The organism is Enterobacter sp. 5-4 (genome assembly GCF_000612205.1).
Taxonomy (GTDB): Bacteria; Pseudomonadota; Gammaproteobacteria; order Enterobacterales; family Enterobacteriaceae; genus Enterobacter; species Enterobacter roggenkampii.
This window is the reverse complement of the sequence record NZ_JFHW01000009.1, coordinates 1-114,412: the sequence shown is the minus strand read 5'-3', so window position 1 is coordinate 114,412 and position 114,412 is coordinate 1. Positions and strand designations below refer to the sequence as shown.

The window sequence follows — 114,412 nt, the reverse complement described above, 5'->3', positions numbered from 1 at the left end:
GCTGAAAATGTTTCGTAAAGGCTAAGGGGTAGCATATGTCTGGAGGATTAGTGACAGCCGCATACATTGTTGCTGCAATCCTGTTTATTTTCAGTCTGGCGGGGCTTTCCAAACACGAAACGTCTCAGCAGGGGAATAACTTTGGTATCGCCGGGATGGCGATTGCGCTGATTGCCACCATCTTCGGGCCGGACACCGGCAACGTGGCGTGGATCCTGGTGGCGATGATCATCGGCGGTGCGATTGGTATTCGCCTGGCGAAACGCGTTGAAATGACCGAGATGCCGGAGCTGGTGGCGATTCTGCACAGCTTTGTGGGTCTGGCCGCAGTGCTGGTGGGCTTCAACAGCTACCTGTACCACACGCCAGGTCTGGAACCGATTCTGGTGAATATTCACCTGACGGAAGTGTTCCTCGGTATCTTCATCGGTGCGGTCACCTTCACCGGTTCCATTGTCGCGTTCGGCAAGCTGCGCGGGAAGATTTCCTCTAAGCCGCTGATGCTGCCAAACCGTCATAAGCTGAACCTGGCGGCGCTGGTGGTATCGTTTGTGCTGCTGGTGGTCTTCGTGCGTACCGAAAGCGTCGGTCTGCAGGTGCTGGCGTTGCTGGTGATGACTATCATCGCGCTGGCCTTCGGCTGGCATCTGGTGGCGTCCATCGGTGGTGCGGATATGCCAGTGGTGGTCTCCATGCTGAACTCCTACTCCGGTTGGGCGGCGGCGGCGGCGGGCTTTATGCTGAGCAACGACCTGCTGATCGTCACCGGTGCGCTGGTGGGTTCTTCGGGTGCGATCCTGTCTTACATCATGTGTAAGGCGATGAACCGCTCGTTCATCAGCGTCATCGCCGGTGGCTTTGGTTCTGACGGCTCGTCTACCGGCTCCGATGAGGAAGTGGGTGAGCACCGTGAGATCAGCGCGGAAGATACCGCCGAGATGCTCAAAAACTCGCACTCGGTCATTATCACCCCGGGCTACGGCATGGCGGTGGCACAGGCGCAGTATCCGGTCGCGGAAATCACCGAGAAGCTACGCGCGCGCGGCATCAAGGTGCGTTTTGGTATTCACCCGGTGGCGGGGCGTCTGCCAGGCCACATGAACGTGCTGCTGGCGGAAGCGAAAGTGCCTTACGACATCGTGCTGGAGATGGACGAGATCAACGATGATTTCGCCGACACCGACACCGTGCTGGTCATTGGGGCTAACGACACCGTTAACCCGGCGGCGCAGGACGATCCGCGTAGCCCAATCGCCGGGATGCCGGTTCTGGAAGTGTGGAAGGCGGAGAACGTGATCGTGTTTAAGCGCTCAATGAATACCGGCTATGCCGGGGTGCAGAACCCGCTGTTCTTCAAAGAGAACACCCACATGCTCTTTGGCGATGCCAAAGCCAGCGTGGATGCGATTCTGAAAGCGCTCTGACAGGGTAAAGCCCGGTGGCGCAAGCTTACCGGGCCTACCAAACCCGTAGGCCGGGTAAGGCGTAGCCGCCACCCGGCAAAAAAAACCGCCGGTTCGCCGACGGTTTTTTTTTATCTTGCGGGTCAATCGTCTTCCGGATCGTCAAGCTCAACCGGCGTCTGGTACTCATCCGGCTTGATAACCAGCAGGTCGCAGCGCAGATGGTCGATCACCTGCTCGGCGGTGTTGCCGAGGAAGGCGGCAGAAATACCGGTACGGCCAATGGTACCCAGCACGACAATCCCCGCCTGCAGGTGTTCAGCCAGGTCCGGGATTACCTCTTCAGGCAGCCCTTTTTCCACGTGGGTCATTTTCTCATCGATGCTGAATTTCTGGCGCAGCGCTTTCATGGCCAGCAGGTGCTGACCGCGGATGGCGTCGTTATACACGCTCGGGTCAAATTCCGGCAGCTCAATGGCGATGTTAATCGGGGTAACCGGATAGGCACCTACCAGATGCACTTCGGTGTGGTTGACCTGGTCGGCAAGCTGGAGGGTCTCCTTCACCAGCTTCTCGTTCAGCGAGTTATGGTAATCCTCTTCGCTGGCGAGGTTTACCGCCACAACGGCTTTCCCGCCTTCAGGCCACGGCTGGTCTTTCACCATCCAGACCGGGCAAGGGCATTTACGCAGCAGGTGCCAGTCGGTCGGGGTGAAGATCACGGATTCCAGCTTGTCGTGCTGGTGCGCCATCTTCAGCAGCAGATCGTGCCCACCGGCAACGACTTCCTGAATGATGGCTTCGAAAGGTCGGTTGTGCCAGACCACTTTGATATCAATGGGCACGCCCGCTTCCAGGTAATACTTCGCCTGTTCGCGGATCCACGCGGTACGCTGGCTGATGACGCCCTGACGCATAGCGGTGCGCTCGTCAGGCGACAGAAGGGTGGTCATCTCATACGAGAAGTCATAGATCGGCAAAAACGCTTTGATTTTGCCACCAATCCGTTGATGCAAATACACAGCACGTCGTAATGCCGGCTGATCGTCCTGATTCGGATCGATTGCTACCAGCATGTTTTGATACTTGGCCATACAGGTCTCCTTACTACTGTCACCACAGTCTGTAATTAAAAGAGTAACCTATATATCCTGAATGAAACAGAGGAGAGCTTTTGCCAGATCAATAATTCATGAAAATTTATCAGAGGAAAAGCACCGTGGTCGTTACCGCGATAAACGCAATAAACAGCAGCACCATCACCGCTATCGCAAAGGTCGTGGAGTCCTGAACGTAGGTTTTTTCCTCCCCCTTCATTGGGCCGACAAGCATGATCCAGATGAAGATAAAGGTCACTGAGGCAATCACGACTGAAACGAAAAACAAACTTTCTCTCAATTCATAACCTCAACGAGACCCTTTTGGGTGCTGTGTGGGGACGTGCTACGGTGAAAAGGGCAGATATAAGACGGGGTAACAGGCCAGACCCATAAATCAGGAGAATTTATCGGTCTGGCAGTATACGTATGGCGTTTACGCCACGTTGCGGGCGTGCCCGGCAAGAACGGCCAGCGCTTCACCGTTTTCGATAGTGATGTATTTACCCTTAACGGCCAGCATCCCGCTTTTCTGGAAACGACCCAGCAGACGGCTGATGGTTTCCACGGTCAGACCCAGGTAGTTACCGATATCGCCACGCGTCATCGTCAGACGGAATTCACGCGGCGAGAAGCCACGCTCGGCGAAGCGGCGGGAGAGGTTGTAGATAAACGCGGCCAGACGCTCTTCTGCATTCTTTTTGGAAAGCAGCAGAATCATGTCCTGATCGCCTTTGATCTCACCGCTCATCAGACGCATCATCTGCTGACGCAGGTTAGGCATCTTGCCGGACAGATCGTCCAGGGTTTCAAACGGAATTTCGCAAACCATCGAGGTTTCGAGTGCCTGAGCAAAGCTCGGGTGGTGGCCCGTACCGATGGCATCAAAGCCTACCAGGTCACCCGCCAGATGGAAGCCGGTGATCTGCTCATCGCCCTGTTCGGTGATGGTGTAGCTCTTGATGGTGCCAGAACGGATAGCATAGAGCGATTTCAGTTCGTCTCCCGCTTTAAACAGCGTCTGCCCTTTCTGAATAGGCTTTTTACGCTCGATAATATTATCAAGCTGATCGAGTTCATGCTCATTCAGGGTAAACGGGATACAGAGCTGGCTGATGCTGCAATCCTGGCAATGGATAGCACAACCGCCAGACTGAATGCGTCGTATAATTCGCTTTTCCGGGATCATAGGTTTGCTCAAGCCTTAATTGATATTGGTCAATTTTAACATCTTTTTGGTAAGTACGTAAGCCTGACAAACCCTCAATAAGGACAAGAGACGGCAATGTGTCGCCATCTTCTTGAAATTCCACAGCTTGATTATGGATTTTTAGCCTAACCGGAAGAAAATTAAGCACAAAAAGCCTGGGAACTAGAGTAAGAGATACCCTTCGTGACGCAGCAACCACTCTTTTCGCTGCACGCCACCGGCATAGCCGGTCAGGGTGCCGTTGCGGCCAATAACGCGATGGCAGGGCACCACGATGCTGACCGGATTAGAGCCGTTCGCGGCACCTACGGCGCGTGCGGCCCCAGCGCGACCTAACTGCGCCGCGAGCTGGCCGTAATGCATCACCTGCCCGCAGGGAATGGCCCGCAGCGCCTGCCACACTTCGCGCTGAAAAGGCGTGCCCGCCGTGGCGGTGGGCAGCGTGTCGATGATGCTGAGATCGCCTTCGAAGTACGCCGCAAGCTTGTCGCTCAGTCCACCCGGATTGGTGGCGCGGATACGTTCATACCCCTGGGCGCGGTAGTGAATCGCAAGCAGTTCTTCCATGCGGTCGCTGTGCTCTTCCCACTCAACGGCGCGCAGGCAAAACTGCTCGTCCGCGATCACCCACAGCGGCCCAAGCGGCGTCGCAATCTTGTCTTCGAGTAATCTCAGCATCCTCATTCCCTTAGTTCAGCCTCGGGTAGATCCCCGGCCCAATCGGCAGGCCGACAAGATACCACGCCACCAGCATCACCAGCCATACCCCTAAAAAGATAAGCGGGTAGGGTAAAACCAGCGAATAGTAGGTACCCAGTTTGGCCTCGGGTTTATAGCGCTGCAGGAAGCCTAAAAACAGCGGAACAAACGGCGAAACTGGCGCCAGCGGGATAACCGAAGAGTCCGCGATGCGGAACAGGATCTGCGCGAAAGCCGGGTGGAACCCCAGCATCATAAACATCGGCACGAAGATCGGGGCCAGAATCGACCAGATGGCGGAGCCGCTGGCGATAAACATGCACAGCAGGGATGACAGCAGCGCCAGACCGACAAACGCCGGTACGCCGCTTAGCCCGGCAGCCTCCAGCGCGTCGGTGAGGCCCACGGCCATAAACTTGCCCATGTTGCTCCAGTTAAACATCGCCACAAACTGGGCCAGCGGGAACACCATCACGATAAAGCCCGCCATCTCTTTCATCGGCTCGATCATCAGCTGCGGCAGGTCACCCTGGCGGCGGATTTTGCCGGTGGCGATACCGTAGGCGAGCGAAACAACAAAGAAGAAGAGGATAATCAGCGGCACGATGCCCTGAATAAACGGCGAGGGCAGGACCGTATGTTTAACCGGATCGCGCAATATGCCGTTTTCCGGCACCACCATCAGCGCCACCGCGGCGATAAACGCCAGCGAGACCAGGCCAGCTACGCGCAGGCCGAAGCGCTGCTCTTTGCTCAGGGTTTCCAGCTTTTCATCGCTACGGCCTTCCCATTTGCCCAGGCGCGGCTCGACGATCTTATCGGTAATCAGCCCGCCGACAATCGTCAGGACAATCACCGAGCTGGCCATAAAGTACCAGTTGTCGATCACGCTGACGTGCATGGCCGCATCAATGGTTTTCGCCGCCTCCGTACTGATGCCCGAGAGCAGCACGTCGGTGGTGACGATCAGCAGGTTAGCGGTAAAACCGCAGCCCACCCCCGCAATCGCGGACAGCAGACCCGCCACGGGATGGCGCCCGACGGCGAGGAAGATCAGCGCCCCCATCGGCGGCATGATCACCAGCGCGGCGTCGGAGGAGATATGGCTGAAGAAGGAGATAAACAGCACCATGTAGCTCGCGTAGCGCGCGCTGACGTGAGAAGCCATCTTCACCATCAATGCGGGCAACAGGCCCACGCGTTCGGCCAGCCCGGCGCCCAGCACCAGCGCCAGAATGGCGCCGAGCGGGGCGAAGCCGCTGAAGTTTTTAATCACGTTGGGTAAAAACCAGTGCAGCCCTTCAATGCTCAGCAGATTTTTCACCGCCACCAGGCTGCCGTCGGCCGGGCTGCGCACGCTGACGTCAAAGGCGGAGAGCACGGCGGTGGCGACCATCAAAATCACAATCAGATAGATAAAAAGCAGGAAAGGGTGCGGCACTTTATTGCCGATCCTTTCAACCCAGCCATAGAGCTTACCGGATGGGGAATGCGAAGGTATGGATGACATACTCATGGGCGTTCCTCGGGAGTGTTGTGTTGTTGTGTTGTGTTTTTTTATTTTAAAGGTGACGGTGTCACGCCCGGTGGGATCGGACACGCGTACGGTTTTTCTTCTAGTTGTTGTTCGAACTCTTCACGGCATTCTTTCAGCAGCGCCGCGTCCTGCAGCAGATTGAGCGCGGTCGCGCCCATCACTTTCCCGGCCAGCAGCATGCCCTTGTGGGCAATAGAGGTTCGCCCCTGAGATACCAGCTGCCAGGTGTGCAGCGGCGTGCCGACGGTAAAGCAGGGGCTGAAGCACTGGGCGACCGGCATTTTCCAGCTGACGTCACCCACGTCGGTTGAACCCGCCAGCACGTTGTCGGTGACGGCATAGGGCGCGACTTCATCCACCAGCAGCGTCGCCTGATGACGACGGGCAAAGGCTTTACCCGCTTCGCCACCCGTGGCGGCAATATTTTTCAGGCTATTTTGCAGATCGTTGGGCGTCAGCGTGGCGCGGATCTCGCGGGCAAACTCTCGCTCTTCGTCGGTCCACTCCGGCGTGCCGTAGTGCTGCAGGGCGCGATACATCGCCGCCTCAAGCGTGCGGTTCGGCAGGTAGCTGGAGCAGGCTTTATCAAAGCGGCACTCGACGGTCGTTTCGGTCATCAGCGCCGCGCCCTGGGCGATTTTCTCGATGCGCTCGTAGATCTGCTGCGCATCCGCCATCTCCGGGGCGCGGATCAGGTACAGCACCTCGGCCTGCGCCTGCACCACGTTGGGCGAAATCCCGCCGGTGTCGGTAATGGCGTAATGGACGCGCGCTTTCTCGATGATGTGTTCGTTAAGGAAGTTGGTGCCGGTGGTCATCAGCGTCACGGCGTCCAGGGCGCTGCGTCCCAGGTGAGGAGAGTTGGCCGCGTGCGCCGCCACGCCGTGAAAACGCCAGGCGGCCTGAATATTCGCCAGCGTACTGACGTTAAACATCCCGGCAAAGGCTTCCGGGTGCCAGGTGACGGCGGCATCGACGTCATCAAACAGCCCTTCGCGCACCATAAAGGTTTTCCCGGAGCCGCCTTCTTCACCGGGACAGCCGTAAAAACGCACCGTTCCGCTGCCGCCGTTCTGCTCCAGCCAGCTTTTCACCGCCACCGCGCCCGCAAGCGCCGCGGTGCCTAAGAGATTATGTCCGCAGCCGTGGCCGTTAGCCCCCGGCGTGGCGGTTTGCGCCGTCGCGCAGTGTGCCTGCTGGCTTAACCCGGCCAGCGCGTCGTACTCGCCCAGCAGGGCGATAACCGGTTTTCCGCTGCCGAAGCTGGCGATAAAGGCATTGGGAATACCGCCTGCCTCGCGGGTCAGCGTGAAGCCTTCAGCTTCCAGCTCGCTGGCCAGCCGCTCGGCGGACCAGAACTCTTCAAAGCGGGTTTCGGGACGATCCCAGATCGCGTCGGCAATATCGGTTAACGTCCGACATCGCGTGTCGATCGCATCGGCAATAAAAGCGTAGTTCTCCTGCATCACACACCTCGCGTCCACGGGAAATTGAGCGCTGTTCGCGCCAGCGTTTCGATGGCGATAGTCATGACCTGCTCATCGAAGTCGAATTTTTCGTTGTGATGTCCGGCGCTCAAATCCGTGCCAAACACCATATAGGACGCCATGCCGCCGTTCTGCTGCACGCGGGCCATCATCAGCGTGGCGTCTTCGGAACCCGCTGGCGCTTTCACCTTATCGATGGCATGAACAACCCCGGAAACCTGGCTCGCCTGTTCGCGCAGATAATCCACCCACGCCGGTGTCGGCGCGCTGGAGGTGGCAGCCCCCATCAGGCGCATCTCCGCGCTCACGCCATAGAGCGCCGCCGCGCCGGTAATGACGGCCTGCGCGCGTTCAAAGACATACTGATTAATCGCTTCGCTTTCGCCGCGGGTTTCAACTTTGATCAGGGCATTGGCGGGCACCACGTTGCGCCCGCTGCCCGCCTGCATCACGCCGACGTTCACCCGGGATGCGCCGTCGCTGTGCGGAGCGATGCTGTGCAGGGCGAGGGCGGCCTGCGCGGCGGCGAGCAGGGCGTTACGCCCGTCCTCCGGCTTACCGCCCGCGTGTGCGGCCACGCCGGTGAAGCTCACGTCGAACTTGGTGGTGGCCATAAAGTTATCGCTGCCGCAGATCACCGTACCGGCAGGAACGCCGGTACCAATATGAATGGCCGTGAAATAGTCCACGTCATCCAGCGCCCCGGCGGCAACCATGGCGCGCGCGCCGCGCGTGCCTTCTTCAGCAGGCTGGAAGATCAGCTTAATGGTGCCGTTGAGCCGGGCTTCATTCTGCTTAAGCACCTGTGCCAGTCCCAGACAAATGGTAGTGTGGCCGTCGTGCGCGCAGGCGTGCATCATGCCCGGATTGCAGGAGGCAAACCCGTCGCGGAACGGGCGATGGCTGTCGTCGAGCGCTTCGCTTAAATCAAGGGCGTCCATGTCCACGCGAAACGCCAGGGTTGGGCCCGGGCGGCCGGTATTCAGGGTGGCGACAATGCCGGTAAAGCCGCCTTCAAACGGCGCCAGCCATTTCTCAGGCGCGCCTTGCGCCCGCGCGCGGGCAAACTCTCGCGCCAGGGTTGCCTCATCGGGCAGCCCCATCCGGCTTTCGGCATCGACCACGTCACGGCCCATCGCCAGTTCGTAACCCAGCGAGTTCAGGGTCTCCGCAACTTTCGCGGCGGTACGAAACTCTACCCAGCCAGATTCCGCAAAATGGTGAAAATCGCGACGCCACGCGCTCAGCTGCGGGGTTAACGTCTGGATGTACTGCGCCAGTGTGTCCATATCTGTTCCTGTCATCATGAAAATATGTGAACTGCTTCACGCTGTGATAGTTTTTACTTATCACTAACCGATTTTTCACAGTTTTAACCGTTCAGGAATTACCCTCGCACATCCCTTTCCAGTAAAGTAGATGACAGTTTCTTTACTCTGATAAACAACGGTTATCGGTCGGGCTATGTCATTTCAGGTTAAATTCCATCATCTCCGGGCGTTTGTTGAAGTCGCACGTCAGGGCAGCATTCGCGGTGCCAGCAGGACGCTGAATCTTTCGCAGCCGGCGCTGACCAAATCCATCAAAGAGCTGGAGGAGGGCATGGCGGCGCAGCTTTTCGTGCGCAGGAGTAAGGGCGTCGCGTTGACCGAATGCGGTGAGGGCTTTTACCAGCGCGCCCGGTTAATTCTGGAAGAGCTGCGCGCGGCGCAGGATGACATTCGTCAGCGGCAGGGGGAACAGGCCGGGCAGATCAACATCGGGATGGGGGCCAGCGTTTCGCGCAGCCTGATGCCCGCCGTTATTACCCGCTTTCATGCCCAACATCCGCAGGTCAAAGTGCGGATAATGGAAGGGCAGCTGGTGTCGATGATCAACGAATTACGGCAGGGAGAGCTGGATTTCACCATCAATACTTATTATCAGGGACCTTACGACCAGGAATTTACGTTTGAAAAACTCTTTGAGAAGCCATTTGCGGTATTTTGTCGCGAAGGGCATCCGGCAACGGGGGCAACGTCGATTAACGAACTCCTGCATTATAACTGGACAATGCCGACGCCGCGGGGAAGTTATTATAAGCAGTTAGAAGAGGTATTTAGCCATCGCTCGAAAATACCGCGAATTGGTGTGGTCTGCGAAACCTTTTCTTCCTGCATAAGCCTGGTTGCACAAAGTGATTTTCTAAGCATATTGCCGCAGGAGTTAGGCTGTGACCCGCTGCTGGCGCACCGTCTGGTCATGCTGCCGGTTGTCGAATCGCTTCCAAAAGCAGCATATTATTTAATTCAGCGCCGTGATTCACGTCAGACGCCCCTGGCTGAATCATTAATTACGCAGTTCAGACGGGAAGCGAGGAAAATAATCGTGGCGTGAAAATGAGATAATAAAAAAAACAGGATCTGCCCGACATCAGACAGATCCTCCAGTACACACAGCAGTGCGTCCTTTCGCCAATCCTGAATATTATATCCATGAAGCAGGTATATTTAGGTATAACACCTTTTCCGCAAAAAGAAAGGATGTCGAGTGTTTGATTTTACGAAAATTTAACACAAATCACTTATTTCATCTTTGCTGAAATTTTAGTTAAGTCATATTTAAATCCATTTTATAAATACTATATATATTCATCAGGTTAATATTTGCGGCGCATGAGGGCCTGTAACGGTGATTGAGGCCAGTCTCAGGCGCAGGTATAGTACCGTCCTCAGTTGTAGCCGGAGGATATCCATGAACCCTGACGACAAATCCTTTTTTCTTGACGCCATGGAAGATGTCCAGCCGCTGAAGCGTGGCCCGGATATTCACTGGCAGCCCAGCCGCAATACGCGGGCGCGCCAGGAGGTGGATAGTGAACAGCTGGATAACTTCCTGACGCTGGATTTTCTTGACCTTCTTCCCCTGGAAGAGCCGCTGGCGTTCCGGCGCGAAGGGGTGCAGCAGGGCGTTATCGAGAAGCTGCGCTCGGGTAAATATGCCCGCCAGGCCAGCTTAAACCTCCTGCGTCAGCCCGCCGAACGCTGCCGTCAGATGCTCTATTCTTTTATTCGCCAGGCCGGACGTGACGGGTTACGCAATCTGATTATCATTCACGGAAAAGGGCGCGAGCAGAACTCGCATCCTAATGTGGTGCGCAGCTATCTGGCGCGCTGGTTAACCGAGTTCGAGGAAGTGCAGGCCTTCTGCGTGGCGCTGCCGCATCACGGCGGCAGCGGGGCATGCTACGTTTCACTGCGTAAATCCGATGAAGCAAAACAGGAGAACTGGGAGCGGCACGCCAAGCGCAGCCGCTAGCGGGCGATTTCCTCGCCCGCCGGTGATTCAGAAGGTTTCCCAGTTGCTGTCGGTGGCGGCGTTTGCGGTTGCCGGGCGCAACAGCTGAGGCGTTTTCACGCTGGCCGGACGTGGAGCTACCGCTTTTTCTTTGCCGTTCAGACGAAACGCGGCCACCGCCTGGCGCAGCTGTTCGGACTGATCTTCCAGCGCCGCTGCCGCCGTGGCGGACTCCTGCACCAGCGCGGCGTTTTGCTGCGTCACGCTGTCCATCTGCGAAACGGCCAGGCTCACCTGTTCAATGCCGCGGCTCTGCTCGTCAGAGGCAGAGGAAATCTCGCCCATGATATCGGTCACGCGGGTCACGGCGGCGACGATTTCCTTCATGGTGGTGCCTGCCTCGCTAACCTGCTCAGAACCGGTATTCACCCGGCTGACGGAGTTCTCGATAAGCCCTTTGATCTCTTTCGCCGCCTGCGCGCTGCGGCTCGCCAGGGTCCGGACCTCGCCTGCGACAACCGCAAAACCACGTCCCTGTTCCCCGGCGCGTGCCGCTTCCACCGCGGCGTTAAGCGCCAGAATGTTCGTCTGGAACGCGATGCTGTCAATCACGCTGGTAATATGCGCAATTTGCTGCGAACTGTCGGCGATCTCGTTCATGGTGCGAACCACGTTATCCACGACGTGGCCGCCGCGCGCGGCCGTTTCAGAGGCGTTTTTCGCCAGCAGCGTGGCCTGACGGGCGTTATCGGAGTTCTGTTTAACCGTCGCGGTCAGCTCTTCCATGCTAGCGGCGGTCTCTTCGAGCGAGGCGGCCTGCTGCTCGGTGCGGGCGGAAAGATCGTTGCTTCCTGCGGCAATTTCGCCTGCGCCGGTGTAGATGGAATCGGTACTTCCGCGTACGGCGCTGACGGTGGTCACCAGCGACTGCTGCATCTCATGCAGGCCCGCGGCCAGCTGACCCATCTCATTGCGGCCCGAGATAGCGATCTCCTGCGTCAGGTCGCCCCCTGCAATGGCGCGAATATGGTCCATAATGGAGTGGAGTGGTTTTAACAGCAGGTGCTGTAAACCCTGCCAGATGACCACCAGAACCGCGATAACGGCCAGCAGAATTGCCGCCAGCGTCCACTGCATCTGCGTGAAGCTGCTCTGATTCTCTTCGGTTGCGGCCTTCAGCAGGGTGTTGTTTTCGGCGCGCCAGCGGTTATAGACCGCTTCCATATCGTCCTGCGCCTGCTGCGCATCCAGATCGCCATAGGCCTGATAGTTGTCGGCGCGCAGATACTCAATCGATAAACGCATGACTTCGTGCATCTGGTTCCAGGATTTCTGCATCTCGTCGGTCAATGCCGCCTCCTGGCCCTTAACCTGCGGCAGTTTCTGCCACTCTTTGTTATAGGCTTCGGCTTTTGCCAGCGAGTCGCCTGCGGTGCCCAGCAGTTTATTGATCGCCGCCAGGGAAGCCGGGTCACGCTGGTTTTTCAGGTAGCGGATCGCCACGCGGGTGACGGTGACGCGCGTTTTCACCAGCGTGTTCACGCTGTCGCTCAGGCTTTCCTGCTGGGCATTGAGCACGCCGGAGTTCTGGAAGTTATGGCGATCGTTACTGACGGCAGAGTAGAACAACCCTCCCGTGACAACTTGCAGCAGGCAGAATATGGTGAGGGCAAAGATAATACCGGTAATCACGTGCAGATTTTTCAGCATAGCGGTTGTCCGTTAGAGAAGATGCAGGGTTACTTCATTACTATCGTCGTAGAGAATGTAAACTTTAATTAACTCGCGCTTAACTAAGGGGCCCTTTTGGGAACCTGTTGTAAATCCGGATCATTTTTATGAGGAAGGTCAACATGAGCAGCATTGATAAAAGCGGGACATACGCGCTCGGGACGCGGACGGTGAAACGGCTGGGCTACGGCGCGATGCAGCTGGCCGGGCCGGGCGTCTTTGGGCCGCCGAAGGATAAGCAGGCCGCGCTGGACGTGTTACGCGAGGCCGTGGCGGCGGGAGTGAACCACATTGATACCAGTGATTTTTATGGTCCTCATATCACGAACCAGCTGATCCGCGAGGCGCTTCATCCTTACCGGGACGATCTGACGATCGTCACCAAGATTGGTGCCCGTCGCAACGACAAAGGCGCCTGGCTGCCGGCCTTTTCCGCGCAGGAGCTGACGCAGGCGGTGCATGACAACCTGCGTAATCTGCAGCTGGACGTGCTGGACGTGGTGAACCTGCGGATCATGTTTAGCGCGCACGGGCCAGCGGAAGGGTCGATTGCTGAACCGCTCTCCATCCTGGCAGAATTACAGCAGCAGGGGCTGGTGCGGCATATTGGTTTGAGCAACGTCACGGCCACCCAGGTCGCGGAAGCGCAGAAGATGGTGCCGGTGGTGTGCGTGCAGAACATGTACAACATTGTGAACCGGGGTGACGATGCGCTGGTGGATCTGCTCGCGCAGCAGGGGATTGCGTATGTGCCGTTCTTCCCACTGGGCGGCTTTACGCCGCTGCAATCGTCCGGGCTGAAGGCTGTCGCGGATTCACTGGGCGTCACGGCAATGCAGGTTGCGCTGGCATGGCTGCTGCAGCGTTCTCCGAATATCCTGCTGATCCCGGGCACCTCTTCCGTGGCGCATCTGCGGCAAAACCTCGCGGCGGGAGAACTGCAGCTGCCGCCTGACGCGCTGGAAACATTGAATACGCTGATGGACTGATCGTCACAGGCGCAAAGCCCGACATGTGCTTCCGGGCTTTGCGCGTTTTAAATCTTCTGACACTTCAACGCGTTTGGGTTCGCTTCCGGAAATGACCTTGATCCCTGACCATAATCCGTAATACTGTATTTATATACAGTATGTGGCGAGAAAGGCATCATGGACACTCTCTTTTCTTATCAACCAAAACAAATCATTGAACTACCTTTGTTTTTAGAACGTGTTGCCTGTGGGTTTCCCAGCCCGGCGCAGGATTATGTGGAGGATCGTCTCGATCTTAACCGGCTGGCAGTGAGGCACCCCAGTGCGACCTATTTTATCAAGGTGAGTGGAGACTCCATGATTGGCGCGGGGATTGGCGACGGCGATCTGCTGGTGGTTGACCGCTCGTTAAATGCCGAACATGGGGATATCGTCGTGGCGTCGGTCGCCGGTGAGTTTACGGTGAAAGAGCTACAGACGCGCCCGGTGCTGAGGCTGTTGCCACATAACGCCCGCTATCAGCCGATTACCTTTCAGTCCGAAGAGGAGCTACAGATCTTCGGCGTCGTCACCCACACGCTTAAAACGCATAAACATGTTCGCGCTGGTTGATGTGAACAGCTTCTATGCCTCCTGCGAGAAGGTATTCCGCCCCGATCTGGAGGGGAAGCCCATCGTGGTGGTGTCCAACAACGACGGCTGCATCATTTCACTCTCGCGGGAGGCAAAGCAGTTCGGCATAAAAATGGGTGAGCCCTATTTTAAATTCAAAGAGAAGCTTTTTCCGGCGAGGGTTTACGTCTTCAGTTCGAACTATGCGCTGTATGCCGACCTCAGCAGTCGGGTGATGCAGACGCTGACGGATCTGGCTCCTGCCATAGAAATTTACTCGATTGACGAGGCGTTCGTGAACGTTTCAGGGATCGGTAACTGCATGTCGCTGGACGCGTTCGGACACCAGATGCGCACGCAGGTCTTTAAAAACACGGGTTTAACCGTTGGCGTCGGCATTGCCCCGACAAAAACGCTGGCGAAGCTGGCCAACTATGCGGCGAAACGCTGGGCCAGTACCGGCGGCGTGGTCGATCTGTCAGGCCGCGAGCGGCAGCGTAAACTGCTGGCAAAGGTTCCGGTAGAGGAGGTATGGGGCGTAGGGCGGCGCATCACGAAAAAACTGAACGCGATGGGGATTACCACGGCGCTGGAACTGGCGGAGGCCTCCTCGTGGGTCATTCGCAAACATTTTAACGTGGTGCTGGAGCGTACGGCGCGCGAGCTTCGCGGTGAGCCCTGTCTTGACCTGGAAGAGTACACCCCCACGAAGCAGCAAATCATCTGTAGCCGTTCGTTTGGTCATCGCATTACGCAATATGAAGAGATGCACCAGGCGATTTGCGCCTACGCGGAACGCGCCGCAGAGAAACTGCGCGGCGAGCATCAATACTGTCGTTTTATCAGCGTGTTTGTGCGCACCAGCCCGCATGCGGACAACGAAATTTATTACGGTAATCAGGCTTCGGTCACCCTGATGACGCCCACCAATGACTCGCGGGATATCATCCGTGCCGCCACGGAGGCGCTGGGGCGGATATGGCTCGACGGGTATCGCTATATGAAGGCCGGGGTCATGCTGGCGGACTTTTTCAGCAGCGGTGTCGCTCAGCTTAATCTGTTTGACGACAATCGCCTGCGCGCCAACAGCGCGGCGCTGATGGAGATGATCGACAGCGTCAATCACTCCGGCAAAGGGAAGATATGGTTCGCCGGGCAGGGGATTGAGAAACCGTGGGCCATGAAGCGAGAGATGTTGTCACCGGCCTATACGACGCGGTACGCGGATTTACCGGTGGCGAGGTAAAAGGCGGTTATTTTGTGGCGTTGTGGGTCGCGATCTCAGGCAGTAATTGCTCAATCACGCTGACGACCTTTCTGACGCGCTGCGGAATAAAGCGGGCATCAGGATAAACGGCATAGAGGAAGCGATCGGGTAACCGCCAGTCGGGCAGCACCGGTACCAGCGTGCCCGCCTGCAGAGCCCTGGCCACGAGCGGTCGCTGCATGCCGCCGATACCCATGCCGGATTCCAGCGCCTGCAGCAGCGCGTCGCTGGTGTTGGCACGGAAAACAGTATTCACGTTGACCTCGACCGTTTCCTCGTCAGACATCAGGCGCAGGGGGGCATCCAGCGGAATGCCGCTGAACCGCACGTGTGGGAGCGTCGCCAGTTCGCTGACCGCGTGTACCGCCTGAAAACCGGGAGCGGCAAACAGTGCAGCTTCAATACGCCCCAGCACGCGAGCCGCGTGCGCCTGCGGAGGCTCGCTGCTCAGCCGTATCGCGACATCCACGCCCTCCGCCACCAGATCGGCAAGGCGGTCATCCAGGGAAAGCATCAGCTGCAGTTCGGGATGCAGGCGCTGTAGCGCCAGCAGATGCGGCAAAATGATCTGCCCCAGGCCGCTCGGCAACTGGACATGGACGCGTCCCTGAACGCTATGATCGACAGGATGTAAACGCCTCTCCGCTTCCCCCATGGCGTCCAGCACGAGCTGCATATCACGCCGGTAGCGTTCCCCTTGTTCGGTCAGCTTCATCGTACGCGTCGTACGGTGCAGCAGTACCACGCCAAGCTCTTCCTCAAGCGCCGCGATCTGTTGACTGACGGCGGACTGCTTAATACCGGTCTGACGGGCAGCCGCTGAAAACGAGCCCGCTTCAGCGACGCGCAGAAAAGTAGAAATGGCATTGAGCTTATTATTCATTTAATGATTTTGCTTATAAGTGCCATCGGTTTCATGGGATATCTCCAGAAAAAATAATATATCACACTGCGTCTGTCACCCTTTCCGGAGAAATACCATGAATAATAGGCAGCAACACAACGTCGCCCTGGTCGCGGGCGCCAGCGGCATTGTCGGCAGACAGATGGTCAACACGCTCCTGCACCATCAGTGGCAGGTGATCGGCCTTAGCCGCCATGCCGGGTCGCATCCTGACGGCATTCCGATGGTCAAGATCGATTTACTGGATGAAAAGGACAGCGCCCGGGCGCTGCGCTCCCTGGACGGTGCCACCCATCTCTTTTACAGCGCCTGGGCGAACGCGGCGAACTGGGAAGACATGGTTGAGCCGAACGTCACCATGCTGCGTAATCTGGTCAGCATCCTCGAAAAAACGGCACCTTTGCAGACGGTAAGCCTGATGCAGGGGTACAAGGTCTACGGCGCGCATCTGGGACCGTTTAAAACCCCGGCGCGCGAAAGCGATCCCGGCGTACCGGGTGCCGAATTTAACGCCGCGCAGCTTGCGTGGCTCAGCCAGTTTCAGCGGGGAAAGCGCTGGCACTGGAATGCCATCAGGCCGGGCGTGGTAGGGAGTGCGGTACCGGGCAATGCCATGAACCTTGCGCTGAGCATTGCCCTGTACGCCTCCCTGTGCAAGGCGCTGGGTTTACCGTTGCGTTTTCCCGGTTCGGAACAGACCTGGCACAGTATCGTTGACCATACAGACGCCGGTCTGCTGGCCGACGCCACTCTGTGGGCCGCCGCGTCACCTGCGGCACAGAATCAGGCGTTCAACGTGAATAATGGCGATATCTGGCGCTGGAGCGAGCTCTGGCCGCGCATCGCACGCTGGTTTGACCTGGACTCTGCACCGCCGGTGAGGCTGTCATTTCATCAGCTGTTTACGGACTATCGCGGCGTATGGCGCGAGCTTGCCGGAGAGCGGCTGGTGGAAGCGGATATTCTGCAGCTGAGCGACGGGCGGTTTGCCGATTTTGTCTTTAGCTGGGACTACGACATGTTTGGTGACGGGAGCAAGCTGCGCAGGGCGGGCTTTACGCAAATGCAGGCGACGGATGAGATGTTTTTCCACCTGTTCGCGCAGTTGAGAGCCGCGCGGATTATTCCCTGACCGTAAGGGTTGTTGTCATCAACGATCGGCGCGTTATACTCACGCGTTAAAATGAATGTATTGTGGGGCAGGGATATGCACGAAAGTCTAAAAATGATATCAGTCGCTCTGCCCCTCATTGCGCTTCTCATTCTGTTAAGCTTTTTGGTCAGACGCATTCGCCAGGCAAAACGTATCATTTCAGACTGTAACGGGATGAAAAAGATCTCTGCCAGTCCCTCAATATTTGGCGGAAATGCAGGTAAAACCTGGTTTTATGATGACCAGTTTTTATATGAAGTTAAAAACAACGCCACCCGTAAAATTGCGCTGGCTAACATCATTAAAATCAGACCGGGGAATACAGAGATAAACAGCAGACGGGTCTGGATTGTTATTTACCGTGATGGTGCAAATGAAAAGCAGGTGCAGTTTTATAACAATCTCACCCTCTGGAATCATAACTTCACGGCTTTTCTGATAGCGGTAAAACGTGCCAATCCTGACGCTGTGGTTAAAGAACGCGCAATCCTCAATCTATGAAAAAGAACCGCAGACGGTTTGCGGACGCTGCTCCTGTGCAGCGTCCATAGCATCAGGGTTAAGGGCTTACTCAACCGTTAACGCATCGACAACCTCGGCCACGCTTTTCACGCTGCGGATATTCCCGATCCCCGTGCCGAGCGCGATATATCCTTCATCGGTATTATTTTCCAGCATGCCCAGGCGCAGGCCCCGTAATCCGCCCATCGCCTTGCCCAGCGCTTCGTTGCTTGCGCCCGCTTTATCCATCGCCGCCAGTTTTTCCGCCAGTTTGCCGGGAAGAGAACGATAGTAGTGGGGGATGGTACGGAAAAGCAGCAGGTCCAGACCGTTGGCGGCAACAATTTTCTCTTTGACCCCCTGCGGCACGCGGCTTTCTTCGGTACTGATAAAGACCGAACCGGCAAACACGCCTTCCGCCCCCAATGCATGCGCCGCTCTGGCGGTGCGATTATCGGTAATACCGCCCGCGGCCATCACCGGGACGTGCTTCACGGCGTCGGCAATCAGCGGCACGATGGAAAAGGTCCCCAGCGCCGTCGCGGGTAACGTCCCGCCTTCGTCAAAACCGGTGGCGACGATGATGTCAGCCCCCATTTCTTCAGCCAGAAGGGTATTTTCCGGCGTGGGATTGATGTCGCGGTAGATAATGGCGATACCTGCCTCTTTTAACTCATTGAACAGCGCGGGAATAATGCTGCCTTCCCCATAGCCCGTATACACCACGGCCCTGACGCCTTCCTCTTTTACCACCTTAAGAATTGGCCCGGTCCAGACGTCATTAACGGCGGTGGGGATCAAGTTCACGCCGAAGGGTTTTTCGGTCAGCCGTTTGGTTTTCCGAATTTCTTCCCGCATTTTTTCGGCGGTCTCTTCCGGCGTGGAGACCGCGGTATCGGCGGTTAAACCGGCGTTGGGGCCCAGCACGCCGAGTCCTCCGGCATTGCTGACCGCGGCCACTAAACGGGCATCAGTAAGCCAGGATAACGGTCCCTGAATAACGGGCTTTTCGATACCCAGGATCTGACAGATACGGTTATTTTTCATAGCAGACTCTCCCATACGTTTGAATGAGGGAGAGTGTAGAGAGGAAGATTGTTAGGAAAAATAGCCAAAAACATTCATCACTGTTATAAAATTAATAACAATCATTTTCTCCCGCTCGCGGCAAGACATCCCTTATGCAAATAAACCTCTTTGAATCTATTCGGATTTTTATTGAAATTGTCGACTCGGGGAGCCTTACCCAGGCGGCGGAAAATCTGCAGGTCCATCGCCCGGCAGTGACCAAAGCGCTGCAGCTTCTGGAACAACACAGCGGCACGCGGCTCCTGCAGCGCACCACGCGTCGGATTAGCCTGACGCCGGATGGGGAAGCCTTTTATCGCCGCAGTAAACCTCTGCTGGCGCAGGCGGACGAATTACTGGAGTCGTTTGGCGCCGATCGACCGATACACGGCCAGCTGCGTGTGGATATGCCCATCTCTTTTGCGGCGCTGCGGGTGATACCCAACCTGCCTGATTTTTATCGTCAGCATCCTGATATCGACATCATCCTGAGCAGCTCTGACCGCCGTCGGGATATGCTGCGGGACGGTCTGGACTGCGTGCTGCGGGTGGGCGAGCTGGACGACGGCGACTATATCGCGCGTAAAATCGGGAACATTAAAATCACGACCTGCGCCAGCCCGGCCTGGCTGGCTGAACACGGTACGCCAGAAACGCTGGAGGATTTACGCAAGCATCAGGCGATTAACTGGATTAACAACAGCAGCAGGCACGTTCAGCCGTGGACGTTTACCACGCCAGAGGGCGTTGCGGAGATCGCGCTACCCGGTAAGCTCGTGGTGGATAACTCCGAGGCCTACATCGCGGCAGGCCTGGCCGGGCTGGGGGTAATGCAGGGAATGAATCTCTTTCTCCAGCCTTACATTGACCGCGGCCTGCTGGTTGAGGTCCTGCCTGAATATCGTTCGCCGGACCGCAAACTGTCACTGCTCTACCCACATCGTCATCTCTCCCGCAAGGTACGGGTATTTACCGAATGGCTGGAGAGTCTGGTGTGAAAGCGGCCAGCTCATGGCATAGCGCACCAATCTGCTCCACGGCAGTGAGCAGGCGGGGCGTCGGTTCGTTTGCACAGTTTAGCCGCAGAAAGTGCGTGAGTTCTGCGCCAGGGGAAAACAGGGGGCCGGGGCTGACGCCAATACCCCGCGCCAGCGCGCGGCGATGCACCTCCAGCGCGTTGACCTGCGGAGGAAGTTCGACCCACAGCAGAAAGCCAGCTGCGGGGACGTTTACGCGGGTACCGGGGGGAAAACTGGCCTTGACCCGCGCCACGACGGCGGCGATTCCCTCTGCGATCCGCCGCTTTAGCCGCCGCAGGTGACGGTCGTAGTCGCCGTTTGCCAGCATCTCGCTCGTCGCGGCTTCCAGCAGCGGCGCGCCGGCCCAGTCTCCGGCCATGCGGGCCTGCAAGACCTGCGGGTAATAGCGTCCGGCGGCAATCCAGCCGATTCGCCACCCCGGTGCAAGCGTTTTAGACAGGGAGCTGCAGTAAATCACATTCCCGTTCTGGTCGAAGGCTTTGCAGGCCGGAGGACGTTGCCCGTCACCGACCAGGTCACCGTAAACGTCGTCCTCAATCAGAGGAATACCGGCTTCTTCAAGCAGAGCAACCAGTTCCTGCTTGCGCGCGACGGGCATGCTGGCACCCAATGGGTTTTGCACGGTGGGCGAGGCCAGGACGGCCGCGGGACGGTGGCAGCGGATGGCGTCAGCCAGCGGTTCCAGTAACAGACCTTCAGCAGGATCGGTGGGGATTTCTAACGCCTTCAGGCCTAAATCCTCCAGCAGCAGGAGCGTGCCAAAGTAGGCGGGCTGCTCCACCGCCACCACATCACCTGGCTGACACACGGCCCGCAGGGCCAGGCGCAGCGCCTGCGTCGCGCCTGCGGTAATAATCAGATCGTCCGCGCCGAAGCGGGCTCCCCACTGCGCAGCACGCGCCGCAATCTTGCTTCGTAAATCACGCCTTCCCGGCGGCAGGCTGTAGCTCTGCCCATGCGCGTCCAGACGACGGCCCACGGAGTGTAACGCCCGCTGTAGCGCCTCCCCGGGCAGCCACGCGGGATCGGGCAGGGCGGCGCCCAGCGGGACCAGGCGGGCTTCTGCGCTGCTGAACAGCGAGCGGGCCACGGCGGACATAGTCACGGGCACCGGGCCCGGCGTGGAACGCGCGGGCTCTACGCGCGGAGGGAGGCTGATCTGGCGGATGTAATAACCTGAACGCGGTCGCGCAACGATCAGCCCTTCAGCCTCAAGGCAGCGAAGGGCCTCCAGCGCCGTCGGAAGGCTCACGTGCTCGCGTTCGGCCAGTTTACGCGCGGAGATCATCCGGTCACCGACTCGCAATGCGCCTGAAGAGAGCGTGAGGCGCAGACGCTCAGCAATCCGGCGATAGTGTGGGGAGGGGGCAGACATGGGTATCTGTTCAGGCTAATTTTCGATAAAACTGACTATACAGCCAATGATGTGCGCCATCTATAGTGTCCGGCATGTTCAGGACAAGGAGGCATTATGCACAGCGATAATTTCGACATTTCCTCGTATTTCAAACGCATAAACTACACCGGACCGGCGGCGGCCGATACGACCACCCTGCATGCGCTGATGCGTCATCAGCTCTTTTCCGTTCCCTTTGAAAATCTGGACGTGCAGGCGGGGAAAATTGTCTCGCTGGCACCAGACGACATTGCCGAGAAGGTGTTAAAGAAAGGGCGCGGCGGGTACTGCTATGAGGTTAACGGGCTTTTTGCCATGGCGCTGGAAGCACTTGGCATTCCTTACCGTTTCGTGGCGGCGCGCCCGATGTTCTACCCCGCGCGGCGTCCGAAAACCCATATGGCGCTCATCGCCGAGGTGGAGAGCCGCCAGTGGCTTTGCGATCTCGGCTTCGGCAGCTACGGCATCCGCGCGCCAATGGCGCTGGACACGCTTGACGTGGAAATCACCCAGGATTTCGACAGGTTTCGCCTGAGCCGCAGCGCGGAGGGCGAGTATTTGCTTGAGGCGAAGGTGGAAGGCGAATGGGCCCGACAATACGGCTTCGATCTCACGCCTCAGGAGTGGATTGATTTTGTCCCGGCCAACTACCTGAACTCCACGCATCCTGAGGCTATTTTTGTGCAGAAGCGGGTGGTGGTGCAGCACAGCCCGGAAGGGCGCCAGATTTTGCTGGGCGATATGCTGAAAACCATCACGGCGAACGGCACTGAAACGCGGCAGCTGGCGGAGGAGGACATCCGCCATGTCCTGAAAGACCGTTTTGCGCTGACCGCCGCGTAATCGGAGAAAGATGGGGACTCAGCCCGGCCCGTCGGCTGCGGCTTTGCGCTGAGCCCCCCACTGTAACAGCAGGCTAAACGACGCGGGTAACACGGTCAGCGTCACCAGCGTCGCAGCCAGCAGCCCGCCGATGATGGCATAGGCCATTGGGCCCCAGAAGACCTGGTGAGAGATGGGGATCATCCCCAGAATGGCGGCACAGGCGGTCAGACAGATGGGTCTGGCCCGGTGCTCCGCGGCCGCCATAATCGCGGCATTATTTGCCATCCCCTGAGCAAGATTGCTGTCAACCTCGCTAATCAATATCACCGCGTTACGCGCGATCATCCCCGCCAGGGCGATGACGCCCAGCAGCGCGACAAACCCCATCGGCGTGCCGCCGGGAAGCATAGCCAGCACGATCCCCGGTAAACCAAACGGGGCCATCAGGAGCGCCAGCAGCATCCGGGAATATCGCCGCAGCTGAAGCATCAGCAGCAACAGCATGATGACCAGCGTGACCGGAAGAACGGTAAAGACGGAGCTGTTCCCCTTATCCGATTCGGCAACCGCGCCGCCTTCTTCAATGCTGTAACCTGCGGGCAGGCTCGCGCGCAGTTTATCGACCGCCGGACGCAGCGCGGCGGATACCGCTTCAGCCCTCAGCCCCGGGGCGAGGTCGGTTTGCACCGTGATAAAGGGCACGCGCTGGCGGCGCCAGATGACCGGATCGTCCACGCCCCAGACCGGCGTTGCGACGGCGCTGAGCGGAATTTTTTTACCGTCATTCCCCTGAATCGTGAGTGAGGAGAGGGTGGCGGTGCTCTGGCGCGCGCTGTCCTCGGCCCTGAGCACCACGTCGACAAGGCGGTCATTATCTCTGATGGACGTGACAACGCTGCCGGACCAGACGGTATTGAGCGTGCGGGCGAGGCTTTCTGACGATATTCCCGCCGCTCTGGCCGCCGTCTGATTCACCTTAAGGGTGATGACCCTCTCCGGCTCTCCGGCCGTCTGGTTAACGTCGCGTGAGAACGGGGAGCGGCCAATCGCGTCCGTGAGACGGTGCGCAAGCGCCCGGACCTGCAGATAATCCGGCCCGCTCACCCGGTATTTGATGGGCCAGCCGACGGGAGGCCCCAGCTCAAGGGGCGACACGCGGGTGATGATGTCGCTAAATTGCGTCGCCAGGATCGTGTTGAGCTGTGCGTGCAGACGATCCCGCGCCGCAAGATCCTTCGCGACCACAACCATCTGGGCGATATTTTCATTTTCCAGCAGCACGTCCATCGGCAGGTAAAAACGGATGGCGCCTGAGCCAACGTACGTCGAAAAGCGATCGATATTGCTGTTGTCGGCCAGCGCTTTTTCCAGCTTTTCCACCTCTCTGAGCGTTTCCGGCTGCGACGCGTTGGCCGGAAGCGTCAGGCTGACCAGCAACTCGGGCCGGTCCGAGGCGGGGAAAAACTCGCCCTGCATAAACGTCGTGCCGTACGCTGACAGCCCCAGCGCGGCAAGCGCAATCAGTACGGTAGCGAGCCGGTGGCGGAGCGCCAGGCGTAAAAGCCGTCCATACCCGCGCGCGATCCGTCCCGGTCCTGCCGCGTGATGTCTGACTTTTTCCGGCAGCAGCCACGTGCCCGTTAGCGGCGAAAACAGGATCGCGACGGCCCAGGAGCAGAGCAGGGCGATGAGCACCACCGCAAACAGAGAGAAGCAGTATTCGCCGGCGCTGGAGGCCGCAAAACCAACGGGAATAAAACCGGCAATCATGACCAGAGTACCGGTGAGCATCGGGAAGGCCGTCGTTTTGAATGCATAGGTGGCCGCGTGTCGACGGGAATCCCCCGCTTCCAGTCGGGAGACCATCGTTTCGACGGCGATCATGGCGTCATCCACCAGCAGGCCCAGGGCAATGATCAGCGCCCCGAGCGAGATACGCTGAAGGCCAATACCGGCGAGCATCATGCCGACAAACGTCATGGCAAGCACCAGCGGAATGGCCGTCGCCACCACCAGTCCGGCCCGCAAACCCAGCGAGACAAATGAAACCGCCAGCACGATAACAACGGCTTCGATAAGTACCCGGATAAACCCGCTTACCGCTTCACTCACCACCGCTGACTGATCGGCGACTTTCACCATCTCAATACCGTGCGGCAGCCCGGCGCTGAGGGCCGCCATTTTTGCGTTCAGCGCAGCACCGAAACGCAGCATGTTGCCTGTCGGCGCCATCGACACCGCCAGCCCGATAGCCGGTTTGCCGTTCACCCGGTAGGCCGGGGCCGGTGGCTCGGCGATTTCCCGGGTGACGGTGGCAATGTCGGTCAGCGGAATATAGCGATTGTTAACGTGCAGCGTGACGGCGCGCAAACTCTCTTCGGTGGTGAGCGCCCCGCTGACCTTTATCGCCATGTTCTCCTGCCCGGTACGCATCGTTCCTGCCGGGACAACGGCGTTTTGCGCCCGGAGGGCGTCGGCAACGTCCTGAATATCCAGCCCCATCCCGGCCAGGCGCGCCGGAGAAAAGGCGAGAACCCACTGCTCCTGCTGTTCGCCCAGCAGGGTGGTTTTGCCCATATCCGGCAGGGACATGAGCTCGCGCCGTATTGTCTCTGCGCGATCCCGCACCTCCCGCAGGGTGAAGCCTTCGGGAATAAAGGCGTAAATTGTGCCGAACGTGTCGTCAAACTCGTCATCCACGGCAGGACCCTGCACCCCTTCGGGCAGGGACGGCGCGATGTCCTGCATTTTTTTGCGAACCTGATACCAGATATTGGGCACGCGTTGCGGGGGCGTATCGTCACGGAGGTTGACGTGGATAACGGTGCGTCCGGCACGGGTTTCACTTTCGAGATAGTCCAGCCAGGGCGTTTCCTGCAGCTTTTTTTCAAGCGTATCGGTCAGCAGGCGGGTGGTATCCGTCACGGAGGCTCCCGGCCACTGTGCGGAGACGACGGCCGTTTTAATGGTGAATGCCGGATCTTCGTTACGCGGCAGCTTCTCATAGCAGAACACGCCCATCGCAATCACCAGCAGCATGAAAAAGCTGACCATCTGCTGGTTCTTCAGCGCCCAGGCGGAGAGGTTAAATTGGGCTTCCGATCCTGTGTTCATGGCTGAACCTCTCCGGCCATCACCGGCTCGCCGGGTCGTAATGTGCTCACGCCCGCCGTAATCACCCTGTCGCCGGGCTCAAGGCCGGAGGCAATCATGACGGAGGTGGCTGTATAGCCGACGGGCACCACCACGCGCAGCTGTGTCCGCGACTGCGGGGTAATCACAAAAACCGCCGGTTTGTCGCCGGCTCGGGTCAGCGCCGACGCGGGAAGCGCGTACCCGTGCGGGGCGGCGGAGGGCAACGTCACGGTGACGCTGGCGCCCAGCGCCATGGCCTCCGGCGGGTTTTGCAGGGTGGCTCTGACGCGCCACGTGCGGGTCTGAGGATCGGCCTGCGGGGTGATATCCCGCAGTGCGGCAGACGCCTGCACCGACGGGTCGCCGAGAAGGGAAACCCGCAACACCGCTTTATCCAGAGGCGGGATCGCATCGGGCGCGGCAATATCAAACGCCACGTCGCGAGCTTCCCCGGTCGCCAGCGTCAGAACGGACTGGCCGTCGCTGACAACCTGTCCCGCAGAGGCGCTCACGGCCGTGATGACGCCCGCTTGCGGAGCGATCAGGCGCGTCCAGCCGAGACTTTCGCGGGCATTTCGCCATGCGGCCTCGCTGCTTTTTAAGCGCGCGCGGGCGACAAGCCAGTCAGCCCGGGCGCTGTCGAGCTGCGTGCGGGCTATCGCGCCCGTTGGCATAAGCTTTTGCATGCGACTGACGTTAAGCGCGGCGACCTGGGCAGAGGCTTTGGCGCCTTCATAGTCGGCCGCGGCGCTGTCCAGCTGGTTTTGCCCGGTCGTATTATCAAGCGTGGCCAGCAGCTGTCCGGCAGTGACCCGGTCGCCAATATCAACGCTACGCGTCAGTATCCGGCCTCCGGTGCGAAAGCTCAGGGTCGTTTCATCGTGGGCATGGATCTCACCGGTTCTTTCCAGCGCGGGAAGGGATTGTGCGGAGCCAACGACGACGTAGCGTACCTTACGCACTGGATCAGGTTTGTTTTCGTGTTTATCACCGCAGCCGGTCAGCGGAAAAATCGCCAGCGCAAGCAGGGCCAGGGGAAGAAAATGCAGCCAGGAAAGGGTGCGCGCCACGCCGTACAAATGATGCAGGCAGTGGCGGAGGGAGAGAAAAAATTCGTCTGACATAACGCCGCTCCATAAAGGGAATGGCGTTATTAAATGCGCGCTACGTCGAGAAAGATTCGATGTTCTGTCAAGGCTTTATCAAGAGGGGAGATTTTCATTATCGGACGGATGCCAGGGCAACAAAATGCGCACCACAAGGCCGCCGGTTTCCGGTAATGACGCGCTAATCTCACCCCCATGCGCCTCGCAAATCGCGCGGGCGATGGACAAACCGAGGCCGCTGCCGCCGGAATGCCGCGCGCGGGATTGCTCCTCGCGGCTAAAGCGTTTAAACATTTCCGGTAAGAACTGGGGCGACACGCCCGGCCCGTCATCGGTGAATTCGAGGATGTAATGCCCGCTGGCGTAATGCAGCGCCACCTCAAGGTGGCCGCCTTCGCGTCCGTAACGTAGCGCATTTTCCATGAGGATAGTAACGACCTGCCCCATACGGAACGCATCGCCCCGGAAGGGGCTGGTGTGCGGGTTACGCAGCGTTATCCTGAAATGATGCGCATCCGCCTGGGGCATGATCCAGGCAGCCCGCTCCTGAATCAGCTCATCCAGACAGAACGGCTGGTCCTCCAGCACAAGGTTACCCGCGTCGGCCAAAGAGAGAAGGTGGAGCTCGTCGGTGAGGCGGTTGAGGTGCTGGAGCTGTTTCATCACCATGCCCAGCTGCGCCGGGCTGGCATCAAACACGCCGTCTAACATGCCCTGCAGACGCCCGATGGCGGCCGTCAGGGGCGAGCGCAGCTCGTGCGCCATCGCGACGTGCGAGGCGCGGAGCTCTTTCTCATAGCGGGCCAGTTGCCCCGTCATGGAGTTAAAGTCCGCCGCAAAGCTGACCATTTCTGCCGGTGCATCCTTGATGAGCTCTGCCTGACGGCCAAACTGCCCTTCGGCGACATCCTTTGCCGCATCGCGAAGGCGGCTGAACTGCAGCGCCAGCGGGCGGGCGTGTTTGAGCCCCATCACCACAATAAACGGGATCATCACCAGCACCAGCAGGGCCACCGTGACCCAGTCCGCTGAGGCGATGGACGGCGTGGAATAGCTCAGGCCCCACCAGGTATCCACAATCGTGTGGAAGCGGGCCGGATTGGCCTGCGGGTTCTGGCTGAGCGTAAGAAACTCCTGCCGGACTGCCGGCGGCATCCTGCCCATGATCCAGTAGTTCTGTACCGCATAGCGCAGCCACATGCAGGTGGCAATGACGATCACGCTGCCGATAGCCAGCGCCAGGATGCGCGCGCAAATCCAGCGCCACAGAGAGGCGTGCCGGTTTTTTATCATGGCTGTCTGAACCTGTAACCCACGCCGCGCACGTTGATCAGCACGCCGGAAATACCCACAGCTTCGAGTTTTTTACGCAGGTTATAAATATGGGTGTCGACAACGCGCTCCAGCGCCTCGCTTTCTGGCAAACAGTGTTCCAGCAAATACTGGCGGGAAAACGGGTGCGCAGGCGAGCGCAGCAGCGTTGCCAGAAGCGAGAACTCCGTTGGCGTAAGATCGAGCATCACAGGCGCGTCGTCGCCGTTGTCCACGCTTGCCACAATGGCGGCAACATCCACCGCCAGCGTTTGCCAGCGAAGGATCTTTTCCTCTGTCTCTTTTTTACTGCTGCGCCGCAGCACCGCCTGCACCCGCGCCACCACTTCGCCCGGATGATAAGGCTTCACCACGTAATCATCGGCACCGTAACGCAGGGCACCAATGCGATCGGGAGTATCCCCCATGGCCGTGACCATGATCACCGGCACATCGCTTTTACGACGTAGGCCCGCCAGCACCTCGGTGCCGTTAAGTCCCGGCAGCATCACGTCCAGCAGGATGAGGTCGGGCTTCCACCGCTGCGCCATATCCAGCCCGGAAAGACCGTCTCCGGTAATGGTCACGTCGTAATTTTCACGCCGTAAATAGGCTTCGAGCACGCCAGCCGCGTCGGCGTCATCTTCAATAATCAGCACTCTTCTGGATAACATCCGTTCACCTTGACCATTTCTTAACACTATCCCGACGATTCATTGATTCAGCCAAATCATACTGCGCCAACATTGTGTGGCTGTTCCTGTCTCAGGAGACGCCAGCGTCTGTAAGGAGAGCAGTATGATAGCGATAAAAAAAGTCCTGTATATGTCCGTCCCGCTTCTGATGGTCGTGGCATCCGCCGCGCAGGCGGATGATGACACCGCGTCTGATTCCTTAACCGTCGGGCTGGGAGGGCAATATGCCCCGCGTTACTCAGGCTCAGACAAGCAGGTGTGGCAGGTGGTTCCTGTGCTGCAGGGACGCAAAGGCGCTTTCTTTGTTGATGCACAAAAAGGGGTGGGATATGACCTGCAAAACGACAGCGGCTGGTATTTCGAACACACGCTGGGCTACGACCCCGGAAGGGCTGATAAAAATTCTGGCTGGCGCGAGGGGGCAAACAACCTGAAAGGGATGGGGGATATTGATGCCACCCTGAATACCGGCCTTGCCGTGGGCTGGCAGGCTGCGCAATGGCTGAGCATGGAAGGCAAAGCGACGCTGCCGTTAACCGACAGTCAGGGGACAAGCTATCAGGCCTCCGTTACGCTGATCCCGGTACAAAATAACCGGGACACGATAGCCTTTCAGTCTGCGGCCCTGTTTGGCGACAGCCGTTATCTGAATACCTGGTATGGGGTCAGCGAGCAGCAGAGCCGCCGCACCGGCTATCGCCGCTATGCTGCGCCGGGTGGATTTTACGGCGTCGACACCAGCCTGACCTGGAGCCATCAGTTCGATGCTCACTGGGGAACGGTCCTCAGCGCGGACTATACCTGGCTTGGCGACCATGCCAATGATAGCCCGATTGTGATGCGGCGCAATGAGGGGTCTGCAACCGCCGCAATCACCTGGACATTCTAAATTCGCGGATCATGATGTGAGCGAGGGGGCGAGAGGATTACTTCTTCTTATCCATCATCGCCTTTAAATCGGCAAACGGGTTAAACGTGGCGACGCCCACGTCTTTTTGCGCGTCTTCCCCGGCCACCACGGTGGTGCCGTACTGATCCGCTTCGGTGTATTTCGAATGCTCATGATCGTGGCAAAACAGGCACAACAGCTCCCAGTTGCTGCCATCTTCCGGGTTGTTGGTATGGTCGTGATCGATATGGTGAACCGTGAGTTCACGCAGATTGGAATAGACAAACTCGCGCGAGCAGCGTCCACACACCCAGGGATAAATTTTTAATGCTTTTTCGCGATAGCCGCTTTCCAGCCGCGCGTAGTTTTTGGGGATCAAAGCCATTGCCGGTTTTACCTGCCATGAAAAGAGTGGGGAAGAGTATATCCCATAACGTTGCGTCGTGACGAACCCGTCAGTTATGTCAATTTATTTGAACCATTCCGTTAAATAAACGGCATTTATTCTTACCGGGTAATGCGTAAAGTGGACAGAACGCAACGTATTATCAGGACACAGGGTTATGAAAAAGATCGGATTTTTATCCTTTGGTCACTGGACGCCTTCACCGCAGTCCGGCACGCGCTCGGCGGCCGATACGCTGCTGCAGTCCATCGATTTAGCCGTGGCGGCTGAAGAGCTGGGGGCAGACGGCGCGTATTTCCGCGTGCACCACTTCGCCCGACAGCTTAGCTCGCCGTTCCCTCTGCTGGCCGCTATAGGGGCAAAAACAAAAACCATCGAAATTGGCACCGGCGTAATCGACATGCGCTATGAAAATCCGATGTACATGGCCGAAGATGCGGGCGCGGCGGATCTGATTTCCGGCGGTCGCCTGCAGCTGGGCATCAGCCGGGGCTCACCGGAGCAGGTTATTGATGGCTGGCGGCATTTCGGCTATGTCCCGCAGGAAGGGGAAAACGAGTCGGATATGGCGCGTCGTCATACCGAGGTGCTGCTTGATGTGCTGCGCGGGGAAGGGTTTGCAAAACCGAACCCGCAGCCAATGTTCCCGAATCCTCCGGGGCTGCTGCGCCTGGAGCCGTATTCTGAAGGGCTGCGCGAGCGTATCTGGTGGGGCGCCGGTTCAAATGCGACGGCCGTATGGGCCGCAAAGCTGGGAATGAACCTGCAAAGCTCAACCCTGAAGGACGATGAAACCGGTGAGCCGTTCCATATTCAGCAGGCAAAACAGATCCGCGCGTACCGTCAGGCCTGGAAAGAGGCAGGGCACACGCGCGAGCCGCGGGTGTCGGTCAGCCGCAGTATTTTTGCGCTGATGGACGACCGCGACCGGATGTATTTCGGTGCCAGCCGCAACGACAGCGATAGCGTGGGTTATCTTGATGAGAAAACGCGCGCCATCTTCGGGCGCAGCTATGCCGCGGAGCCGGACAAGCTGGTAGAACAGCTGAAAAAGGACGAGGCGATTGCCGAGGCGGATACGCTCTTACTGACCGTACCGAACCAGCTGGGGGTGGATTATAATGCGCACGTGATTGAGTCTATTCTCAAACATGTCGCACCGGCAATGGGCTGGCGCGAGTAGTTCCTCTATCAGCCTTGAGATCGTAATGGAAAACCTGGCCCTCTGGTATCGCCGGTTTGGCGAGCCAGACTCTGTTCTGCAACCTGAAAACGCGCCGCTGGGCGCGCTTGCGCCCGGACAGCTCCGCGTGCGGATGCTGTTTTCTCCGGTCAACGCGTCCGATCTTATCCCCATCACCGGCGCCTATCGCCACCGAACCCCGTTACCCGCCGTCGCGGGATATGAAGGTGTCGGGGTTGTCACCGGGGCGCCCGCCTCGTTTAAGCATCTGGTGGGTAAGCGCGTCCTGCCGCTGCGCAGTCAGGGCACCTGGCAGCGCTATGTGGACTGCCCGGCAGAGTATGCGATACCCGTTCCGGACGCTGTCGACTCGCGCCTGGCCGCGCGGGCCTACATCAACCCGCTGGCGGCGCAGATGATGCTGACCCGCTACCCGCCGCGCGGAAAGCGGGTCTTGCTCACGGCTGCGGGATCCGATTGCGCCATCCTGCTGGGGCAGTGGGCGCGTCAGGCGGGGGCGGAAGCGGTGTACGGCATTCACCGTTCCGCCGTGCATGCTGAACGGCTGGAGGCGATGGGGATCGCGCCTGTCGCGCAGCATGACGCGCACAGAATCGGCACCGTCGCCGCACGCAGCGATATCGTCTACGATGCCACCGGCGGGCCGCTTGCGGAAGCGATCCTCAGCGTGATGCCCGAGCCGGGCATGTTTGTTTGCTACGGGCTGCTGTCCGGGCAAGCCTTCACACAGCGGCGGCCTGCGCCGCGCGTGGCGTGGTTCCATATCCGAAACGGTCTGGATGCGCTTAGCGTTGAGGCGTGGCGCGCGGAGTTCGATCGCATCTGGCTGAGGTTGCCCGACAGTGAGTACAGCGACGTTACGGTGTACCCGCTGGCGGAGTGGCGAAGGGCGCTCAGTGCCTATCGTGAAGGTGGAAGGACCCGCAAGCCCCTCCTGTCGATGGCGGAATGACGGCTATTTATGACCCATATCGCTCAGCAGCACGGCGATACTTTGCCCGCCCGCCGTCTGCTCCAGACCAATCTTGACGATGATGGTGAGCGGAACGGAGAGCAGCATCCCAACGGGCCCGAGCAGCCAGCCCCAGAATATCAGGGACAAAAAGACCACCAGCGTGGAGAGCCCCAGGCCCCGGCCCATCATGCGCGGTTCCAGTATGTTACCGAACACCAGATTGATGACCAGGTATCCGGCCAGCAGGATCAGCGCGTCATAAAGCCCGCTGAAAACCAGCACCTGAAGGATAGGGGGGATCGCCGCCAGCACGGAGCCGATGTTGGGAATGTAGTTAAGCGCAAACGCCAGTAACCCCCAGACGAACGCAAAACGGACGTCCAGCGCCAGAAGCATCACCCAGACGACAAGGCCCGTCACCAGGCTAATGGCGGTTTTCAGCACCAGATAGCGGGAGACGCTGTCCAGCGCGCGTTGAATCGCCCCCATTCCTTCAACCGGACGGACCATGATCTGCTGCAGCTTTGCCGGCAGCTGGGGCACCTCCAGCAGCATGAACACCACCGTTAAGAACAGCAGGAAAATGGAGGTCATGGCGTTGGAAAGCTGCGTCAGCAGGCTGGTGACGATCGTCATCGCCGCATTGGGGTCGATATATTTCAGGAGTTCCTCAACCGAGACTTCGATCCCCGCGCGCTGCAGCCAGGGCTCCAGCTGCAGCAGGGGGATCGCCAGCGAAGAGCGATATTTCGGCAGCGTTCGCGCCAGTTCATTGAGCGAGGTCCCCAGATAAGCGACCAGCAGCACCATCGCCACAATAATGATGCTGATAAGCAGCGTGATGGCCAGCACGCGTGGGATGCGAAGCCGCGTCATGCGCTGCACCAGCGGGTTGAGGATCACCGCAATAAACAGGGCCAGAATAAAGGGCACAATAATGTCGGCGGCAAAGCGCACGCCTGTCAATATGATCACCAGCATGCCCAGCATGATGACAATTTTTAACCCGTTCAGGGTAATGATGGGTTTAGCCATGGTGACTCCGCAATTTTCGTTATTTTTATAATAAAGGTGAAAGGCGTTGCAATAAACTAACCAAAATCAAACGGGGTGGGTAAAGAATTGCAAAGACTTTGAGTAAAATCCTGGCTTATGGTACAAATTCGGTGTGTTTAACTACCGAGGACAATTTTCATCCGCAAAGACGAGAAGCAACAACGCGGATAATTGTAATTTTATGGACAATATGTTCAGGACGTACTCTTCAAACAATACTGCTGTATACTCCACCTCTTTCTGCCTGCTTTCTGGTGAGCAACACTGGCGCACCGCACTCTAGTCATTTCTTCTGCCTGAGCTGGCGCTAAGCGCTTAGCTGACTGATTTCAATTCTTATTTTTGGGTTTGCTGCACGCAGCGGGCCACGATGGATTATATTCTCAAGCAGGAGAAAAACATGTTTTACTGGATTTTATTAGCACTGGCTATTATTGCTGAAATTACCGGCACGCTGTCGATGAAGTGGGCAAGCGTCAGCGATGGCAATAGCGGTTTTATTTTGATGCTGGTGATGATTTCGCTTTCTTATATTTTCCTCTCATTTGCGGTGAAAAAAATTGCGCTGGGCGTCGCGTATGCCCTGTGGGAAGGGATCGGTATTTTGTTGATTACGCTGTTCAGCGTGCTGATATTTGACGAAACATTAACAACAATGAAGGTCGCCGGATTAACGACGCTGGTCGCGGGTATTGTGCTGATTAAATCAGGTACCCGTAAGCCGTCTAAAGTGCAGAAGGAGCAGAACCATGCAACAGTTTGAGTGGGTTCATGCGGCCTGGCTGGGGTTCGCCATCGTGCTGGAAATTCTGGCGAACGTTCTGCTGAAATTCTCCGATGGTTTTCGCCGTAAGCTCTACGGCCTGATGTCGATTGCCGCGGTTCTGGGCGCGTTCAGCGCGCTGTCCCAGGCGGTAAAAGGGATTGACCTGTCGGTGGCCTATGCGCTGTGGGGCGGTTTTGGTATCGCCGCCACGCTGGCCGCAGGCTGGGTGCTCTTCGGTCAGCGTTTAAACAACAAGGGCTGGATGGGACTCATCTTGCTGCTTGCCGGTATGATTATGATAAAACTCGCCTGACGCTCATAAAGCCATCCTTTACAGGCAGCGAAATTCGCTGCCTGTATTACGCTTAGAAAAGCAAAACCCTGAAGAGGATGGCGGATGTATCGCACATTAAGCTGGCGCAATATTCCCACCGCGAGAACGTTGTTTGCCATGGTCTTTATGGCGGGCATCGGCTTAATCATCTCCGTCGTCGCACTCCTCTATCTTTCCCTGCATCTTATCAGCACCAAAACCAATGAAATTGATGAACACCGCGCGGCGCTTTCCGTGCAGGGGGCCATTCAGACATCGGTCAACCGCGTCTCCTCGCTGGTGCTGGATAACGCCGTCTGGGACGATGCGGTGCGGGAGGCCTACCGTCCCACGCTCGATACCAACTGGTTGTATAACACCTGGGGCGCTGGCTTTAAAATCAACAACCTCTATGATGGCACCTTCGTGCTTGATGAGCATTTCAACGTCATCTGGGGATCGTTTCAAAGTCAGCCATTTCAGGAGACGAATCTCGATTTTTTCGGTAAGGGGCTGAAGGCGCTTATTGCTCAGCACGCGCGCGCCTTATCAGGCGATAAAAATATCTATGCCGGGATCAGCAAAACGCGAAGCGGCGTCGCCTTTGTGGGTATTGGGCTGATTCGCCCGATGGTCGGAAGATTACAGGTGACCGACGGAACGCGCCGCTATCTGGTAATCACCCGTCATCTGAACGCCAGAATTTTATCCGACCTGGGGTCGACCTTTCAGATCGATAACCTGCACTTTACGCCGGATAAAATTAACGAACTGAGTATGCCGCTGCGCAGCTCGGCAGGGGAGCTGCTGGGCTATCTTAACTGGCAGGCACGGCTTCCGGGAGCGCAGGCCGCCCGGGCGGCATCCTCTGATATCACCCAGATTGTCGTGCTGGCATCGGCCCTGATCCTGCTCTTTATTCTGGTGAGCAGCGTGGGGCTGTACAAGCTTGCGCGCGGAGAAAGCCAGGCGCGTCTGGTGGCCAGAACGGACTGGCTAAGCCATCTGCCGAACCGGCGAGCGCTCATCGAGGCGCTGGATCGGGTGAGCTTACGCGGAGATATCGACGTCAAAAGCGTGGTGTTTATCGATCTGGATGGCTTTAAAGACGTGAATGACATCTACGGCCACAGCGTGGGTGACGATCTCATTGTGGCGATTGCGAAAACGCTGAGTGAACGCGTGCCGCCGGGGGGAATGCTGGCGCGTATGGGCGGGGATGAGTTTGCCATGACAATCGGCGGTGATAAGGCAGAGACACAGGCCACCGCTTTTGCCGTGTCGGTGCTGGATTCTCTCTCCGCCCCGATTCAGCTGGGGGAACGCACCATCCATATCGGGGCCAGTATCGGGATCGCCAGCGGAACCCTGATTGAATGCACCAGTTCCGAGCTGTTTCGTCGCGCCGATATTGCCATGTACCATGCCAAAATGAGCGGGAAAGGGCGTATCACCCACTACGACGCCGAGCTGAACAGCGCCCGTGAGCGCAAGCTGGCGATTGAAAATCAGATCCGTAACGGTCTGGAGCGCGATGAGTTTGAGGTCTGGTATCAGCCGATTATTGACGCCCGCAGCCAGAAAATGAGCAGCGTCGAAGCGTTAGTCCGCTGGCCGCGTCGCCCGGAAGGGCCGCTGGGCCCGGATACCTTCATCGCCATCGCGGAGACCAGCGGCCTGATTTACAAACTGGGCCAGTTTGTGTTGCAGCGCGCCTGTCAGGACCTCCAGCCATACGGTGACTTAACGCTTTCCGTTAATATTTCTCCCGCACAATTCCGCGATCCCGCCTTCGAAGACAAAGTGGCCAGCGTGCTGGAGACCACCCATTTCCCTGCCAACCGACTGCAGCTGGAGGTCACGGAGTCTTATGTGCTGGAAAACCCGGAGCGTGCCCGCATGGCGATAGCCAATCTTAAAGCGCTGGGCACCGCGGTGGCGCTGGACGACTTTGGCACCGGCTATTCCAGCATTGGCTATTTGCGGCGTTTTAACTTCGACACCATCAAGATTGATAAATCCCTGGCCGGGCTGGTGGACCACGATGAACAGGCGGCCGCGCTGGTGAGCGGCACGGTGCGGATCGCCAACGCGCTGGGGATGGCGGTGGTCGCCGAAGGGGTCGAAACCGAAAGACAAATGAAACTGCTGCGGCTGGCTGGCTGCGATCAACTGCAGGGTTTCTGGTTCAGCCAGCCGATGCCGATTGAGTCAATCAGGGCGTTACATCAGGTCAGACGATGCTGATTTACTGCTGCGCCAGCGCTTCCAGCTTGTCGCGAAAACCGGTCACGGACAAGGCCCGGTTATCGGCCCGCCAGCGATCTTTCGCCGCCGGTGCAGAGCTCTGCACGCCAATCAACTGCCAGCCGTTATCTGTTTTCAGCATCAGCGGTGAACCACTGTCGCCCGGCAACGTATCACACTGGTGCGAGAGTACGCTGGTTTGCGCCCAGCCCGTCACAATACAGTCGGTGTGGGTGTAAAGGGTATCCAGATGGTCGACTGGATAGCCGGACTGCGTCACCTTCCGGTCGGCGGCTTTCAGCGCGGCGGTGAGTGCGTCTTTATCGCCGTCAAATAACGGCAGCGGCGTAATGCCGGAAGGGGGGTAGCGTAAAACGATCAGGCCAAAGTCCCATGAGGCGGCCGCCGGTGGCACGATCCAGCCGTCACCATCCGGTTTCAGCCGTTTGCCGAGAGACGGATCGACCCGGCCTTCAATGCCGTGTATTTCATAGCGCCAGGTCCCTTTTTGCGACACAAACCGCAAGGCCACCGCTTTATCCGGCTTGCCGTTTGGCGGCGTTAACAGACAGTGGCCTGCCGTCAGGGCAAGCTGAGGGGTGATCAGCGTCGCAGTACATAAGTTACCGCTGGCGGTTTCCAGTTGACCTATAGCATCCCATGGCGCCTGGGTGGGATCGGCGACGCGCGTACGGTCGTCATGATTGAAAAAAAGCGTCTTTAGCTCTTTCGCGCTAATGGTGTCATCACCGCCATCATCCGCATGTGAGAATCCAGAAAAAAGACCAAACGTTCCCAGTAACAACACAACAGATTTACGCATATCTCACTCTGGTGGGGGTAATTATGATTATTAAAAGTGAACCCTATGAAAATACTATAGACGGGACAGCGCTAAAGTGGGAGTAAAATCAGCGTGCTACATTCAGGAAAGATAAAAATGGCTGGCGATGAGCGCGCATAAAATAAGCAGGATCAGAATCAGCTCAAACCGATAGCGCCGCAGCATACGCCCTCCGGATAAAAAAAAACGGCGCGGAACCTGTTCCGGTTCAGCGCCGGTTTACCAACGTGCCCCGAAGGGCACGGTTTAGCTTGTACTCTTACGCAGCTGGCTGTGCAGCTGGTTTAGCAGCTTCGTGTTTTACTGCTTTTTTGTGATGCTTTTTAGCAGCCTGGGCTTTCTGCTCTACAGCCGGTTTGGTCGCTTTTTTGTGGTGCTTTTTAGCAGCCTGGGCTTTCTGCTCTGCAGCTGGTTTGGTCGCTTTTTTGTGGTGCTTTTTAGCGGCCTGGGCTTTTTGCTCTGCAGCCGGTTTAGCGGCTTTATGATGTTTCTTGTGATGGACAGTTTTTGCTGGCGCCGCGGTGGTCGTTGCAGCAGGTGCCGCAGCCGCCGGTGCAGCAGTGGTTTCAGCAGCGAACGCAGCAGAAGACAGACCCATAGCAGCGGCAACAACCAGAGCTAATACTTTTTTCATGTTCATACCCTCGAATTTGGTTTTTCATTTAACCCCACTGCGGGGCCGTTGAAAGAACTATATCCCTGTAAATTCGGGGTTTCCGTGAGTGATTGGTATCGGCGTGTAACGGAATGTACAGAGGGGAGAAAAGTGTACGAACAGACCAAACGCCGCTGCTCGTACAGGTCTCTGTTATCTTTTCAGTGTGGCCAGAATAGCCGCCGGAGACTGACTGCCTATAATCGACCGTGATTCAGGCTCAATAACCACCATTACCGGGGTGACGCTAATGCCCAAACGTTCTGCCAGTGCAGATTGCCGCGCGATCAGATCGGAGCACGCTGTCGTGGTGTCGTTATTCGGTAAAAATCCCGCCATCGCTTGTTGCAGGCTTTTGACCTTATCGGCTGAACACCAGACGCGCCCCATATCTTCAATTACCGAGTCGCGAATGGCGCTGGGCGCAACGGTCAGAAACGACATCGTCAAACCGGCATCCGTATATTGCTTAACGTTTTTCACTACATTGCTGCAGTAAATGCACTGATTATCAATAAACACCAGCAGCTTATATTTTTCAGCGGGAGCCTGAAACGTGATGGGCTGGAGGTCTGCAAGAGAGCGGGTAATATCGTTGAACGCGTCTTGCGGGGTATTATCCGTGGCTGCGAAAGTACTTAAACTGGTCGCACACAGAATCGCTAACACCGTTTTCATTATGCCTTTCATCATTGATCCCTTTATTTTTTTAATCCTGGCCTGATAGCAGTCTAATTGTGTCGGAAGGACACGCATTCATACACCCGGCGCAATCATGGCAATATGTGCTAAATCATATTCTTATTGAAAAGGGTGAGAAGAGTGCCGGAGCAGGCTCCGGCAGAGGGATTAAAGATAACGGGAGGTCAGATGCTCGCGGAAGTAACGGATATTCAGATCTTCACCCGTCGCCTGGGTGATTAACTGCGACGTGCTGAAGCGACTGCCGTGCTGCCAGATGTTCTGACGCAGCCACTCAAAGAGTGCGGAAAAATCGCCCTCAGCGATGGAGGCCTGCAGACCCGGAAGCGCCGTTTTCGCGGCGTGGAACAACTGTGCGGCATACATGGCCCCCAGCGTATAGGATGGGAAGTAGCCAAAACCGCCGTCGGTCCAGTGGATATCCTGCATGCAGCCGTTGCGGTAGTTGTCTTTGGTGGATAACCCGAGCCAGGCCTGCATTTTCTCGTCCCACAGGGCAGGGATATCGTCCACTTCGATCTCGCCGTTGATCAGCGCGCGCTCAATCTCATAGCGCAGCACCACGTGTGCCGGGTAGCTCACTTCGTCCGCATCGACGCGGATATAGCCCGGCTTCACGCGCTGGTTCCAGGCAATAAAATTCTCTTCGCTGAACGCCGCCTGGCTGCCAAAGCGGGCGTGCACCGCAGGGAGAAGATGCTTGAGGAAGGCTTCACTGCGTCCCAGCTGCATCTCAAAGAACAGGCTCTGGGATTCGTGGATCGCGGTTGAGCGGGCGAGGGCAATCGGCTGTCCTGCCCACGCGCGCGGCAGGTTTTGTTCGTAGCGCGCGTGTCCGGTTTCGTGGATCACGCCAAACAGCGCGCTGAGCAGTTCATCCTCGTCGTAGCGCGTGGTGATGCGCACGTCTTCCGGCACGCCGCCGCAGAACGGGTGCGCACTCACGTCGAGGCGACCGCCGTTAAAATCGAAGCCGAGCATTTTCATGGCTTCCAGGCCCAGTTCGCGCTGTGTTGCGGTCGGGAATGGGCCCTGAGGAGGAACAAATGAACGTTGCGCCTGCTTTTCCACGACGTTTGCCAGCAGGTCCGGCAGCCAGGATTTCATATCGCCGAACAGAACGTCCAGACGGGCGCTGGTCATGTCGGGCTCAAAAATATCCAGCAGCGCGTCGTACGGTGTGCAGCCTTTGGCTTCCGCCCGCAGGCGCGCCTCTTCGCGGCTGAGTTTGACCACCTCTTTCAGGTTGGCGGAAAAACCCTGCCAGTCGTTGGCGGGACGCTGCGTGCGCCAGGCGTGCTCGCACCTGCTGCCCGCCAGGGATTTGGCTTCCACCAGCGATTCCGGCAGCAGGGTCGCCTGCTGGTAGTGGCGCGTCATTTCGCGCAGGTTGGCCTGTTCGACGTCATTCAGATCTTCACCTGCCACCGCCGCTAACAGGTCGCCGACTTTTTTATCGGTCAGGATCTGGTGCTGCAGGACGCTCATCTCCGCCAGCGCCTCGCCGCGCGCGGCGCTGCCGCCGGGCGGCATCATGGTGAACATGTCCCAGCTGGCGATGGAGGTAAGGTGCGAGAAGCGGGAGAGACGCTGGAAGGTTTTCACAAGTGACTGATAGGCTGATGTTTTTTGCAATTCTTATTTCCTCATGCCGGGGATGTGTTTCAGGGAGCATACAATGAAACAGACCCAATTCCCCAACATTTCCCACATGGAGGAAATCTGTGCCGATCTCCTCCGTTGAAACCGTCCCCGGCATTCCGGAAGACGGTTTTCGGTAGGCACTCAGGACTTATCGCGCATAACCTGTTGCAGGATCGCCAGCGCCTGGTTGAACTGGGCATCCGGAATGGTCAGCGGATAAAGGAAGCGGATCACGTTGCCGTACTGGCCGCAGATCAATAACAGCAGACCCTGGGCGAGCGCCTTTTGCTGGATCGCCTGCGCGATGGCGGCCGACGGTTCACGGCTCTCGGGGTCAAAAAACTCCGCCGCAATCATCGAGCCTCTTCCCCTTATCGCCACGAGCGCAGGGAAGGTGCCCTGAATCTCCTCCAGCGTGGCTTTCAGCCGATCGCCCAGCTGACGGGCGCGCGCGCACAGCGACTCGTTGTCGATAATCTTCAGCACCGCGTGCGCGGCGGCCACCGCAAGCGGGTTGCCTGCATAGGTGCCCCCCAGGCCGCCGGGAGCCGGCGCGTCCATGATTTCGGCGCGGCCCACCACGCCGGACAGCGGCATTCCGCCTGCCAGGCTTTTAGCCATCGTCATCAGGTCGGGTTTGTCCGCGTAGTGTTCCATCGCAAACAGCTTACCCGTTCGGGCGAAGCCGCTCTGCACTTCGTCGGCAATCATCACGATCCCGTGTTCATCACAGATACGGCGGATGGCGGCCACCAGCTCTGGCGGGGCGACGTTGAATCCGCCTTCACCCTGAATGGGTTCAAAAATAATCGCCGCCACCTGTTTCGCCTCAATATCTGCTTTGAACAGGCGTTCTATCGCCGTGATGGCATCCTGCGTCGTGATGCCGTGCAGCTCGGAGGGATACGGCACGTGGTAAACCGAGCCCGGGAAGGGGCCAAATCCCAGCTTATAAGGCGCGACCTTGCCGGTTAAGGCCATGGTCATATAGGTTCGGCCGTGAAAGCCTCCCCCGAAGGCAATCACGCCCGGTCTGCCGGTGTGGGCCCGGGCGATTTTAATGGCATTTTCCACCGCTTCTGCACCCGTGGTGAAGAAAGCCGTTTTGGCCGGGCTCTGCACCGGAGCCAGCTCGTTAAGTTTTTCGGCCAATGAAACGTAGCTTTCATACGGCACAATCTGGTAGGCCGTGTGGGTGAACTGGTGAAGCTGTTTTTCGACTGCGGCCACCAGTTCAGGATGACGATGGCCGGTATTCAGTACCGCGATCCCGGCGGCGAAATCAATATAGTCGTTGCCTTCCACGTCGGTGAGCGTGGCATTCTCCGCCGAGCGGGCAAAGAAATTACACATTACGCCAACGCCGCGCGGGGTGGCAGAAAGTCTGCGCTGATGAAATTCCTGGTTACTCATGTCAGATACCCTTTTGTCGAAACGATCATACGCCAAGACGATCGCGCAGGCTGTAGTACGCCGCGCCCATCGCCGTAAATGGAATCCGCAGGCTGCGGCCGCCCGGGAAGGGGTAGTGCGGGAGGTTGGCAAACGCATCAAAGCGCTCAGCGTCACCGCGCAACAGTTCCGAGATCAGCCGTCCGGCCAGGTGGGTGCAGGTCACGCCGTGGCCGCTGTAGCCCTGCATGTAATAGATGTTTTTGTCCAGACGACCAAACTGCGGCATACGGGACAGGGTCAGCAGGAAGTTGCCCGTCCAGCGGTAGTCGATTTTGACGCCTGCCAGCTGAGGGAAAGTTTTCAGCAGCTTTGGCATCACCAGGCGCTCGACATCGTCCGGATCGCGCGCGCCATACACGACGCCACCGCCGTACAGCAGGCGGTTGTCGGCGGTGAGACGGTAGTAATCCAGCAGGTAGTTGCAATCTTCCACGCAGTAGTTATTGGGGATCAGCGTGCGGGCGAGCTCTTCCGGCAGCGGGGCGGTGGTCACCACCTGGGTGCCGCAGGGCATGCTGCGTTTTGCCAGCTCCGGTTCAATCTTATCGCCCAGATAGGCATTCCCGGCGACGATCACGTAGCGGGCCGTCACCTGACCATGCTGCGTGCTCACCACGGCCGGGCTGGTGTGCTGAATGGCAGTCACCGGGGACTGTTCATACACCCGCCCGCCGTTCAGGCGAATGGCGTCCGCTTCGCCGATCGCCAGGTTCAGCGGATGAATGTGCCCCCCGCTGCGGTCCAGCAGCGCGCCGGTATAGCGTTCGCTGTCGACTTCCCGGCGGATGGCGCTGGCGTCCAGCAATTCCAGCTGCGTGTTGCCGTAGCGTTCCCAGTTGGCTTTTTGCTCCTCCAGCGTCTCCAGCTGCTTATGGTTTAGCGCCACAAACAGCCCGCCTGGACGATAATCGCACTGGATCTGATAGCGCTGGATACGCTCCCGGATGATCTCCCCGCCTTCAAACATCATGCTCCCGAGGGCTCTGGCAGCATCGGGGCCGTAGTTTTTCTCAATCACGTCGATGTCGCGGCTGTAGGAGTTAACCAGCTGGCCGCCGTTGCGTCCGCTGGCGCCGAAGCCGATGCGCGCCCCTTCAAGGAGCACCACGTCGTAGCCCATTTCGGCGAGATGCAGCGCGGAGGAGAGGCCGGTATAGCCGCCGCCCACCACGCACACGTCACAGCTGATCGATTCGTTAAGCGTCGGGAAAGGTTCGTAAGCGTTCGCGCTGGCCGCGTAGTAGCTGGTGGTATGTTCGGTCATGATTGAGGCTCCAGGGCAATCCAGATGGTTTTCAGTTCGGTAAATTTTTCCAGCGCGTGCAGGGACTTATCGCGACCATTGCCGCTCTGCTTATAGCCGCCAAAGGGGACGGTCATATCACCGTCGTTATAGTTATTGACGAAGACCGAGCCGGCTTTCAGGCGGCGGCTCATGCGGTGCGCGCGGGAGAGATCGCGGGTCCATACCGCCGCGCCAAGCCCGTATTCACTGTCGTTGGCCAGCGTTAAGGCTTCCTCTTCGGTTTTAAAACGGGTGACGACCAGCACCGGCCCGAAAATCTCTTCCCGGCAGAGCGGAGAGGCAGGGTCGATGTCGACGAAAATGGTTGGACCGACTGCGGAAGGCCATGATTGTTCCCGCCCGTCCAGCAGCAGCGAGCCTTTCCGGGTTCCCTCGCGAATAAACGTGTGGACGGTATCGGCGTGCGCGGCGTCGATGAGCATTCCCATCGTGCTGTCAGGGTCGAGCGGATCGCCCGGCTGCCAGTGGCGGGCCTGCGCCTTCAGCCTTGCCAGGAAGTCATCAGCGATGCTGTCTTCGAGCAGCAGGCGGGTACCGGCGATACAGACTTGCCCCTGGTTATAAAAAATCCCGGCGGCGGTCGCGCTCACGGCCATGTCCAGGTCCGGACAGTCGGCAAAGATAATGTTGGCGCTTTTGCCGCCCGCCTCCAGCCAGACGCGCTTCATGTTGCTTTCTCCCGCGTCCTTCAGCAGCTGCTTGCCGGTACGGGTAGAGCCGGTAAACGTCAGCACCTCGACCTCCGGATGCAATGCCAGCGCCTGGCCCGCTTCGTGGCCGTAACCGCTTATCACGTTCAGCACGCCGTCAGGCAGGCCCGCCTCTTTCGCCAGTCCGGCCAGCCGCAGGGCGGTGAGCGGTGATTTCTCCGATGGTTTCAATACCACGCTGTTGCCCGCGATCAGCGCCGGGCCCAGCTTCCAGCAGGCCAGCAGCAGCGGGAAGTTCCAGGGGACGATGGCCGCGACAACTCCGATGGGCTCGCGCACGATCATCGCCAGCTCGCCCGGCCCCGTAGGCGCCACTTCGCCGTAGACTTTATCCGCCGCTTCGGCGTACCAGCGAATGGCGCGCGCCGCGCCGGGAATATCGTCGCGCAGGCTGTGGCGGATGGGTTTACCGGTGTCCAGCGTTTCCAGTAAGGCCAGCTCTTCGCCGTGACGTTCCATTAAATCGGCGAGCGTATTTAGCACGGCCTTGCGCTGCGCCGGAGACGCCTGCGACCAGTCACCGCGCTCAAATACCGCACGCGCGGCCTGAACCGCGCGGTCCACGTCCGCCTGTTTGCCCCGTGCGACGTTCGCCAGCGTCTGCTGGGTCGCGGGATTGACGGTGTCAAACGTGGCATTATCGGCGGCGTCACAATAGGCGCCGTTAATAAATAACCGGGTCTCAATGGCGCTATTTTTTGCTTTATCCTGCCAGTAAGTCAGGTGCTGAAAATGCATATTCACTCCTTTCTTTCGCAATCAGATAAATAAAGGCATGGCCGTTTCAGGCAATACGAAGCCGTGGGGCATCCCGGGAATTAACCCGTTAAATGCCGACAGCGATCGTTTTTATATTTCCCGGCGTAAGCGCGCTTACGCCGGGACTGAGTGGTAATTAGAACGTGGTGGGAGTGTGGGCACTGATAATGCGGCAGATGCCTGCCGAGGTGTTGCTGAAGCTGTGCGGTATGCCGGTATTGATGGCATAGCTCTGCCCCGCAACCAGGTGATATTGCTGGCCATTAATGGTCAACAATATTTCACCTTCCAGTATCGTACCGATCTCCTCACCCTGGTGTTTGATCCTCTCTCCGGTCGTGGTTCCAGGCTGGTAAGTTTCAAAAATCATCGCCAGCGTACGGTTCGGATTTCCGTTATGAACCAGCTTCATCGAAACCCCCTGACTGCCTATTTCGATAAGGTCTTCCTGATTAATAACCACCTGCGGTTCATCAGGTTTTTCCGGTTCCGAAAAGAATTCCGAGAGCGACAGCCCATAAACTTTCAGCAGCTTTTGCAGCGTACTGATAGCAGGACTGACTTTGTCCTGCTCAATGGTGCTGATGGCACTGTGTGTTAACCCAGACAGTTCGGCGGCACGCCGCTGCGAGAGACCCAGCTGCTGGCGGATCTCAGACAGACGTTTCCCTGGCGCCAGTCCGTCATCGCTCATAGTTGCATTTCCTTTACGGTAGTGGTCAAAGCCGTTGCTTCTCGGCAATGTGGCTTTGACAGGCGGTGATAAAACCTTCAAACAACATACGGGACAGGGCGTACTCGCTGCTGTTCCATTCGGGGTGCCATTGCACGCCGAGGGCAAAAGGGTGGTCATGAACGCTGACCGCCTCGACCAGCCCATCCGTCGAGCGGGCCTCCACGCGAAGCCGTGGTCCTAACGTCCGTGCACCTTGCCCGTGTAACGAGTTTACCCAAAATGTGTTACAGCCTAGTATTAATTGAGACAGCAGTCCTCCCTCCTGAACCTGAACTTCATGAGACGGGGCGTATTGTAGCTCAACCGGCAGTTCAGGATCTTCCCGGTGCTCGAGCAGGTCGTTCTGCTCGAACAGGCGGCGATACAGCGTCCCCCCCGTCGCAACAACGAGTTCCTGCAGCCCCCGGCAGATGGCGAAAATGGGGATGCGCCTTTCGAGCGCGGCGGCAATCAGCGCCATACTCAGAAGATCTCGCCCGGGATCGGCGTCAGGCTCATCGCCGTTTTCACCATAAAGGTGCGGCTGCACGTTACTTGGGCTGCCCGGCAGGTAAATCCCGTCCAGGGTGGGCAGCAGAGCGGTGAGCAGCTCTGGCTCTGCCAGCGCATGCGGTAAGGCAATCGGTAAACCCCCCGCGTTAATAATGGCATTCAGGTACTTTTCTTGCAGGGTCTGGGTCTCATGACCCTTAAGCCTGTTTCTACACATCACCACGCCAATAACTGGCTTGTTCATTATATTTTCCATGATCGCCCTCACAAAGTGGACTAAATTTAGGCCATTTTCGCCTGATAAACGGCCTTTTCGTTCAATATTTTCTCAATCTAGCAACGAGATCTGCCTTTTGCAAACTTAATTTAACATTTGACAAACAATTTATTTGCATACAGATTCGATAGAGTGGACATTATATTTGACAGTCCAGAGCAGCGAACGCAAATCCCAAAAACGGTGGTAAATCATGGAAACCAATATCGTAGAAGTTGAGAACTTTGTGCAGCACACGGATGAGAGGCGGGGCAGCGCCTTTACGCAGGAAGTGAAGCGCTATTTAGAAAAGTATCCTGACACCCAGTTTATTGATGTCCTCCTGACCGACCTGAACGGCTGTTTTCGCGGCAAGCGCATCCCGGTTGCCGGACTGAGCAAGCTTGAAAAAGGCTGCTATTTCCCGGCATCGGTTTTCGCCATGGACATTTTAGGTAACGTCGTGGAAGAGGCGGGTCTGGGGCAGGAGCTAGGCGAGCCGGACTGTATCTGCGTGCCGGTGCCGGGCACCCTGACGCCGTCCGCCGCCGACCCGGAATACATTGGTCAGGTGCAGCTCACCATGGTCGATGAAGATGGCGCTCCCTTTGACGTTGAGCCGCGGAACGTACTCAACCGACTCTGGCAGCAGCTGCGCCAGCGCGGCCTGTTCCCCGTGGTAGCGGTAGAGCTGGAGTTCTATTTACTTGACCGTAAACGCGATGCCGACGGCTATCTGCAGCCACCCTGCGCGCCGGGGACCGACGTGCGTAACACGCAGAGTCAGGTCTACTCGGTTGATAATCTTAACCATTTTGCTGACGTGCTGAACGATATTGACGAACTGGCGCAGCTGCAGCTGATCCCCGCCGACGGGGCAGTGGCTGAGGCCTCCCCGGGCCAGTTTGAGATAAACCTGCACCATACGGAAAACGTGCTCGACGCCTGCGATGATGCGCTGGCGCTTAAACGTCTCGTCAGGCAGATGGCGGAAAAACATAAGATGCACGCCACGTTTATGGCAAAGCCGTATGAAGAACATGCGGGCAGCGGGATGCATATCCACATCAGCATGCAAAACAACCGAGGCGAAAACGTGCTCGCAGACGCCAACGGCGAGGATTCCGCGCTGCTGAAACGCGCGCTGGCCGGGATGATCGACCTGATGCCTGCGTCCATGGCGCTGCTGGCACCGAACGTCAACTCCTACCGCCGTTTCCAGCCGGGGATGTACGTGCCGACGCAGGCGTCATGGGGACACAATAATCGCACCGTTGCCCTGCGTATCCCCTGCGGCGATCGCCATAACCATCGGGTCGAGTACCGGGTGGCGGGCGCTGACGCGAATCCGTATCTGGTGATGGCGGCGATTTTTGCCGGCATTTTACATGGGCTGGATAACGATTTACCCCTGCAGGAAGAAGTGGAAGGCAATGGTCTGGAGCAGGACGGACTGCCGTTCCCGATTCGTCAGAGCGATGCGCTGTGGGAATTTATGCAAAACGATAGCCTTCGCGAGCGGCTGGGCGAACGTTTCTGCCACGTCTATCACGCCTGCAAAAACGATGAATTGCTGCAGTTTGAACGCCTGATTACCGAAACGGAAATTGAGTGGATGCTGAAAAACGCCTGATGACGTGCCCCGGTAAGGGGCCGCTTTGTTTCATCTGACACGTATCACCAAACGGCCTGCGCGGAGCCTGGCCTAACTGTTCGCTGGCACGCCAGCTTTCTCCCGGGAGTCGCGTTATGGAGCGCAGGCGGCACAGGGATTTTCTTAACGACACTGTGTGACGAGGTAGGAAATGATGCAGATGTTCAACTATCCGCAGGGCGAAGGGGGCCAGTCAGGCGCCTGCTGTGAGTGCGAGCGAGAGATGCTGCGCTGGTACGATCGCGTGTGTTCTTTACAACTTCCCCCTTTGCTAAGCAGGTTTGCGTTAAGGACAGCGCGATTGCAAACCACGGTAAGCATGGGGGGGACGGTTTATGGCGACTAATACCTCTCTTGACTCGCCGCGCATGGCAGGAAGAACCCGGCTGCGCAGTTCCCTCAAGCTCTGGCAGGTGGTCATGATGGGGCTGGCTTATCTCACCCCCATGACCGTGTTTGATACCTTCGGCATTGTGTCCGGTATCAGCAACGGCCACGTGCCCGCCTCGTATCTCCTGGCGCTGGCGGGCGTTATGTTTACCGCCATCAGCTACGGCAAACTGGTACGACAGTTTCCGGAAGCGGGCTCCGCGTACACCTACACGCAGAAATCGATCGGCCCCCATTTAGGTTTTATGGTCGGCTGGTCATCGCTGCTGGATTATCTCTTCCTGCCGATGATCAACGTGCTGCTGGCGAAGATCTACCTTTCCGCGCTGTTCCCTGAAGTCCCGCCGTGGGTCTGGGTGGTGGGGTTTGTAACGATCCTGACGCTGGCGAACCTGAAGAGTGTGAATCTGGTCGCCAACTTTAACACCCTGTTTGTGCTGGTGCAGATCGCCATCATGGTGGTGTTTGTCATACTGGTGGTGCACGGTCTGCATAAGGGAGAGGGCGTCGGCACCGTCTGGTCGCTCCAGCCGTTTATCAGCGAGAACGCACACCTGATTCCGATTATTACCGGCGCGACTATCGTCTGCTTCTCTTTCCTCGGCTTTGACGCGGTCACCACGCTGTCGGAAGAGACGCCAAACGCGGCGCGGGTGATTCCCAAAGCCATCTTCCTCACCGCTTTGTATGGCGGGCTGATATTTATTGTTGCCTCGTTTTTCATGCAGCTCTTTTTCCCGACGATCGCGCGCTTCAAAAACCCGGACGCCGCGCTGCCGGAAATCGCGCTGTACGTGGGCGGCAAGCTCTTCCAGTCGGTGTTTCTGTGTACCACGTTTGTGAATACGCTCGCTTCAGGCCTGGCCTCGCACGCCAGCGTCTCTCGCTTACTGTATGTGATGGGGCGTGACAACGTGTTTCCGGAGCGGGTGTTTGGCTACGTGCATCCGAAATGGCGTACGCCAGCCCTGAACGTCATTATGGTTGGGATAGTGGCGCTGTCGGCCCTGTACTTCGATCTCGTGACCGCGACGGCGCTGATCAACTTTGGCGCGCTGGTGGCGTTTACGTTTGTTAATCTCTCGGTGTACAACCATTTCTGGCGGCGCAAGGGGATGAACAAAACGTGGAAAGATCGGTTCCACTATCTCCTGCTGCCGCTCATTGGTGCCGTCACGGTCGGCGTGCTGTGGATAAACCTCGAAGCGACGTCCCTGACGCTTGGCCTCATCTGGGCGGCACTGGGGATCCTTTACCTGACATGGCTCACGCGCCGTTTCCGAAAACCGCCTCCGCAGTTTGAAGCCGGTAAGATAGAGCAGGCCTGGGATTCCTGAACGAAAAACGGCACCAGTACGCTGGTGCCGTTTTTCTGAATGACGCGTCTTACCAGACATCAACCCGCAGGCGTATTATCTCAGACGTTTATGCAGGCTTCCCCCCACCAGCAACGCCGCGCACAGCATCAGCGCAATAAACCCGCCCACGCCGTTCCAGCCGTAGCTATGCCAGAACACGCCGCCGAGCGTCCCGGCGATGCTGGACCCCAGGTAATAGCTAAACAGATAAAGAGACGATGCCTGACCTTTGGCGCGACGCGCGCGTGGGCCTATCCAGCTGCTGGCGACCGAGTGGGCGGCGAAGAAACCCGCGGAGAAGAGCAGCATGCCGGCAAAAATCAGCCACAGGGAGGAGAAGAGGGTCAGCAGCAGGCCGACCAGCATCACCGATGTGAAGAACAGCATGACCGGGCCGCGGCCATAGCGGGCGGTCATTGCCCCGGCCTTCGGTGAACTCCACGTTCCGGTCAAATACGCAACCGAGAGTAAACCGACAAGAGCCTGGCTCAGATGCCACGGCGAGAGCATCAGGCGATAGCCAATGTAGTTAAACAGCGTGACGAACGAGCCCATCAGCAGGAAGCCGGTCAGGAACAGGCGCGGCAGCCCCTTGTCGCGCCAGTGCAGGCGGAAGTTGATAAACAGCGTTTTCGGGCGCAGCGATGTCGGGCGGAAATGACGCGATTCCGGCAGAATTTTCCAGAACATCAGGGCAGAAGCCAGCGCGAAACAGCCGATGACCGCCAGCGCAATCCGCCAGCTAAAGAAGTCCGTGAATACCCCGCTCAGCAGACGTCCGCTCATCCCGCCAATCGAGTTCCCGCTGATGTATAGCCCCATCGAAAAGGCGACGAAGCTCGGGTGGATCTCCTCGCTGAGGTAGGTCATCCCGACCGCCGCCACGCCGCTGAGCGAGAGCCCAATCAGCGCGCGCATCACCAGAATGCCGTGCCAGCTGGTCATCATGGTCGAGAGTAGCGTACAAACCGAGGCCAGCATCAGCGCGGTTACCATCACCTGTTTACGGCCGATGGCGTCGGACAGCGGCCCGGTAAAGAGCAGGCCAATCGCCAGCATACCGGTTGAAATAGAGAGGGATACGCTGCTGCTGGCGGGTGAAACGCCAAACTCATGGGAGAGCACGGGCAGGATCGGCTGAACGCAATAGAGCAGGGCGAAGGTCGCCAGACCGGCGGAGAAGAGCGCCAGCGTGACGCGCATAAATTGGGGGGTACCACGTTTAATGAACTGAACCGGCTGCGATGTTGCAGGTAAATCATCGATATCGCTCGCCGGATCGATATCAATGGCAGTTGTACGACTCACACAGTTTCCTTGCTTAAACATCCCCGTGATTTCTGGTGACGGGTATGACCACCTGATAAGGGTAGGAAAATGTAAATATTCTGTCTAATATATTAATAATCTCAAATGATACTTTAGAAATATGAATATCGAGCTGCGTCATCTCCGCTATTTTGTCGCCGTCGCCGAAGAGCTGCATTTTGGCCGCGCGGCGGCGCGGCTGAACATCTCTCAGCCGCCCTTAAGCCAGCAGATTCAGATCCTGGAGCAGCAGGTCGGGGCGCGCCTTCTGGCCCGCACCAACCGCAGCGTGAGCCTGACGGCGGCGGGTAAGCAGTTTCTCATCGACAGCCGACAAATTCTGAGCATGGTCGAGGACGCCGCCGCCCGGGCAGAACGGCTCTATCTCGGGGAGGCCGGAGAGTTGCGCATCGGGTTTACCTCGTCGGCACCGTTTATCAGCGCCGTCTCGGAAACCCTGTCGTCATTCCGTCGCCATTTCCCGGATGTTCATATTCAAACGCGCGAGATCAACACCCGCGAGCAGATCGCGCCGCTGAATGAGGGTTCGCTGGATCTGGGGCTGATGCGTAATACCCAGCTGCCGGACTCGCTGGCGTGGGAGGTGATCCTGCGCGAGCCGCTGATGGCCATGATCCCGCACGATCACCCGCTGGCGTCGCGTCCGGCGGTTTCGCTGGCAGAGCTGGCAAACGAGCCGTTTGTCTTTTTTGACCCGCAGGTCGGAACGGGTCTGTATGACGATATCCTGGGGCTGATGCGCCGCTACGATCTTGCCCCGGTCATCACCCAGGAAGTCGGGGAAGCGATGACCATTATCGGCCTGGTCGCGGCCGGGCTGGGGGTGTCTATTCTTCCGGCCTCCTTTAAACGGGTACAACTGCGCGAAATGCGCTGGGTGACCATCGCCGAAGAGGATGCCGTTTCAGAGATGTGGCTGGTCTGGGCAAAACATCGCGAACAGAGCCATGCCGCACAGCGCTTCAAAAAGCAGTTGATGAACGCCTCCGCCGGGCGGCATTTTCAGGGAAAAGTGGGCAAAAATGTGCAGTAAATCACATGGCTAAGTAAATATTTGACGGCAGCCCTGCAAGTGCTTCACCATAGCCAACAGTTTATTTCGAAGCTCGAAAATAAGGGAGTACGAGGTGGTCGCTGATAGTCAGCCAGGGCATATTGATCAGATTAAGCAGACCAACGCTGGCGCGGTGTATCGCCTGATTGATCAGCTTGGTCCGGTTTCGCGTATCGATCTCTCGCGCCTGGCACAGCTGGCACCCGCCAGTATTACCAAGATTGTCCGCGAGATGCTGGAAGCGCACCTGGTTCAGGAGACGGAAATTCAGGAGCCGGGCAGCCGTGGCCGTCCGGCAGTCGGACTGGTGGTGGAGACGGAAGCCTGGCACTACCTGTCGCTGCGCATCAGCCGCGGCGAGATCTTCCTTGCGCTGCGCGATCTCAGCAGCAAGCTGGTGGTGGAAGACCGTCTTGATCTGCCGCTCAACGCTGAGGAACCGCTCCTCGACGCGATTGTTTCGCATATCGATCGCTTCTTTATTCGTCACCAGCAGAAGCTTGAACGCTTAACGGCCATTGCCATCACCATGCCGGGTATTATTGATACCGAAAATGGCATTGTTCACCGCATGCCGTTTTACGACGATGTTAAAGAGATGCCGCTGGGCGAAGTGCTGAAAAACCATACCGGCGTGCCGGTCTATATTCAGCATGACATCAGCGCCTGGACCATGGCGGAGGCGCTGTTCGGCGCGTCACGCGGGGCGAGGGATGTGATTCAGGTGGTTATCGATCATAACGTCGGGGCAGGCGTCATTACCGACGGACGTCTTCTCCACGCCGGAAGCAGCAGTCTGGTGGAAATTGGCCATACCCAGGTCGACCCATACGGTAAGCGCTGCTACTGCGGTAACCACGGCTGTCTGGAGACCATTGCCAGCGTGGAAAGCGTGCTGGAGCTGGCGCAGGTCAGGCTCAGTCAGTCCATGAGCTCATCGCTACACGGACAACCCCTCACGGTGGATTCTCTCTGCGCCGCGGCGCGTCAGGGCGATCTGCTGGCGAAGGACATCATTACCGGGGTGGGGAATAACGTTGGCCGCATTCTGGCGATTATGGTGAACCTCTTCAACCCGCAAAAAATCCTTATTGGCTCACCGCTGAGCCAGGCGGCGGAGATCCTCTTCCCGGCGATTACGGCCTGTATTCAGCAGCAGTCACTTCCCGCCTACAGCCGGAACATTGCGGTAGAAAGTACCCAGTTTTCCAATCAGGGCACGATGGCCGGCGCCGCGCTGGTCAAAGATGCCATGTATAACGGCTCGCTGTTGATCCGCCTGTTACAGGGTTAACTCTTTTTTGCAGATGTAAGAAAAATTGCGCTATCTCAAGCCGGGTAGCGCACGCATCCCGTAGACTTCCTCCACTGAATTATTTACCTGGTTTATATTTTCGAAGCATACCCAAGAGGTGGAGTGAGTCATGCTTAAGCGTTTCTTTGTTACTGGTACAGATACCTCTGTCGGCAAGACCGTTGTATCCCGCGCATTGCTGCAGGCGCTGGCAGCAAGCGGTAAACGCGTGGCAGGGTACAAACCGGTCGCAAAAGGGAGTAAAGAGACGCCAGAGGGATTGCGTAATAAAGACGCCCTGGTACTGCAAAGCGTCTCGTCACTGGAACTGCCTTATCACGCGATCAATCCTATTGCGTTAAGCGAAGAGGAGAGCAGCGTGGCGCACAGCGGTCTGATTAATTACCCTCTGCTGTCCAACGGTCTGGCGAGCCTGTGCGAGAAGGTCGATCACGTGGTGGTGGAAGGCACGGGCGGCTGGCGCAGCCTGATGAACGATCTGCGCCCGCTGTCGGAATGGGTGGTGCAGGAACAGCTTCCGGTGGTGATGGTGGTGGGGATCCAGGAAGGGTGCATCAACCATGCGCTGCTGACGGCGCAGGCGATTGCCAATGACGGCCTGCCGCTGGTTGGCTGGGTGGCCAACCGCATCAACCCTGGTCTGGCGCACTATGCGGAGATCATCGACGTGCTGAGCGCTAAACTACCCGGACCACTGGTGGGTGAACTGCCTTATCTGCCTCGCGCCGAGCAGCGCGAGCTAGCGCAGTACATCGATCTCTCTGCCCTCAGTGGCGTGTTGACCGTAGATCGAGTCGTGGCGTAACGTCCGCGACAGCACGGACGCCAGCACGCAGGCGACCAGCAAACCGGGCAGTAAAAAATATTGCCCGGTCATTTCACAGACCATCAGCGCCGACATAATGGGCGCATGCGTGGTCGCGGCGAGTAGCGTCGCCATCCCCGCCAGCCCAAGCAGAATCGCCGTCTCAGCGCCAGGCAGCCACAGCGCGAAAAGCTGTGCAAACAGCATGCCTGTCGCCATGCCGACAAACAGCGTGGGCGTGAACACCCCGCCCGGCGCGCCCGATCCGCTGCTCGCCAGTACCGCCAGCAGTTTACAGATAAAGACGCCTGCAACGATCGACAGCAGCGGTGGGGCGAGCAGAAAAGCCTGCACCACGCTATAGCCGTTCCCCCACACCTTCGGCGTCAGAAGAGACAGCAGCCCGACGATCGCACCGCCGAGCGCCAGCTGCCACGGCGGCGAAAGCTTAAGGCGCAGGAACAGCCTATGGCTAAACGCCATCAGCCACATCAGCAGCGGCCCGCAAAGACCCGCCAGCAGCCCCATGGCGACCAGCAGGGCATAATCAGTTGCGGAGAGTGTGCCGCTCAAATGGACCGCGTAGAGCGTGCCGGTTCCCGGCGCCAGGAGCTGCGTGGTGAGAAGCGCCACTACCGCCGCGATAACCACGGGCCCGAGCGAGGCCAGCATCAGGGTGCCAAACAGAATCTCCGCAATGAACAGGCTTCCGGCTAACGGAGCATGGTAGGCGCTGGCCATCCCGGCCGCGGCGCCGCAGGCGATCCATAACTTCCATTCAGATTTGGGCGTAAAGCGCCGGGCAAAAAAGGAGGCGGCGAGGGCGGCAAGCAGGATCATCGCCCCTTCACGCCCGATGGCGCTTCCGCTGGCCACGACCAGCAGCGAGGCAAGGGATTTCACCAGGCTGGCGCCGTAATCAAACTGACCGTCGCCGGTCTCCAGCGCTTCCATATAATCGGTGGGGGCATGAGGCCGCTGGGCGGTCAGCCGTTGCCATCCCCATAGTAACAGTCCCGCAGCCAGCCCGCCCAGCGCGGGTGTCAGCGCGCGCCGCCAGGGTGAGAGCGACGCGGCGGCATTCACCAGGCTGCCGCTGTCGTTGCTGAGAAGCAACCACTCCAGCAGATACATGCTGTGGCGGAACACCGCAACGGCCAGCGCGGCAAGCACGCCGGTGACGGTAGCAATCAGCAGTCGACGAAACATCGCGCGGATGTCGGGGTACGTATGAAGACGTTGCATGGGTCGCGAGTAAACGGGAAAGATACAATATTGTGGCGGGAAATCGCGGGGTTAGCAAAAGGTATGCGTGCGGAAAAGCCGGGCAATGCCCGGCCGGAAAGATTAGCTCTCGCTATGTATATTCAACGCCCGACGCGTACGACCTGAACTGAGATACTCGGCAATATAGTCCTGAGAAATCTCGCCGTTGTAGCGCCCGTCCTCATCCACGATCGGCATCCAGCTGGTGTTGCTCTCATACAGGCGTGACAGCACCACGCGCAGGTTGTCTTCGGCTTTGCCGGTCATGCGGAACGGATGCAGGATGTCGGCGCAGATCCCGCTGGCGTTACGCGCTTCGCGACGCTTCACAAAGCCCAGCGGCTTGCCGTGCTCGTCCACCACGGTGATGGCGCGGATATCGTTATCATCCATGGTGGCAAAGGCCTCTGGAAGCGGGGTAGAGCCACGTACCGTGATAGTGGGCTGCTGGTCGGTGACGTCGCCCGCTGATACCAGCAGCAGACGCTTCAGCGTGCGGTCCTGGCCGACAAACGAGCCAACAAACTCGTTCGCCGGTTTCGCCAACAGTTCGTCCGGGCTGGCGCACTGCACGATTTTCCCCTGACGGAATACCGCAATACGGTCGCCAAGCTTCAGGGCCTCATCGATATCGTGGCTCACCAGCATGACGGTTTTTTTCAGCTTGCGCTGCATCTCGAGGAACTGGTTCTGGATCACCTCGCGGTTGATCGGGTCCACCGCGCCGAAGGGCTCATCCATCAGCAGCACCGGAGGATCCGCCGCCAGGGCGCGGATCACGCCGATGCGCTGCTGTTGGCCGCCGGACATCTCGCGCGGATAGCGATTCAGGAACTTATGCGGATCCAGCGCCACCATATCCATCAGCTCTTCGGCGCGGGTTTTACAGCGTGCTTTATCCCAGCCCAGCATGCGCGGTACGACGGTAATGTTCTCTTCGATGGTCATGTTCGGGAACAGGCCAATCTGCTGGATCACGTAGCCAATGCTGCGGCGCAGGGTGACGGTGTCCATCCCGCTGGTGTCTTCGCCGTTGATCAGGATCGTCCCGCTGCTCGGCGTAATGAGGCGGTTAATCATCTTCAGGGTGGTGGTCTTCCCGCAGCCGGACGGGCCGAGCAGGACGCACATTTCCCCTTCGGGCACGTTCAGGTTGACGTTGTCGACGGCCTTGAAGGTCTGGCCGTGCTTCTGTGAAAAGTGTTTGGTGAGGTTTTCCAGTTTTATCATTATCGAATCCCCTTCGGAGTCAGAACCACCTGCAGACGGTGCAGCAGCCAGTCGAGCACAATCGCTAAAAGACAAATCATCAGCGCGCCCGCAATCAACATGCGAATATCGCTTCCGCCGATGCCGTTGAGCAGCAGCAGGCCCAGACCGCCCGCGCCGATCACCGCGGCAATCGCCATCACGCCGATGTTCATCACCACGGCGGTGCGGATCCCGCCGAAAATCACCGGCAGCGCCATCGGAATTTCGACCCAGCGCAGGCGCTGCCAGAAGGTCATGCCGATGCCGCGTCCGGCTTCACGCAGGCCCGGCGGCAGGCTGTCGAGCGCCGTATGGGTGTTACGCACAATCGGCAGCAGCGAGTAGAGAAACACCGCTGTGATCGCGGGCAGGGCGCCAATCCCCTGACCGATCAGCGAAAAGAGCGGGATCATCAGGCCAAACAGCGCAATGGACGGAATGGTCAGCACGATGGTGGCAATCCCCAGCACCGGCGTCGCCAGCCACCTGTGGCGAACAATCAGAATGCCCAGCGGTACGCCGATGAGAATGGCTAAGCCCACGGCCAGCGCCACCAGCCACAGATGCTGCAGCGTCAGGGTTAAGAGGTAGTCCCAGTTGTCCAGAATGTAGTGAATTGTCTCCATAGCGCCTCCTACAGCAGCTGTTTGCTACGCAGGAAATCACGGGCGACCTGCTGCGGTGACTGATGGTCGATATCCACCTTCTTGTTCAGTTCGGTGATAACGTCGTTGTTGAGCTGGGCCGAGAGGGTGTTGAGCGCCTCTTCCAGGCCCGGATTGGCCTCCAGCGTGTCCTTACGCACCACCGGGGTGACGGCATAGCTCGGGAAGAAGCCTTTATCATCCTCCAGCACCTTGAGGTCGAAGCCCTTCACGCGCCCGTCGGTGGTATAAATCAGCCCGGCGTCGACGAAACCGTCGCGCACCGCGTTATAGACCAGACCAGGGTCCATCTGGCGGATCTGCGGGCGGTCCAGGTCCATCTTATAGGCGGCCTGAAGCGGCTTCATACCGTCGCTGCGCCCGGCGAATTCCAGGTCTAAGCCCAGCAGCCAGTTTTTGTCCGGGTTGGTTTTACGGATCTGCTCAATCTTCGCCACCATCTCCGACATGGTGTTGATATGTTCCGCCTCGGCGCGCTTGCGCTGCATGGCGAACGCATAGGTGTTGTTCATGTCGGCGGGCTTGAGCCAGACCAGACCGTGCTTCGCGTCCAGACGTTTCACCGTCTCGTAAGACTCCTGGGGCGACATGCGCTTGTTGATATGGTTAAAGATGATTAATGACGTGCCGGTGTACTCCCAGGTCATATCAATCTGCTTGTTGATCATCGCGTTACGGGAAATCACCGTGGCGATATTGGTTTGCGGCTGCACCTGGAATCCTTTCTTCTGCAGGTACTGCACGGTCATCGCCGAGAGAATGTGCTGCTCGGTAAAGCTCTTGGTCGCCAGAATCAGCGGGGCCGCCATCGCCTGGCCGGTGAACAGCGCCGCGGCACACAGCGCCGTCAGGCCGGATATCAGTCTCATAAAAGCTCCTTGTTATTGTTATCGAGCGAGATGGGGACTCATCACGCGACCCAGCGCCGCCAGCAGGGTATCGAGGATCAGGGCGAACAGGGCGGTGGCCGCCGCGCCGAGGATCAGGGTCGGGAAATCGTTCAGGTAAATGCCGGGGAAAATCAGCTCGCCGTAGCTGCTGGCACCGATCAGGAACGCCAGCGGTGCGGTACCGACGTTAATGGCGGTGGCGATGCGGATCCCCGAGAGCATGACCGGCCAGGCGGCAGGCAGCTCCACCTGGCGCAGACGCTGCCATTTGGTCATCCCGATGCCGTTTGCCGCTTCCAGCAGCGACGGCGGGACCGAGCACAGCCCGGCATAGGTGTTGCGCACTATCGGCAGCAGCGAGGCGAGGAACAGGGCGATGATGGCCGGCGTATCGCCAATACCAATCACCACCATCGCCAGCGCCAGCACGGCCAGTGGCGGCAGCGTGTTGCCGACGTTGAAGATTTGCATCACATATTCGGCGATACCCCGCGCGGCCGGGCGGCTCAGCAGAATACCGGCCGGAATACCCACCAGCAGGGCAAAGAACATCGATGAGAAAACCAGAATCATATGCTGTTGCCCGAGATAGATCAGGTCAACCTGACGCGCTCTGAGGGTCTCCAGCCCGATCCCCCAGACGAGGAGGGCGAGAACCACGATAATGGCGCCGACAAACAGCAGCGAACGTTTGAGTAATGGGTGCATTGCGGTGTGTCTCCCTGTGCGCATGCGTTATAGCAACCACCGGTTGCCTGTTGTTATGCCATGTTTCGGCAGGGGTAATTGACCTATATCAAGCGTTTGGGAAGGGTTCCAGCGAAGGGGTAAAATCAGTAACCCTATGAAACTAGTGGCAACCTGAGGTCAGGCCTTATGGCATAAGGCCTGATTGTGGGGCGGGCAGAATAGTCCTAAAGCGAATATTTATATGTGACAGTGTCACATTTAAAGGGCTTTTATGCCGATTACAGGTCATTACCTTCATAGAGGGGCGCGAACCCGTCGAACCCGCGACGAGACGGTGATTATTGAGACGGTGGCGACAACCGCAAGCATCACGCCTAGCGCCAGCATGGCGTTAAAGCCAATCCATCGGAACAGCAGCAGCCCCGCGATGCCGCCCGTAATGAACGAAAACAGGGTGGTTAAGTGGGTTTTTAGCTGGCTTTTTTGCGCCGCCGTATCTTTGGAGTAATCCCTGCGCAGCATCGCCACCATGACGGAGGCCAGGGAAATCCCCGCGTCCGTTAGCGTGCCGGTAATGTGCGTCGATCTTACCCGTCCGCCGGAAAGCTGCGTGGAGGTGGAATTATGAATGCCCATCAGAAAGCAGAGAAAAAGAATAATCTCGCGATTGCTGGTGAGCGCATGGAAATACATTTCGTAGAAGGAAACGCCGGTCAGTAATATCCCCTCGACAAAAAGGATCTGGCAAAAAACCAGCCTGACGTTATGGATAATTCCCCATATCACAATCGTGCGCGCAATAATGGCGCCAGCCACAAAAGAGAGAATTATCGAGCCGAAGAAAATCATATCGCTCAGATCGGTAGAAGAAACTTCGCTGGATAACTGTGAGGTGTTGCCGGTCATGTGTGAGGGGAAAAAGCCAAATGCCCCGAGGGCGATGGCGTTCAGCAAACCTGCCGAGGTCGCCAGCCAGAGAGCAAGCCGGCGATCCTCCTTATGCGTTCGTTCTTTCTTGAGTTTAATCAGCAAGAATACCTCCGGGTTGAGCTTTGCCTGACTATTCAGGCTAGCAAAGCGGTGCAACGGGCTGTCCAGGATATGGCTTAATTATTATTCCCTCTGACGACAATCAGGGTTTCGTAATTAAATAAAACAGCCTCGTTGCGGTATTCATTCAGGCATTAAGTTTTATATCATGCCGTTATTGCCGTGACGCAAAAATGCCGGACGATGGTTAAGGCGCTCGAACCAGGCCTCAATGGCGGGCACGTCTGGCTTATCAAACGGCGTCATTTTCCAGCGATTCACCGACAGCCCAAGCACCACGTCCGCGAGGGTAAACGTCTCGCCCGCCGCAAAGGACTCGGTGCGCTGCAGCTGGTTTTCCAGAATGGTGATGCAGTGGTTCCACTCTTTGATTCCCGCCGCAATGCGCTCAGGGTCGTTAAAGTCCGGGTTTTTACGCCCCAGCGCCGGGAAGACATAGCGCCAGGCGTTGTTAAATTCAGTGGCCTGCCAGTCCATCCAGCGCTCAACGTTGGCGCAAGCCTGCGGTGCGGCAGGCAGCAGATCGTGACGTTCGGCCTTGCGCGCCAGATAACGGCAGATGGAATTGGACTCCCACAGCACGAAATCACCGTCAATCAGCACCGGCACCATGGCGTTGGGGTTCAGGGCGCGAAAGGCATCCGTTTCCGTCGAGGCGAAACCGCTGCCGTAATCTTCCTGCTGATAGGCTATGCCCGCTTCTTCGCAGGTCCAGAGCACTTTACGAACGTTGATGGAGGTGGTTTTACCGAGGATACTGATCATTGCGCAGGTGTCCTTTAGAGGATGTTATTGTTTAAAAACAATACACGATCGGTGAAGAAAAGCGTCAAAAAATCATCCGGCGCGTTATTTGTGAAGACGCGAAAGCAGAAACGTTAGCGCTGCCGCAAAGAGGAGCACTATGCCACTCAATGCAAACGAGCTCTGCCAGCTATAACGATCGAAGGCTATACCGCCCGCCGTTGAGCCGAGCGCAATGGCGAGCTGGATCACCGCGACCATCAGTCCACCGCCTGCTTCAGCATCCTTCGGCAGCGTTCGAGCAATCCACGTCCACCACCCCGTCGGCGCTGATGTTGCCAGCATCCCCCATAGGCCTGACAGCAGGGCCACAATCCACACGTTATGCCCGGCGAGAATCAACGCGACTGCGATGGCCGCCATCAGTAGAGGGATCGCGATCAGCGTTATGTAAAACGCGGCATTAAGCACCAGGGCAACGAAAAGGGTGCCCACAAAACCTGCAACGCCTATGGTGAGCAAAATTAGCGACAGCCCGGCTCCGCTCACCCGGGTGACGGTTTCAAGGAACGGGCGCAGATAGGTAAACAGCGCAAACTGCCCCATAAAGAACAGGCCGCAGGCCAGCAGACCAACGGAAACGGCAGGCTGGCGGAATAACCGAAAAACACTTCCTCGTGATGTACCGTTTTTACGCGCGTTCATGTCAGGCAGGCTTAAACACTGCCAGATGAACGCGACTATCGCCACGGGCACCAGACAAAGAAATGCGCCGCGCCAGCCAATAGTGGCCCCAAGATAGCTGCCAAGCGGGGCGGCCACCACCGTTGCCAGCGCGTTACCGCCGTTGAAAATGGCCAGCGCGCGCGCAACCTTATGCGGCGGAACAAGGCGAATGGCCGTTGCGGCAGACATGGACCAGAACCCGCCTATAGCGATACCGATCAGCGCGCGGCCTGTCATGTAAACCAGATAGTTTGGGGCGAAAGCGATAATCATCCCCGAGAGCGCCATCAGGAGCGTCATGCCCAGAAGAAGGTGTTTGCGGTTTATATTCCCGGCAAGCCGGGAAAGGAAGAGGCTGGTCAGCACCGCCAGCGCGCCGGAAATCGCGATCCCCTGGCCAGCGAGACCCTCCGTAACGCCCAAATCTCTGGCAAGGGGAGTAAGCAGGCTGACGGGCATAAATTCCGAAGCAATCAAGACAAATACGCACAGGGTCATGGCAAAAACGCCACTCCAGTGTGCATGCTCTGTGTTCTGTGATGTGGTGCGGCTCAGTGTAGGCATAGTCAGATTTCACAAAGAGCCACCCGTATAGGGCGGGTGGCGTAGAGGTTTATTTCAGGTTGGTTTTGAAGAACTGCTCAAACTGGCCGAAGGGGATCTTCCCGGCAGCATTATCGTAGAGATCGACATGGTTTGCGCCCGGAACAATCACCAGTTCCTTCTGCTTGCTGCCGACCGCTTTAAACGCATCTTCAGCAAAGTAGCGGGAGTGTGCCTTTTCACCGGTTACGATAAGCGTTGGGATAGTAATTTCCCTGCCGTAGCTCAGCAGCGGCATATTCATAAATGATAATGGCGTGGTCGCGGTCCACGCGCCGGTGGAGTTGACGGAGCGCGCATGGAAGCCGCGCGGCATACGGTAGTAGTCAAAGAATTCTTTGAGTACCGGATTCGGGTTGTCAGGTAACGCCTCCGGCAGAATACGTTCAGCTGCCGTCACCTTGCCGTTCTCATCGACATAAATGTCATGGCCGCCGTGCGCGAAGGTACCGTTCTCAGCATCTTTCCAGCGCTGTGCGTTCAGATACTGCAGAACGGCACGGCGGTCAGACGTTGAATAGCGATCTTTCCCGTCGCCCACGCCGTGGCCCATCGCCCGGCTCATGTCATACATCACGCTGGTGGCGACCGCCTTCACGCGGGTGTCCATGGATGCTGCGTTGAGCGCCATACCGCCCCAGCCGCAGATGCCGAGAATACCAATGCGGTTACGATCAACCTCTTTCTGCAAACCGAGGAAGTCCACCGCCGCGCTAAAGTCTTCGGTGTTGATATCCGGAGACGCTACGTTGCGCGGCTGGCCACCGCTTTCGCCCGTATAGGACGGATCGAACGCCAGGGTTACAAACCCATTTTCTGCCAGGATTTGCGCATACAGGCCGCTGGACTGCTCTTTGACCGCGCCAAATGGCCCGCTGACCGCAATCGCCGCCAGCTTGCGGTCGCCGCGGTTTTTGGGAAGATACAGATCGCCTACCAAAGTGATCCCGTATCGGTTCTGGAAGGACACCTTACGGTGATCGACTTTGTCACTTTCGGCAAAGGTTTTATCCCATGTGCTCACCATCGAAACAGGCGCGTTTGGGTTGGTGGTTTCTGCATAACTCATTGTTGTCACTCCACTTAATGATGCACATAGCAGCATCGCAACGGACAGTTTTTGGGTAAATGTTTTCATAGAAATGAACCCTGGGTTGTTGTGTTGCGGTCATTATAGTTAGCAGAAATAGTGCTGATTAGAGGGCGAAAGCTGCTAGGATTCATATCATATTGTTATAAATGGGTGGGGATGATGGCGAAACGGGAAAACTATAATGAGCTGTACCTGTTCATGCAGGTGGTACGGGAGGGGAGCTTCACGGCGGCCGCGCTTCGGCTTGGGCTGGCGCAATCCGGGATCAGCCGCTCGGTTCGCGAGCTGGAAGAGCGATTGGGCGTTCAACTTCTGGTCCGCACCACGCGCAAGCTCTCGCTCACCCATGCCGGGGAACAGCTTTATCAGACCGCCGAGTCTGCATTCGATACGCTCGATACGGGTCTGGCGACCCTGGCACACTATCGTCAGACGCCGTCCGGCACGGTGCGTATTAATGCCAGCCAGCACGCTATCGATAAATGTCTGCTGCCAAAGCTCGCCATTTTTAAACAGCGTTACCCGGACATCAGGCTGGAACTGATCAATGAAAGCCGCTTCGTCGACATTATCGCCGAGCGGTTCGATGCGGGTGTCAGACTGGGGCCGGAAGTGGGGCAGGGAATGATTGCTGTGCGTATCACGCCTGATATGGAAATGGCCGCGGTGGCTGCCCCGGAACACTTCAGACGCTACGGTTTTCCGCAGACGCCAGCCGATTTAGTGGCTCATCCCTGCATTGCCTACCAGTTTGCCGACGGTAGTGACTATCAGTGGGAACTGGTGCAGGACGGGAAAAAAATCACCCATCGGCCAGAGGGGCAATGGGCGCTGTCTGACAGCTACATGGAAGCCGAGGCCGCCCGGCTGGGGCTTGGGCTGGCCTATGTCCCGGTGGAGCTGGTGGCTGACGATCTGGAGCGCGGAACGCTTATCCGGGTGTTGCAGCGCTATAGCCTGCGCATGGACGGGTTGTATCTCTATTATCCGCACCGCAACGTGTCGCCTGCCCTGAGGGCTGTGATCGATACGCTGAAAATTTAGGGCGGCATAACATCACGAGAGCGGACATACAAACTGCCCGCCGGTGAGCTATGACTAAAAATAAATCAGGACCGCTGTGGTGAGGCAAATTTTGCAGCAATCATTTCAGATGTGGGCTGTATTCCCCCAAGACTCCACTGTTCCGGTTCATGCTCGTCAATACGGATCCATACTGAACGCCGGAATTCAGGATCGCCGTTTCCCTCAATTTCAACAATAAGATCAGTCATACGACGTAGCAGTTCTTTTTTTTGCTCCGAATTCATCATTCCTTTAATGGTTTGCACATTTACGAAGGGCATTGTATTCTCCTTAAATAACTGAGTCTTTAAATCATACTCAGGTTACGAGGCAAACGAAGAGATGTCAAAAAATAAATCATTACCGTACTTATTACCTGAGCTTTGTGGGTTAGCGGCGGCCGCTGAGCTTCTTGGCGATCAATGGGTTTTGTTGATTCTGAGAGAGGCGTTTTATGGGGTAACACGCTTTGAAACGATACGGGATCATACAAAAATCACCCGGCAGACGCTGGCGAACCGGTTAAAAAAAATGACTGAACTCGGCCTGCTTTGCAAAATCCCTTATCAGGAAGAAGGGGCGCGTGAACGGTATGAGTATGTTCTCACCGCCAAAAGCCGCAGCCTTGCGCCGATTCTTTTCTCTTTGATGGAGTGGGGTCATAAAAACATACTGCACGACGCACCGCATATTGCGTTAACAGACAAAGAAAGTGGAGAAGTGGTGAATAGCGCCTATGTTACCGCCGACGGTAAGTTCGTTGACCCTAAAAACGTTCGGTTAACGTTTCACGACAGCCAATACTTAGCCGCCATGCCCCAGGCGCCTGACCATACAGACGCTTAAAGCTGCGGTTGAAGGACTGCCGGGAGTCAAAGCCCAGCGAGAGCGGTGATTGATACCCTTAAAATTTAGGGCAGCGTTGTCATTCTGGAAGGCGCCTCGCAAACCGCAAAGTAACCTTATGAAATTCAGCGTTATGTCTTTTCCTCTACGGGGCGCGGTCGTAAAGTGCCTGCGTTGCGGCACATCCGCAATCGGGCGTAGGAACCCGCATCTACAGAGCGATATTTATATGTCGCGACAGCGCCGATCTCGTTAAAATTGCGGTGGCGCTGACGGAGCAGCCGCAAGGCTGGCCGTTTTCTCTGTGGGCGGTATTCCTACCTCTGTCAGCGCTACCCCCTCGAGCGTAGGAACTCATCGGGTGGTTCACCCAATTTATACACTGAGGATGCCTTACGATGGCTACTATCCCAACCCTGACTTACCTTCCATCTGACGAAAACGTCATTCTGCAACTTATCTCCCGTCCGCTTCCGGCCGATGCCGATCTCTTTGACATCGCCGACAACTGCGCCGCGCTGGTGAGCGTGCTGGTCGAAACCGATGATGTCGCGAGCCGTACTGCGCTGTGCGAGCGTCTCCTTGAGGCTCTGCGCAGGCTGCGCGCACTCTGCGATGCCGATCTTCCGCCATACCTGATTGAACAGTTGATCATGGGTGAGAAAACCAACTCCTGCGTGCCCGACTGCTGGCAGGACACCTTAACGCAGGTGGACTATGTTCTGGCGCTGACGCAAGCCGTTATGGGGGGAACGCTGCCCGCTCACGTAGTGAAGGAGCTGACAGGCCTGCTGCACGATATGGTGTGGCTGCTGGCTGAGTTTGTGAAGGAGCCGCGCATTACTGCGCATTAAGGGGCTGGCGCGGAGGGGCGGCAGCGCCCCTTTGAAAGTGTGATTAACGCGATCGGTTCCCGGTATCCAGAAGCGACGTGCCGTAGGAGTTGTCGATAGTACAAAGCCAGCGACCGTCGCTTTCCTGCCGAAAAACATAGGTCGCGCGGCGCGACATTTCCGTTATTCCACCCTGACCATCAGGAAAACGCAGAACGGTTTCCATGATAACGAGGGCAGTGTCACCGCCTTCGATCACCTGCATCTCTCCTTGTTCCACAATCAATTGGTCCTGGAAATAATCCGAGATGGCAACAAACGCGCTGCGGATGTTGTCTTTGCCTTTAACAACCATTCCGGGCTTGACCACCAGAGCTGCATCTTCGGCGTAGTGTTTCATCAGCGCGTCATAGTTTTTGGTGGTGATGGCGCGATCGCAGGATTCGATTATCTGGCGTAGCGGGTGTGGGGTCATGCGTATTTTCTCAGAGAGGGGGAAAGCGTATTAACTTAACAGTCTGGCGTGTTTGTATAGCTACCAGGTTTTGTGGTTGGAAGGTTTAGCATAGAAGCGGATAGTTTTAAGGTTACGCCTGCTATGGGTGGTGAGCTCAACGGGGCGATTTCTAAACTGATATCGAGTCATTAAAACCTTCATCTGTCAGGTTTTGTGTCAGCAGTCACTACAGCAGGATAATAACTTCCTTGGGTAACTAAAGATTTTTTGCACAAAGTCGATAACTCCCCGGAAGACAGTCATTTGACGAAACAGTATTTATCAGGGGAAAAAGAAGTTGAGATTTCTAACATTGTTTATCCTCCTTATTGCTATTACTCTACATGCCGAAGAACATGATTATGGCCCACCTGTCTCTGTATGCCTGAACAAACATACCATTCCCTATATCAACACGATGATTCCAGCTGCAAATATTGTTAATGACGCTTATCTGACATGCCAGGGTGTCGTTGATGAATGGAATCGTGAGAGAGAATCCTTGCCCAAAGAAATGGTAATCAAGCAGAATAAGGAGTTGCGTGATATGTATATCAGGATGATTGAGATCCGTCGGAAAGCGAGTGCACACAAAAAATGAGGGACCCTTGTATCGATTGATTAGAACAAAAAGCAGACACTTAACGTTTGTCATGGAAACGCTTCGATTATTCGTAAAATATGAGAGCGCGAATTCACATCATCGTTGAATGCTATTTTATTAATAAAGGGATGACTTATGAAAGCAGGTGTTTTTTTAAATCTATTATTATTGACGTTATCATTTGATGTCGCGGCATTTACTCAATTCAAACCGGCGGTCTTAAATGCTGCTCTTTTATTCGATCATGATGCAACAACCGGGAACGTAAAACATAGCCTCCAGTGGATGCGGGATGTTACAGGTAAACTTCAGGTTATGACAGAAGTTAGATATGATCGCAGCGGATGCTTTACGAGTATCAACATGGTTGACAAGGCAAATGATCGAGAGTTTCATTTGGTCAATAAAGATGGCTTACTGACGTCACTTAAAGGCCAGCGTATTACCGGAAAAATAAATGAGCGCTGCGAAATTACTGAGCTTGAGAATGAAAAAGGTAATTACTTACTCAGTTATAATATACGTGGCTTGCTGGAAAAAATAATCGACAAAGATACGGGCGAAGTTGTAGAGCGATATGAATATCACAACAGCCAATTCCCCGTTCGCATAATAAACTACAAAGATCCAAAAGATGAACGCATCGTTTACCCATCCGGGAGTGCGCAATTCCTTGACTCAGAATTAGTGTCGAAAAGAGAGGACATCACTTTCATGGTGAAGCAAAGCTGTGCCTACACCGCTGATGGTAATGCAGATAAATGCTCGCTGATAGCATCCACTAACGACGACTATCGTGACTCAAGCCTCGTATGGATTTCTAATCACAAAAATGAATATTTCTAAATTATATTAAAAGGACTGAACCCACGTCACCTTCCCGAAAGGTTGATTAACGTCCTATTTTTTTTGTCAGTGCATCATCTCCTGCTTTGAAACGATGGTATCGTTAACATCAATCAGCAGGAGAGTACTACAGACAGCCAAAAAGCCGTAAGCAGTTATCTGCTTACGGCTTCCAGAACGGTGATGATTTTCTGACAATCAGGCCGCTTTCACAGCCCTGATTTTTTTCGTGTCAGCCGCATCGGAGTCAGTTGTATCCGCTACAGCAGCAGCAGTGAGATCGGGAAGCTTGCTGGTACGCAGAATATGCTGCACGGTCTCTTTCTGCTCGGCGAGATACAGGCCAAGATTTTCAGCCTGCGTTTCATCCATCTGCATTCCGCTTTGTAACAGCCAGTCGGTGAACGCGTCGGCCATATCGAGCAGCTTGTCGTGAGCGTCAGCCTCTTTCTTACTGGCAAATGTCATTTTCTCTTCACCTTTTCTTACGACAACAAATTTTGTTTCAACAGCCATCGTGCACCTCGCTATACTGTATTTATATACAGTATAGCAGCAACAGATCGACGTTGCAGCAAAATATGCATTACTGGCGAAGCTGCTGCGTTTCGGGGCCACCCATACTGCGTCGCCATGCCCCAGGCGCCTGACCATACTGACGCTTAAAGCTGCGGTTGAAGGACTGCTGGGAGTCAAAGCCAAGTGCTATCGCCACGTTCAGAATCGGTTCATCGCTGTGGGATAACCGCTCAACCGATTTTTGCAGCTTTTGCGCGCGAATATACCCGGCGAGGGGATAGCCCGTATGCTCTTTGAACAGGCGCTGGAGGTGCCATTTCGAGTAGCCGGAACGCCTGGCGACGGTCTCAATGTCCAGGCGGCTGTCCAGGTTGTTGTCGATCCAGTCGAGTAAATCATGCATAAATGCGCCAGTGTTCATCTGGTTACCCCCACGCAGCGGATGAAAAAGTATCTTTGTCTGTTGCATTTAAAGGTGGCGCGTTTTTGCAGTAATTGCAAGTTTTATTGTTGCATTTAAATCCCTGACCGAAACGGGTCTTTTCACATCCACTCAAATAGCACATAAAGTGCAACAATTATTCTTGCACTTAGTTAAGCGCCTTCCTACAATCGCCGCGAATAGTGTATTCGCAACTGTTACAGTTTTGTGGCGATGAACGACACAAATGGCCTTAAGACAGCCCCCGGACAAAGGAAGTGGCGCGGTGCCTCCTGCTGCGTGTTGCCCGGTGGCGACAATTATCGGAATAAAAATAATGAGCCTGCAAAAAACCTGGGGTAACTCTCCTCTGAGCGCGCTGGGGGCCATGTTGCTCTCCGTGCTGCTCGTCGGATGCGATAACAGCGTCGCGCAAAATGCCGCGCCACCTGCGCCTGCCGTGAGTGCCGCTGACGTGGTGGTGAAATCGATTAGCCAGTGGGATAGCTTTAACGGCCGGATTGAAGCGGTGGAGAGCGTTCAGCTGCGCCCGCGCGTGTCCGGCTACATTGATAAGGTGAATTACACCGACGGCCAGGAAGTGAAGAAGGGCGAGGTGCTGTTCACCATTGATGACCGTACCTATCGCGCCGCGCTGGAGCTGGCGCAGGCGAACCTGGCGCGGGCCAAAACGCAGGCCAGCCTGGCGCAAAGTGAGGCTAACCGTACCGATAAGTTGATCAATACCCATCTGGTCTCACGGGAAGAGTGGGAGCAGCGTCGCTCGGCTGCCGTTCAGGCGCAGGCCGATATTCGCGCCGCGCAGGCGGCGGTTGACGCAGCCCAGCTCAACCTGGACTTCACCAAAGTGACCGCGCCTATCGATGGTCGCGCCAGCCGGGCGCTGATCACCAGCGGGAACCTGGTGACTGCGGGCGATACCGCCAGCGTCCTCACCACGCTGGTCTCGCAGAAGACGGTGTACGTCTACTTTGACGTGGACGAGTCAACCTACCTTCACTATCAAAACCTGGCCCGCAGCGGGCAGGGGGCGTCCAGCAATCACACGGCGCTGCCGGTTGAGATTGGCCTGACGGGCGAGGAGGGCTATCCCCATCAGGGCAAAGTGGATTTCCTGGATAACCAGCTCACGCCGAGCACCGGGACCATCCGCATGCGCGCGCTGCTGGATAACTCACAGCGTCAGTTCACGCCGGGACTGTTTGCCCGAGTACGCCTGCCGGGCAGCGCGGAGTTCAAAGCTACGCTTATCGACGACAAAGCGGTGCTGACCGATCAGGATCGTAAATACGTCTATATCGTCGATAAAGAGGGGAAAGCGCAGCGTCGCGACATTACGCCGGGTCGTCTGGCAGACGGTTTACGCATTGTGCGGCAGGGGCTGAACCCTGGCGACAAAGTCATCGTCGAGGGTTTACAGAAAGTGTTTATGCCGGGTATGCCGGTTAACGCCAAAACCGTTGCCATGACCGCCAGCGCCGCCCTCAACTGATCCCTTGACCTGAGAATCCAACCCATGGACTTTTCCCGCTTTTTCATCGACAGGCCGATCTTTGCTGCCGTCCTGTCGATTCTGATTTTTATCACAGGGTTAATCGCCATCCCGCTGCTGCCGGTGAGCGAATACCCTGACGTCGTGCCGCCAAGCGTGCAGGTGCGCGCCGAGTACCCGGGCGCCAACCCGAAAGTGATTGCCGAGACCGTGGCGACGCCGCTGGAAGAGGCGATCAACGGCGTTGAGAACATGATGTACATGAAATCCGTCGCGGGCTCGGACGGCGTGCTGGTGACCACCGTGACCTTCCGTCCGGGGACTGACCCGGATCAGGCGCAGGTTCAGGTGCAGAACCGCGTCGCGCAGGCCGAAGCGCGTCTGCCGGAGGACGTGCGGCGTCTGGGCATTACCACCCAGAAGCAGTCGCCCACGCTGACGCTGGTGGTGCATCTGTTTTCGCCAAACGGTAAGTACGATTCGCTGTATATGCGCAACTACGCCACGCTGAAGGTGAAGGATGAGCTGGCGCGCCTGCCCGGCGTCGGCCAGATCCAGATTTTCGGCTCCGGCGAGTACGCGATGCGCGTCTGGCTGGACCCTAATAAAGTGGCGGCGCGCGGGCTGACCGCCTCGGACGTGGTCACGGCGATGCAGGAGCAAAACGTACAGGTCTCCGCCGGTCAGCTTGGCGCCGAGCCGCTGCCTAAAGAGAGCGACTTCCTGATCTCCATTAACGCCCAGGGCCGCCTGCATACCGAAGAAGAGTTTGGCAATATTGTCCTGAAAACAACGCAGGACGGTACGGTCGTCCGCCTGCGCGACGTGGCGCGGATTGAAATGGGCTCCGGGAGCTATGCCCTGCGTTCCCAGCTGAACAATAAAGACGCGGTCGGGATTGGTATCTTCCAGTCACCCGGGGCGAACGCCATCGATCTGTCTAACGCGGTGCGCGCGAAAATGGACGAACTGTCCACGCGCTTCCCGGCAGACATGAAGTGGGCGGCACCTTACGATCCGACGGTCTTCGTGCGCGATTCAATCCGTGCGGTGGTGCAGACGCTGCTGGAAGCCGTGGTGCTGGTGGTGCTGGTGGTCATTCTGTTCCTGCAAACCTGGCGCGCGTCGATCATTCCGCTGATCGCGGTGCCGGTGTCGGTGGTGGGTACTTTCAGCATTCTCTACCTGCTGGGCTTCTCGCTGAATACCCTCAGCCTGTTCGGCTTGGTGCTCGCCATCGGTATCGTGGTGGACGACGCCATCGTGGTGGTGGAAAACGTCGAGCGAAATATCGAAGAGGGGCTTGCGCCGCTTGCGGCCGCGCACCAGGCGATGCGTGAAGTGTCCGGGCCGATTATCGCGATTGCGCTGGTGCTGTGCGCGGTGTTTGTGCCGATGGCGTTTCTGTCGGGCGTTACCGGCCAGTTCTACAAGCAGTTTGCGGTGACGATCGCGATATCTACGGTGATTTCAGCGATTAACTCGCTGACGCTCTCTCCGGCGCTGGCGGCACTGCTATTAAAGCCGCACGGCGCGCCGAAAGATTTCCCGACCCGGCTTATCGATCGTCTCTTCGGCTGGATTTTCCGTCCGTTTAACCGCTTCTTCCTCCGCAGCTCAAACGGCTATCAGGGGCTGGTGGGCAAAACGCTGGGACGACGCGGCGCGGTATTCGTGGTTTACCTGCTGCTGCTCTGTGCCGCAGGCGTCATGTTTAAAGCGGTGCCCGGCGGGTTTATTCCGACGCAGGACAAGCTTTACCTGATCGGCGGCGTGAAAATGCCGGAAGGCTCCTCGCTGGCCCGCACCGATGCGGTGATCCGCAAAATGAGCGAAATCGGGATGAATACCGAAGGCGTGGATTATGCGGTCGCGTTTCCGGGGCTGAACGCGCTGCAGTTCACCAATACGCCGAATACCGGGACGGTCTTCTTTGGCCTGAAGCCGTTCGACCAGCGTAAACATTCCGCGGCGGAAATTAACGCGGAGATTAACGCGAAAATCGCGCAAATCCAGCAGGGCTTTGGCTTCTCTATTCTGCCGCCGCCGATTTTAGGGCTGGGTCAGGGGTCGGGCTATTCCCTGTACATTCAGGATCGCGGTGGTCTGGGCTATGGCGCGCTGCAAAATGCGGTGAACACCATGTCCGGAGCGATTATGCAGACGCCGGGGATGCATTTCCCGATCTCAACCTACCAGGCTAACGTGCCGCAGCTGGACGTGCAGGTTGACCGCGATAAGGCGAAAGCGCAGGGCGTGTCGCTGACCGATCTTTTCGGGACGCTGCAAACCTATCTGGGTTCGTCGTACGTCAATGATTTCAACCAGTTCGGACGTACCTGGCGCGTGATGGCGCAGGCCGACGGGCAGTTCCGCGACAGCGTGGAAGATATTGCGAATCTGCGTACCCGCAACAGCCAGGGCGAAATGGTGCCGATTGGCAGTATGGTGAACATCACGACCACCTACGGGCCCGATCCGGTGATCCGTTACAACGGCTACCCGGCGGCGGACCTGATTGGCGATGCCGACCCGCGCGTGCTCTCATCTGCACAGGCGATGACGCAGCTGGACGCGATGTCTAAGCAGATCCTGCCGAACGGGATGAACATCGAATGGACGGACCTGAGCTTCCAGCAGGCCACCCAGGGCAACACGGCGCTGATCGTCTTCCCGGTCGCGGTACTGCTGGCGTTCCTGGTGCTGGCGGCGCTGTATGAAAGCTGGACGCTGCCGCTGGCGGTGATCCTCATCGTGCCGATGACGATGCTTTCCGCGCTGTTTGGCGTCTGGCTGACCGGGGGCGATAACAACGTCTTCGTGCAGGTGGGGCTGGTGGTGCTGATGGGGCTGGCCTGTAAAAACGCCATTCTTATCGTGGAGTTTGCCCGCGAGCTGGAAATTCAGGGTAAAGGCATTATGGAAGCCGCGCTGGAGGCGTGCCGTCTGCGTTTACGCCCGATTGTGATGACCTCCATCGCCTTTATTGCCGGGACCATTCCTCTGATCCTCGGCCACGGCGCGGGTGCGGAAGTACGCGGCGTCACCGGGATCACGGTGTTCTCCGGTATGCTGGGGGTGACGCTGTTTGGTCTGTTCCTGACGCCGGTGTTCTACGTGACGCTGCGTAAGTTCGTCACGCGCGGCAAAAAAGAGGAAAGGGACGTGCTGCCCGCGTAGGGATGTTGCTGATAATAAAAAACCGCCTTCACAGTGAAGGCGGTTTTTTTTTCGCATCAGGAAAACGTTATGACGTTTTTTGATACTGGGCAATGAGATCGGGGAGCGGATCCCATCCGCTGCTGTCGGCGTTTTTAACCGCTTCCAGGGCGCTAGCCACGGTATGGCGCTCCAGTACCGCTAACGACGCCTGCTCGGCCTCTTCGGAAATCGATTTAAAGTACCAGCAGGCGTTAGCGCTGACCACGCAGCGGGCCGGTACGTCAGGGCGCGACGCCCACAGTTTTTTATCTTCGATGACCGAAAGGTAGATGTCGCGCAGGGTGATCTCTTCCGGCGGGCGACCAAGATGAATGGAGCCGTTACGGCCAAGCGTTGAGACGATAATGCCGTCTCGCGTCAGCGGAACCATCAATTTGCGGATGAAGCTCGGGTTTGCTTCCAGACCGTAGGCCAGAATCGCGCTCGTCGAACGTTCACCCAATTGCTCCGCCATCGCTACGCTGAGAACCATCTGCAAAGCTGTCGGGAAGCGGTAATCTAACATTTCTCTGTCCTGGGTTGCGGTGAATCTTGTTCTTTTTGGCACCGCAGAGGTGAATAAGCAATAAACAACAATATAACAAATACGGTAATTATTTTGAAGCAATCTGCGGCATTTGCGATCAAACCCCCTGTTCTGCTTTAGCTAAACGTGCGGTTCGGGAAGTCAACCGTCACCAGGAGGCCGCCTTCCGAGGACGTACTCAGGTTTACGCTGCTGTTGTGCTGCTGCGCCACCGCTTTGACGATGGCAAGCCCCAGCCCGCTGCCGCTCTGCACCTGATTGGGATCGCGGAAAAAACGGTCGAACACGCGCTCCCGCAGTTCAGGCGGAATACCCGGGCCCGCATCGGAGACGCGCAGCTGAACGACGCGATCGCAGGCGCTCACGTCGACCTGAATCCGCCCGCCCTCGGGGCTGTACTTCACGGCGTTCTCAATGAGATTATCAATCAGCGACACCAGGCGTTCCCTGACGCCGTGGATCCAGACGTCATCCTCTGCAAAGAATTCCAGCTCAATTTTGCGCGCAGACGCTAGCGGTTCCAGCTCGGCCATTCGTTCCTGAATAAGCGTTGTCAGCGGCACGGGTTCCATAGCCGTATCAATGCGCGATTCACTGTGCATCATCAGCAGCAGCTGATTGACGAGGCGCGCGGCGCGGCTGTTGCTGCGAATCACGCCCGCAAGCAGCTCCTTCTGGCTCTCGCTGATGACCCAGGACTGCAGCGCCTCCACGTTGATGCGCATCGCCGCGAGGGGCGTACGCAGCTCGTGCGCGGCATCCGCGATGAAAATCCGCTCCCTTTCCGCGCTTTCACGCACCCTGGCAAGGAAGTCGTTGATCGCGTCCACCATCTGGCGAAGCTCCCGGTGCTTCGGTACGGCTCTTAAAGGGGAGAGGTCGTCCGGCGTGCGTAACGTAATTTCATTGACCACCTTATTCCATGGACGCATCGCAATGCGGATTGAGAGCCACGCGGGAAACAGCAGAAACGGGAAGCAGACCAGCAGCGGCAGGATGTAGTACCCGCGAGAGTTCAGATAGATAAAGAAGTTCCAGCCGCTGGCTGGCGTGAAGAGGGTGACCTCAACGTCAGAGTGAGGGGATTTAAGGGTGCGGCTGGTCCAGGTACGATCTCCACTCTGAACGTGCTCCAGTTCTCCGAATCGGGTGTTTGTTATCCCCGCGGGCGCACCGTCGGAGGCAAAAATAACGGCATTATTCTTGCGAACGATGATGTTAATCGACAGCACGGGATCTTCCCCTCCGCCGTAACCTTCCCGCAGGGCCTGGCTAAAGGCTTCCAGCACGGCGGTACGATCCTGCGGACGTCCGTCCATACGCTCAGCCAGGGTAAAAACAGTTTCGTATGTTTTACTGCCCGTGAGGATGGGAGGGCTGCGCAGGTCCTCCCACAGAATGAAGGTTAGAAAAAGACACCACAGCAGGGTCAGCAGCAGCATCTGGGCGATGATAATTCGGCGCACCAGCGTCGGGCGCCTCAGGTGATACCAGACGTTTTGCATTAACCGGTCACCTTTTGAATGGAGACGGTATCAATGACGTACCCGACGCCCCGGACCGTTCGCACATAGCCGTCGCCGATTTTCCGCCGCAAATTTCCCATATGCACGTCGAGCGCGTTGCTGAGGTTCTCTTTGTTGCCGAATATCCTTTCTTCCAGAAACCGCCGGGTCAGCACGCGGTCCGCGCGCAGCATCAACGTTTCCAGCAGCGCGTATTCACTGGCCGTTAAATCGATATGGCGCGCACTCACCGTCACGCGGCGCGTTGGGACATGAAGGGATAGCCCGCGAATTTCTATCGCCTCATTCTCAAAACCGTAGCTGCGCCGCGCAAGGGCTCGCACTCGCGCCAGCAGCTCGGCGAGAATAAAGGGTTTGACGAGATAGTCGTCCGCGCCGGCATCCAGGCCGCACAGGCGATCCTGCAATGTCCCTCGCGCCGTCAGGATGATGACGGGGATCCCCTTGAGCTGCTGGCGCAAACGCGTCATCAGGCTCATGCCGTCGCCGTCGGGTAGCCCCAGGTCGAGCAAAATAAGTTCCGGCACGCAGACGTCAAGCTGATGCAGCGCATCCTCTTTACGGCGAACCCATATGACGTCAAACCCTTGATCTGAGAGGGCGATACGTACGCCATTGCCGAGATCCAGGTCGTCTTCGATAAGTAGAATTTTCACATTGGTAACGGTATCAACCGTGAATGAAGAATTTCTTAAGAAAAAAACGGTAGCAGGAAATCTGTCCGGATGACAGCGCCCGCGCGCGCTTCAGTCTTTCTTCATTTTCGGCTCATAAGAACCTTAGGGTCACGCTTCAAAATGGGCGTTCCGGCGTTTAACCGCCTGCATCGTCATCATTTGCATCCATAAGGACTTCCTTAATGAGAAATATCGAACTGCGTCATACGTTCCCTCATTTACTTTCGGGCCGCTGCCTGAAAACCCTCGTGCCGGGCGTCGTTCTGGCGTTACTGGCTACGCCTGTACTGGCGGAAGAACAGCGCCAGGGCAACGTCTTAACCCTGGGGGGCGGCGTGGATGTGGGGCCGCGCTACTCGGGTTCAGAGAAAACCCGCGCTTCAGCGGCTCAGGTAGTGGATTATTCCATGGCAAATGGCTTCTTTATCGGCACCACGCGAGGGATCGGTTACGGTAACAACGTTGGCAACCTGGATTACAGCGCAGCGCTGAGCTATCGAGTTGGCCGTAAAGATAAAGACGTGAGCAGCGATTCCATCAGCTCCGGCAGCGACGAGCTGCGGGGGATGGGTGAGATTAAAGGCTCGGCTATCGTGGTACCTGGGCTGGGGTACAAGGTGACCGACTGGCTGAATCTGCAGCTGCAGGCTGAGGTTCCGGTGTCTGAGAGAGACAACGGAGAGGCAGTGCATTTCGGCTTGAGCAGCCCGCTCTATACCTCACCAACAAATGCGGTGACGCTGGCGCTGACCGGCAGTTGGGGATCCGACAAGTATATGCAGACGTACTATGGGGTCAGCGCCGCCCAGTCGGCCGCATCGGGCTTTGCCCGACATGACGCCGGGGCCGGGATTTATGCCTGGTCGATGAACCTTGACTGGACCCACAAGCTCACCTCGCGCTGGAGCGTGCTTGCCTCAGCGGGCGTGACGCAGCTGACGGGGGATGCGAGCAATAGCCCGATTGTGCATCGTAAAACGTCGCCGACGGGGAGTTTGAAGGTGACATACAGTTTTTGAGCATGTGATAACAACGTATAAAAGCCGCTCCGGTTAAGATGGCGGGGCGGTACTGCTGGGTGACGGGAAGAGTGATGGACTCTCTCGATCTCATGGTGTGTAACAACCTGCTCTCTATGCCAAAATGATTCAACATTAGCGATTAACGAGACTTACTGATAATGACCATTGTATTTATTCCATCACTTGCTTTCATCACGGTATCCGGCACGGCCAACCCCGGTTAAGCCGCAGTATCTGAACTACGTTTAACATCAGTCAGAATAATAAAAGAGTTAACGTTTTATTAGATTCGCAACAGTGTCGGCCTCCGTCCGGAGCATTTGAAAACCAGAACCTCACTAAGAAATGTGCCAACATGACGCGAGTAATATCTCTGTCCGGAGAATAATGTGTTCGGAAAACTGTTGTTAAACTACATGCCCGGTTTACAAAATTTGTTAGCCTACGATAAAAGCTGGCTAAAACATGATGTTAAAGCGGGGTTATCCGTTGCGGCTGTCGCGCTCCCTGTTGCGATTGCTTACGCTGAGCTGGCGGGGGTGGGGGCAATTGTAGGGCTCTATTCCTGCGTTTTACCGATGATAGCTTACGCACTGTTTGGCTCTTCACGCCAGCTTATTGTGGGCCCGGATGCCACAACCTGCGCGGTGATTGCGGCCGTCGTATTTCCGCTTTCTGCAGGAAACCCCGAACTGCACTGGCAGCTGACGATCATCATGACATTGATGATGGGCGGGTGGTGTTTGCTTGCCAGTAAATTTCGGCTGGGCGCGCTCGCCGATCTGCTTTCTCATCCCATTCTTACCGGTTTACTTAATGGCGTAGCCGTGACGATTATCGTCGGGCAATTAGGCAAGGTGTTGGGGATTAAGCTTGATGAAGCGCAGGTTATTGAAAAAATAATCGCCTTGCCAGGTCGACTTTCAGATAGCCATTTATTAACCGTAGGAATATCCCTTTTTACGTTAATTATTTTAATGGTGATCAAAACGTATCGCAGCCAGTGGCCAGCACCTTTAATCGCCATTGTAATAACAACGGCACTGGTATGGGTGACCTCTGCGCAACAGTACGGTATTGCCACGATAGGGGGAGAAGGCTTCCAGCCTGGTTTACCCATCGTTCACTGGGGGGCGTTCCAGCCGGGGCCGATGCGTGATTTGGTGATCCCGGCGCTGAACCTGGCGTTGGTCAGTTTTGTCAGTCTGATGCTGACCGCCCGCAGTTTTGCCGCGAAAAATGGCTACGAAATTAATGCGGATGCAGAATTCCGGGCTCTGGGTATTGCGAACATTATGTCGGGGTTATCTCAGGGGTTTGCTATCAGTGGCGCCGATTCCCGGACCGCGGTGAATGATTCGGTTGGGGGGAAAAGTCAGCTGGTTTCCGTGGTCGCCGCCTTAATCATTGGTATCGTCGTAGTATTTTTCACTCAGCCATTACAATTCATTCCGGTATCTGCGTTAGGGATTGTTCTAATGTATGCATCGTGGTCATTGATTGATTTACGTGGGCTATGGAACCTGAGGCGCAGAAATAAACAGGCCTTTCGCCTGGCCTTCTTCACGTTTGGCTGTGTGTTAATTATCGGCGTTATCCAGGGGATCGGCCTTGCGGTGTTGCTTGGCCTGTTGCAGTTCCTTCGTACGGTATTTCGTCCCTCTGAGCACCTGCTGGGCACTGACGAAGAGGGAATGATTCACTCGTTAGGGAATACCACCGATATAAAAATGGTCCCGGGCGTGCTGATGTATCGATTTAACTCACCGTTGACCTATTTTAATGTGGCTTATTTTAAACGTCGGGTATTGAACCTGGTTGATGGGGCAGCCATACAGCCTAAATGGGTGGTCATTGATGCCGTTGCCTGCTTCACCTATTCAGACATCAGCGTCCTGGCAACCATTAATGAGTTAAAGCGCGATCTGAAAGGTCGACAGATTAAATTAATTCTTGCGGGCAGGAAAACGGAGTTAACACGCTGGTTTAAAGACAGTCGGCCAACAATGAATGATGATGACATGATTCTGGCGCCAGACCTCTACCTGGCACTTCGGTTCATTCAAAGCAAAGAGAGTGCGAGTGAGGGGGAATCAGTCGGTGATACATAACCAAATAGTGGTGAAAGGCTCGTAACGCATGCTACTGGCAGGCAGGGAACACTCACAATTACCCACAGGATGAGAATAAAGATAATGATGGTTTTCTGAAGTATGGGATTATCCACTAAAAATGACTCCGGCTTGCTCGCTGAAAAAGCAGAATAGAGGAACAGTCGTCACGTATCCACCACTAAATGTGGGGGTATGAATGAAATTTACCCTGATTCGATTTTGAGATGACCCTGCCCGTAGCCGGTTTCTCCGCTGTGAATGCGCAATCTCTGGTGCGACGTATCAGGCTGACGGCTATAAGCAAGGAGCGGGCCTTGAGTACCATTCATTTTCGCCAGAACAAAAATAGATAGGGTCGTGCCTACAAATAAATAAACTCATAACTCACAATGTAACTTCCAATATTATTCACACGGGCCGTTACCCACACCCCAGTCATTCCCTGCTTACGGTGGCTGTGCAGATATTCTTTGTTTGTACAAAGCTGAATCCATCTGTTGGTGTTCTGATCTTTTAACCAGAGACCCGCTTCACAATGGCCATGCTTACCTCTCGAAGGCCCCGGAAAGACAACCTCATATTCAGATTCATAGCCAATTATTTTGTCCGGGAAGAGATAGACATAAATATCATAACAATTTAAGCTCAATACAAACCCAAGGCAAAAGCCGCTAAAAAAAGCACTGGCAATATATTCTAATGTTTTGTTAAAAGTGCGCAGGTAAAAAGCGCGCATAACAAAAATTGTTCCAATCAAAACGCCAAGTGAAATATATGTCATCCATTCAGGGACGGATTTTTTTAATATAGTATTATGGGAGATGCCAGATGCCCATGACATATACCAGAGCCATCCACCTAAAACGCTGAATATCACGGCTGTAACGAGTAATTTCTTGCGTTTATCTTCGAAAGAATAATTTTTAGTCATGGTTTTGTTTTGTATGTATCAAACGAAAGTGTTGACCTTACCAGGAAAAGCTATTTTATATTATTAAATTCAATATGCCTCCTGTTTCGAGTTAAATTTTTTAAGCTTCCTCTTTTGACCGTAGCTTGCTCGCTACCCGCGAGCAAGCCACACCCCTTAGCGATACAGCGTCTTTTCCGCAACCGGAATAAGGAGCCCGGATCGCCAGTCCGCGAGCGTCAGCTGCGCAAGCTTACCCAGCGCGGTATAAAACGGATGGTTGGCGTTCTCGACAAACACCGTCAGGAAGCGGGTGCTCCACGGCAGCAGGTGCCACGCCAGAAGCTGAGCGCACTCCGCCTCGCGGCCGTTCTCGGCCAGCCATGCCGCCAGCAGCAGCAAAGTCCCGAAGTGATCTTCCGGTTCATTCTGCTGCATTTCAAATGCGATAGCGTTCTCCCGCATCCACTGGCGCAGCGCGAGGGTCGAGTCGCCAAACAGCACGGATTCGCGGTCCAGCCAGACGGAGCCCCACGGTGGCGCGGGTAGGGCGTAAGGGCCAATAAACAGTCGTTGCCAGGCGTCCCTCAGCGGCTCATCGGCAGACGCGGCAAAGGTGTCAGCGACTGGCTGCAGCGTTCCTGGCGGCAGGGGCCAGTCCTGAACCCATTCGCCTGCGGTGAGGGCCTGCACCAGCGGCGCGGCCTGCTCGCTGTCTGGTGCGAAATAAAACAGCGCACCCAGCACCCGGGCGCTGAACGCGAACGATTCACGATGTGAGACATCTTTCATTACATCTTCCTTGCTCGCGCGGAGGATGTCCGCGCGTCTGAGTTAACCAATAATACAAACCATAGAATAAACCACGGTCACGCCATTCACCCGTTACACCTTCTCGATCTGTACCAGATTGGTGTGCTGCGGGTTGCCTTTGGCCAGCGGTGACGGGCGGTGCGTGGTCAGGGTGTTGATGCATGAGCCGTGGTCGACACGATCGCCACTCATATTGGCGTCGTGCCAGGCCCCCTGGCCCATAGCGCTGACGCCGGGCATGATGCGCGGCGTCACTTTCGCTTCTATTCTTACCTCACCGCGGTCGTTAAAGACGCGCACCGTATCGCCGTTTTTAATGCCGCGTTTTTCGGCATCGACAGGATTAAGCCAGACCTCCTGGCGGCAGGCGGCTTTCAGCACGTCTACATTACCGTAGCTTGAGTGGGTACGGGCCTTAAAGTGGAAGCCAAACAGCTGCAGCGGGAACCGCGCGCGCTCGGGCGCATCCCAGCCGTCGAAGGTTGACGCGTAGACGGGCAGCGGGCTGATGGTCTCATCTTTTTCCAGCTCCCAGGTGGCCGCAATCTCCGCCAGCTTGCTGGAGTATATTTCAATCTTACCCGATGGGGTTTTCAGCGGATTGGCTTCCGGGTTTTCGCGGAATTTTTTATAGGCCACAAAATGGCCGTTCGGATCTTTGCGCTTGTAAATGCCCCTTTTTTTCAGCTCGTCATAGGACGGCAGTTGAGGGTCTTTTTCGAGCATTTTGGCATACAGATACTGCAGCCACTGTTCCTGCGTCCGTCCTTCGGTGAATTTCTGGTGGATATCCGGCCCGAGGCGTTTCGCCACTTCGCTCATGATCCAGTAGATGGGCTTGCGCTCAAACTTCGGCGCGGTCACGGGCTGAAGGAATATCAGGTAGCCCATGTTGCCCGCATAATCGTTTGGAATGATATCTTCCTGCTCGACGGTCATCAGGTCCGGCAACACGATATCGGCATACTTCGCTGACGATGTCATGAAGTTATCGATGACGACAATCATTTCGCACTTGCCTTCATCCTGCAGGATATCGTGGGTTTTATTGATATCGGAATGCTGGTTGATGAGGGTGTTGCCCGCGTAGTTCCAGATGAACTTAATCGGCACGTCCAGCTTATCCTTGCCGCGCACGCCGTCGCGCAGGGCGGTCATCTCCGGCCCACGGGCGATGGCGTCCGTCCAGCTGAAGCAGGAAATTTGCGTTTTGACCGGGTTATCCGGCAGCGGCATACGTTCGATGGTGATGGTGTAGGTGGACTCACGCGCGCCGCTGTTCCCGCCGTTGATCCCGACGTTTCCGGTGAGGATCGGCAGCATCGCGATCGCGCGGGAGGTCAGCTCGCCGTTCGCCTGACGCTGAGGTCCCCAGCCCTGACAGATATAAGCCGGTTTAGCGGAGCCGATTTCGCGGGCAAGCTTAACGATGCGATCGGCGGGAATACCGGTGATGCGGGAGGCCCACTCCGGCGTTTTCGCCGTGTGGTCATCGCCCTGGCCGAGAATATACGCTTTGTAGTGACCGTTAGCGGGCGCGCCTTCCGGCAGCGTTTTTTCGTCGTAGCCAATGCAGTATTTGTCGAGGAACGGCTGGTCGACCAGGTTTTCGTCGATTAATACCCAGGCAATACCCGCCACCAGCGCGGCATCGGTTCCCGGACGGATCGGGATCCATTCATCTTCGCGTCCGGCTGCCGTGTCGGTGTAGCGCGGGTCGATAACAATCATGCGCGCGTTGGACCGCTCGCGAGCCTGTTCCAGATAGTACGTAATCCCGCCGCCGCTCATGCGCGTTTCCGCCGGGTTATTGCCGAACATCACTACTAGTTTGGTGTTTTCGATGTCCGAGGTGCTGTTGCCGTCGTTGCTGCCGTAGGTGTAGGGCATCGCGCAGGCAATTTGCGCCGTGCTGTAGGTGCCGTAGTGGCTCAGGAAGCCGCCGTAGCAGTTCATCAGGCGCGCCACCAGCGAAGCGTAAGGGGAGGAGCGGGTGATATTGCCGCCGACAATCCCGGAAGAGTAGTTGATATACACCGCTTCGTTGCCGTAGTTGGCCACCACGTCTTTCAGGCTGGCGGCGATCGTGTCGAGCGCTTCATCCCACGTGATGCGCTCGAACTTGCCTTCGCCGCGTTTGCCCACGCGCTTCATCGGGTAGTTCAGACGGTCAGGGTGATTGATGCGGCGACGAATAGAACGTCCGCGCAGGCAGGCGCGCACCTGGTGATCGCCATACACATCCTCGCCGGTGTTATCCGTTTCGACCCAGTACACTTCGTTGTCGCGGACATGCAGACGCAGCGCACAGCGGCTGCCGCAGTTGACCGAGCAGGCGCCCCACACCACGGTATCTTCAGGAGGCTGGACGGCGTGCTTCACCGCAGCGGCAGCGCTTTTAAGGCCAAAGGGAAGCGAGATCCCACCAGCGGCAAGCGCCAGAGAACCTATCGCCGTAGATTTCACGAGAGTTCGACGGCTAATTCCGCCGTCGTAATGTTCAGCATCGGACATGGCTCACCCCATCATTATTATTGTGTATTATTTCTCCCGAAATGATATCCGGGCTAACGATGGGGTGAGTGTTACTTATTTGGGGGTAGTAGATCTTAATCCTTATCAAATCAAAGGGAATTGACGCTCAATTACTGAGGTTCAGCTGCCGCACCGCTGCCTGTGCGGGTATACAGAATTTTAAAGGTGTCGTTAGCGCAGTGGCCTACAACCTGCGTGCCCGGCTGATCGGCCTGGTCGTTCGGCACAATGTTCAGCGTAAAACCTGACTCAGGCACGCCGTTGTTGACGATCTTCTGCTGAATGTCGCTTTTCACGCGCTCGCAGGAATCCGGTGCCGCCAGCGCGGCCGTTGAGGCACTCATTAACAGCAGGGCGGTAATCCAGGGTAACCGTTTCATCTGTAGCTCCTTTTCTCTGTGTAGAGATTAATTTTAGCAGGCTTCGTGTAAACATCTGTATTTGCTAATATGATTGGGAATAATCTCCCTGTACGGAAATGAATGTGAAGAAATATGCAGCGATAACGCTCCTGGCAGCAACACTGGTGGGGTGCGACAACAGCTCCGCGCCGCTGTCGTTTACGCCCGAGATGGCGAGTTTTTCAAACGAATTTGATTTTGATCCGCTGCGCGGCCCGGTCAAAGACTTTACCCAGACGCTGTTCAACGAGAAGGGCGAAGTGTCCAAACGGGTCACCGGCACCGTCTCGACGGAAGGGTGTTTCGATACGCTGGAGCTACACGACCTGGAGGCCAACACCAGCGTGGCGCTGGTGTTGGATGCCAATTACTATCTTGATGCGGAAACCCAGCAGCGCAAAGTGAAGCTGCAGGGCAAATGCCAGCTGGCCGAACTGCCGTCAGCCGGGGTAACGTGGGATACCGACGACAACGGATTTGTGGTGGCGGCGCACGGTAAAGAGATGGAAGTGAAGTATCGCTACGACGCGGATGGTTACCCGCTGGGCAAAACCACCGTATCAGGGGATCAGCATCTGTCCGTCCAGTCGACGCCGTCGAAAGACCTGCGCAAAAGAATGGATTACTCGGCAGTCAGCATGTTGAATGACAAGCCGCTGGGCAACGTGACGCAGAGCTGCGACTACGATCGCCACAATAACCCGGTGAGCTGCGATCTGACCATCACGGACGACAGCGTCAAACCCGCCGTTGAGCACAAGTACACCATCAAGAACACGATTGAATATTACTGAGCGTAAAGTGCATTTTGTGCGTTTCGCCCGGCGGCGCTACGCTTGCACGGGCCTACAATGAAGCACCCTGTAGGCCGGGTAAGCACAGCGCCACCCGGCAAGAAAGGCAGCTCAATGGTTTATGACACGGTTTGTCATCAATCTTACTGCGCGGTAGGTTTCAGCAGGCTGGCGCCTGACGGTTTATGTCCGGCCAGGTGCTGATGCTGGAAAATGCACATGCGGATGGTGTTGCGGTATTCACCGTTGATAAAGAACTCGTGAATCAGCTCGCCTTCCATCATAAAGCCCAGCTTGCGATAGATATGGATCGCTTTTTCGTTCTCTTTGTCCACAATCAGGTAAAGCTTGTAGAGATTCAGAACGTTGAATCCGTAATCCATTGCCAGCCTGGCCGCGCGTGACGCAAGGCCTTTTCCCTGATGCTCAGGGGAGATGATGATCTGGAACTCCGCCCGACGGTGAACGTGGTTGATCTCAACCAGCTCCACCAGCCCGGCTTTTTCACCTTCACACTCCACCACAAAACGACGTTCACTCTGATCGTGAATGTGCTTATCGTAGAGATCGGACAGCTCGACAAAGGCCTCATAAGGCTCTTCGAACCAGTAGCGCATCACGCTGGCATTGTTGTCGAGCTGGTGGACAAAGCGCAGGTCTTCACGCTCCAGCGGACGGAGTTTAACGTCGCAGGGCGCCGACATTATGGGGCTACCGTGCGGCCAGTGCGGCGATCCAGGCATCGCAGGGTGTTAGGCTCCCAGTAGGCATTGACGTTTGCACTTTGCTGACACTTATCGCGCGCGTCAAAAGCGACATCTTCTTTGTCCCACTCTTTTTCGGCACGTTTGTTGACCTTCTGGCGAAGGCTACGGGTGTCATTCCATTGTTCTTTGTCCATCGCGGCGTTCTGGCGGCTTTGCGCGCTGTCACCAGACTCAATAATGAGCTTGCTGGTTTCCGCTGTCGCAGAGGCGGCAAAGGCGAACGATGACAGCGCCAGCAGGGCTGTCAGACAAAGGCGTTTGCTTAATGTGGTCATAGCGTTTCCTTTTAAATGGGTGCAGATAATCAAGTTACCCCGTACAGATTCTACACTAAAGCGAAATGACGGCATACCCGCGGAGCAAGTATGGAAAAGTAAAGGGCATCATCAGGTATGATGGTTAAATAAATCCTCACCTGACGTGAAATATGCTTAAAACGACGCTGCTTTTTTTTGCGACTGCGCTGTGTGAAATCATCGGTTGCTTCCTGCCCTGGCTCTGGCTCAAAAAGGGTGGATCCGTATTGCTGCTCATTCCGGCAAGCGTTGCGCTGGCCCTGTTTGTCTGGCTGTTAACGCTGCATCCGGCGGCCAGCGGGCGCGTTTATGCGGCTTACGGCGGCGTCTATGTCTGCACGGCGCTGCTGTGGCTGCGCGTGGTGGACGGCGTCAAACTCAGCGTCTATGACTGGGCCGGCGCGCTGATTGCCCTGTGCGGTATGCTGATTATTGTGGCGGGATGGGGCCGCGCATGAGCCCCCGGTTTTGTGATCGTTAGCTTATTTTACGATCATTATACTTGTATGGTAGTAGTGTAGTTGCGTAAATTTCCGGCATCACAACGAACGATGTAAGGAAAGGAATTATGAAGATTGTCGCGGCTGACGTGTTTGTTACCTGCCCGGGGAGGAACTTTGTCACCCTTAAAATCACCACCGATGAGGGGATTGTCGGTCTCGGTGACGCCACGCTAAACGGACGCGAGCTCTCCGTGGCCTCATACCTGAAGGATCACCTTTGCCCCCAGCTCATTGGCCGCGATGCGCACCGCATCGAAGACATCTGGCAGTTCTTCTACAAAGGTGCTTACTGGCGTCGCGGTCCGGTCACCATGTCGGCCATCTCCGCCGTGGATATGGCGCTGTGGGATATCAAAGCCAAAGCGGCCAACATGCCGCTCTACCAGCTGCTGGGCGGCGCCTCCCGGGAAGGGGTGATGGTCTACTGTCACACCACCGGCCACACCATTGACGACGTGCTGGAAGATTACGCCCGTCACAAAGAGATGGGCTTTAAGGCGATCCGCGTGCAGTGCGGCGTGCCGGGCATGAAAACCACCTACGGCATGGCCAAAGGGAAGGGGCTGGCCTACGAGCCTGCGACCAAAGGCGACTGGCCGGAAGAGCAGCTCTGGTCCACCGAAAAATACCTCGACTTCACGCCGAAGCTGTTCGACGCGGTGCGTAATAAATTCGGCTTCAATGAGCATCTTCTGCACGACATGCACCACCGCCTGACGCCCATCGAAGCGGCGCGCTTCGGCAAGAGCATTGAAGCATACCGCATGTTCTGGATGGAGGATCCCACCCCTGCGGAAAACCAGGCCTGCTTCCGCCTGATCCGCCAGCACACCGTTACGCCCATTGCGGTAGGCGAAGTGTTTAACAGCATCTGGGACTGCAAGCAGCTCATCGAAGAGCAGCTGATCGACTATATCCGCACCACCATTACCCACGCGGGCGGCATCACCGGGATGCGCCGCATCGCGGACTTCGCGTCGCTCTATCAGGTGCGTACCGGCTCGCACGGTCCGTCGGATCTGTCGCCTGTCTGCCACGCCGCCGCGCTGCATTTCGACCTGTGGGTGCCGAACTTCGGTGTGCAGGAATATATGGGCTACTCCGAACAGATGCTGGAGGTCTTCCCGCACAGCTGGCGCTTTGATAACGGCTATATGCATCCGGGCGACAAGCCGGGGCTGGGCATCGAATTTGATGAGAAGCTGGCGGCGAAATACCCGTACGATCCGGCCTATCTGCCGGTTGCCCGTCTTGAAGACGGCACGCTGTGGAACTGGTAAGCGAGGAGCAAACGATGAAAAGCGTAGTGATTCAACAGCCGAACGAACTGGTAATTGAAGAGCGTCAACTTCCGGTACCTGGCGCAGGTGACGTCCGCGTCAGTATCAAGCTTGCCGGGATCTGCGGGTCGGATAGCCACATCTACCGCGGCCATAACCCGTTTGCGAAGTATCCGCGCGTCATCGGCCATGAGTTTTTTGGCGTGATTGACGCCGTGGGCGAGGGCGTTGACAGCGCGCGCCTGGGCCAGCGCGTTTCGGTCGATCCGGTGATCAGCTGCGGGCACTGCTACCCGTGCTCCGTGGGAAAACCGAACGTCTGCACCTCGCTGGTGGTGCTGGGCGTTCACCGTGACGGCGGCTTTAGCGAATATGCGGTCGTGCCCGCACAAAACGCCTGGCCCATTCCGGATGACATTCCTGATAAGCACGCCGTCATGGTTGAGCCCTTCACCATCGCCGCCAACGTAACGGGGCAGGCGAAACCGACTGAACAGGACGTCGCGCTGATATATGGCGCCGGGCCGATGGGGCTGGTTACGGTTCAGGCCCTGAAAGGCGTCTATCAGGTGAAGCAGGTTATCGTGGTTGATCGCATAGACGAGCGTCTGGCGATGGCCCGGCGCAGCGGCGCGGATTGGGTCTTTAATAACGGCGAGCAGTCGCTGCAGGCCGCGCTGGAGGAAAAAGGCATCAAACCGACGTTAATCATTGATGCCGCCTGCCATCCCTCCATTTTGCAGGAAGCGATAACCCTGGCCTCACCGGCGGCGCGCATCGTGCTGATGGGGTTCTCCAGCGAGCCGAGCCAGATTGTTCAGCAGGGCATCACCGGCAAAGAGCTGGCGATATTCTCCTCGCGCCTGAACGCCAACAAATTCCCGGTCGTTATCGACTGGCTGAAGAGGGGGCTGATCGACCCGGAAAAACTGATCACCCATACCTTTGACTATCACCACGTTAAAGACGCCATTGAACTGTTTGAGAAAGACCAGCGGCAGTGCTGCAAAGTTTTGCTCACGTTCGGCCAATAATCATTTACGCGGTTAAGCGCCTGCGCAGACAGGCGCTATGTGGTACGCATCTTACCTTTCAGAGATAGCCATTATGACGCAAGTACAACCTCAAAGAACCACATCCGATCTGGTGAAAGCCGCCGTTTCCGGCTGGCTGGGCACCGCCCTGGAGTTTATGGACTTCCAGCTTTACTCGCTGGGTGCCGCTCTGGTCTTCCATGAGATCTTCTTCCCGGAACAGTCCGCCGCGATGGCGCTGATCCTCGCGATGGGCACCTACGGCGCAGGCTATATTGCGCGCATCGTCGGCGCCTTTATCTTCGGCAGAATGGGCGACAGCATTGGTCGTAAGAAGGTGCTGTTCATTACCATCACCATGATGGGGATCTGCACCACGCTGATTGGCGTCCTGCCGACCTACGCGCAGATCGGGATTTTTGCCCCCGTGCTGCTGGTGACGCTGCGCATTATTCAGGGCCTCGGTGCCGGGGCCGAGATCTCCGGGGCCGGGACCATGCTGGCGGAGTACGCGCCGAAAGGTAAACGCGGCATCATCTCCTCGCTGGTGGCGATGGGGACTAACTGCGGGACGCTGAGCGCAACGGCGATCTGGGCCATCATGTTCTTTGCCCTCGATCGTGAACAGCTGCTCGCCTGGGGCTGGCGCGTGCCATTCCTCGCCAGCGTCGTGGTGATGATCTTCGCCATCTGGCTGCGTATGAACCTCAAGGAGAGCCCGGTCTTTGAGAAAGTGAACGATGTGCAAGCTGCGCAGCCGGACACCTCACTGGGTTCCATGGTGAAAAGCAAATCCTTCTGGCTGGCGACCGGCCTGCGTTTCGGCCAGGCAGGCAACTCAGGTTTGATCCAGACCTTCCTCGCGGGTTATCTGGTCCAGACGCTGCTGTTCGATAAGGCCATCCCGACCGATGCGCTGATGATCAGCTCCATTCTCGGGTTTATCTCCATTCCGCTGCTGGGCTGGCTTTCCGATAAAGTGGGGCGCCGTCTGCCGTACATTATCCTCAATATCTCCGCCATTATTCTGGCCTATCCGATGCTGTCGATCATCGTCGATAAGAGCTATGCGCCGGGGACGATCATGCTCTGCATCATCGTTATCCATAACTTCGCCGTTCTGGGGCTCTTCGCGCTGGAAAATATCACCATGGCGGAGATGTTTGGCTCGCGAAATCGCTTTACCCGTATGGCGATCTCCAAAGAGGCGGGCGGTCTCGTAGCGGTGGGCTTTGGTCCGGTACTGGCAGGGATTTTCTGCAATATGACCGGCTCCTGGTGGCCGATTGTCGCCATGCTGGTGGCCTATTCCGTGATTGGACTGATCTCGGCGATCCTGATGCCGGAAGTGCGCGACCGTGATTTAAGCGCGGCGCAAGACGCAGCCGAGTCTGCGCCGAAAGAGACGGTCGGTTACGGTGCCGTCTCCTCAAGACGCTGATGGTTTATAACTTGCGTTGCCTGTCACACAACTTTGATTTTGTGTCACACCACATGAACAAAAGTTAATATAAATCAAAAACTCAAACGGCAGTATCAGTATGGTTGATGGCAGTTCACTTTTTTACTCCAGCTACCATTCTAGTTGGTGTAGTCAGCAGGCGCTGCCGCTTCAGCATGGGCGGCAGCGATCCACAGCTTTCTAATTAACGAGTCTTAATCATGGAAAATACCTTATTACAGGCCAACGCGACGCTGCCACAGTACGATCGCGACAGCCTTAAAGCACGCATCGTTCATTTAGGGTTTGGCGCGTTTCACCGTGCGCATCAGGCAGTGTACGCCGACATCCTCGCCGCGGAACACGGTAGCGACTGGGGATACTGTGAGGTTAACCTGATTGGCGGCGAACAGCAGATTGCCGATCTGAACGCGCAGGATAATCTCTATACCGTGGCGGAAATGTCTGCCGATGCGTGGACCTCCCGCGTGGTTGGCGTGGTAAAAAAGGCGCTGCATGCGCAGGTTGACGGGCTGGAGACCGTGCTGGCCGCGATGTGCGAACCGCAGGTGGCGATTGTCTCGCTGACCATCACCGAGAAAGGGTACTGCCATTCCCCGGCGACCGGGCAACTGATGCTCGATCACCCTTTTATCGTCGCAGACCTGCAAAACCCGCACCAGCCGAAATCTGCGCCGGGTGTGGTCGTGGAAGCGCTCGCGCGGCGTAAGGCGGCGGGCCTGCCGGCGTTTAGCGTGATGTCCTGCGACAACATGCCGGAGAACGGTCACGTGATGCGCAATGTCACCTGCGCGTACGCCCGTGCGGTAGACGGTGAGCTGGCGGACTGGATCGAATCCCACGTTACCTTCCCGTCAACGATGGTGGATCGCATCGTGCCTGCGGTCACCCCCGACACGCTGGATAAAATTGAACAGCTTACCGGCGTGCGCGATCCGGCGGCGGTGGCCTGTGAACCGTTCCGTCAGTGGGTGATCGAAGATAACTTTGTGGCCGGCCGTCCAGCGTGGGACAAAGCCGGAGCCGAGCTGGTGTCAGACGTGATCCCGTTTGAAGAGATGAAGCTGCGCATGCTTAACGGCAGCCACTCATTCCTGGCGTACCTGGGCTATCTGGCGGGCTATCAGCATATTAACGACTGTATGGAAGATGAAAACTACCGCGTCGCCGCGCACGCCCTGATGCTTAACGAGCAGGCGCCTACGCTGAAGGTCAAAGGCGTCGATTTAGGACGCTATGCCGATCTCCTGATTGCCCGCTACAGCAACCCGGCCCTGCGCCATCGGACCTGGCAAATTGCGATGGACGGCAGCCAGAAGCTTCCGCAGCGCATGCTGGATTCCGTGCGCTGGCACCTGGTGCATCAGAAGCCTTTCCCGCTGCTGGCACTGGGCGTGGCAGGGTGGATGCGCTATGTCGGGGGCGTGGACGAGCAGGGTAACGCGATTGACGTGAGCGATCCGCAGCTGGCGGTGATTCAGGCGGCGGTGAAGGGCAGTGCGGAAGGGGAAAGCCGGGTCAGGGCGCTGCTCGGCATCGAGGCCATCTTCGGCAAAGAATTACCGCGTGAATCCGTCTTTGTTGATGCGGTGATGAAGGCATACCAGACGCTGCTGCAAAAGGGCGCGAAAGCGACCGTGGCGCAGTACGTGTCTCAACGGTAATTCAGTACATGCCGCCGTTCGCGGCGGCATGTCTGCGCACCGTTTAGTGCATACCCAGGCGAATCAGCTCAATCGGTTCGAACTTACCTTCGCATCCTTCCACTTCAACCGTTTTGCTGCGGCGCACCTGCGCGGCATCCAGCCCGTCGCTGTGGATCGCTTTAATCACGCCAGTTTTACCTGTGCCGCTAATCATGACGCGGCTGCCGGTGGTGATTGCATTGCGGTTACGGTCGTATGTCATCATGGTATTTTCTCCTCTCTAACCTGTTCGTTACGGCGTTATTTCAGGGTTGCCGTTCACGGGGCATATAAATACGCCTGTCTGCATCAGATGTTTTTGTTTTTGATCAAACTCACACTTTTTTCTTTATTGCGTCGGGTGCTGACGGTTCACGACAGCAATTGACAAAGCAGACCGTTATTTTCATTAACTGATAGTTTCATCAGGGAAGCGTTGAGGGTTGGTTTATTTTCCCGGTGCCATTCTGGATACAGGAAATAACCCTTTCATCGGAATAAGGAGCCAGGCTTATGTATAAGAAGATTTTGATGCCTGTTGATGTATTTGAAATGGATTTGAGTGACAAAGCGGTTCGCCACGCGGCTAACCTCGCGAAGGCCGAGGGCGCGTCGATTACCCTGGTCAATATTCTGCCGACCAGCAGCCGATCCCTGCTGCGCGGTTTTAACGCCGATATTAAAAAGTTCGAAGAATATATGACTGAGGAATCCGGGAAGAAAATGAACGCCTTAAAAAGGCTGTTCGACATCTCGCCGGAGAAAATTGACAGCCTGGTTCGCTTTGGCAACGTCCTCGATGAAATTATCAGGCTGAGCAAAGAGGGGGAATATGACGCGATCGTCATCGGGTCGAAAAATCCGGGCATCACCACCCATCTGCTGGGATCAAATGCGGAATCTATCCTGCGCTACGCAACCATTCCGGTGTTAGTCGTTCGCTAACCCTCTCGCCGCACCCGAAAGGGCGCGGCGAAATATTATTCTTCGCTAAACCACTCGCTATTTTCCTGACGAATCAGCTGCACGGATTCGCTAATTTCCTGCAGATGCAGCGTCATCGCTTTTTCCACGCCGTCCGGGTCGCGTTTTTCCAGCGCGCTGAAAATATCATGGTGTTGTCGGAGCAGCATTTCCGGTGGAGAGACGTGATCGAGACTCATATAACGCACGCGGTCGATGGTGGCCTTGATGTTTTCGATGGTGTCCCAGGCCAGCTGGCAATCTGCAATCTGCGCCAGCTTCTGGTGGAATTCATCATCTAGCTGGAAGAAATCATTCAGCTGCTTACGGTCAATCGCAATCCGCTGCTGATGCAGGTTTTGCTCCAGCAGGTAACACTGCTTGTCGTTGATGAGCGTTGCGGCACGCCGCGCCACCGCGCATTCAATGGCCTGGCGAACAAAACAGCCGTTGCGCACCTGAGAGAGTGAAATTTTGTTCACATAGCTGCCGCGCTGCGGGCGGATCTGAATCAGACCGTTTTCCGCAAGCTTAATAAACGCTTCACGCACCGGCTGACGGGAAACGTCAAAACGCACGGACACCTCTTTTTCAGAAAGCGGCGTTCCCGGTGGGATCAGGCAATGGACAATATCACGTCGCAAAATGCGATAGATTTGCTGGTTTACGGGCTGGGTGGGATTGAGTTGCGATTCAGCGGCCATGAGTTGTCATTTCTCAGAGAGTTAGCCTGAACATACTACCATTCTTTTATAACCCGAAACAGACCCGGCCCGCAGGCCGGGAAGGGCAGCGTTAGCTACGATGGACGCTAAGCCCGGCAAAACTCTGGCTGACCGGCATCATTTCTACGGTATTGATGTTGACGTGTTTTGGCAGCGTCGCCACCCACCAGACCGTTTCGGTGACGTCTTCCGGCGTCAGGGCGTTAGCGTTTTCATAGGTTTTGTCTGCTTTCGCGTCATCGCCTTTGAAACGCACGTTGGAAAACTCGGTGCCACCCACCAGGCCCGGCTCGATGTCGGTGACGCGAATGGCGGTGCCGTGGAGATCGGTACGCAGGTTAAGGCTGAACTGGCGCACAAACGCTTTTGTTGCGCCGTAGACGTTGCCGCCTGCATAAGGCCAGCTTCCGGCGGTGGAGCCGATATTGATAATGTGGCCGCGATTGCGCTCAACCATGCCCGGCAGCACCGCGCGGGTCATATAGACCAGCCCTTTGTTGTTGGTGTCGATCATGTTTTCCCAGTCTTCCACGCTGGCTTTGTGTGCCGGCTCCATGCCCAGCGCAAGACCGGCATTGTTGACCAGCACGTCGATGGCGCGCCACTCGGCGGGCAGGTTGGCAATCATCTCTTCAATCGCCGCGCGGTTACGCACGTCCAGCTGCGCGGTCAGGATGCTGTCGCCTAATTCGTCCTTCAGCTCCTGCAGACGTTCCTGACGGCGGCCCGTTGCAATAACCTTGTGCCCGTTGGCGACGAAGCGACGCGTGATGCTTTCACCAAAACCTGCCGTTGCCCCGGTAACTAAAATAATCATCTCACTGTTCCTCAACGCTTTTTGTGTTTAACTAACATAGCACGGCCGCAGAGGGTGCGTTAAGGCAACATTTGTATGACAGCGTTGCAGGGGATGGCGGCCTGGCCTACTCTGGGAGGATACCCGTACTCAGGAGTGAAAGATGACGGCCACGAATCCTTTTTTTGACATCAGCCTGCTGCCTTACCAGGCCCCCCATTTTGATCAGATCAACGACAGCCACTATCGTCCGGCCTTCGATGAAGCCCTTCGCCAGAAGCGTGCGGACATTGACGCGATTGTCGCTCAGGCCGCTGCGCCTGACTTCACGAACACCGTGCTGGCGCTGGAGAAGAGCGGCGCCATGCTCTCGCGTGTCAGCAGCGTGTTCTTCGCCATGACTTCCGCGCACACCAATCCGTTTTTACAGGAGCTGGAAGAACAGTTCTCCACCGAGCTTGCCGCGCTGGCAAACGATATCTGGCTGAATGACGCGCTGTTTGCCCGCGTGGAGAGCGTCTGGCAGGACCGTGCCGCGCTTGACGCCGAATGCCGTCGTCTGGTCGAGGAGCTGTATCAGCGGTTTATTCTGGCCGGTGCGCGTCTGAGTGAGACAGAAAAGACCGAGCTGAAGGCGCTGAATACCGAGGCGGCCTCGCTGACCAGCCAGTTTAACCAGCGTCTGCTGGCTGCCGATAAGACCGGTGGGCTGGTGGTGGATTATGCGCACCAGCTTGACGGGCTCAGCGCAACGGAGATCGCTGACGCGGCGCAGGCTGCCGCGGAGCGAGGGCTAAACGATCGCTGGCTGATCCCGCTTTTGAACACCACCCAGCAGCCCGCGCTTTCCGCGCTGCGCAATCGTCAGACCCGCGAAAACCTCTTCAACGCAGGCTGGACGCGTACCCAGAAAGGGGACGAAAACGACACCCGCGCGCTGATTCTTCGTCTGACGGCGCTGCGCGCGCGGCAGGCCCGTCTGCTGGGCTTTGAGGATTACGCTAGCTGGAGCATTGCTGACCAGATGGCGAAAACCCCGGCCGCCGCGCTGGAATTTATGCGCGGCATTGTGCCTGCCGCCCGCGCCCGCGCGGAACGCGAGCAGGCCGATATTCAGAAAGTCATCGACGACGAGCAGGGCGGTTTCACCGTGGAGGCCTGGGACTGGGCCTTTTATGCGGAGCGCGTGCGCCAGGCAAAATATGCCCTCGATGAGTCGCAGATCAGGCCCTACTTTGCGCTCAATACCGTGCTGCAGGATGGCGTATTCTGGGCTGCCAGCCAGCTGTTTGGCATTCGCTTCGTCGAGCGCTTCGATATCCCGGTGTATCACCCGGACGTCCGCGTATGGGAAATTTTCGACCACACCGGCGAAGGCATGGCGCTGTTTTACGGTGACTTCTTTGCCCGTGATTCCAAACAGGGCGGGGCATGGATGGGGAATTTCATCGAGCAATCCTTCGAGTTTGCTGCCCGTCCGGTGATCTACAACGTCTGTAACTACCAGAAACCGGCGAATGGCGGTATCGCGCTTCTCTCCTGGGATGACGTAATAACCCTGTTCCACGAGTTTGGCCATACGCTGCACGGTCTCTTTGCCAGCCAGCGTTTCGCCACCCTTTCCGGCACCAATACGCCGCGTGATTTTGTTGAGTTCCCGTCGCAAATCAACGAGCACTGGGCCAGCCATCCTAAGGTGTTTACCCACTATGCGCGCCATTACGAAACCGGCGAACCGATGCCGGACGCGCTGCGGGAAAGCATGCTCAACGCGACCCATTTCAATAAGGGTTATGACATGACCGAACTGCTGGGTGCCGCGCTGCTGGACATGAACTGGCACGGCATCAGCGAGGCCGTTTCGAGCGTGGAGGATTTTGAAGCGGCAGCGTTGAAGAAAGAGGGGCTGGATCTGCCCGCCGTTCCGCCGCGCTACCGCAGCAGCTATTTTGCCCATATTTTTGGCGGCGGCTACGCGGCGGGGTATTACGCCTACCTGTGGACGCAGATGCTCGCTGACGATGGCTATCAGTGGTTTGTCGAGCAGGGCGGGTTGACTCGCGAAAATGGACAGACATTCCGCGAGGCCATTTTGTCCCGCGGGAACAGTACTGATTTAGCTGAACTTTACCGGAACTGGCGCGGGCACGATCCGAAGATTGAGCCGATGCTGGATAACCGCGGATTGAGCGAATAGAGTCAATGCTGTATGAAAAAAGAACCGGGCTTTACGCCCGGTTTTTTATACGTCTGTAACCGTTTCAGCATAAAAACTAAGATTATGTTCTTTATAAATAAAACCGGCGAGGTTAAAGGTCACTCCCTCCGGGAGATGTATTTAACCGAATTCAGGCTGTAAGAGAGCTAATAATTTGATCTGGATTGTAAAAATCAAATGTTCTTTAAGCTTAAGGGTTTTAACTATAAATTTTTATTATTCTTTGCCGATAAATAAAGGTGGCATAAAAATTGGCGTATTAGCAGTATAAGAAGGCGAATGATGACCCTACCTCTGAACAATCCCGGTTTTACGGATGCCGAGCCTTCTAAGGGGCTGATAAATAAAACCTTTACCTATATAGTGACATTGTTGATAAGTATTTTCATTGCGGCAATAATTTCCCTGCTATTAATAAAAAATAATGTTAATAAAATCAGCGATAAGCACGATGAATTTTTGTTAAGGAAAGCCCTGGATTCCCGCCAGGAAAGCATGCGAAGTCACTTGAAAGATAATGCTGAATGGGGAGATGCCTACAAACATCTTCATTTGAACACTGACGTTCACTGGGCATGGGATAAGCAGAACCTGGGTAAGTCCCTGTATGACAACTTTGGCTACGAAGGGGTGTTTATTCTCTCCCCGGAAGGAACCACGCGATACAGCGTGCTTGACGGGAAACTGAAGCTTCAGGATCTCGGGCGCTGGTTAGATAAATCAACCAAGGAGCGATTACTCCGTGAGGTGAGCGTTAACAATGGATTGCCGGTTTCTATGCTCACGCTTATCGATTCCGTTCCAGCCATTGTTTCTGCTGAATGGATAACAACGGGCGATGACGCGAGCGTGCAACCCTTGCCGGGGAAACCGTCGATAATGGTGTTTGTAGACAAGTTAACGGCTAAAAAACTCCTCGCGATTGGGCAGGATGCCGGTATTAAAAATGTTCGTACGTCACCTGATGCAGTCACTTCTCAAATAAACAATCAAACAGAATTTACCTTAAGCACCCAGAATGGTGATGTGCAAATTATCTGGGACGGTGAAAATCCCGGCCAGGCATTGATTATTTATTTTTTACCATTACTCATTCTTTCAGTTATTCTGACGGTATCGATGACGGTTATTCTCATGCGCCATATTATGCAGAAGGCGAGAATGCTTGACGAAAATACCTTTCTCCTCGAGCAGGCGCGGTTGAATCTTATCACCAGTGAAAAACGATTCCGGGACGTCAGTGAAACAACCAGCGACTGGTTCTGGGAAACAGATTTATCGTTAAAGATAACCTGGCTTTCAGGTCGTTTTTCTACAGTAACGGGATATGAAAATAGCAAATGGATAGGCCGCAGGCTGGATGAACTCTTTCCTGCGTCACGCGGATTATTACAAAACTGTGTGAGGCTCAGGGAATTAACTGAACGCTTTGAATTTAAAAACTGTCCTTATATTCATGCGCAACAATCTACGGCCTATTGCACGCTTCTGGCAAAGCTTTCTGCTCAGCCTGATGGAACGGTGGTCTTGCGAGGCGCGGCAACCGACGTTTCTCTGGAAGTTGAAGCAACTAAACGGGTGGAGTTCCTGTCACGTCATGATGAATTAACCGGTCTGCCGAACCGCTATCATATTAAGGAATTTCTGGCAGGCCAGTTGGCTAAAGAAGACCTTAACCATTATCCCTTTGCCATGATTTGCCTCGATTTAGACAAGTTTAAACCCGTCAATGATATTTTTGGGCACTCCACGGGGGATGCGCTGCTTGGCGAGGTCGCTCTACGTCTTAAAAATTGCGTTCGTCGAGGTGATTTTGTCGCACGGCAGGGAGGGGATGAATTTATGCTTCTTCTCGGCAATACCAGCCAAAAAGACCAGATTGATGAGGTGTGTCACCGCATCGTACAGGAACTAAACCGTCCTTTCTCCATTGAGGGTAATGATGTCGCAATAGGCGTAAGCATGGGGATTGCGCTGGCTCCCCTGGATAGCAGCAGCGCAAACGATCTTTTACGCTATGCCGATATTGCGCTTTACCAGGCTAAGCAATCCGGTAGGAACAGATGGGTCTATTATCGCCCGGATATGTCGGAAAAGTTAACTGAACGGAGAAAACTGGAACTCGAACTGAAAACCGCGATTCGCGAAGAGCAACTCTATCTGGTGTACCAGCCGCGTTATAACCTCCGATATTCTAAAATAGAGGCCGTCGAAGCGCTGGTACGTTGGCAGCACCCGCACCGAGGGACGATGATGCCCGATCAGTTCATCCCGCTGGCTGAAGAAACAGGTCTGATTATTAACCTCAGCAACTGGGTCATACGCAAAGCGTGTGCGGAGACGAAAGATAAATTACCGGGACTATCGGTATCCGTAAATATTTCCGCTATCGAATTCCAGGCAAGCGATCTTGCTGAAAGGATAAAAGAGATCCTGCATGAAACAGGGCTAGAACCTGACCGACTGGAAATAGAAGTGACGGAAAATGTCACGCTTTCCGATCCTGAAAAGACCTTGCAGACCATGAAGGCTCTCAAAAAAATGGGCGTCCGTATTTTGATTGACGATTTCGGTACCGGCTATGCCTCACTGAGCTATCTCCGGAAGTTTCAGTTTGATGGACTCAAGCTCGACAAGAGCTTTATTTTTACCCTGGGGGACTCGCCGCAGAACCAGTCAGTCGTGGAAAAAATTATCGACCTGGGGAAAGCCTATTCCATGGCGGTAACCGCAGAAGGGGTGGAGACCGCCGAACAGCTCTCTTTTCTGAAAAAAAATAAATGTGATGAAGTTCAGGGCTACCTGCTTGGAAAACCGGCCGCCATTACGGAATTAAATTTAAACGCAAACAGAATAGATCTTTAAATTGTGCTTCCATCAGCTTCGCACGCTTTACGCCGGGAAGCGAAAATGAAAAACCGGGCTTCTCGCCCGGTTTTTTGTCATCTGCTATCTGACCGTATACAGAGGCGCAAGCGCGTTCTATCTAACGACCAGCACAGGACATTTCGCATGCCGCACCACTGCCGCAGCGTTCGAACCCAACAGATACGTCGATATGTCAGGCTTATGGGAGGCAATGATGATCAGGTCGGCGCCGATCGTGTCAGCGAGCTTAAGGATTTGATCCTTAGGCGATCCCGTCACGGCGTGAGTCTGTATCTTATCTGCAGGAATTTTGAATTGCTTAACAATCTCATCCAGTTTCGCTAAAGCAGCGTGCTGGAATTCTTTCATCTTCGGCATTTCTGCGGGGTAGGCCAAACCTAACGATGAATAATAGGGAAGCGATGGAATAACAGTAAGAAAGTGAACCTTGGCCGTGTTAAGTGCGGTGTGTGCCTGAACGAACGGGATAACCATGTGCGTCAGGCTATCCTCGGAAATGTCAATGGGAACCAAAATGGTGTTGTACATGTGCCCCTCCTGAGTGTTTTTTGCACAACTCAGAGTAGGCCGTTAATTCCTGCAAAACAGAGAGCAGGCTGTCATAACGAGGACAAATTTTGGTTATGTGATATTCGCCCGGTCGAACATGCCTCTGAATTCGTCAAGTAGTGTGACAAAGAACGTTTGTTGAACGGGGCATCCTGGGATTCATCGGCCCATGTCACTGCCCATTTCTGCAAAACGGGAAGCCTCAACCGGGCGCAATGCCCGGTATCGTGTTCATATTGCGTGGCAGCTTACGGAAGCCATAATTTTATTCCCGCCGATATTACCCATAATTAGCTCGAGTAATTTCCGGTATTCCTCACGGGTCATTACCTCGGCCCGTATTTCAGTTTTTCCTTCTGCTTGCGCCGTATCGCAATAAATGGCTTTCAGACTCAACGTCAACTCTTTCGCCATGTTGACCACACTCTGCCGCACCGCATCTTCATGCTCGTCATCACAGGTGATTTTCAGGACATAGCATTTTTCGCCTTCATGGAGCGCGGGCAGTTGATTAATCCGCTGCGCAGCTTCGCGAAGCAGGATGTTGGCGCACAGAATAATCACGCTGGCCATACCAGCATTCCAGAATTGACCTAATCCACATAGCACGCCAATTCCGGCCGAACACCACAGCGTCGCGGCGGTATTAAGACCGCGAATATTCATTCCCTCACGCATAATAACGCCAGCGCCAAGAAAGCCTATTCCGGAGACAATCTGCGCTGCAATACGCCCCGGGCTATCGGGTGACGTCGAGAGGGAACTTAAAATAAACACGGCCGCACCCGTTGCAACCAGAGCATTGGTACGAAGCCCGGCCATACGCTGGCGCCACTGTCTTTCCGCGCCAATAATTGCGCCCAGCAGCATCGCTGCGAGCAGATGAGAGATATAAGGGAACATCAGCCTGTCGCCTGTTAACATGATTACACGATAAGCGTCAGCGCTTCACAAAGCACAGTATGACGCCGTTAAAACGCAAAGCATGTCAGCGCGAGGGCGGCGGAAAGAGTGAATGATTAAACATGAACATCGCGATGCTCCACAAATTTGGTCGTTCTTAATGTATTGGGATGCAATCACGTCAAGAGGATTGCTGCCCACCGTTAAGGTAAGCAGCGAGAAAATCGCGTCAGCTTACCTTCGTATCAACGATAAAATGGCTTTCCAACGAAGGACTCCTGTGAAATTTTTTGCCAGTATAAGCAGGCGCAATAATGAGTAAAGTAAAAAAACAGCGCCCTTGATGTATTGTTTAAGTTTGCAGGGAATATTTTTCAGACGTCATCTGATTTTCAAAAATACCCGGTATACTGCATTTTGCTTATTTCAGGCAATAACAGGCAAGGCAGGAAGTATGTCTCTTCGTTCGCTGCGGGCGTTATGCCTGACAAGTTTTTTCATTGCTGATGTTCGTGATGGTCTGGGGCCTTTCCTCGGTATTTTCCTGACCGAACGCCACTGGACCCCTGATGATATCGGCATCCTGATGACGGCCGGCGGGCTGGCGGGGTTACTGGCCACGCTGCCGGCGGGGTTCATCACCGACACCTCCCGCAACAAGCGCGCTGTGCTCGCGCTACTGTGCATTCTGATCACGCTCAGCACGCTTCTGCTCTGGTTTAGCCAGCAGAGCAGCGTTGTCGCCGTGTCGCAAGTCGTCACCGGTATCTGTGCGGCATTTGTCGGGCCGTTAATCGCCGGGATTACGCTGGGGTTGACCGGGCAGGGCGGGTTCAGCGCGCAGATGGGTAGAAACGAAGCGTTCAATCACGGCGGCAATTTTGTTACAGCACTGATCGCGGGCGGCATTGCGTGGTACTGGGGCGTGGGCGGGATTTTCCTGCTGATGACCAGCACCACGCTGCTAACGCTGTGTGCGCTGCTTGCCATTCGCAACAGCGATATCGATAACGACGCGGCGCGCGGGCTGTCCTCTTCAGCGAGCCTGCCGGTCCCCGGTTTTGCGGTGCTGATGAAAAACCGGGCGCTGTTTGTGACCGGGCTGACGCTGTTGCTGTTCCACCTGGCGAACGCCGCGCTGCTGCCGATGCTGAGCATGAGGGTTGCCGCGGCACCTGCCGCGATCAACCCCGGTTTGTATGCGGCAGGTACCGTCATCATTTCTCAGGCCGTGATGATCCCCGTCGCCATCTGGGCCTCGCGCCGGATCGAACACTATGGCTACTGGCGCTTGATTATGTTGGCGCTGCTGGTTATGCCGGTGCGTGCGGCGCTGGCGGCATCCACGGATGCGCCGTTAATGATGATCCCGGTACAAATTCTCGACGGCCTGGCCGCCGGGATCCTGGGGGTCGTCGTACCGTCGTTTATTGTGGTGCTGCTGCGCGGAAGCGGGCACGTCAATGCCGGGCAGAGCGTGGTGATGTTGATGCAGGGAGTAGGGGCATCCATGAGTCCGGCATTAACCGGGACGATCGCCGGTCATTACTCGTTTGCGACGGCATTCAGTGTCCTGAGCGCGATTGCGCTGGCTGCCGTCCTGCTCTGGTGGCGCGTTGCGCACCGGAGCTGGGAAACAAACGCGCCGGGTGAGGCTTAGCCGCCCACCCGGCGTAGCACTTAAGCCAGCTCGTTAGGGCACGCTTCGCCCTTTTCCAGCTGCTGCAGGTTCCCCAGCGTGGTTTCTGAAATGCTGATCAGCGCTTCGGCCGTCAGAAACGCCTGGTGACCGGTAAACAGCACGTTATGGCAGGCAGAGAGGCGACGGAACACGTCGTCCTGGATGACGTCATTAGACTTGTCTTCAAAGAACAGATCGCGTTCGTTCTCATACACGTCCATCCCCAGCGCGCCAATCTTCTGGGTCTTCAGGGCTTCGATAGCAGCCTGAGAATCAACCAGCCCGCCGCGGCTGGTGTTGATGATCATCACGCCATCCTTCATCTGGTCAAACGCCGCCTGGTTAAGCAGGTGGTAGTTTTCCGGCGTCAGCGGACAGTGCAGGGAAATCACGTCGGACTGCGAGAACAGGGTCGGCAGGTCGACGTACTCCACGCCCAGATCCAGCGCTGCGGCGCTTGGGTACGGATCGAATGCCAGCAGACGCATGCCAAAGCCTTTCAGAATGCGCAGGGCAGCCACGCCAATTTTACCGGTGCCGATTACGCCAGCGGTTTTGCCGTACATGGTAAAGCCGGTCAGCCCTTCCAGCGAGAAGTTGGCGTCACGGGTGCGCTGATAAGCGCGGTGAATACGACGGTTGAGGGACATCATCATGCCAATCGCATGTTCAGCCACCGCTTCCGGGGAGTACGCCGGAACGCGCACCACCTTCAGACCCAGCTCTTTTGCCGCGTCGAGGTCCACATTGTTGAAGCCCGCACAGCGCAGGGCGATGTACTTCACCCCCTGTTTTTTCAACTCTTCCAGCACCGGGCGACTGCCGTCATCGTTTACGAAAATGCAGACGCCTTCACAGCCGTGCGCCGTTTTGGCGGTTTTTTCGGACAGCAGAAAGTCGAAAAATTCAAGCTCAAACCCGTAAGCCTCGTTAACATGTTGCAGATACTTTTTGTCGTACTGCTTTGTGCTGTATACCGCGAGTTTCATAAGACTTTCTCCAGTGATTTTGCATTCACGTTAGCATGATTAAAATTATCTTACAATTTCTAAAATATTATTGAATTCAATAAGTTCTATCAATTATTCTAGAGCATATGTGCACCCTAACTCCATGATATTCATATCCACCGATTTCTTAAGCGGGACTGACACCAGCGACATGTCTGCTTGTTTTACTCTAAGGGGGCTATGGGGGAGACTAAAGTCACAACAAGTGCGTATGTTTGGGTAAGTGGTTTCCCAATGCTTGAAAATGTGACTACCTTTAGCTGTTAAAATGACGTAGCTCTTTGAATGTCCTAACATCGAAGGTAGTATTATTAATATCATTTTAAAATGACAGGGAGACCGAATGTACAACCATAATCGGGATAAAAGTCATTTCGAAGAGAAAGTCTTAGAGATTGAAAATCTTGCGCAGCGAATTGCCACAAAGCATTTGCTTTATGGTACCGCTGGTATGTTTTTTGAAACTCAACAACTTGTTGCTCACCTGAGAAGGGAGATCGAGTCGCATTGCTTGACCTGGTCAGGCGGGATTCAATTACTTGATGAACAGATACATCATCTTAAGGAACAGGATGATTTACTCACCTTCAATAAAGCTAAGTTATTTATTGTTGTTGAAAAAAACCGAACAACAACGACGACTTTAGCGCTTAAACAGATCGGTTTCGTTGCCGGTGGGGCGCAAGTGTATGGGGGCGCTAGTTTATGCGTCGGTTCGCTGGGTCTGGCCTGTGCTGCGTATGGTGCACCTATGATTACTCATGGGCTAAACAACATGTATGAAAATGGATACTATCTTCTTTATCGTGAAGATCGGTCTGGCACGCTAAGAGATGCTTATCGTTACGTAGCAGCGAAACTCGGCTATGGGAATAATGAAGCTGATATTGTCTATGGAGTAGTTGATATCTCTTTATCAGCCTATGGCGCGGGCAGGAGAGTACTGGCTCCCCGAGAAAAATCCTGGAGTCTGTTTCGCAACATTGAATCTGATTATATCAGAGGATGGCAAGAGGCTTCTAAAACAGCGATGGCTCTGGATTTAACCAGTGGAAGCGTCACAGGTTGGCAGATGTACCAGATAGCTAAAGAGAATTAATTATGTCGGAACAATTCGAGTTGTCATTAACCCCACCGATTCTACCTGCCGTATGCTATTTTATTGTATCTATTGTCGTTTTTTTCTTGTTGTACCTCGGGAAACTCAAGGTCAACAGGCTTCATAAATATCCTCTGTTCATTGCCTATACGCTATTTGTGATAGCCATCGCAGCCATTCAAATTAACGTTTTTGCCAACGGCTATGAGTTTGTTAGCGGTTTTTTACATATTGATTTTGATCCCTGGCGGTACGACTCGGTGTATTGGGGGTCATTGATATTCGCCATGCTTTACCTGCTGGCAATGCCACGGAATAGGTATTAATGTCGCAAATCTGCTCTGCGATTATTCTTGAACTTATGCGTAACCAATTGAACCGAAACTATATTCTTTAGGTTACGCATAGCAAAAAAATTACCGCTTACTATTACAGCATCTATTCTTAACTTGGCGTCAACTTCAACTCAACCGCTAAACATGCGACAATGATCGGCACTGCCGGCTTAATTCTTTCGCTAAATCAGGATATTAACTGCCCATGAAGGGTAAATACAAAGCCGCTCTTGCGCTTTTACTGCTGTTCATATTGTTGCCGCTGACGCTGCTGATGACGCTCGCTCAGTGGGTACCGACGCTCGCCGGGATCTGGCTTCCCGTCGGGACGCGCATCGCGTTCGAAGAGAGTCCGAAACTGACTCGCCGCGCGCTGGTGATCCCCGATCTTCGCTATCTGGTGGAAGACTGCGAAATTGCCCGCATCGATAACGTGACGCTGTCACACCCCAGCCGCTGGAAGCTGGATATCGGCGCGCTGGATCTTAACACCGTCTGCCTGAGCAAAATTCCCCAGTCGGCGCCCTCAACGGTCGCCCCGAAAACGCTGGCACAATGGCAGGCTGTGTTACCCAATACCTGGCTCACGATTCACCGCCTGACGCTGTCGCCCTGGCAGCAGTGGCAGGGCGAGCTGCAGGCGTCGCTAACCCCCTCCAGCCAGGAGATCGCCTATAAAGGCGAGCAGGTCAGCATTAAAGGCACGCTTCGCGGTCAGACGCTCTCGGTCAGCCAGTTCGATGTTCAGCTCCCGGATCAGCCGCAGCCGATTAAGCTGGTGGGCGAGTTTACCCTGCCGCTGGTGCCGGACGGCGTGCCGGTGAAAGGCCACGCGGTGGCGACCTTTAACGTGCCACAGTTAACGTCTCTGGTCGATGCCGATCTCGACTGGGAAGACAATCAGGGACAGCTGGTGGTGATGGCGAGAGACAACCCCGATCCGCTTCTCGACCTGCCGTGGCAGATCACGGCGCAACAGCTCAACATCAGCGACGGGCGCTGGAACTGGGATCTCTCGGGTATGCCGCTGAGCGGACGGGTGTCCCTTCGCGCCGACAACTGGCAGCAGGGGCTGGAGAAAGCCACCCTGACCGGACGACTGAACGTGTTGACGCAAGGCGATGCGGGTAAAGGCAACGCGGTACTGAATATTGGGCCCGGCAGGCTCAGCATGGAAAACAGCGACATGCCCCTGCACCTGAGCGGCGAGGCGAAGCAAAACGATCTCATTCTTTACGCCAAATTACCGGCAAAACTGACCGGCAGCCTGTATGAACCGCAGCTCGCTTTTGAGCCTGGCGCGCTGCTTCGCTCGCGCGGGCGCATCATTGACTCGCTCGATATCGATGAAATCCGCTGGCCGCTGGCGGGCGTGAAGCTCACCCGGAAGGGGGTGGACGGTCGTTTACAGGCGATTCTGCGCGCCCATGAAAACGAGATGGGCGATTTTGAACTCCACCTGGACGGTCAGGCCAACGACTTTTTACCCGATAACGGCCTGTGGCAGTGGCGCTACTGGGGCAAAGGTGGCTTTACGCCGATGCATGCCCGCTGGGATGTCGCCGGGAAAGGCGAGTGGCGCGACAACCTTATTGAGTTGACGGCGCTCTCCACCGGCTTTGACAAGCTTCAGTACGGCACGATGGAGGTCAGCACGCCGCGTCTGGTGCTGGATCGGCCTGTACGCTGGCTGCGCGATGCCGAAAAACCGGCCTTCAGCGGTGCGCTGTCGCTGAATGCCGGGCAAACGCGCTTCTCCGGCGGCAGCGTGTTGCCGCCTTCGGTCCTGACCTTCAGCGTCGACGGCACCGACCCGACAATTTTTCAGTTTAAGGGCGACCTCCATGCGGACAACATCGGCCCGGTACAGGTCAACGGAAGGTGGGATGGTGTGCGCCTTCGCGGGCAGGCCTGGTGGCCGAAACAGTCCCTCACCGTATTCCAGCCGCTTATCCCGCCGGACTGGAAAATGACGCTGCGCGACGGGGCGCTTTATGCGCAGGTCGCCTTCTCGGCGGCGGCCGATCAGGGCTTTGAAGCGGGCGGGCACGGGGTGCTGAAATCCGGCAGCGCCTGGATGCCCGATAACCAGATTAACGGCGTCGATTTTGTGCTGCCGTTCCGCTTCAGCGAGGGCACCTGGTCTCTGGGCACGCGCGGTCCGGTCACGTTGCGCATCGGTGAAGTGGTAAACCTGGTGACCGCGCGCAACATTACCGCGGATTTACAGGGCGATTATCCCTGGACGGAGGACAATCCGCTGCTGCTCACCAACGTGAAGGTGGAAACCCTCGGCGGGAAGATCACCATGCAGCAGCTGCGAATGCCGCAGCACGATCCGGCTCTGCTGCGGGTGGACAATATCTCCTCGAGCGAGCTGATTAGCGCCGTCAATCCGAAACAGTTCGCCATGTCGGGGCCGGTCAGCGGGGCGCTGCCGTTCTGGCTGGACAACGAAAAATGGATCATTAAGGATGGCTGGCTGACCAACCCGGGGCCAATGACGCTACGCATCGACAAAGATACGGCCGACGCCATCGTGAAAGACAATATGGTCGCGGGCGCCGCGATTAACTGGCTCCGCTACATGGAAATTTCGCGTTCGTGGACGAGAATCAATTTAGATAATCTGGGTGAATTAACCATGCAGGCGACCATCAAGGGGACCAGCCGGGTCGATGGCAAAAGCAGCTCCGTCAACCTGAACTATACCCATGACGAGAATGTCTTTACCCTCTGGCGCAGCCTGCGTTTTGGAGACAACCTGCAAACCTGGTTTGAGCAACACGCGGCGATACCCGGTCTCCGCAGTTCGACTGGCAAGGAAAGTGAGGAATAACAATGAAAAAGATGGCTGGTGCGCTCACCGTTGCCGTTGCCGCGCTACTGTCCGGCTGTACGCCGCGCATTGAAGTCGCTGCGCCAAAGGAGCCGATTACCATCAACATGAATGTCAAAATCGAACATGAGATCCACATTAAGGTCGATAAAGACGTTGAAACCCTGCTGAAATCGCGCAGCGATCTGTTCTGAGGATGCCATGAAACGAGTAGCTCTGATTTTGCTGGCGCTGGGGATGAACGTGCAGGCGGCTACGCTCACCCTCAACGATGCCCGGGCCCAGGGGCGCGTGGGGGAAACCCTCAGCGGTTATCTGGCTCCGATTCAACAGGATGCCGAAACGCTGGCGCTGGTCAATCGCATCAACGCGGCGCGCACGGAAAGCTACCAGAAGCTGGCTGACAGCAATAATTTGCCGGTCGATGAAGTGGCCAAAATGGCAGGGCAAAAACTGGTTGCTCGCGCCCAGCCGGGCGAGTATGTGAAGGGCATTAACGGAAAATGGCTGAAAAAATAGCTAGCGGTAGCGCCTGCGGTATTCACCCGGCGAAACGCCAAAGCGCTGCTTAAACGCCGTTGAAAAATGGCTATGGTCGGTGAACCCCCAGCTGTAGCCAATCCCCGCCAGCTTTTCGTCATCACCGGCAGCACGCAGCACCTCCGCGCAGCGATCCAGGCGGCGGTTTTTAATGTACTGCGCGACCACCAGCCCCTTCTCGGCAAACATACGGTAAAGGCTGCGCACGGACATTCCGCTCTCGGCGGCAATCCATTCCGGGCGCAGCGATTCAGACTGAATATGGTCGTCAATCAGCGCCACCACATGCTGGAACTGGCGCTCCTTACGCGGCTGAATGATTTCGCGCTGCTGGAAAGCGGGGCGCAGCAGGCAGATCATCGCTTCGAGCGCCGCTTCACTCTCCCGGTCACTCAGGCTGGCATTGCTCATGCTCTCCATCAACAGGCGATGGCTCAGCTGCACCGTGGGCAGCGTGCGGGAAAGAGCGGTGGCGCAGCTTATCTCCTGAAAACGGCACTGCTGCTCAATAATCTGACGGGGAACCAGGAGCGAAATCTGGCGGGATTTTTCCTGCCAGTTGATCGAGCAGGGGCGTGAGGCGTCAATCAGCGTGATATCCCCGGTTCTGAGTACCGCGCGACGGTCATCCTGCTCAATCTCCGCGCTGCCTTCGAGCTGAAACACGGTATAGAACCAGGCATCGTTACTCTGTTTGATCTCCTCACGGGAGCGGAACAGGTTGACACCACCGGCGGTGACGGTGCTGAGCTTCAGGCTGCGCGCATAGCTGGTCTCCAGCTCGCCGTAGAATCTGCCCCCGGTGGGCTGCGCGTTAAAACGCCCGCAAACCTGGTTAATTTGCGCCAGCCACTGCTGATACTGTTCCTGCTCGCTTGCACACGCCATCGTTTCTCTCACTGCACCGTCAACGTTTTCGCATTGTTGCATTTGTGTTGCATTTTGTCAGAGCTATGAGGCTGACTATAGGAAAGAACACTCACCGGTAACAGCGATATAAGCGGCAATTATCGCGATTTGCGGCGCCTGTCACAGGTGGCAAAGCGAATGTCACAGAGACAAAAGCGAGAATGCAAAACCCCTCTTAGACTGGATTAACACCCTGAGAAGAATAACGAAGGAGTATCCTATGTCTGAATCACTGGTGGCTATTCAGCCTGCCGTGCAACAATTTTTAGACCGACAGCATGGCCTGTGGATTGAAGGGCGTCAGGCCGCGTCGGACAGTGAAAAGCGGCTTAATGTCTACAACCCGGCCACGGGCGAGGTGATTGCCTCAACTGCCGATGCCAGCGTCGACGACGTTGATCGTGCCGTCATGTCCGGCTGGCGCGCCTTTGTGGCCCGTACCTGGGCCGGAAAGCTCCCGGCGGAGCGCGAGCGGATCCTGCTCCATTTCGCCGATCTCGTTGAAAAGCACGGCGAGGAGCTGGCTCAGCTTGAAACGCTGGAGCAGGGCAAGTCCATCAACATCTCCCGTGCCTTTGAAGTCGGCTGCACCCTGAACTGGATGCGCTATACCGCCGGGCTAACTACCAAAATTGCGGGCAAAACCCTCGATCTCTCCATCCCGCTACCGCAGGGGGCACGCTATCAGGCGTGGACGCGTAAAGAGCCGGTTGGCGTGGTGGCCGGGATCGTGCCCTGGAACTTCCCGCTGATGATTGGCATGTGGAAAGTGATGCCAGCGCTGGCCGCGGGCTGCTCTATCGTCATTAAGCCGTCGGAAACCACGCCGCTGACCCTGCTGCGCGTGGCGGAACTCGCCAGTGAAGCGGGCATCCCGGATGGGGTGTTCAACGTGGTGACCGGCAGCGGCGCGGTGTGTGGCGCAGCGCTGACCTCGCACCCGCATATTGCGAAGGTGAGCTTTACCGGCTCAACGGCGACGGGTAAGCAAATTGCCCGCGCGGCGGCGGACACGCTCACCGGGGTGACCCTCGAGCTCGGCGGGAAAAACCCGGCAATTGTGCTCAAGGATGCGGACCCCGCGTGGGTGATAGAAGGATTAATGACCGGCAGCTTCCTGAACCAGGGGCAAGTGTGCGCGGCGAGCTCACGCATCTATATTGAAGCCCCGCTGTTTGACACGCTGGTCGGCGGGTTCGAACAGGCGGTGAAATCCCTGAGCGTCGGGCCGGGCATGTCGCCGGAGGCCTTTATCAACCCGCTGGTGTCGCGTGCGCACTGCGACAAGGTGCAGTCCTTCCTTGATGAGGCGACGTCGCGCAACGCGGAGCTGATCGTCGGTAACCGTGGTCCGGAGGGCAAAGGCTATTACGTGTCGCCGACGCTGGTGGTGAACCCGGATGCCTCGCTGCGGCTCACCCGTGAAGAAGTATTCGGTCCGGTGGTCAACCTGGTACGCGTCGCCGACGGGGAAGAGGCGCTCCAGCTGGCAAATGACACCGAATATGGCCTGACGGCCAGCGTCTGGACGCAGAATATCAGCAAGGCGCTGGAGTATACCGACAGGCTGCAGGCGGGCACCGTGTGGGTGAACAGCCATACGCTGATCGACGCCAACCTGCCGTTCGGCGGGATGAAGCAGTCCGGGACAGGGCGTGACTTTGGCCCGGACTGGCTGGACGGCTGGTGTGAAACCAAGTCGGTGTGCGTGCGGTATTAAAAAGCAAGCCGGGTGGCGGCTACGCCTTACCCGGCCTACAACGACTCGAACCGTAGGCCGGGTAAGCGTAGCGCCACCCGGCTTTTATCTACAGCGACCACCGATCCCGCCCGGCCTCTTTCGCCCGATACAGCGCCGCATCGGCGCGGGCGATAATCTCGGTGCCCGCGAGTCCCCCCGCCATCCCCGCAATCCCCATGCTCACGGTGACATGGTCGCTGACCGTCGAGGCGCCGTGCGGTATGGCCTCTGCGCGAAGGCCGTCCTGGATACGCAGGGCGACCTTTTCAGCGATGTTCTCCGGGCAATTAAACAGAATCACCAGAAACTCTTCGCCGCCGTAGCGTGACACCACATCCTCAGGTGTGCGCACCGACTGCTTAAGCACGCGCGCCACGCGCGTCAGACAGTCGTCACCCGCCTGGTGCCCGTAGGTGTCGTTGTAGTGCTTGAAGTAGTCGATATCCAGCATAATCAGCGAGAAGGGCTTCTTCTGCTCAACCGCGTTCTCCAGCACCACCTCCATTTTCCGTCGATTGGCGGTTTTGGTTAACGGGTCCTGATGCGCCAGCGCATCCAGCCGCGAAATCAGCAGCTGATTCTGCTGGTTACGTCGCCAGGCTTCGTCAAACCAGCTCAGCAGAATAAAACGCCCGCAGATCAGAATCAGCGTAAAGACGCTCCAGATAACAACGAAGTGAAGGTTGAGACCATCGTTTCGTATCCAGCTTGCTATCGGCAGGGTGATCCAGAGCGGGAGCACAAAGGCGAGCAGCCCTTCAGGGTAGAAATAGAGCGCCGTCAAACCGGCGAGTAACAGAATAACGCACAGCGGCCAGACGTGCGGGAGCAGCAGTTGGGTGATAAACCAGAAGCAGGAGACCGACCAGATGGCGCTGCAGATAAACAACACCACGCTGATGCCGGCGATGCGCCGCCAGGCCATAAGGATCAGCGCAGCCGAGAGGATGATAATACCGAGCATGGAGGCATCGACGATTCTCGTCAGCTGCGGCGAGTGGGGATAAAGAGGATCGCTGGCCTTAAGCAGAACGTGTCGCAGCAGAATCATCACCGCGAAGCTGATATTGACGAAGGCCAGCCACGGGAGGTTCATCGCCAGTCCATGCATGACCATGGCCTGGCGCGTTGGCCAGGTTGCCCGTTCCAGCGTCGGTTTTTTTCTTTTTTCCATAAAGCCCTTTCCCGTCCGGGGGATAAATCATGCAGGTGAGATATCAGTAACTATAAGCAAGCCAGGACGATCCTCAAACGCCAGGGCAAAAAAAACCGGGCAATTGCCCGGCGGATGGTTATTTTTCGTCTTTTTTCTTCCCGAGCGTTGGCGTCTCGTCGAAGAAATTCCACGGTTTAAGCAGGGTATGCACCCATTCCGTCGGCATGATCGGCCACTCTTCCGCACGCGCCACGTGGGTGGTGCCGGTGGTCATCCAGACCACGTCATCCTGATCGTTCAGCGACTCGTTATCCTTGCTGTACTGCCCAAGGCCCGTGTCGTGGATGGAGCGGTTCGGGAATTTCCCTTCCGGGTAGAGCTCATCAGGGTGGTAGCGGGTCACCCACAGCTGTTTGTCCATAAAGCTCAGGCGATGGTAAATCCACTCGTCCGGGGCAAATTTCGCGCCGGTCGCCACCGGGTGCGTGCCGCCCGCGTAAGGGATGATCTGGTACGAGACCGGGTTGCCCATGCGGTTCTCTTTACTTGTGTTGCTCAGCAGTCGAATCGTGCCCGGGTCGAACTTCTGCGCCGCCTGCTGCTCGGTATCAATATCGTACTGATTAATCTGCATGGTGCTGGTGCGCGGGCCCCCGGCGGTATTCGGCTTCACTTCCGGATCCATCGCCACCAGCTTGTTGTTGATGCCGTCCACGTCCATATCAAGACGGAAGTTGTAGATGTGCTGGTGCGTGGTGCCCACGATGTTGTGGTCGATCAGCGTGCCGTATTTTGAATCGTCTTTGGCGGTGGCGTCGTGCATGGTTTTCGCCTGAACGCCTTTCACCGCCTCGATACCCGTCGCGCCGGCGTCAATGCCGATGGTGCCATTTTCATGGAACACCCAGTCGAAGATGTAATCGTAGTTGCCCACGGTACTCACCCAGCGCACCACCAGTTCGCGGCGCTCGGTGCTGACGTTAGGCTGGCCCATCTCCTGATGCTTATATTCCGGGCCTGCGTAGCGTTCGAAAATGGCGATTGCGCGCGGGATCTCCATCGGCGCGCCGGTGTAGTCCGGGATGGTTTCATTGAGCATCACCGCGTTGGACGGCACGTCTTTACCGCGTACCAGCGGTGAGGTCAGGGTGCCCATTCCGTAGTCGCCGGAATCAAGATAGGCCTTAAAGTACCAGCCCACGTCCGGATCGCCATAAGGGACGATCATGCCGCCTAGCGACCCCTGATACATCACCTGGCGTTTTTTGCCGTTGTCGTTATAGGTGACGGTTGAAATCATCGGGCCGACGCGGGAGTCCAGGCTCAGGTGGAAGTCCCAGTTCTGCCAGTGCACCATATCGCCGGTAATGGTGTAGTTCTTGCCTTCCGGCTCAATAATGTCGAGCGGTTTTTTCGGCGTCTCTATACGGTCGCGGCCATCGTAGGGGCGCGGCGTCATCGGAACCGGAACAACGGCACCTTCCTCAATCTTCTGGATTTTCTTCTGCTCAAGATCGACCACGGCCACCAGGTTTTCAATCGGGTGCGCCCAGTAGTTGCCGTCGCCGACATCCAGATAGCTCACCACTTTCAGCAGGCGATCTTCCTGCTTCAGGCCATCTTTACCGTCGAAATAGCCGACGGTCAGCGGCGTGGTAATCACTTTTTTCGGGTCCATGATGCCGTGTTTTTTAAGCACCTCGGCAAACTCCGTGCTGTCGTTGATGATCTGCTGTACCGCGGTGAAATCATCCAGCAGCACCATGCCGTGCGCATCTTTCACCGGCTCCCAGCGCAGGATTTTTTTATCCTTCAGATCCACCAGGCTTTCGATAACGTGCTTCCCATCGAGCATCACAATCTTTGCCTGACGCGGGGCATCCACCGCCGTACCGTTAAGCACAAAGTCCCACACTTTGGCTTTCTCTGGCTCAGCAAGGGCAATCTGGGTAAAGCGGGTATTCGGTTTAAAATCCGCTGAGGCTTTGACAATCTCAACGGCTTGCTTAATTTCGTCCGCCGTCAGCGCGTTTAGCGGGTGAGGGCGTTTTTCAACCTGGAAAGTCTGGTCAAGACCGGACTGGAAAACATCGTTGATGAAGCTGTCAGAGATAAAGGCTTTTTTGCCTTTCATCACCACCGGCACCTCGAGCTTGAGGGTTTTCCCGTTGACGATGGCGGTTTTAGCGCCCGGTTTGACCTTCACAAAGGCGCCGTCTTTAGCAATGGTGAACATCTGTGCGTAATCATCCCACTGAACGTCGGCGCCAAAGTCCTGCAGCGTTTTGTCCATCGGGACCATATGCGCCTCACTGCCGTGGGCGAAAACAGGGGATTGCCAGGCGCAACACAGCGCAACGGCCATAGCCAGCGCCGTTCTACGGGCAGAAAAAGAAGAATTGCTTCCCATCGTAGACCTCATCTTGTTGTGTTTATTGTGTTGTGACAGCCTTATCCTGACAGGCGCCTGAGAAAAGCGTTTGCCTGCATCTGCCAGATTATTTGCCAGTCTTGCCAGGTTAAAAAAAGAGCGGGGCGATGTCACACCCCGGTTGGTCGTCGTAGGCCGGGTAAGCATCGGGTATGAACCGGAAACATGGGTAACACTTTAGACCGGATACATGGGTAACAGTTATAACTGGCATAG

The 114,412-nt window shown here is 56.5% G+C and carries 104 protein-coding genes (1 of these 104 cut by a window edge); 46 read left to right on the top strand and 58 right to left on the bottom strand.

Going from position 1 to position 114,412, the window contains the following annotated elements; all coding sequences use genetic code 11:
• Both pntA and pntB read left to right on the top strand, forming a co-directional pair.
• Window positions 1-25, top strand: partial view of a Re/Si-specific NAD(P)(+) transhydrogenase subunit alpha gene (pntA, locus tag AA74_RS0104935; protein ID WP_025911534.1) — the end only. Its footprint begins 1,505 nt before the window's first position; 25 of the gene's 1,530 nt are visible here — the last part of the coding sequence; the start codon falls outside the window, past its left edge; its stop codon occupies window positions 23-25.
• 10 nt (window positions 26-35) lie between these two features.
• Window positions 36-1,424, top strand: coding sequence for a Re/Si-specific NAD(P)(+) transhydrogenase subunit beta (gene pntB / locus AA74_RS0104930; RefSeq protein ID WP_025911532.1), 1,389 nt, complete (start codon window positions 36-38; stop codon window positions 1,422-1,424).
• Between the two features lie 122 nt (window positions 1,425-1,546).
• Here the strand turns inward: pntB and uspE are convergent, their stop codons facing one another.
• The 7 genes from uspE to AA74_RS0104895 all read right to left on the bottom strand — a co-directional run bounded on the left by uspE (window position 1,547) and on the right by AA74_RS0104895 (window position 8,722).
• A complete protein-coding gene (gene uspE, locus AA74_RS0104925) occupies window positions 1,547-2,497 on the bottom strand; it encodes a universal stress protein UspE (protein ID WP_008500542.1) in 951 nt (316 codons plus the stop codon).
• Window positions 2,498-2,606: 109 nt separating this feature from the next.
• The gene (locus AA74_RS0104920; RefSeq protein WP_014883604.1) at window positions 2,607-2,789 is read right to left on the bottom strand and encodes a hypothetical protein; all 183 of its coding nucleotides are present in this window, start codon (window positions 2,787-2,789) and stop codon (window positions 2,607-2,609) included.
• Between the two features lie 147 nt (window positions 2,790-2,936).
• Window positions 2,937-3,689, bottom strand: a complete 753-nt coding sequence (gene fnr, locus AA74_RS0104915) for a fumarate/nitrate reduction transcriptional regulator Fnr (RefSeq protein ID WP_006174991.1) — start codon at window positions 3,687-3,689, stop codon at window positions 2,937-2,939.
• Between the two features lie 183 nt (window positions 3,690-3,872).
• Window positions 3,873-4,388: a methylated-DNA--[protein]-cysteine S-methyltransferase gene (gene ogt, locus AA74_RS0104910; RefSeq protein ID WP_025911525.1), complete on the bottom strand. Its 516-nt coding sequence runs from the start codon at window positions 4,386-4,388 to the stop codon at window positions 3,873-3,875.
• A gap of 10 nt (window positions 4,389-4,398) precedes the next feature.
• A complete protein-coding gene (gene abgT / locus AA74_RS0104905; RefSeq protein ID WP_025911523.1) occupies window positions 4,399-5,925 on the bottom strand; it encodes a p-aminobenzoyl-glutamate transporter in 1,527 nt (508 codons plus the stop codon).
• 41 nt (window positions 5,926-5,966) lie between these two features.
• Window positions 5,967-7,412 carry a M20 family metallopeptidase gene (locus AA74_RS0104900; RefSeq protein ID WP_025911520.1) on the bottom strand — a complete coding sequence of 482 codons (1,446 nt, stop codon included), beginning with the start codon at window positions 7,410-7,412 and terminating at the stop codon, window positions 5,967-5,969.
• Window positions 7,412-8,722, bottom strand: a complete 1,311-nt coding sequence (locus AA74_RS0104895; RefSeq protein ID WP_025911518.1) for a M20 family metallo-hydrolase — start codon at window positions 8,720-8,722, stop codon at window positions 7,412-7,414. Before AA74_RS0104895 ends, AA74_RS0104900 begins: the two co-directional genes overlap by 1 nt.
• A 175-nt stretch (window positions 8,723-8,897) precedes the next feature.
• On the opposite strand from AA74_RS0104895, the gene AA74_RS0104890 reads away from it, so the two are divergent.
• Complete coding sequence (locus AA74_RS0104890) at window positions 8,898-9,809, top strand: LysR family transcriptional regulator (protein ID WP_025911516.1); 912 nt, start codon at window positions 8,898-8,900, stop codon at window positions 9,807-9,809.
• Window positions 9,810-10,166: 357 nt separating this feature from the next.
• Window positions 10,167-10,730, top strand: a complete 564-nt coding sequence (gene smrA / locus AA74_RS0104885) for a DNA endonuclease SmrA (RefSeq protein ID WP_025911514.1) — start codon at window positions 10,167-10,169, stop codon at window positions 10,728-10,730.
• Between the two features lie 27 nt (window positions 10,731-10,757).
• Here the strand turns inward: smrA and AA74_RS0104880 are convergent, their stop codons facing one another.
• Window positions 10,758-12,419 (bottom strand): methyl-accepting chemotaxis protein, encoded by a 1,662-nt coding sequence (locus AA74_RS0104880; RefSeq protein WP_025911512.1) that lies wholly within the window; start codon window positions 12,417-12,419, stop codon window positions 10,758-10,760.
• 143 nt (window positions 12,420-12,562) lie between these two features.
• Here AA74_RS0104880 and AA74_RS0104875 point away from each other — a divergent pair, with 143 nt between their 5' ends.
• The 3 genes from AA74_RS0104875 (at window position 12,563) to umuC (ending at window position 15,269) form a co-directional block, all read left to right on the top strand.
• Window positions 12,563-13,429 carry an aldo/keto reductase family oxidoreductase gene (locus tag AA74_RS0104875; protein ID WP_025911510.1) on the top strand — a complete coding sequence of 289 codons (867 nt, stop codon included), beginning with the start codon at window positions 12,563-12,565 and terminating at the stop codon, window positions 13,427-13,429.
• A gap of 159 nt (window positions 13,430-13,588) precedes the next feature.
• Window positions 13,589-14,023 (top strand): translesion error-prone DNA polymerase V autoproteolytic subunit, encoded by a 435-nt coding sequence (gene umuD / locus AA74_RS0104870; RefSeq protein WP_008500532.1) that lies wholly within the window; start codon window positions 13,589-13,591, stop codon window positions 14,021-14,023.
• Complete coding sequence (umuC, locus tag AA74_RS0104865) at window positions 14,007-15,269, top strand: translesion error-prone DNA polymerase V subunit UmuC (protein ID WP_008500531.1); 1,263 nt, start codon at window positions 14,007-14,009, stop codon at window positions 15,267-15,269. Before umuD ends, umuC begins: the two co-directional genes overlap by 17 nt.
• Before the next feature lie 7 nt (window positions 15,270-15,276).
• Here umuC and AA74_RS0104860 read toward each other — a convergent pair whose 3' ends face one another.
• Window positions 15,277-16,173, bottom strand: a complete 897-nt coding sequence (locus tag AA74_RS0104860) for a LysR family transcriptional regulator (RefSeq protein WP_008500530.1) — start codon at window positions 16,171-16,173, stop codon at window positions 15,277-15,279.
• A gap of 97 nt (window positions 16,174-16,270) precedes the next feature.
• Here AA74_RS0104860 and AA74_RS0104855 point away from each other — a divergent pair, with 97 nt between their 5' ends.
• Together AA74_RS0104855 and AA74_RS0104850 are read left to right on the top strand one after the other, a co-directional pair.
• On the top strand, window positions 16,271-17,326 hold the full coding sequence (locus AA74_RS0104855) for an SDR family oxidoreductase (protein WP_025911506.1): 1,056 nt from the start codon (window positions 16,271-16,273) through the stop codon (window positions 17,324-17,326).
• Between the two features lie 75 nt (window positions 17,327-17,401).
• A complete protein-coding gene (locus AA74_RS0104850; protein ID WP_025911504.1) occupies window positions 17,402-17,848 on the top strand; it encodes a hypothetical protein in 447 nt (148 codons plus the stop codon).
• 66 nt (window positions 17,849-17,914) lie between these two features.
• Here the strand turns inward: AA74_RS0104850 and AA74_RS0104845 are convergent, their stop codons facing one another.
• Window positions 17,915-18,895 carry a nitronate monooxygenase family protein gene (locus tag AA74_RS0104845; RefSeq protein WP_025911502.1) on the bottom strand — a complete coding sequence of 327 codons (981 nt, stop codon included), beginning with the start codon at window positions 18,893-18,895 and terminating at the stop codon, window positions 17,915-17,917.
• 134 nt (window positions 18,896-19,029) lie between these two features.
• Here AA74_RS0104845 and AA74_RS0104840 point away from each other — a divergent pair, with 134 nt between their 5' ends.
• The gene (locus tag AA74_RS0104840) at window positions 19,030-19,914 is read left to right on the top strand and encodes a LysR family transcriptional regulator (RefSeq protein WP_023292599.1); all 885 of its coding nucleotides are present in this window, start codon (window positions 19,030-19,032) and stop codon (window positions 19,912-19,914) included.
• Here AA74_RS0104840 and AA74_RS0104835 read toward each other — a convergent pair.
• Complete coding sequence (locus AA74_RS0104835) at window positions 19,886-21,331, bottom strand: PLP-dependent aminotransferase family protein (protein WP_025911498.1); 1,446 nt, start codon at window positions 21,329-21,331, stop codon at window positions 19,886-19,888. The two genes, AA74_RS0104840 and AA74_RS0104835, sit on opposite strands and share 29 nt — an antisense overlap.
• Window positions 21,332-21,427: 96 nt before the next feature.
• On the opposite strand from AA74_RS0104835, the gene AA74_RS0104830 reads away from it, so the two are divergent.
• Window positions 21,428-22,195, top strand: a complete 768-nt coding sequence (locus tag AA74_RS0104830) for an arylamine N-acetyltransferase (RefSeq protein WP_025911496.1) — start codon at window positions 21,428-21,430, stop codon at window positions 22,193-22,195.
• Window positions 22,196-22,213: 18 nt separating this feature from the next.
• On the opposite strand, the gene AA74_RS0104825 is transcribed toward AA74_RS0104830, so the two are convergent.
• From AA74_RS0104825 to AA74_RS0104810, 4 genes are all read right to left on the bottom strand, one after another.
• A complete protein-coding gene (locus AA74_RS0104825) occupies window positions 22,214-25,291 on the bottom strand; it encodes an efflux RND transporter permease subunit (RefSeq protein ID WP_025911494.1) in 3,078 nt (1,025 codons plus the stop codon).
• Window positions 25,288-26,436, bottom strand: coding sequence for an efflux RND transporter periplasmic adaptor subunit (locus tag AA74_RS0104820; RefSeq protein WP_025911492.1), 1,149 nt, complete (start codon window positions 26,434-26,436; stop codon window positions 25,288-25,290). Before AA74_RS0104820 ends, AA74_RS0104825 begins: the two co-directional genes overlap by 4 nt.
• Window positions 26,437-26,514: 78 nt before the next feature.
• A complete protein-coding gene (locus AA74_RS0104815) occupies window positions 26,515-27,711 on the bottom strand; it encodes a cell wall metabolism sensor histidine kinase WalK (RefSeq protein ID WP_025911490.1) in 1,197 nt (398 codons plus the stop codon).
• Window positions 27,708-28,403, bottom strand: coding sequence for a response regulator (locus AA74_RS0104810; RefSeq protein WP_025911487.1), 696 nt, complete (start codon window positions 28,401-28,403; stop codon window positions 27,708-27,710). Before AA74_RS0104810 ends, AA74_RS0104815 begins: the two co-directional genes overlap by 4 nt.
• A gap of 124 nt (window positions 28,404-28,527) precedes the next feature.
• Between AA74_RS0104810 and AA74_RS0104805 the strand changes: the two genes are divergently transcribed.
• Complete coding sequence (locus tag AA74_RS0104805; protein ID WP_025911486.1) at window positions 28,528-29,313, top strand: MipA/OmpV family protein; 786 nt, start codon at window positions 28,528-28,530, stop codon at window positions 29,311-29,313.
• Between the two features lie 37 nt (window positions 29,314-29,350).
• On the opposite strand, the gene yajD is transcribed toward AA74_RS0104805, so the two are convergent.
• Window positions 29,351-29,698 (bottom strand): HNH nuclease YajD, encoded by a 348-nt coding sequence (gene yajD, locus AA74_RS0104800; protein WP_003857471.1) that lies wholly within the window; start codon window positions 29,696-29,698, stop codon window positions 29,351-29,353.
• Window positions 29,699-29,876: 178 nt separating this feature from the next.
• Between yajD and AA74_RS0104795 the strand changes: the two genes are divergently transcribed.
• Together AA74_RS0104795 and AA74_RS0104790 are read left to right on the top strand one after the other, a co-directional pair.
• Window positions 29,877-30,902 (top strand): LLM class flavin-dependent oxidoreductase, encoded by a 1,026-nt coding sequence (locus AA74_RS0104795; RefSeq protein ID WP_025911482.1) that lies wholly within the window; start codon window positions 29,877-29,879, stop codon window positions 30,900-30,902.
• Window positions 30,903-30,927: 25 nt separating this feature from the next.
• Entirely contained in the window at window positions 30,928-31,875 is a 948-nt protein-coding gene (locus tag AA74_RS0104790) for a zinc-dependent alcohol dehydrogenase family protein (protein ID WP_025911480.1), read from the top strand.
• Between the two features lie 3 nt (window positions 31,876-31,878).
• On the opposite strand, the gene AA74_RS0104785 is transcribed toward AA74_RS0104790, so the two are convergent.
• Window positions 31,879-32,913 (bottom strand): AI-2E family transporter, encoded by a 1,035-nt coding sequence (locus tag AA74_RS0104785; protein ID WP_025911478.1) that lies wholly within the window; start codon window positions 32,911-32,913, stop codon window positions 31,879-31,881.
• Between the two features lie 421 nt (window positions 32,914-33,334).
• Here AA74_RS0104785 and mdtJ point away from each other — a divergent pair, with 421 nt between their 5' ends.
• The 3 genes from mdtJ (at window position 33,335) to AA74_RS0104770 (ending at window position 36,260) form a co-directional block, all read left to right on the top strand.
• Window positions 33,335-33,697: a multidrug/spermidine efflux SMR transporter subunit MdtJ gene (gene mdtJ, locus AA74_RS0104780; RefSeq protein WP_025911476.1), complete on the top strand. Its 363-nt coding sequence runs from the start codon at window positions 33,335-33,337 to the stop codon at window positions 33,695-33,697.
• Complete coding sequence (gene mdtI / locus AA74_RS0104775) at window positions 33,684-34,013, top strand: multidrug/spermidine efflux SMR transporter subunit MdtI (RefSeq protein ID WP_008502462.1); 330 nt, start codon at window positions 33,684-33,686, stop codon at window positions 34,011-34,013. Before mdtJ ends, mdtI begins: the two co-directional genes overlap by 14 nt.
• An 84-nt stretch (window positions 34,014-34,097) precedes the next feature.
• Window positions 34,098-36,260: a bifunctional diguanylate cyclase/phosphodiesterase gene (locus AA74_RS0104770; RefSeq protein ID WP_023292589.1), complete on the top strand. Its 2,163-nt coding sequence runs from the start codon at window positions 34,098-34,100 to the stop codon at window positions 36,258-36,260.
• 1 nt (window position 36,261) lies between these two features.
• On the opposite strand, the gene AA74_RS0104765 is transcribed toward AA74_RS0104770, so the two are convergent.
• The 9 genes from AA74_RS0104765 to puuD all read right to left on the bottom strand — a co-directional run bounded on the left by AA74_RS0104765 (window position 36,262) and on the right by puuD (window position 45,819).
• Window positions 36,262-37,083 (bottom strand): serine protease, encoded by an 822-nt coding sequence (locus AA74_RS0104765; RefSeq protein ID WP_008502460.1) that lies wholly within the window; start codon window positions 37,081-37,083, stop codon window positions 36,262-36,264.
• Window positions 37,084-37,363: 280 nt separating this feature from the next.
• Window positions 37,364-37,738 carry an acid resistance repetitive basic protein Asr gene (gene asr, locus AA74_RS0104755; protein WP_021241183.1) on the bottom strand — a complete coding sequence of 125 codons (375 nt, stop codon included), beginning with the start codon at window positions 37,736-37,738 and terminating at the stop codon, window positions 37,364-37,366.
• 174 nt (window positions 37,739-37,912) lie between these two features.
• The gene (locus AA74_RS0104750; protein WP_008502459.1) at window positions 37,913-38,452 is read right to left on the bottom strand and encodes a thioredoxin fold domain-containing protein; all 540 of its coding nucleotides are present in this window, start codon (window positions 38,450-38,452) and stop codon (window positions 37,913-37,915) included.
• A 156-nt stretch (window positions 38,453-38,608) separates the two neighbouring features.
• Window positions 38,609-40,096, bottom strand: coding sequence for a carboxypeptidase M32 (locus AA74_RS0104745; protein ID WP_025911470.1), 1,488 nt, complete (start codon window positions 40,094-40,096; stop codon window positions 38,609-38,611).
• A gap of 150 nt (window positions 40,097-40,246) precedes the next feature.
• Window positions 40,247-41,518, bottom strand: a complete 1,272-nt coding sequence (gene puuE / locus AA74_RS0104740; protein WP_023344009.1) for a 4-aminobutyrate transaminase — start codon at window positions 41,516-41,518, stop codon at window positions 40,247-40,249.
• Between the two features lie 25 nt (window positions 41,519-41,543).
• Window positions 41,544-42,824, bottom strand: a complete 1,281-nt coding sequence (locus AA74_RS0104735) for an FAD-binding oxidoreductase (protein WP_025911468.1) — start codon at window positions 42,822-42,824, stop codon at window positions 41,544-41,546.
• Complete coding sequence (gene puuC / locus AA74_RS0104730) at window positions 42,821-44,314, bottom strand: aldehyde dehydrogenase PuuC (RefSeq protein ID WP_025911467.1); 1,494 nt, start codon at window positions 44,312-44,314, stop codon at window positions 42,821-42,823. Before puuC ends, AA74_RS0104735 begins: the two co-directional genes overlap by 4 nt.
• Before the next feature lie 157 nt (window positions 44,315-44,471).
• Window positions 44,472-45,029 carry an HTH-type transcriptional regulator PuuR gene (gene puuR, locus AA74_RS0104725; RefSeq protein WP_008502454.1) on the bottom strand — a complete coding sequence of 186 codons (558 nt, stop codon included), beginning with the start codon at window positions 45,027-45,029 and terminating at the stop codon, window positions 44,472-44,474.
• A gap of 25 nt (window positions 45,030-45,054) precedes the next feature.
• Window positions 45,055-45,819: a gamma-glutamyl-gamma-aminobutyrate hydrolase gene (gene puuD, locus AA74_RS0104720; protein ID WP_025911465.1), complete on the bottom strand. Its 765-nt coding sequence runs from the start codon at window positions 45,817-45,819 to the stop codon at window positions 45,055-45,057.
• A gap of 214 nt (window positions 45,820-46,033) precedes the next feature.
• Between puuD and AA74_RS0104715 the strand changes: the two genes are divergently transcribed.
• Window positions 46,034-47,452, top strand: coding sequence for a glutamine synthetase family protein (locus AA74_RS0104715; RefSeq protein WP_008502452.1), 1,419 nt, complete (start codon window positions 46,034-46,036; stop codon window positions 47,450-47,452).
• 356 nt (window positions 47,453-47,808) lie between these two features.
• Window positions 47,809-49,200: an APC family permease gene (locus AA74_RS0104710; protein ID WP_023292582.1), complete on the top strand. Its 1,392-nt coding sequence runs from the start codon at window positions 47,809-47,811 to the stop codon at window positions 49,198-49,200.
• Between the two features lie 75 nt (window positions 49,201-49,275).
• On the opposite strand, the gene AA74_RS0104705 is transcribed toward AA74_RS0104710, so the two are convergent.
• On the bottom strand, window positions 49,276-50,529 hold the full coding sequence (locus tag AA74_RS0104705) for an MFS transporter (RefSeq protein WP_025911462.1): 1,254 nt from the start codon (window positions 50,527-50,529) through the stop codon (window positions 49,276-49,278).
• Window positions 50,530-50,650: 121 nt separating this feature from the next.
• Between AA74_RS0104705 and AA74_RS0104700 the strand changes: the two genes are divergently transcribed.
• The 3 genes from AA74_RS0104700 to bioD all read left to right on the top strand — a co-directional run bounded on the left by AA74_RS0104700 (window position 50,651) and on the right by bioD (window position 53,724).
• A complete protein-coding gene (locus AA74_RS0104700) occupies window positions 50,651-51,583 on the top strand; it encodes a LysR family transcriptional regulator (RefSeq protein ID WP_025911460.1) in 933 nt (310 codons plus the stop codon).
• Window positions 51,584-51,677: 94 nt separating this feature from the next.
• Entirely contained in the window at window positions 51,678-52,898 is a 1,221-nt protein-coding gene (mlc, locus tag AA74_RS0104695) for a sugar metabolism global transcriptional regulator Mlc (RefSeq protein ID WP_008502447.1), read from the top strand.
• 130 nt (window positions 52,899-53,028) lie between these two features.
• Entirely contained in the window at window positions 53,029-53,724 is a 696-nt protein-coding gene (gene bioD, locus AA74_RS0104690) for a dethiobiotin synthase (protein ID WP_021241191.1), read from the top strand.
• Here the strand turns inward: bioD and clcB are convergent.
• The 9 genes from clcB to AA74_RS0104645 all read right to left on the bottom strand — a co-directional run bounded on the left by clcB (window position 53,659) and on the right by AA74_RS0104645 (window position 62,747).
• Window positions 53,659-54,969, bottom strand: coding sequence for a voltage-gated ClC-type chloride channel ClcB (clcB, locus tag AA74_RS0104685; RefSeq protein ID WP_031274991.1), 1,311 nt, complete (start codon window positions 54,967-54,969; stop codon window positions 53,659-53,661). The genes bioD and clcB overlap by 66 nt on opposite strands.
• A gap of 102 nt (window positions 54,970-55,071) precedes the next feature.
• Window positions 55,072-56,220 (bottom strand): osmoprotectant ABC transporter ATP-binding protein OsmV, encoded by a 1,149-nt coding sequence (osmV, locus tag AA74_RS0104680; protein ID WP_025911456.1) that lies wholly within the window; start codon window positions 56,218-56,220, stop codon window positions 55,072-55,074.
• A complete protein-coding gene (gene osmW, locus AA74_RS0104675; protein ID WP_021241193.1) occupies window positions 56,220-56,867 on the bottom strand; it encodes an osmoprotectant ABC transporter permease OsmW in 648 nt (215 codons plus the stop codon). Before osmW ends, osmV begins: the two co-directional genes overlap by 1 nt.
• Window positions 56,868-56,875: 8 nt before the next feature.
• A complete protein-coding gene (osmX, locus tag AA74_RS0104670; RefSeq protein ID WP_025911453.1) occupies window positions 56,876-57,775 on the bottom strand; it encodes an osmoprotectant ABC transporter substrate-binding protein OsmX in 900 nt (299 codons plus the stop codon).
• A gap of 18 nt (window positions 57,776-57,793) precedes the next feature.
• The gene (gene osmY, locus AA74_RS0104665) at window positions 57,794-58,504 is read right to left on the bottom strand and encodes an osmoprotectant ABC transporter permease OsmY (RefSeq protein ID WP_025911451.1); all 711 of its coding nucleotides are present in this window, start codon (window positions 58,502-58,504) and stop codon (window positions 57,794-57,796) included.
• A 276-nt stretch (window positions 58,505-58,780) separates the two neighbouring features.
• The gene (locus AA74_RS01000000122005; protein WP_032667268.1) at window positions 58,781-59,518 is read right to left on the bottom strand and encodes a YoaK family protein; all 738 of its coding nucleotides are present in this window, start codon (window positions 59,516-59,518) and stop codon (window positions 58,781-58,783) included.
• 159 nt (window positions 59,519-59,677) lie between these two features.
• A complete protein-coding gene (locus AA74_RS0104655; RefSeq protein ID WP_025911448.1) occupies window positions 59,678-60,301 on the bottom strand; it encodes a glutathione S-transferase family protein in 624 nt (207 codons plus the stop codon).
• Between the two features lie 84 nt (window positions 60,302-60,385).
• On the bottom strand, window positions 60,386-61,570 hold the full coding sequence (locus AA74_RS0104650; protein WP_032667266.1) for an MFS transporter: 1,185 nt from the start codon (window positions 61,568-61,570) through the stop codon (window positions 60,386-60,388).
• 49 nt (window positions 61,571-61,619) lie between these two features.
• Window positions 61,620-62,747, bottom strand: a complete 1,128-nt coding sequence (locus tag AA74_RS0104645) for an alpha/beta hydrolase (RefSeq protein ID WP_025911445.1) — start codon at window positions 62,745-62,747, stop codon at window positions 61,620-61,622.
• 114 nt (window positions 62,748-62,861) lie between these two features.
• Between AA74_RS0104645 and AA74_RS0104640 the strand changes: the two genes are divergently transcribed.
• On the top strand, window positions 62,862-63,746 hold the full coding sequence (locus tag AA74_RS0104640; RefSeq protein ID WP_023292572.1) for a LysR family transcriptional regulator: 885 nt from the start codon (window positions 62,862-62,864) through the stop codon (window positions 63,744-63,746).
• A gap of 65 nt (window positions 63,747-63,811) precedes the next feature.
• On the opposite strand, the gene AA74_RS0104635 is transcribed toward AA74_RS0104640, so the two are convergent.
• Window positions 63,812-64,048 carry a tautomerase family protein gene (locus tag AA74_RS0104635; protein WP_021241201.1) on the bottom strand — a complete coding sequence of 79 codons (237 nt, stop codon included), beginning with the start codon at window positions 64,046-64,048 and terminating at the stop codon, window positions 63,812-63,814.
• Between the two features lie 61 nt (window positions 64,049-64,109).
• Here AA74_RS0104635 and AA74_RS0104630 point away from each other — a divergent pair, with 61 nt between their 5' ends.
• Window positions 64,110-64,613, top strand: coding sequence for a helix-turn-helix domain-containing protein (locus tag AA74_RS0104630; RefSeq protein WP_023311523.1), 504 nt, complete (start codon window positions 64,110-64,112; stop codon window positions 64,611-64,613).
• A gap of 398 nt (window positions 64,614-65,011) precedes the next feature.
• Complete coding sequence (locus AA74_RS0104625; protein ID WP_025911442.1) at window positions 65,012-65,467, top strand: hypothetical protein; 456 nt, start codon at window positions 65,012-65,014, stop codon at window positions 65,465-65,467.
• 43 nt (window positions 65,468-65,510) lie between these two features.
• On the opposite strand, the gene AA74_RS0104620 is transcribed toward AA74_RS0104625, so the two are convergent.
• On the bottom strand, window positions 65,511-65,921 hold the full coding sequence (locus tag AA74_RS0104620) for an SgcJ/EcaC family oxidoreductase (RefSeq protein WP_025911441.1): 411 nt from the start codon (window positions 65,919-65,921) through the stop codon (window positions 65,511-65,513).
• 760 nt (window positions 65,922-66,681) lie between these two features.
• Here AA74_RS0104620 and AA74_RS0104610 point away from each other — a divergent pair.
• A complete protein-coding gene (locus AA74_RS0104610; protein ID WP_025911437.1) occupies window positions 66,682-67,392 on the top strand; it encodes a YnfC family lipoprotein in 711 nt (236 codons plus the stop codon).
• Between the two features lie 198 nt (window positions 67,393-67,590).
• Here AA74_RS0104610 and AA74_RS0104605 read toward each other — a convergent pair whose 3' ends face one another.
• Window positions 67,591-67,908 (bottom strand): YebG family protein, encoded by a 318-nt coding sequence (locus AA74_RS0104605; protein WP_025911435.1) that lies wholly within the window; start codon window positions 67,906-67,908, stop codon window positions 67,591-67,593.
• A gap of 70 nt (window positions 67,909-67,978) precedes the next feature.
• Window positions 67,979-68,332 (bottom strand): helix-turn-helix domain-containing protein, encoded by a 354-nt coding sequence (locus AA74_RS0104600; RefSeq protein WP_025911432.1) that lies wholly within the window; start codon window positions 68,330-68,332, stop codon window positions 67,979-67,981.
• Window positions 68,333-68,669: 337 nt separating this feature from the next.
• Here AA74_RS0104600 and AA74_RS0104595 point away from each other — a divergent pair, with 337 nt between their 5' ends.
• Window positions 68,670-69,845, top strand: a complete 1,176-nt coding sequence (locus AA74_RS0104595; protein WP_025911431.1) for an efflux RND transporter periplasmic adaptor subunit — start codon at window positions 68,670-68,672, stop codon at window positions 69,843-69,845.
• Window positions 69,846-69,869: 24 nt separating this feature from the next.
• On the top strand, window positions 69,870-73,025 hold the full coding sequence (gene oqxB, locus AA74_RS0104590) for a multidrug efflux RND transporter permease subunit OqxB (RefSeq protein WP_021241210.1): 3,156 nt from the start codon (window positions 69,870-69,872) through the stop codon (window positions 73,023-73,025).
• 67 nt (window positions 73,026-73,092) lie between these two features.
• Here the strand turns inward: oqxB and AA74_RS0104585 are convergent, their stop codons facing one another.
• The 3 genes from AA74_RS0104585 to AA74_RS0104575 form a co-directional block, all read right to left on the bottom strand.
• Window positions 73,093-73,572, bottom strand: coding sequence for an Rrf2 family transcriptional regulator (locus tag AA74_RS0104585; RefSeq protein WP_008502426.1), 480 nt, complete (start codon window positions 73,570-73,572; stop codon window positions 73,093-73,095).
• Between the two features lie 137 nt (window positions 73,573-73,709).
• Window positions 73,710-75,098, bottom strand: a complete 1,389-nt coding sequence (locus tag AA74_RS0104580) for a HAMP domain-containing sensor histidine kinase (RefSeq protein ID WP_025911429.1) — start codon at window positions 75,096-75,098, stop codon at window positions 73,710-73,712.
• Window positions 75,098-75,775, bottom strand: coding sequence for a response regulator transcription factor (locus AA74_RS0104575; protein WP_025911426.1), 678 nt, complete (start codon window positions 75,773-75,775; stop codon window positions 75,098-75,100). The genes AA74_RS0104580 and AA74_RS0104575 overlap by 1 nt, the downstream gene beginning before the upstream one ends.
• Before the next feature lie 203 nt (window positions 75,776-75,978).
• Here AA74_RS0104575 and AA74_RS0104570 point away from each other — a divergent pair, with 203 nt between their 5' ends.
• Both AA74_RS0104570 and AA74_RS0104565 read left to right on the top strand, forming a co-directional pair.
• Window positions 75,979-76,815, top strand: a complete 837-nt coding sequence (locus AA74_RS0104570) for a MipA/OmpV family protein (protein WP_025911425.1) — start codon at window positions 75,979-75,981, stop codon at window positions 76,813-76,815.
• A 392-nt stretch (window positions 76,816-77,207) separates the two neighbouring features.
• Window positions 77,208-78,929: a SulP family inorganic anion transporter gene (locus tag AA74_RS0104565; RefSeq protein ID WP_025911423.1), complete on the top strand. Its 1,722-nt coding sequence runs from the start codon at window positions 77,208-77,210 to the stop codon at window positions 78,927-78,929.
• Between the two features lie 364 nt (window positions 78,930-79,293).
• Here AA74_RS0104565 and AA74_RS0104560 read toward each other — a convergent pair whose 3' ends face one another.
• The 4 genes from AA74_RS0104560 to AA74_RS0104545 form a co-directional block, all read right to left on the bottom strand.
• The gene (locus tag AA74_RS0104560) at window positions 79,294-79,863 is read right to left on the bottom strand and encodes a hypothetical protein (protein WP_021241217.1); all 570 of its coding nucleotides are present in this window, start codon (window positions 79,861-79,863) and stop codon (window positions 79,294-79,296) included.
• Between the two features lie 156 nt (window positions 79,864-80,019).
• Window positions 80,020-80,634, bottom strand: a complete 615-nt coding sequence (gene dmsD, locus AA74_RS0104555) for a Tat proofreading chaperone DmsD (protein ID WP_021241218.1) — start codon at window positions 80,632-80,634, stop codon at window positions 80,020-80,022.
• A gap of 93 nt (window positions 80,635-80,727) precedes the next feature.
• Window positions 80,728-83,169 carry a selenate/tellurate reductase subunit YnfE gene (gene ynfE / locus AA74_RS0104550; RefSeq protein ID WP_025911419.1) on the bottom strand — a complete coding sequence of 814 codons (2,442 nt, stop codon included), beginning with the start codon at window positions 83,167-83,169 and terminating at the stop codon, window positions 80,728-80,730.
• A gap of 131 nt (window positions 83,170-83,300) precedes the next feature.
• Window positions 83,301-83,570, bottom strand: coding sequence for a DUF1161 domain-containing protein (locus tag AA74_RS0104545; RefSeq protein ID WP_021241220.1), 270 nt, complete (start codon window positions 83,568-83,570; stop codon window positions 83,301-83,303).
• Window positions 83,571-83,668: 98 nt separating this feature from the next.
• On the opposite strand from AA74_RS0104545, the gene AA74_RS0104540 reads away from it, so the two are divergent.
• Window positions 83,669-84,385, top strand: a complete 717-nt coding sequence (locus AA74_RS0104540; RefSeq protein WP_008502416.1) for a YnfC family lipoprotein — start codon at window positions 83,669-83,671, stop codon at window positions 84,383-84,385.
• Between the two features lie 143 nt (window positions 84,386-84,528).
• Here the strand turns inward: AA74_RS0104540 and speG are convergent, their stop codons facing one another.
• Entirely contained in the window at window positions 84,529-85,089 is a 561-nt protein-coding gene (gene speG / locus AA74_RS0104535) for a spermidine N1-acetyltransferase (protein ID WP_025911414.1), read from the bottom strand.
• Complete coding sequence (locus AA74_RS0104530; RefSeq protein ID WP_008502414.1) at window positions 85,089-85,427, bottom strand: DUF1283 family protein; 339 nt, start codon at window positions 85,425-85,427, stop codon at window positions 85,089-85,091. Before AA74_RS0104530 ends, speG begins: the two co-directional genes overlap by 1 nt.
• A gap of 152 nt (window positions 85,428-85,579) precedes the next feature.
• On the opposite strand from AA74_RS0104530, the gene AA74_RS0104525 reads away from it, so the two are divergent.
• The 5 genes from AA74_RS0104525 (at window position 85,580) to AA74_RS0104505 (ending at window position 91,391) form a co-directional block, all read left to right on the top strand.
• Window positions 85,580-85,906 carry a YnfA family protein gene (locus tag AA74_RS0104525; RefSeq protein ID WP_008502413.1) on the top strand — a complete coding sequence of 109 codons (327 nt, stop codon included), beginning with the start codon at window positions 85,580-85,582 and terminating at the stop codon, window positions 85,904-85,906.
• Window positions 85,907-86,016: 110 nt separating this feature from the next.
• Window positions 86,017-87,231, top strand: coding sequence for a starvation-sensing protein RspA (gene rspA / locus AA74_RS0104520; RefSeq protein WP_025911411.1), 1,215 nt, complete (start codon window positions 86,017-86,019; stop codon window positions 87,229-87,231).
• Window positions 87,232-87,245: 14 nt separating this feature from the next.
• Entirely contained in the window at window positions 87,246-88,265 is a 1,020-nt protein-coding gene (locus tag AA74_RS0104515) for a Zn-dependent oxidoreductase (RefSeq protein ID WP_025911408.1), read from the top strand.
• A gap of 73 nt (window positions 88,266-88,338) precedes the next feature.
• Window positions 88,339-89,706 carry an MFS transporter gene (locus tag AA74_RS0104510; RefSeq protein WP_008502410.1) on the top strand — a complete coding sequence of 456 codons (1,368 nt, stop codon included), beginning with the start codon at window positions 88,339-88,341 and terminating at the stop codon, window positions 89,704-89,706.
• 221 nt (window positions 89,707-89,927) lie between these two features.
• A complete protein-coding gene (locus tag AA74_RS0104505) occupies window positions 89,928-91,391 on the top strand; it encodes a mannitol dehydrogenase family protein (protein WP_025911405.1) in 1,464 nt (487 codons plus the stop codon).
• 43 nt (window positions 91,392-91,434) lie between these two features.
• Here the strand turns inward: AA74_RS0104505 and ydfZ are convergent, their stop codons facing one another.
• Entirely contained in the window at window positions 91,435-91,638 is a 204-nt protein-coding gene (gene ydfZ / locus AA74_RS0104500; RefSeq protein WP_014883679.1) for a putative selenium delivery protein YdfZ, read from the bottom strand.
• A 287-nt stretch (window positions 91,639-91,925) separates the two neighbouring features.
• Between ydfZ and AA74_RS0104495 the strand changes: the two genes are divergently transcribed.
• A complete protein-coding gene (locus AA74_RS0104495) occupies window positions 91,926-92,357 on the top strand; it encodes a universal stress protein (RefSeq protein WP_025911403.1) in 432 nt (143 codons plus the stop codon).
• A 35-nt stretch (window positions 92,358-92,392) separates the two neighbouring features.
• Here AA74_RS0104495 and AA74_RS0104490 read toward each other — a convergent pair whose 3' ends face one another.
• Window positions 92,393-93,079 carry a GntR family transcriptional regulator gene (locus tag AA74_RS0104490; protein WP_008502405.1) on the bottom strand — a complete coding sequence of 229 codons (687 nt, stop codon included), beginning with the start codon at window positions 93,077-93,079 and terminating at the stop codon, window positions 92,393-92,395.
• Between the two features lie 91 nt (window positions 93,080-93,170).
• A complete protein-coding gene (gene ydfG / locus AA74_RS0104485) occupies window positions 93,171-93,917 on the bottom strand; it encodes a bifunctional NADP-dependent 3-hydroxy acid dehydrogenase/3-hydroxypropionate dehydrogenase YdfG (RefSeq protein WP_021241307.1) in 747 nt (248 codons plus the stop codon).
• Window positions 93,918-94,059: 142 nt separating this feature from the next.
• On the opposite strand from ydfG, the gene dcp reads away from it, so the two are divergent.
• Window positions 94,060-96,093 (top strand): peptidyl-dipeptidase Dcp, encoded by a 2,034-nt coding sequence (gene dcp / locus AA74_RS0104480; protein ID WP_025911401.1) that lies wholly within the window; start codon window positions 94,060-94,062, stop codon window positions 96,091-96,093.
• 303 nt (window positions 96,094-96,396) lie between these two features.
• Window positions 96,397-98,979 (top strand): EAL domain-containing protein, encoded by a 2,583-nt coding sequence (locus tag AA74_RS0104470; protein ID WP_025911400.1) that lies wholly within the window; start codon window positions 96,397-96,399, stop codon window positions 98,977-98,979.
• A gap of 117 nt (window positions 98,980-99,096) precedes the next feature.
• Here AA74_RS0104470 and uspF read toward each other — a convergent pair whose 3' ends face one another.
• Both uspF and AA74_RS0104460 read right to left on the bottom strand, forming a co-directional pair.
• Entirely contained in the window at window positions 99,097-99,531 is a 435-nt protein-coding gene (gene uspF / locus AA74_RS0104465; RefSeq protein ID WP_025911398.1) for a universal stress protein UspF, read from the bottom strand.
• Between the two features lie 252 nt (window positions 99,532-99,783).
• Window positions 99,784-100,455 (bottom strand): MgtC family protein, encoded by a 672-nt coding sequence (locus AA74_RS0104460; protein ID WP_025911395.1) that lies wholly within the window; start codon window positions 100,453-100,455, stop codon window positions 99,784-99,786.
• A 454-nt stretch (window positions 100,456-100,909) separates the two neighbouring features.
• Here AA74_RS0104460 and AA74_RS0104455 point away from each other — a divergent pair, with 454 nt between their 5' ends.
• Entirely contained in the window at window positions 100,910-102,115 is a 1,206-nt protein-coding gene (locus AA74_RS0104455) for an MFS transporter (RefSeq protein ID WP_021241320.1), read from the top strand.
• Window positions 102,116-102,135: 20 nt separating this feature from the next.
• On the opposite strand, the gene AA74_RS0104450 is transcribed toward AA74_RS0104455, so the two are convergent.
• The gene (locus AA74_RS0104450; protein ID WP_008502392.1) at window positions 102,136-103,125 is read right to left on the bottom strand and encodes a 2-hydroxyacid dehydrogenase; all 990 of its coding nucleotides are present in this window, start codon (window positions 103,123-103,125) and stop codon (window positions 102,136-102,138) included.
• 364 nt (window positions 103,126-103,489) lie between these two features.
• Between AA74_RS0104450 and AA74_RS0104445 the strand changes: the two genes are divergently transcribed.
• The 5 genes from AA74_RS0104445 to AA74_RS0104425 all read left to right on the top strand — a co-directional run bounded on the left by AA74_RS0104445 (window position 103,490) and on the right by AA74_RS0104425 (window position 107,938).
• Entirely contained in the window at window positions 103,490-104,245 is a 756-nt protein-coding gene (locus AA74_RS0104445) for a DUF4225 domain-containing protein (protein ID WP_023327356.1), read from the top strand.
• Between the two features lie 2 nt (window positions 104,246-104,247).
• The gene (locus AA74_RS0104440; protein ID WP_008502390.1) at window positions 104,248-104,571 is read left to right on the top strand and encodes a hypothetical protein; all 324 of its coding nucleotides are present in this window, start codon (window positions 104,248-104,250) and stop codon (window positions 104,569-104,571) included.
• 214 nt (window positions 104,572-104,785) lie between these two features.
• The gene (locus tag AA74_RS0104435) at window positions 104,786-107,419 is read left to right on the top strand and encodes a YdbH family protein (protein ID WP_025911390.1); all 2,634 of its coding nucleotides are present in this window, start codon (window positions 104,786-104,788) and stop codon (window positions 107,417-107,419) included.
• Window positions 107,420-107,421: 2 nt separating this feature from the next.
• Entirely contained in the window at window positions 107,422-107,613 is a 192-nt protein-coding gene (locus AA74_RS0104430) for a YnbE family lipoprotein (protein ID WP_008502388.1), read from the top strand.
• A 7-nt stretch (window positions 107,614-107,620) separates the two neighbouring features.
• Entirely contained in the window at window positions 107,621-107,938 is a 318-nt protein-coding gene (locus AA74_RS0104425) for a YdbL family protein (protein WP_008502387.1), read from the top strand.
• Here the strand turns inward: AA74_RS0104425 and feaR are convergent, their stop codons facing one another.
• Window positions 107,939-108,847 (bottom strand): transcriptional regulator FeaR, encoded by a 909-nt coding sequence (gene feaR, locus AA74_RS0104420; RefSeq protein ID WP_008502386.1) that lies wholly within the window; start codon window positions 108,845-108,847, stop codon window positions 107,939-107,941.
• A 241-nt stretch (window positions 108,848-109,088) separates the two neighbouring features.
• Here feaR and AA74_RS0104415 point away from each other — a divergent pair, with 241 nt between their 5' ends.
• A complete protein-coding gene (locus AA74_RS0104415; protein ID WP_025911374.1) occupies window positions 109,089-110,588 on the top strand; it encodes an aldehyde dehydrogenase family protein in 1,500 nt (499 codons plus the stop codon).
• Between the two features lie 88 nt (window positions 110,589-110,676).
• On the opposite strand, the gene AA74_RS0104410 is transcribed toward AA74_RS0104415, so the two are convergent.
• Window positions 110,677-111,783: a GGDEF domain-containing protein gene (locus AA74_RS0104410; RefSeq protein WP_025911372.1), complete on the bottom strand. Its 1,107-nt coding sequence runs from the start codon at window positions 111,781-111,783 to the stop codon at window positions 110,677-110,679.
• Between the two features lie 118 nt (window positions 111,784-111,901).
• Window positions 111,902-114,175: a primary-amine oxidase gene (gene tynA / locus AA74_RS0104405; protein ID WP_025911369.1), complete on the bottom strand. Its 2,274-nt coding sequence runs from the start codon at window positions 114,173-114,175 to the stop codon at window positions 111,902-111,904.
• Window positions 114,176-114,412 lie beyond the last annotated feature (237 nt).

Bases quoted from the DNA above. Each gene is read 5' to 3' on its own strand.
- pntB (WP_025911532.1), top strand. From the start codon at position 36: ATGTCTGGAGGATTAGTGACAGCCGCATACATTGTTGCTGCAATCCTG.
- uspE (WP_008500542.1), bottom strand. From the start codon at position 2,497: ATGGCCAAGTATCAAAACATGCTGGTAGCAATCGATCCGAATCAGGAC.
- fnr (WP_006174991.1), bottom strand. From the start codon at position 3,689: ATGATCCCGGAAAAGCGAATTATACGACGCATTCAGTCTGGCGGTTGT.
- ogt (WP_025911525.1), bottom strand. From the start codon at position 4,388: ATGCTGAGATTACTCGAAGACAAGATTGCGACGCCGCTTGGGCCGCTG.
- abgT (WP_025911523.1), bottom strand. From the start codon at position 5,925: ATGAGTATGTCATCCATACCTTCGCATTCCCCATCCGGTAAGCTCTAT.
- AA74_RS0104900 (WP_025911520.1), bottom strand. From the start codon at position 7,412: ATGCAGGAGAACTACGCTTTTATTGCCGATGCGATCGACACGCGATGT.
- AA74_RS0104895 (WP_025911518.1), bottom strand. From the start codon at position 8,722: ATGGACACACTGGCGCAGTACATCCAGACGTTAACCCCGCAGCTGAGC.
- AA74_RS0104890 (WP_025911516.1), top strand. From the start codon at position 8,898: ATGTCATTTCAGGTTAAATTCCATCATCTCCGGGCGTTTGTTGAAGTC.
- smrA (WP_025911514.1), top strand. From the start codon at position 10,167: ATGAACCCTGACGACAAATCCTTTTTTCTTGACGCCATGGAAGATGTC.
- AA74_RS0104880 (WP_025911512.1), bottom strand. From the start codon at position 12,419: ATGCTGAAAAATCTGCACGTGATTACCGGTATTATCTTTGCCCTCACC.
- AA74_RS0104875 (WP_025911510.1), top strand. From the start codon at position 12,563: ATGAGCAGCATTGATAAAAGCGGGACATACGCGCTCGGGACGCGGACG.
- umuD (WP_008500532.1), top strand. From the start codon at position 13,589: ATGGACACTCTCTTTTCTTATCAACCAAAACAAATCATTGAACTACCT.
- umuC (WP_008500531.1), top strand. From the start codon at position 14,007: ATGTTCGCGCTGGTTGATGTGAACAGCTTCTATGCCTCCTGCGAGAAG.
- AA74_RS0104860 (WP_008500530.1), bottom strand. From the start codon at position 16,173: ATGAATAATAAGCTCAATGCCATTTCTACTTTTCTGCGCGTCGCTGAA.
- AA74_RS0104855 (WP_025911506.1), top strand. From the start codon at position 16,271: ATGAATAATAGGCAGCAACACAACGTCGCCCTGGTCGCGGGCGCCAGC.
- AA74_RS0104850 (WP_025911504.1), top strand. From the start codon at position 17,402: ATGCACGAAAGTCTAAAAATGATATCAGTCGCTCTGCCCCTCATTGCG.
- AA74_RS0104845 (WP_025911502.1), bottom strand. From the start codon at position 18,895: ATGAAAAATAACCGTATCTGTCAGATCCTGGGTATCGAAAAGCCCGTT.
- AA74_RS0104840 (WP_023292599.1), top strand. From the start codon at position 19,030: ATGCAAATAAACCTCTTTGAATCTATTCGGATTTTTATTGAAATTGTC.
- AA74_RS0104835 (WP_025911498.1), bottom strand. From the start codon at position 21,331: ATGTCTGCCCCCTCCCCACACTATCGCCGGATTGCTGAGCGTCTGCGC.
- AA74_RS0104830 (WP_025911496.1), top strand. From the start codon at position 21,428: ATGCACAGCGATAATTTCGACATTTCCTCGTATTTCAAACGCATAAAC.
- AA74_RS0104825 (WP_025911494.1), bottom strand. From the start codon at position 25,291: ATGAACACAGGATCGGAAGCCCAATTTAACCTCTCCGCCTGGGCGCTG.
- AA74_RS0104820 (WP_025911492.1), bottom strand. From the start codon at position 26,436: ATGTCAGACGAATTTTTTCTCTCCCTCCGCCACTGCCTGCATCATTTG.
- AA74_RS0104815 (WP_025911490.1), bottom strand. From the start codon at position 27,711: ATGATAAAAAACCGGCACGCCTCTCTGTGGCGCTGGATTTGCGCGCGC.
- AA74_RS0104810 (WP_025911487.1), bottom strand. From the start codon at position 28,403: ATGTTATCCAGAAGAGTGCTGATTATTGAAGATGACGCCGACGCGGCT.
- AA74_RS0104805 (WP_025911486.1), top strand. From the start codon at position 28,528: ATGATAGCGATAAAAAAAGTCCTGTATATGTCCGTCCCGCTTCTGATG.
- yajD (WP_003857471.1), bottom strand. From the start codon at position 29,698: ATGGCTTTGATCCCCAAAAACTACGCGCGGCTGGAAAGCGGCTATCGC.
- AA74_RS0104795 (WP_025911482.1), top strand. From the start codon at position 29,877: ATGAAAAAGATCGGATTTTTATCCTTTGGTCACTGGACGCCTTCACCG.
- AA74_RS0104790 (WP_025911480.1), top strand. From the start codon at position 30,928: ATGGAAAACCTGGCCCTCTGGTATCGCCGGTTTGGCGAGCCAGACTCT.
- AA74_RS0104785 (WP_025911478.1), bottom strand. From the start codon at position 32,913: ATGGCTAAACCCATCATTACCCTGAACGGGTTAAAAATTGTCATCATG.
- mdtJ (WP_025911476.1), top strand. From the start codon at position 33,335: ATGTTTTACTGGATTTTATTAGCACTGGCTATTATTGCTGAAATTACC.
- mdtI (WP_008502462.1), top strand. From the start codon at position 33,684: ATGCAACAGTTTGAGTGGGTTCATGCGGCCTGGCTGGGGTTCGCCATC.
- AA74_RS0104770 (WP_023292589.1), top strand. From the start codon at position 34,098: ATGTATCGCACATTAAGCTGGCGCAATATTCCCACCGCGAGAACGTTG.
- AA74_RS0104765 (WP_008502460.1), bottom strand. From the start codon at position 37,083: ATGCGTAAATCTGTTGTGTTGTTACTGGGAACGTTTGGTCTTTTTTCT.
- asr (WP_021241183.1), bottom strand. From the start codon at position 37,738: ATGAAAAAAGTATTAGCTCTGGTTGTTGCCGCTGCTATGGGTCTGTCT.
- AA74_RS0104750 (WP_008502459.1), bottom strand. From the start codon at position 38,452: ATGATGAAAGGCATAATGAAAACGGTGTTAGCGATTCTGTGTGCGACC.
- puuE (WP_023344009.1), bottom strand. From the start codon at position 41,518: ATGAGTAACCAGGAATTTCATCAGCGCAGACTTTCTGCCACCCCGCGC.
- AA74_RS0104735 (WP_025911468.1), bottom strand. From the start codon at position 42,824: ATGACCGAACATACCACCAGCTACTACGCGGCCAGCGCGAACGCTTAC.
- puuC (WP_025911467.1), bottom strand. From the start codon at position 44,314: ATGCATTTTCAGCACCTGACTTACTGGCAGGATAAAGCAAAAAATAGC.
- puuR (WP_008502454.1), bottom strand. From the start codon at position 45,029: ATGAGCGATGACGGACTGGCGCCAGGGAAACGTCTGTCTGAGATCCGC.
- puuD (WP_025911465.1), bottom strand. From the start codon at position 45,819: ATGGAAAATATAATGAACAAGCCAGTTATTGGCGTGGTGATGTGTAGA.
- AA74_RS0104715 (WP_008502452.1), top strand. From the start codon at position 46,034: ATGGAAACCAATATCGTAGAAGTTGAGAACTTTGTGCAGCACACGGAT.
- AA74_RS0104710 (WP_023292582.1), top strand. From the start codon at position 47,809: ATGGCGACTAATACCTCTCTTGACTCGCCGCGCATGGCAGGAAGAACC.
- AA74_RS0104700 (WP_025911460.1), top strand. From the start codon at position 50,651: ATGAATATCGAGCTGCGTCATCTCCGCTATTTTGTCGCCGTCGCCGAA.
- bioD (WP_021241191.1), top strand. From the start codon at position 53,029: ATGCTTAAGCGTTTCTTTGTTACTGGTACAGATACCTCTGTCGGCAAG.
- clcB (WP_031274991.1), bottom strand. From the start codon at position 54,969: ATGCAACGTCTTCATACGTACCCCGACATCCGCGCGATGTTTCGTCGA.
- osmV (WP_025911456.1), bottom strand. From the start codon at position 56,220: ATGATAAAACTGGAAAACCTCACCAAACACTTTTCACAGAAGCACGGC.
- osmW (WP_021241193.1), bottom strand. From the start codon at position 56,867: ATGGAGACAATTCACTACATTCTGGACAACTGGGACTACCTCTTAACC.
- osmX (WP_025911453.1), bottom strand. From the start codon at position 57,775: ATGAGACTGATATCCGGCCTGACGGCGCTGTGTGCCGCGGCGCTGTTC.
- osmY (WP_025911451.1), bottom strand. From the start codon at position 58,504: ATGCACCCATTACTCAAACGTTCGCTGCTGTTTGTCGGCGCCATTATC.
- AA74_RS0104655 (WP_025911448.1), bottom strand. From the start codon at position 60,301: ATGATCAGTATCCTCGGTAAAACCACCTCCATCAACGTTCGTAAAGTG.
- AA74_RS0104650 (WP_032667266.1), bottom strand. From the start codon at position 61,570: ATGCCTACACTGAGCCGCACCACATCACAGAACACAGAGCATGCACAC.
- AA74_RS0104645 (WP_025911445.1), bottom strand. From the start codon at position 62,747: ATGAAAACATTTACCCAAAAACTGTCCGTTGCGATGCTGCTATGTGCA.
- AA74_RS0104640 (WP_023292572.1), top strand. From the start codon at position 62,862: ATGGCGAAACGGGAAAACTATAATGAGCTGTACCTGTTCATGCAGGTG.
- AA74_RS0104635 (WP_021241201.1), bottom strand. From the start codon at position 64,048: ATGCCCTTCGTAAATGTGCAAACCATTAAAGGAATGATGAATTCGGAG.
- AA74_RS0104630 (WP_023311523.1), top strand. From the start codon at position 64,110: ATGTCAAAAAATAAATCATTACCGTACTTATTACCTGAGCTTTGTGGG.
- AA74_RS0104625 (WP_025911442.1), top strand. From the start codon at position 65,012: ATGGCTACTATCCCAACCCTGACTTACCTTCCATCTGACGAAAACGTC.
- AA74_RS0104620 (WP_025911441.1), bottom strand. From the start codon at position 65,921: ATGACCCCACACCCGCTACGCCAGATAATCGAATCCTGCGATCGCGCC.
- AA74_RS0104610 (WP_025911437.1), top strand. From the start codon at position 66,682: ATGAAAGCAGGTGTTTTTTTAAATCTATTATTATTGACGTTATCATTT.
- AA74_RS0104605 (WP_025911435.1), bottom strand. From the start codon at position 67,908: ATGGCTGTTGAAACAAAATTTGTTGTCGTAAGAAAAGGTGAAGAGAAA.
- AA74_RS0104600 (WP_025911432.1), bottom strand. From the start codon at position 68,332: ATGAACACTGGCGCATTTATGCATGATTTACTCGACTGGATCGACAAC.
- AA74_RS0104595 (WP_025911431.1), top strand. From the start codon at position 68,670: ATGAGCCTGCAAAAAACCTGGGGTAACTCTCCTCTGAGCGCGCTGGGG.
- oqxB (WP_021241210.1), top strand. From the start codon at position 69,870: ATGGACTTTTCCCGCTTTTTCATCGACAGGCCGATCTTTGCTGCCGTC.
- AA74_RS0104585 (WP_008502426.1), bottom strand. From the start codon at position 73,572: ATGTTAGATTACCGCTTCCCGACAGCTTTGCAGATGGTTCTCAGCGTA.
- AA74_RS0104580 (WP_025911429.1), bottom strand. From the start codon at position 75,098: ATGCAAAACGTCTGGTATCACCTGAGGCGCCCGACGCTGGTGCGCCGA.
- AA74_RS0104570 (WP_025911425.1), top strand. From the start codon at position 75,979: ATGAGAAATATCGAACTGCGTCATACGTTCCCTCATTTACTTTCGGGC.
- AA74_RS0104560 (WP_021241217.1), bottom strand. From the start codon at position 79,863: ATGACTAAAAATTATTCTTTCGAAGATAAACGCAAGAAATTACTCGTT.
- dmsD (WP_021241218.1), bottom strand. From the start codon at position 80,634: ATGAAAGATGTCTCACATCGTGAATCGTTCGCGTTCAGCGCCCGGGTG.
- ynfE (WP_025911419.1), bottom strand. From the start codon at position 83,169: ATGTCCGATGCTGAACATTACGACGGCGGAATTAGCCGTCGAACTCTC.
- AA74_RS0104545 (WP_021241220.1), bottom strand. From the start codon at position 83,570: ATGAAACGGTTACCCTGGATTACCGCCCTGCTGTTAATGAGTGCCTCA.
- AA74_RS0104540 (WP_008502416.1), top strand. From the start codon at position 83,669: ATGAATGTGAAGAAATATGCAGCGATAACGCTCCTGGCAGCAACACTG.
- speG (WP_025911414.1), bottom strand. From the start codon at position 85,089: ATGTCGGCGCCCTGCGACGTTAAACTCCGTCCGCTGGAGCGTGAAGAC.
- AA74_RS0104530 (WP_008502414.1), bottom strand. From the start codon at position 85,427: ATGACCACATTAAGCAAACGCCTTTGTCTGACAGCCCTGCTGGCGCTG.
- AA74_RS0104525 (WP_008502413.1), top strand. From the start codon at position 85,580: ATGCTTAAAACGACGCTGCTTTTTTTTGCGACTGCGCTGTGTGAAATC.
- rspA (WP_025911411.1), top strand. From the start codon at position 86,017: ATGAAGATTGTCGCGGCTGACGTGTTTGTTACCTGCCCGGGGAGGAAC.
- AA74_RS0104515 (WP_025911408.1), top strand. From the start codon at position 87,246: ATGAAAAGCGTAGTGATTCAACAGCCGAACGAACTGGTAATTGAAGAG.
- AA74_RS0104510 (WP_008502410.1), top strand. From the start codon at position 88,339: ATGACGCAAGTACAACCTCAAAGAACCACATCCGATCTGGTGAAAGCC.
- AA74_RS0104505 (WP_025911405.1), top strand. From the start codon at position 89,928: ATGGAAAATACCTTATTACAGGCCAACGCGACGCTGCCACAGTACGAT.
- ydfZ (WP_014883679.1), bottom strand. From the start codon at position 91,638: ATGATGACATACGACCGTAACCGCAATGCAATCACCACCGGCAGCCGC.
- AA74_RS0104495 (WP_025911403.1), top strand. From the start codon at position 91,926: ATGTATAAGAAGATTTTGATGCCTGTTGATGTATTTGAAATGGATTTG.
- AA74_RS0104490 (WP_008502405.1), bottom strand. From the start codon at position 93,079: ATGGCCGCTGAATCGCAACTCAATCCCACCCAGCCCGTAAACCAGCAA.
- ydfG (WP_021241307.1), bottom strand. From the start codon at position 93,917: ATGATTATTTTAGTTACCGGGGCAACGGCAGGTTTTGGTGAAAGCATC.
- dcp (WP_025911401.1), top strand. From the start codon at position 94,060: ATGACGGCCACGAATCCTTTTTTTGACATCAGCCTGCTGCCTTACCAG.
- AA74_RS0104470 (WP_025911400.1), top strand. From the start codon at position 96,397: ATGACCCTACCTCTGAACAATCCCGGTTTTACGGATGCCGAGCCTTCT.
- uspF (WP_025911398.1), bottom strand. From the start codon at position 99,531: ATGTACAACACCATTTTGGTTCCCATTGACATTTCCGAGGATAGCCTG.
- AA74_RS0104460 (WP_025911395.1), bottom strand. From the start codon at position 100,455: ATGTTCCCTTATATCTCTCATCTGCTCGCAGCGATGCTGCTGGGCGCA.
- AA74_RS0104455 (WP_021241320.1), top strand. From the start codon at position 100,910: ATGTCTCTTCGTTCGCTGCGGGCGTTATGCCTGACAAGTTTTTTCATT.
- AA74_RS0104450 (WP_008502392.1), bottom strand. From the start codon at position 103,125: ATGAAACTCGCGGTATACAGCACAAAGCAGTACGACAAAAAGTATCTG.
- AA74_RS0104445 (WP_023327356.1), top strand. From the start codon at position 103,490: ATGTACAACCATAATCGGGATAAAAGTCATTTCGAAGAGAAAGTCTTA.
- AA74_RS0104440 (WP_008502390.1), top strand. From the start codon at position 104,248: ATGTCGGAACAATTCGAGTTGTCATTAACCCCACCGATTCTACCTGCC.
- AA74_RS0104435 (WP_025911390.1), top strand. From the start codon at position 104,786: ATGAAGGGTAAATACAAAGCCGCTCTTGCGCTTTTACTGCTGTTCATA.
- AA74_RS0104430 (WP_008502388.1), top strand. From the start codon at position 107,422: ATGAAAAAGATGGCTGGTGCGCTCACCGTTGCCGTTGCCGCGCTACTG.
- AA74_RS0104425 (WP_008502387.1), top strand. From the start codon at position 107,621: ATGAAACGAGTAGCTCTGATTTTGCTGGCGCTGGGGATGAACGTGCAG.
- feaR (WP_008502386.1), bottom strand. From the start codon at position 108,847: ATGGCGTGTGCAAGCGAGCAGGAACAGTATCAGCAGTGGCTGGCGCAA.
- AA74_RS0104415 (WP_025911374.1), top strand. From the start codon at position 109,089: ATGTCTGAATCACTGGTGGCTATTCAGCCTGCCGTGCAACAATTTTTA.
- AA74_RS0104410 (WP_025911372.1), bottom strand. From the start codon at position 111,783: ATGGAAAAAAGAAAAAAACCGACGCTGGAACGGGCAACCTGGCCAACG.
- tynA (WP_025911369.1), bottom strand. From the start codon at position 114,175: ATGGGAAGCAATTCTTCTTTTTCTGCCCGTAGAACGGCGCTGGCTATG.